Annotated in this window: 77 protein-coding genes, 4 tRNA genes and 2 pseudogenes (1 of these 83 cut by a window edge); 35 read left to right on the top strand and 48 right to left on the bottom strand. The window is 70.6% G+C overall.

The features are described from left to right. Window positions 1–24: 24 nt before the first annotated feature. From ACFC79_RS03945 to ACFC79_RS03910, 8 genes are all read right to left on the bottom strand, one after another. Window positions 25–96: transfer RNA gene (locus ACFC79_RS03945), tRNA-Gln, on the bottom strand. 12 nt (window positions 97–108) lie between these two features. Further along, window positions 109–181: transfer RNA gene (locus ACFC79_RS03940), tRNA-Glu, on the bottom strand. Window positions 182–241: 60 nt separating this feature from the next. Further along, window positions 242–314 (bottom strand) — tRNA-Glu (locus tag ACFC79_RS03935). Window positions 315–340: 26 nt separating this feature from the next. Beyond that, a tRNA-Gln gene (locus tag ACFC79_RS03930) sits at window positions 341–412 on the bottom strand. 87 nt (window positions 413–499) lie between these two features. Further along, window positions 500–1219 (bottom strand): HAD family hydrolase, encoded by a 720-nt coding sequence (locus ACFC79_RS03925; protein ID WP_376234771.1) that lies wholly within the window; start codon window positions 1217–1219, stop codon window positions 500–502. A gap of 305 nt (window positions 1220–1524) precedes the next feature. Next, entirely contained in the window at window positions 1525–3039 is a 1515-nt protein-coding gene (gene gltX, locus ACFC79_RS03920; protein WP_376234768.1) for a glutamate--tRNA ligase, read from the bottom strand. Beyond that, window positions 3032–3808: a fumarylacetoacetate hydrolase family protein gene (locus ACFC79_RS03915; RefSeq protein WP_376234766.1), complete on the bottom strand. Its 777-nt coding sequence runs from the start codon at window positions 3806–3808 to the stop codon at window positions 3032–3034. Before ACFC79_RS03915 ends, gltX begins: the two co-directional genes overlap by 8 nt. A gap of 205 nt (window positions 3809–4013) precedes the next feature. Further along, window positions 4014–4202: a hypothetical protein gene (locus ACFC79_RS03910; RefSeq protein ID WP_376234764.1), complete on the bottom strand. Its 189-nt coding sequence runs from the start codon at window positions 4200–4202 to the stop codon at window positions 4014–4016. Window positions 4203–4782: 580 nt separating this feature from the next. Here ACFC79_RS03910 and ACFC79_RS03905 point away from each other — a divergent pair. The 8 genes from ACFC79_RS03905 to ACFC79_RS03870 all read left to right on the top strand — a co-directional run bounded on the left by ACFC79_RS03905 (window position 4783) and on the right by ACFC79_RS03870 (window position 15376). Then, complete coding sequence (locus tag ACFC79_RS03905) at window positions 4783–8580, top strand: nitrate- and nitrite sensing domain-containing protein (protein ID WP_376234761.1); 3798 nt, start codon at window positions 4783–4785, stop codon at window positions 8578–8580. Continuing rightward, window positions 8581–9003: a roadblock/LC7 domain-containing protein gene (locus ACFC79_RS03900; protein WP_014048545.1), complete on the top strand. Its 423-nt coding sequence runs from the start codon at window positions 8581–8583 to the stop codon at window positions 9001–9003. A gap of 128 nt (window positions 9004–9131) precedes the next feature. Next, window positions 9132–9539 carry a DUF742 domain-containing protein gene (locus ACFC79_RS03895; protein WP_362019129.1) on the top strand — a complete coding sequence of 136 codons (408 nt, stop codon included), beginning with the start codon at window positions 9132–9134 and terminating at the stop codon, window positions 9537–9539. Continuing rightward, complete coding sequence (locus tag ACFC79_RS03890; protein ID WP_072487286.1) at window positions 9520–10101, top strand: ATP/GTP-binding protein; 582 nt, start codon at window positions 9520–9522, stop codon at window positions 10099–10101. Before ACFC79_RS03895 ends, ACFC79_RS03890 begins: the two co-directional genes overlap by 20 nt. A 348-nt stretch (window positions 10102–10449) precedes the next feature. Next, on the top strand, window positions 10450–13707 hold the full coding sequence (locus ACFC79_RS03885) for a nitrate- and nitrite sensing domain-containing protein (protein ID WP_376234756.1): 3258 nt from the start codon (window positions 10450–10452) through the stop codon (window positions 13705–13707). 10 nt (window positions 13708–13717) lie between these two features. Continuing rightward, window positions 13718–14131, top strand: coding sequence for a roadblock/LC7 domain-containing protein (locus ACFC79_RS03880; protein ID WP_026057603.1), 414 nt, complete (start codon window positions 13718–13720; stop codon window positions 14129–14131). Between the two features lie 89 nt (window positions 14132–14220). Next, a complete protein-coding gene (locus ACFC79_RS03875) occupies window positions 14221–14814 on the top strand; it encodes a DUF742 domain-containing protein (RefSeq protein ID WP_376234753.1) in 594 nt (197 codons plus the stop codon). Then, window positions 14795–15376 carry an ATP/GTP-binding protein gene (locus ACFC79_RS03870; RefSeq protein ID WP_014048542.1) on the top strand — a complete coding sequence of 194 codons (582 nt, stop codon included), beginning with the start codon at window positions 14795–14797 and terminating at the stop codon, window positions 15374–15376. The genes ACFC79_RS03875 and ACFC79_RS03870 overlap by 20 nt, the downstream gene beginning before the upstream one ends. 150 nt (window positions 15377–15526) lie before the next feature. Here the strand turns inward: ACFC79_RS03870 and ACFC79_RS03865 are convergent, their stop codons facing one another. The 6 genes from ACFC79_RS03865 to ACFC79_RS03840 form a co-directional block, all read right to left on the bottom strand. Beyond that, window positions 15527–15730, bottom strand: a complete 204-nt coding sequence (locus tag ACFC79_RS03865) for an acyl-CoA carboxylase subunit epsilon (protein WP_376234750.1) — start codon at window positions 15728–15730, stop codon at window positions 15527–15529. 93 nt (window positions 15731–15823) lie between these two features. Continuing rightward, window positions 15824–17407, bottom strand: a complete 1584-nt coding sequence (locus ACFC79_RS03860; RefSeq protein ID WP_376234747.1) for an acyl-CoA carboxylase subunit beta — start codon at window positions 17405–17407, stop codon at window positions 15824–15826. A gap of 579 nt (window positions 17408–17986) precedes the next feature. Continuing rightward, window positions 17987–20356 (bottom strand): polysaccharide lyase 8 family protein, encoded by a 2370-nt coding sequence (locus ACFC79_RS03855; protein WP_376234745.1) that lies wholly within the window; start codon window positions 20354–20356, stop codon window positions 17987–17989. Between the two features lie 139 nt (window positions 20357–20495). After that, entirely contained in the window at window positions 20496–24368 is a 3873-nt protein-coding gene (locus tag ACFC79_RS03850; protein ID WP_376234742.1) for an endo-alpha-N-acetylgalactosaminidase family protein, read from the bottom strand. A gap of 167 nt (window positions 24369–24535) precedes the next feature. Next, the gene (locus ACFC79_RS03845) at window positions 24536–25882 is read right to left on the bottom strand and encodes an MFS transporter (RefSeq protein WP_376234925.1); all 1347 of its coding nucleotides are present in this window, start codon (window positions 25880–25882) and stop codon (window positions 24536–24538) included. Window positions 25883–26264: 382 nt separating this feature from the next. Continuing rightward, window positions 26265–27221, bottom strand: coding sequence for an MBL fold metallo-hydrolase (locus ACFC79_RS03840; protein ID WP_376234740.1), 957 nt, complete (start codon window positions 27219–27221; stop codon window positions 26265–26267). Window positions 27222–27529: 308 nt separating this feature from the next. On the opposite strand from ACFC79_RS03840, the gene ACFC79_RS03835 reads away from it, so the two are divergent. The 3 genes from ACFC79_RS03835 (at window position 27530) to ACFC79_RS03825 (ending at window position 31116) form a co-directional block, all read left to right on the top strand. Beyond that, complete coding sequence (locus tag ACFC79_RS03835) at window positions 27530–28405, top strand: RNA methyltransferase (protein ID WP_376234737.1); 876 nt, start codon at window positions 27530–27532, stop codon at window positions 28403–28405. Window positions 28406–29006: 601 nt separating this feature from the next. Further along, entirely contained in the window at window positions 29007–29798 is a 792-nt protein-coding gene (locus tag ACFC79_RS03830; RefSeq protein ID WP_376234735.1) for a GH25 family lysozyme, read from the top strand. A gap of 163 nt (window positions 29799–29961) precedes the next feature. Continuing rightward, window positions 29962–31116 (top strand): glycoside hydrolase family 3 N-terminal domain-containing protein, encoded by a 1155-nt coding sequence (locus ACFC79_RS03825; RefSeq protein WP_376234733.1) that lies wholly within the window; start codon window positions 29962–29964, stop codon window positions 31114–31116. A 182-nt stretch (window positions 31117–31298) separates the two neighbouring features. Here the strand turns inward: ACFC79_RS03825 and ACFC79_RS03820 are convergent. Continuing rightward, window positions 31299–31715 (bottom strand): annotated as a pseudogene (locus ACFC79_RS03820) (ATP-binding protein); the annotation flags it as partial. A gap of 111 nt (window positions 31716–31826) precedes the next feature. Between ACFC79_RS03820 and ACFC79_RS03815 the strand changes: the two are divergent. The 3 genes from ACFC79_RS03815 (at window position 31827) to ACFC79_RS03805 (ending at window position 33290) form a co-directional block, all read left to right on the top strand. After that, window positions 31827–32648 (top strand): Scr1 family TA system antitoxin-like transcriptional regulator, encoded by an 822-nt coding sequence (locus ACFC79_RS03815; RefSeq protein ID WP_376234731.1) that lies wholly within the window; start codon window positions 31827–31829, stop codon window positions 32646–32648. Continuing rightward, a complete protein-coding gene (locus tag ACFC79_RS03810; protein ID WP_376234728.1) occupies window positions 32645–32908 on the top strand; it encodes a DUF397 domain-containing protein in 264 nt (87 codons plus the stop codon). The genes ACFC79_RS03815 and ACFC79_RS03810 overlap by 4 nt, the downstream gene beginning before the upstream one ends. Before the next feature lie 142 nt (window positions 32909–33050). Further along, window positions 33051–33290, top strand: a complete 240-nt coding sequence (locus ACFC79_RS03805; protein ID WP_376234725.1) for a DUF397 domain-containing protein — start codon at window positions 33051–33053, stop codon at window positions 33288–33290. Between the two features lie 7 nt (window positions 33291–33297). Here the strand turns inward: ACFC79_RS03805 and ACFC79_RS03800 are convergent. Both ACFC79_RS03800 and ACFC79_RS03795 read right to left on the bottom strand, forming a co-directional pair. Beyond that, window positions 33298–33456, bottom strand: a pseudogene (locus tag ACFC79_RS03800) (helix-turn-helix domain-containing protein); the annotation flags it as partial. Then, complete coding sequence (locus ACFC79_RS03795) at window positions 33453–34715, bottom strand: beta-ketoacyl-[acyl-carrier-protein] synthase family protein (RefSeq protein WP_376234722.1); 1263 nt, start codon at window positions 34713–34715, stop codon at window positions 33453–33455. The gene ACFC79_RS03795 and the pseudogene ACFC79_RS03800, both read right to left, overlap by 4 nt. A gap of 65 nt (window positions 34716–34780) precedes the next feature. Between ACFC79_RS03795 and ACFC79_RS03790 the strand changes: the two genes are divergently transcribed. From ACFC79_RS03790 to ACFC79_RS03780, 3 genes are read left to right on the top strand one after another with little or no spacing between them, the layout of a single operon-like run. Beyond that, window positions 34781–35398, top strand: coding sequence for a TetR/AcrR family transcriptional regulator C-terminal domain-containing protein (locus ACFC79_RS03790; RefSeq protein WP_376234720.1), 618 nt, complete (start codon window positions 34781–34783; stop codon window positions 35396–35398). A gap of 28 nt (window positions 35399–35426) precedes the next feature. Further along, the gene (locus ACFC79_RS03785) at window positions 35427–35777 is read left to right on the top strand and encodes a hypothetical protein (protein WP_376234718.1); all 351 of its coding nucleotides are present in this window, start codon (window positions 35427–35429) and stop codon (window positions 35775–35777) included. 18 nt (window positions 35778–35795) lie between these two features. Then, entirely contained in the window at window positions 35796–36209 is a 414-nt protein-coding gene (locus tag ACFC79_RS03780; protein WP_376234716.1) for a hypothetical protein, read from the top strand. 15 nt (window positions 36210–36224) lie between these two features. Here ACFC79_RS03780 and ACFC79_RS03775 read toward each other — a convergent pair whose 3' ends face one another. Beyond that, entirely contained in the window at window positions 36225–36923 is a 699-nt protein-coding gene (locus tag ACFC79_RS03775; RefSeq protein WP_376234714.1) for a nucleotidyltransferase domain-containing protein, read from the bottom strand. Window positions 36924–37298: 375 nt separating this feature from the next. Here ACFC79_RS03775 and ACFC79_RS03770 point away from each other — a divergent pair, with 375 nt between their 5' ends. Both ACFC79_RS03770 and ACFC79_RS03765 read left to right on the top strand, forming a co-directional pair. Next, window positions 37299–37538, top strand: coding sequence for a DUF397 domain-containing protein (locus tag ACFC79_RS03770; protein WP_376234712.1), 240 nt, complete (start codon window positions 37299–37301; stop codon window positions 37536–37538). 533 nt (window positions 37539–38071) lie between these two features. Further along, the gene (locus ACFC79_RS03765; RefSeq protein WP_376234709.1) at window positions 38072–39988 is read left to right on the top strand and encodes a DUF4157 domain-containing protein; all 1917 of its coding nucleotides are present in this window, start codon (window positions 38072–38074) and stop codon (window positions 39986–39988) included. 509 nt (window positions 39989–40497) lie between these two features. Here ACFC79_RS03765 and ACFC79_RS03760 read toward each other — a convergent pair. Together ACFC79_RS03760 and ACFC79_RS03755 are read right to left on the bottom strand one after the other, a co-directional pair. Beyond that, window positions 40498–41070, bottom strand: a complete 573-nt coding sequence (locus tag ACFC79_RS03760; protein ID WP_376234707.1) for a GNAT family N-acetyltransferase — start codon at window positions 41068–41070, stop codon at window positions 40498–40500. A 311-nt stretch (window positions 41071–41381) separates the two neighbouring features. Continuing rightward, window positions 41382–41702, bottom strand: coding sequence for a hypothetical protein (locus tag ACFC79_RS03755; protein WP_376234705.1), 321 nt, complete (start codon window positions 41700–41702; stop codon window positions 41382–41384). Window positions 41703–42214: 512 nt separating this feature from the next. Between ACFC79_RS03755 and ACFC79_RS03750 the strand changes: the two genes are divergently transcribed. The 13 genes from ACFC79_RS03750 to ACFC79_RS03690 all read left to right on the top strand — a co-directional run bounded on the left by ACFC79_RS03750 (window position 42215) and on the right by ACFC79_RS03690 (window position 56367). After that, window positions 42215–43120 (top strand): LysR family transcriptional regulator, encoded by a 906-nt coding sequence (locus ACFC79_RS03750; protein WP_376234703.1) that lies wholly within the window; start codon window positions 42215–42217, stop codon window positions 43118–43120. 631 nt (window positions 43121–43751) lie between these two features. Further along, window positions 43752–45317, top strand: a complete 1566-nt coding sequence (locus tag ACFC79_RS03745) for a 4-hydroxyphenylacetate 3-hydroxylase N-terminal domain-containing protein (protein ID WP_376234700.1) — start codon at window positions 43752–43754, stop codon at window positions 45315–45317. 129 nt (window positions 45318–45446) lie between these two features. After that, complete coding sequence (locus tag ACFC79_RS03740) at window positions 45447–46382, top strand: VOC family protein (RefSeq protein ID WP_376234697.1); 936 nt, start codon at window positions 45447–45449, stop codon at window positions 46380–46382. Beyond that, on the top strand, window positions 46379–47155 hold the full coding sequence (locus tag ACFC79_RS03735) for a dimethylmenaquinone methyltransferase (protein WP_376234694.1): 777 nt from the start codon (window positions 46379–46381) through the stop codon (window positions 47153–47155). The genes ACFC79_RS03740 and ACFC79_RS03735 overlap by 4 nt, the downstream gene beginning before the upstream one ends. Window positions 47156–47158: 3 nt before the next feature. Next, window positions 47159–47581: a cupin domain-containing protein gene (locus ACFC79_RS03730; protein WP_376234692.1), complete on the top strand. Its 423-nt coding sequence runs from the start codon at window positions 47159–47161 to the stop codon at window positions 47579–47581. Window positions 47582–47695: 114 nt separating this feature from the next. Beyond that, on the top strand, window positions 47696–49312 hold the full coding sequence (locus ACFC79_RS03725; protein WP_376234690.1) for an aldehyde dehydrogenase family protein: 1617 nt from the start codon (window positions 47696–47698) through the stop codon (window positions 49310–49312). Between the two features lie 14 nt (window positions 49313–49326). Continuing rightward, entirely contained in the window at window positions 49327–49728 is a 402-nt protein-coding gene (locus ACFC79_RS03720; RefSeq protein WP_376234688.1) for a RidA family protein, read from the top strand. A gap of 78 nt (window positions 49729–49806) precedes the next feature. Continuing rightward, window positions 49807–51267, top strand: a complete 1461-nt coding sequence (locus ACFC79_RS03715) for a purine-cytosine permease family protein (protein WP_376234685.1) — start codon at window positions 49807–49809, stop codon at window positions 51265–51267. 139 nt (window positions 51268–51406) lie between these two features. Beyond that, a complete protein-coding gene (locus tag ACFC79_RS03710; RefSeq protein ID WP_376234683.1) occupies window positions 51407–52003 on the top strand; it encodes a flavin reductase family protein in 597 nt (198 codons plus the stop codon). After that, a complete protein-coding gene (locus tag ACFC79_RS03705) occupies window positions 52000–53199 on the top strand; it encodes an acyl-CoA dehydrogenase family protein (protein WP_376234681.1) in 1200 nt (399 codons plus the stop codon). The genes ACFC79_RS03710 and ACFC79_RS03705 overlap by 4 nt, the downstream gene beginning before the upstream one ends. 32 nt (window positions 53200–53231) lie before the next feature. Then, window positions 53232–54050, top strand: coding sequence for a fumarylacetoacetate hydrolase family protein (locus ACFC79_RS03700; RefSeq protein ID WP_376234679.1), 819 nt, complete (start codon window positions 53232–53234; stop codon window positions 54048–54050). Between the two features lie 320 nt (window positions 54051–54370). Continuing rightward, complete coding sequence (locus ACFC79_RS03695) at window positions 54371–55600, top strand: glycoside hydrolase family 64 protein (RefSeq protein ID WP_376234676.1); 1230 nt, start codon at window positions 54371–54373, stop codon at window positions 55598–55600. Between the two features lie 122 nt (window positions 55601–55722). Next, window positions 55723–56367: a dihydrofolate reductase family protein gene (locus tag ACFC79_RS03690; protein ID WP_376234674.1), complete on the top strand. Its 645-nt coding sequence runs from the start codon at window positions 55723–55725 to the stop codon at window positions 56365–56367. An 84-nt stretch (window positions 56368–56451) separates the two neighbouring features. Here the strand turns inward: ACFC79_RS03690 and ACFC79_RS03685 are convergent, their stop codons facing one another. From ACFC79_RS03685 to ACFC79_RS03665, 5 genes are all read right to left on the bottom strand, one after another. Beyond that, the gene (locus ACFC79_RS03685) at window positions 56452–57468 is read right to left on the bottom strand and encodes a hypothetical protein (RefSeq protein ID WP_376234671.1); all 1017 of its coding nucleotides are present in this window, start codon (window positions 57466–57468) and stop codon (window positions 56452–56454) included. Beyond that, on the bottom strand, window positions 57465–58094 hold the full coding sequence (locus ACFC79_RS03680; protein ID WP_376234668.1) for a PadR family transcriptional regulator: 630 nt from the start codon (window positions 58092–58094) through the stop codon (window positions 57465–57467). The genes ACFC79_RS03685 and ACFC79_RS03680 overlap by 4 nt, the downstream gene beginning before the upstream one ends. A gap of 112 nt (window positions 58095–58206) precedes the next feature. After that, a complete protein-coding gene (locus ACFC79_RS03675; RefSeq protein ID WP_376234665.1) occupies window positions 58207–58677 on the bottom strand; it encodes a nuclear transport factor 2 family protein in 471 nt (156 codons plus the stop codon). A gap of 183 nt (window positions 58678–58860) precedes the next feature. After that, window positions 58861–59991, bottom strand: coding sequence for a DUF4185 domain-containing protein (locus tag ACFC79_RS03670; protein WP_376234663.1), 1131 nt, complete (start codon window positions 59989–59991; stop codon window positions 58861–58863). 240 nt (window positions 59992–60231) lie between these two features. Next, window positions 60232–60756 (bottom strand): hypothetical protein, encoded by a 525-nt coding sequence (locus ACFC79_RS03665; protein WP_376234661.1) that lies wholly within the window; start codon window positions 60754–60756, stop codon window positions 60232–60234. A gap of 273 nt (window positions 60757–61029) precedes the next feature. On the opposite strand from ACFC79_RS03665, the gene ACFC79_RS03660 reads away from it, so the two are divergent. After that, complete coding sequence (locus ACFC79_RS03660; RefSeq protein WP_376234659.1) at window positions 61030–61650, top strand: YceI family protein; 621 nt, start codon at window positions 61030–61032, stop codon at window positions 61648–61650. A gap of 141 nt (window positions 61651–61791) precedes the next feature. Here ACFC79_RS03660 and ACFC79_RS03655 read toward each other — a convergent pair whose 3' ends face one another. From ACFC79_RS03655 to ACFC79_RS03600, 12 genes are all read right to left on the bottom strand, one after another. Further along, entirely contained in the window at window positions 61792–64443 is a 2652-nt protein-coding gene (locus ACFC79_RS03655) for a SpoIIE family protein phosphatase (RefSeq protein WP_376234922.1), read from the bottom strand. A 221-nt stretch (window positions 64444–64664) separates the two neighbouring features. Beyond that, window positions 64665–66083 (bottom strand): hypothetical protein, encoded by a 1419-nt coding sequence (locus ACFC79_RS03650; protein WP_376234657.1) that lies wholly within the window; start codon window positions 66081–66083, stop codon window positions 64665–64667. Window positions 66084–66265: 182 nt separating this feature from the next. Next, complete coding sequence (gene cimA, locus ACFC79_RS03645; protein ID WP_376234654.1) at window positions 66266–67873, bottom strand: citramalate synthase; 1608 nt, start codon at window positions 67871–67873, stop codon at window positions 66266–66268. 278 nt (window positions 67874–68151) lie between these two features. After that, a complete protein-coding gene (locus ACFC79_RS03640) occupies window positions 68152–69486 on the bottom strand; it encodes an MFS transporter (RefSeq protein ID WP_376234652.1) in 1335 nt (444 codons plus the stop codon). Between the two features lie 186 nt (window positions 69487–69672). Next, entirely contained in the window at window positions 69673–70296 is a 624-nt protein-coding gene (locus ACFC79_RS03635) for a TetR/AcrR family transcriptional regulator (RefSeq protein ID WP_376234650.1), read from the bottom strand. 3 nt (window positions 70297–70299) lie between these two features. Further along, on the bottom strand, window positions 70300–71313 hold the full coding sequence (locus tag ACFC79_RS03630) for an agmatine/peptidylarginine deiminase (RefSeq protein WP_376234648.1): 1014 nt from the start codon (window positions 71311–71313) through the stop codon (window positions 70300–70302). A gap of 75 nt (window positions 71314–71388) precedes the next feature. After that, window positions 71389–73077, bottom strand: coding sequence for an urease subunit alpha (locus ACFC79_RS03625; protein WP_376234645.1), 1689 nt, complete (start codon window positions 73075–73077; stop codon window positions 71389–71391). Further along, complete coding sequence (gene ureA, locus ACFC79_RS03620) at window positions 73074–73754, bottom strand: urease subunit gamma (protein WP_376234643.1); 681 nt, start codon at window positions 73752–73754, stop codon at window positions 73074–73076. Before ureA ends, ACFC79_RS03625 begins: the two co-directional genes overlap by 4 nt. 419 nt (window positions 73755–74173) lie before the next feature. Beyond that, a complete protein-coding gene (locus ACFC79_RS03615; RefSeq protein WP_376234641.1) occupies window positions 74174–75262 on the bottom strand; it encodes a branched-chain amino acid aminotransferase in 1089 nt (362 codons plus the stop codon). Window positions 75263–75520: 258 nt separating this feature from the next. Further along, on the bottom strand, window positions 75521–76597 hold the full coding sequence (locus tag ACFC79_RS03610; RefSeq protein ID WP_376234639.1) for a 3-isopropylmalate dehydrogenase: 1077 nt from the start codon (window positions 76595–76597) through the stop codon (window positions 75521–75523). Between the two features lie 105 nt (window positions 76598–76702). Continuing rightward, window positions 76703–76831, bottom strand: coding sequence for a hypothetical protein (locus tag ACFC79_RS03605; RefSeq protein WP_376234636.1), 129 nt, complete (start codon window positions 76829–76831; stop codon window positions 76703–76705). A gap of 366 nt (window positions 76832–77197) precedes the next feature. Then, on the bottom strand, window positions 77198–77752 hold the full coding sequence (locus ACFC79_RS03600) for a GNAT family N-acetyltransferase (protein WP_376234634.1): 555 nt from the start codon (window positions 77750–77752) through the stop codon (window positions 77198–77200). Window positions 77753–77976: 224 nt separating this feature from the next. On the opposite strand from ACFC79_RS03600, the gene ACFC79_RS03595 reads away from it, so the two are divergent. After that, window positions 77977–78687 carry a nitroreductase family protein gene (locus ACFC79_RS03595; RefSeq protein ID WP_376234631.1) on the top strand — a complete coding sequence of 237 codons (711 nt, stop codon included), beginning with the start codon at window positions 77977–77979 and terminating at the stop codon, window positions 78685–78687. 122 nt (window positions 78688–78809) lie between these two features. Here ACFC79_RS03595 and pruA read toward each other — a convergent pair whose 3' ends face one another. Further along, window positions 78810–80441, bottom strand: coding sequence for an L-glutamate gamma-semialdehyde dehydrogenase (pruA, locus tag ACFC79_RS03590; RefSeq protein ID WP_376234628.1), 1632 nt, complete (start codon window positions 80439–80441; stop codon window positions 78810–78812). Window positions 80442–80494: 53 nt separating this feature from the next. Next, window positions 80495–81421 carry a proline dehydrogenase family protein gene (locus tag ACFC79_RS03585; RefSeq protein ID WP_376234625.1) on the bottom strand — a complete coding sequence of 309 codons (927 nt, stop codon included), beginning with the start codon at window positions 81419–81421 and terminating at the stop codon, window positions 80495–80497. A 180-nt stretch (window positions 81422–81601) separates the two neighbouring features. Between ACFC79_RS03585 and ACFC79_RS03580 the strand changes: the two genes are divergently transcribed. Continuing rightward, a complete protein-coding gene (locus ACFC79_RS03580) occupies window positions 81602–82744 on the top strand; it encodes a PucR family transcriptional regulator (protein ID WP_376234623.1) in 1143 nt (380 codons plus the stop codon). A 374-nt stretch (window positions 82745–83118) separates the two neighbouring features. On the opposite strand, the gene ACFC79_RS03575 is transcribed toward ACFC79_RS03580, so the two are convergent. The 9 genes from ACFC79_RS03575 to ACFC79_RS03535 all read right to left on the bottom strand — a co-directional run. After that, the gene (locus ACFC79_RS03575; RefSeq protein WP_376234620.1) at window positions 83119–83637 is read right to left on the bottom strand and encodes a hypothetical protein; all 519 of its coding nucleotides are present in this window, start codon (window positions 83635–83637) and stop codon (window positions 83119–83121) included. Beyond that, window positions 83634–84353 (bottom strand): hypothetical protein, encoded by a 720-nt coding sequence (locus tag ACFC79_RS03570; RefSeq protein ID WP_376234617.1) that lies wholly within the window; start codon window positions 84351–84353, stop codon window positions 83634–83636. Before ACFC79_RS03570 ends, ACFC79_RS03575 begins: the two co-directional genes overlap by 4 nt. Before the next feature lie 72 nt (window positions 84354–84425). Then, on the bottom strand, window positions 84426–86894 hold the full coding sequence (locus ACFC79_RS03565) for a Tox-REase-5 domain-containing protein (RefSeq protein ID WP_376234614.1): 2469 nt from the start codon (window positions 86892–86894) through the stop codon (window positions 84426–84428). A gap of 331 nt (window positions 86895–87225) precedes the next feature. Continuing rightward, window positions 87226–87813: a TetR/AcrR family transcriptional regulator gene (locus tag ACFC79_RS03560; RefSeq protein WP_376234611.1), complete on the bottom strand. Its 588-nt coding sequence runs from the start codon at window positions 87811–87813 to the stop codon at window positions 87226–87228. 112 nt (window positions 87814–87925) lie between these two features. Next, window positions 87926–89518: a phosphoglycerate dehydrogenase gene (serA, locus tag ACFC79_RS03555; RefSeq protein ID WP_376234609.1), complete on the bottom strand. Its 1593-nt coding sequence runs from the start codon at window positions 89516–89518 to the stop codon at window positions 87926–87928. Between the two features lie 260 nt (window positions 89519–89778). Next, window positions 89779–90780, bottom strand: coding sequence for a ketol-acid reductoisomerase (ilvC, locus tag ACFC79_RS03550; RefSeq protein WP_376234607.1), 1002 nt, complete (start codon window positions 90778–90780; stop codon window positions 89779–89781). A gap of 106 nt (window positions 90781–90886) precedes the next feature. Next, window positions 90887–91414 (bottom strand): acetolactate synthase small subunit, encoded by a 528-nt coding sequence (gene ilvN / locus ACFC79_RS03545; RefSeq protein ID WP_376234605.1) that lies wholly within the window; start codon window positions 91412–91414, stop codon window positions 90887–90889. Window positions 91415–91436: 22 nt separating this feature from the next. Further along, a complete protein-coding gene (locus ACFC79_RS03540) occupies window positions 91437–93293 on the bottom strand; it encodes an acetolactate synthase large subunit (protein WP_376234602.1) in 1857 nt (618 codons plus the stop codon). A 216-nt stretch (window positions 93294–93509) separates the two neighbouring features. Continuing rightward, window positions 93510–95753, bottom strand: partial view of a putative bifunctional diguanylate cyclase/phosphodiesterase gene (locus ACFC79_RS03535; protein ID WP_376234600.1) — the 3' portion only. Its footprint extends 591 nt past the window's final position; the window shows 2244 of its 2835 coding nt (coding positions 592–2835); the start codon falls outside the window, past its right edge; it ends in the stop codon at window positions 93510–93512.

The raw sequence follows: 95753 nt of genomic DNA, 5'->3' as shown, positions 1-95753 counted from the left end.
GTTTCCTGCTGTTGCATTTCTGCGCTGGGCTACCAGGACTCGAACCTAGAATGACGGTACCAGAAACCGTAGTGTTGCCAATTACACCATAGCCCACAGTGCTACTCGTACCCCCGACCGGATTCGAACCGGCGCTACTGCCGTGAGAGGGCAGCGTGCTAGGCCGCTACACAACGGGGGCCCTAGCGATCCTGCATCGAGATCGTGGGTGCGACCCTGACGATCTCGCGGGAAGGATCTGTACCCCCGACCGGATTCGAACCGGCGCTACTGCCGTGAGAGGGCAGCGTGCTAGGCCGCTACACAACGGGGGCTTGTTTCCTGCTGTTGCATTTCTGCGCTGGGCTACCAGGACTCGAACCTAGAATGACGGTACCAGAAACCGTAGTGTTGCCAATTACACCATAGCCCACTGAAACGCAACCCCTTGCGGGGTATTTGTTCCGCTTGCGCTTTCCGCTCGGATCTTTCGTCCCGCTCGGGCGGCGCAGGAAGAACATTACCCGAAGGTGTCCGGCGCTCCAAAACGGGTATCGGCGAGCAGCAGACCGGGCAACTGATCGAGCCCGTCGATGCTGACGAGTTCGGGGCGTCCGCCGCGCCCGTTCCGGTCCAGCCAGATCCCCATCAGCCCGGCGGCGACCGCACCGCCGGCGTCGATGTCCGGCTCGTCCCCCACGTACGCGACCTCCCCCGGCTCCAGCGCCAGCGCGTCGCACGCGGCGTGGAAGGCGCCGGCCTCGGGCTTGGAGACGCCCAGCTCCACCGCGCACACCATGGCCTCGAACCGGTCGCGCACGCCGAGCACACGGAGCTTGTGGTCCTGGTTGTGGATGCTGGAGTTCGACAGCACCGCGTGCCGGAATCCGTCGGCCAGCAGGTTCAGGACGGGCAGCACGTCCGGGAAGAGCGCCCAGGCGGCCTCGTAGTGGGCTGCGTGCCGGGCGAACCAGTCGTCGGCCTCGCTGTCGTCCAGCGCCCGGGTGAGGAACTCCCGGACCCGGTCCCGGCGCTGCCCCGGGAAATCCGTCTCCCCGGCGGCGAACCGCGCCCAGTGCACATCGGTGATCGCCCGCCACGCGTCGAGCGCCTGCTCGGCATCGTCGTACCCGACGGGCAGGCCCTCCTGTTCGAGGTGCGCGCGCATACCGGCGCGATCGGCGCCGCTGTAGTCGAAGATCGTGTCGTCGATGTCCCAGAGCACGGCTCGGATGACCATGCGGCCAGGCTAGCGGGCATGCGCCGGACGCGGGAGGGCGTCGTGCGGCCGCCGGGTCGGGGCCGCTGGGCCCGCCTCACTCATGGTCCGGCAAGGGGACGCCCCGGGTCACCGCGTGGGGCCGGCGCACGAGAACGGAAGTGCCCGGGCCGCCTCCGTGAACGGCAGGTTCCGGTATGTCGCCGCGGACGCCGGACCTGGCCGCGCAACCGATCTCGGCCCGGCGGTGGCGGAACGGCGACGGGGTGGCCGCTCCGTCGGGAGCGGCCACCCCATGTGTGGGACGAGATGTGCGGGACGGACCGTTACGCGGCGGCCAGCTTCGCCAGGGCCGCATCGATGCGGGCGATCGTCTTCTCGCGCCCGAGGATCTCCAGGGACTCGAAGAGCGGCAGGCCGATGGTGCGGCCGGTGACCGCGACGCGGACCGGGGCCTGGGCCTTGCCGAGCTTCAGGCCGTGCTGCTCGCCTGCGGCGAGGACGGCGTTCTTCAGGGCGTCCGCGTTCCACTCGGCGGCGATCAGCTCGGCGCGGGCGGTGGCGAGCAGGGCGTCGGAGCCCTCCTTCATCGCCTTGGCCCAGGACGCCTCGTCATCGGCCGGCTCGTCGAGGAAGAGGAAGTCCACGTTGGCCGTGATGTCGGAGAGGACGGTGACCCGGGTCTGGGCGTGCGGGGCGATCGCCGCGAACTGCTCCGCGTCGAAGGACTCCGGGGCCCACGGGGCGAACGGGGCCTTCAGCCAGGGGCCGCATGCCTCGGTGAACGCCTTCACGTCCATCTTGCGGATGTGCTCGGCGTTGACGTGCTCGCACTTCTTCAGGTCGAAGCGCGCCGGGTTGGCGTTGACGTCGGAGATGTCGAACGCAGACACCATCTCCTCGACCGAGAAGATGTCGCGGTCCTCGGCGATGGACCAGCCCAGCAGGGAGAGGTAGTTGAGCAGTCCCTCGGGCAGGAAGCCGCGCTCGCGGTAGAGGTTCAGGGACGCCTGCGGGTCGCGCTTGGAGAGCTTCTTGTTGCCCTCGCCCATGACGTACGGAAGGTGTCCGAAGACGGGGGTGCCCTTGGCGATGCCCAGCTCGATGAGCGCCTTGTAGAGGGCGAGCTGACGCGGGGTCGAGGAGAGCAGGTCCTCGCCGCGCAGCACGTGGGTGATCTCCATCAGCGCGTCGTCGACCGGGTTGACCAGCGTGTAGAGCGGAGCGCCGTTGGCGCGGACGATGCCGTAGTCCGGCACGTTCTCCGGCTGGAAGGTCAGCTCGCCGCGGACCAGGTCGGTGAAGGTCAGCGGCTCGTCGGGCATCCGGAACCGGACGATGGAGGTGCGGCCCTCGGCCTCGTACGCGGCGATCTGCTCGGCCGTGAGCTCGCGGCAGTGGCCGTCGTAGCCGGAGGGCTTCCCGGCGGCGCGGGCGGCGTCGCGGCGGGCGTCGAGTTCCTCGGTGGTGCAGTAGCAGTGGTACGCGTATCCGCCCGCCAGGAGCTTCTCGGCGACGTCCTTGTAGATGTCCATCCGCTGCGACTGGCGGTACGGGGCGTGCGGGCCGCCGACCTCGGGGCCCTCGTCCCAGTCGAAACCGAGCCAGCGCATCGAGTCCAGGAGCTGGTTGTAGGACTCCTCGGAGTCCCGGGCCGCGTCGGTGTCCTCGATGCGGAAGACCAGGGTGCCGCCGTGGTGCCGGGCGAAGGCCCAGTTGAACAGGGCGGTGCGGACCAGACCCACATGGGGGTTGCCGGTCGGGGAGGGACAGAAACGTACACGGGGGGGTGTCCCCCGCTCGAGCGGGTTCGAGAGCTTGGGGAGGGGTGCGTTAGCCACGCTTGATCACCTTGTTGGTGAGAGTGCCGATGCCTTCGATGGTGACGGCGACCTCGTCGCCGACATGGAGGGGTCCGACCCCTGCGGGGGTGCCGGTGAGGATCACGTCGCCCGGAAGCAGCGTCATGGCTTCCGTGATGTGGACGACCAGGTCCTCGATCGAGCGGATCATGTCGCTCGTCCGGCCGAGTTGGCGTTGCTCGCCGTTGACCGTGGCCTGGATGGTCAGGTCGCCGGGGTCGAGGTCGGTCTCCACCCAGGGGCCGAGCGGGCAGGAGGTGTCGAAGCCCTTGGCCCGGGCCCACTGCTTCTCGCGCTGCTGGGCATCGCGGGCGGTGACGTCGTTGGCGCAGGTGTAGCCGAAGACGACGTCCTTGACGCGCTCGCGCGGCACTTCCCGGCACATGCGGCCGATGACCACGGCCAGTTCCGCCTCGTGGTGCAGCTCGTTCGAGAAGGAGGGGTACTCGATGGCGTCGCCGGAACCGATCACCGAGGTGGTGGGCTTGAAGAAGGCGACGGGGACGTCCGGTACCTCGTTGCCGAGCTCCTTGGCGTGCTCCGCGTAGTTGCGGCCGATGGCCACGACCTTGTTGGGGAGCACGGGCGGCAGGAGGCGGACCTTGCTCAGCGGGACCTTGGTCCCGGAGAGCTCGAACTCGGCGTACGGGATGCCCTTGATGATGTCGAGGACGAGACCGTCGGGCCCTTCGCCCTCCACGGCGCCGAAGGCGACATTGCCGTCGATGGAGAACCTGGCGATGCGCACGGGATGCTGTCGCCCCTCACTTGCTGGCTGACTGAAGACTGACGCTCCAGGCTAACGCCTCGCCCTGCGGGTTCCGCCCGGAACGGGCCCGGCCCGGCGCGCGCGGACGCGGGCCATCCAGGGCCGCGAGCGGAACGGGCACACCCGGCACGACTCGGCGCGCGGACGCAGGGTCTCGCACGCCGGGGTGCGGGTCGGCGGCGTGCTACGCGGCGGGGGCGACGGAGGCAGGGGCCTCCATGAGGATGGTGCGCCGGGGGTTGGCCGTCCGGGTGGGCAGTTCGACGCGGTACTCCGGCCGCTCCGGCGCCCGCAGTTGACCGGCGTCGTCGAGGTGCGTCAGCGTGGTGCGGCGGGGGTTGGCAAGGTTGCGGAGCGTCTTTGTCGTCTTCATCTGCCGTTCGGACCCTGTCGGTACGGGCGCCGCCCGGAGGGGCGCCGGTTGTCGGATTTGCCATCCCTGTAAAGCGCCAGGCTAAACATCGAATTCCCCCTCACAGCCCGGATGAGACGGCGATCATTGTGTGAGTTTGCTCACCCACGCGCGAACAAATCACCCATTTCAGACAGGTGATCGCCTGGGGAATAACGGACATTACGTAACTGAATCAGCCATTCCGCTCCTGATCATGTCGACTGGGACACCCTTCGCCCTCGGCCGATTGATGCGCAATATTCCCTTTTGTTCGCGATCATGCTCCACCGCTTGTTACTCCACCGTCACAAAGTGTCACCCGCGTCGCAGCCCGGCACGGGGCCCTTGTTGGAGATCCGGCACTGTGCTGGAATTCCACGCACCGCCGCAGGTTTCAGACCGGCGCGCAGGGGGCGCAACGCAGCGCCGAGTGGCGGCGGAAAGGGGAAGAGCGCCGGTCACTCACGACCACCAGGGGCGGATACGACGCCCCACGACGCCGACACCGTCCCGCCCGTCTTCGCGCGGAGGGACGCCTGGTCCAGAGGTTGCGACGCTAGTGCAGGGACGTTTCAAGAGGGATGGCAACGGGTCGCCCCAGGCCCGCCAGGGCCGAGGCGAAGCTGCGGCGGAGCAGGAGCCGCACGGCGGGTCCGACCGCGGCTCCTCGCCCCAGCACGCTCAGAACCCCGGACCGGCCGGTGACGGCGACGACCGCACCCGGCGCCCCGGTGAGTCCGCGGACGCCGGTGCCGGGACGAACGCGTCGTCCAAGTCCTCGGAACCCGTCGGCGCGGGCTCGCGGATGGCCCTGCGCAACTGGCGCATCAGCACGCGTCTGGTCTCGCTGCTCGCCCTGCCCGTGGTCGCGGCGACCACGCTCGGTGGTCTGCGGATCAACGAGTCCATGAACGACATGCAGCAGCTGGACCACATGCAGCTGCTCACCCAGCTGACCAAGCAGGCGACCACGCTCGCCCAGGCGCTCCAGGTGGAGCGCGACAGCTCGGCCGGCCCGCTGTCCAACGGCGCGAAGACCGAGGACTACAAGGTCAAGGCGCCCCGCGACAAGACCGACCAGGCGCGGACCGCCTTCCTCAACAAGACGGCCACGATCGGCGACCCGTCCGGCGACGACGCGCTCGAGGGCATCTACTCCAGCGTCAACCGGATCGCCAGCCAGCTCGGCGACATCCGCGAGATCCGCAAGACCGCGTACGCCAAGGGCACGCCGAGTCTGCAGACCATCGACCAGTACAGCCAGCTGATCACCTCGCTGCTGAGCCTGTCGCAGGACATGGCGCAGGCGACCAGCAACTCGGAGATGATCAAGCGGACCCGGGCACTGGCGGCGTTCTCCTCCGCGAAGGAGTACGCCTCGGTCCAGCGGGCGATCATCGCCGCGTCCCTGAAGGTCGGCAACCAGAAGCCGCATCTCGACCAGAACGACCAGCAGTTCGGCCGCGCCGCGCTGCGCAAGGAGACCACGGCACGCCGCGCCTTCACGGCGGTCTACGCGTCCACCGGCCACAACGCCGCGGAACTGACCTCCACCCTGGACGAGGGCAACCCGGAGATCAAGGCCGCCGACACCTACGCGAAGAAGGTGCTGGACAGCCCCTCCGGCCTGGAGGGCACGGCACGGCGCTCGTACATGGACTGGTACGACCAGAGCTCCACCAAGATCCAGGCCATGCAGACCATCGAGCAGACGCTGCTCAGCGAGATGGAGGGCAAGGCCCGCGAGCTGCGCGACAACTCGAAGCGCGAAGCGATCATCAGCGGTGCGCTCATCCTGCTCGTGCTCGGCGTCTCGCTGGTCGGCGCGTTCGTCGTCGCCCGGTCCATGATCCGCTCGCTGCGGCGGCTCCAGGACACGGCCACCCGCGTCGCGCAGGACCGGCTGCCCGAGCTCGTCAAGCATCTCTCCGAGGCCGACCCGCAGGACGTCGACACCTCCGTCGAATCGGTCGGTGTTCACTCCCGGGACGAGATCGGCCAGGTGGCCGCGGCCTTCGACGACGTGCACCGCGAGGCCGTCCGGCTCGCCGCCGAACAGGCCCTCCTCCGGGGCAACGTCAACGCGATGTTCACCAACCTCTCGCGCCGCAGCCAGGGCCTCATCCAGCGCCAGCTCTCGCTCATCTCCGAACTGGAGTCGCGCGAGGCCGACCCGGACCAGCTGTCCTCGCTCTTCAAGCTCGACCACCTCGCGACCCGCATGCGCCGCAACGGCGAGAACCTCCTCGTCCTCGCGGGCGAGGAGCCGGGGCGTCGCTGGACGCGCCCCGTCCCGCTGGTCGACGTGCTCCGTGCCGCCGCCTCCGAGGTGGAGCAGTACGAGCGCATCGAACTGGCCGCGGTGCCCGCCACCGAGGTCGCGGGCCGGGTCGTCAACGACCTCGTGCACCTGCTCGCCGAGCTGCTGGAGAACGCCACGTCGTTCTCCTCGCCGCAGACCAAGGTCCGGGTCACCGGTCACGCGCTGCCGGACGGCCGGGTGCTGGTCGAGATCCACGACACCGGCATCGGTCTCTCGCCCGAGGACCTCGCCGCGATCAACGAGCGGCTCGCCTCGCCGCCCACCGTGGACGTCTCCGTCTCCCGCCGCATGGGTCTGTTCGTGGTCGGCCGGCTGTCGCTGCGTCACGGCATCCGGATCCAGCTGCGGCCCTCCGACTCCGGCGGCACGACCGCGCTCGTCATGCTGCCCGTCGAGGTGGCGCACGGCGGCAGCCGGCCGGCCCCCAAGCAGGGACCGGGCCAGCAGCCCGGCGCTCCGGGCGGTCCGCTCGGCGCGGGCGGCGGCGCCGACGCGGCGGGCGGTTCCCGACCTGGTCTCGGCAGTGCCCCGTCGGGTCCGGCGGGACGGCTCGAACCGGGCCGGGGCGGCGCACCCGGCAAGGTCGGTGCGGGCTCGGGTCCGCGCGCCGCGCTGCCGACGCGTGACGGCGGCGCCCACCGGTCGTCCGAGGAGCAGGGACGGCAGGACCGCCAGGCCGCGGGCTTCCAGTCCGCCGGGATGTCCGACGGCGGTGCCCGCGACATCCCGCGCACGGCATCGCAGCGTCAGGGCGGCGGCCTGGCCGGTGCCTTCGGCAACGGTGCCCGGCTCGGTGCCCGCAACCAGGGCAACGGAACCGGACGCACGGACGCGACCGGCCCCGACCTGTTCAGCGAGAACCGCCAGGGCCGCCAGAACGCGCACGACCCTCAGGGCCGTTCGGCCGGTCCCGCCGCCGCCCCGTGGCAGGCGCCGCAGGCCCCGCAGCCCCGGCAGGCCCCGCAGGGTCCGGGCGGATTCCCGCAGTCCGGCGGTCCGGTCGACCCCGGTCGCCAGCTGCCCCCGGTCGGCGGCCCGCGTGCCGAGCTGCCCGGTGGCAACCCCCTGCCGCAGCGTCCGCAGGCCGCGGGCTGGGCAGCCGAGGAGCAGTCCGCGCCGGGGCTCGCCCCGATGGACGCCCCGCGCGGTCACGAGGAGCACGAGGCCACCGGCCAGTTCCCGCGGCCGGTGAACCCGCAGTTCGCGCCTCAGCCGTACGCGGACGACGACCGGCAGGGCCCCGGCGCCACGGCCGAGTTCGCCCGTCCCGACTTCTCCGGCCCCGCGCCGCAGGCCCTGTCGCCCGGTGGCTCGCCGCTGGACGGTGCCCAGCCGGGCGGACCGTCGCAGGACCCGGCGAGCACCGCGCAGTTCGCCCGCCCCGACTTCGGGCAGCCGCAATCCGCACTGGACCAGGGGCTGTCGGCACCGCACCAGCGGGGCGGGGACGACGAGGACTTCGGCGCCCCGCGCCCGGCCGCGGGCGACGGGCAGTACCGCCCGGTCGTGCCGCCGCAGCCGCAGCCCGAGGCGCTGCCGCCGGTGTCCGGTCCCGGGGACGGCCGCACGCCGTTGTACGACACTCTGGAGACGAACTGGTTCCACGGCCCGCAGCAGGGCGGCCAGCAGCCGCCCGCCGAGCCGCAGGCACCTGCCTCCCCGCAGCAGCCGGCCCTGGAGGAGCGTCCCGCTCCCGCCGCGCCGCGCCGCGACGAAGGCGATTCGGGCTCCACCACAAGCTCCTGGCGCCCCTCGCCGAACGACGAACTCGTCCGGCAGGCGGAGCGGGTCAAGAAGCCCGCGGCAGGCGGAGTCACCACTTCCGGACTGCCTCGCCGGGTCCCACGCGCGAACCTGGTTCCGGGCACCGCCCAACAGCAGAACCACCAGTCCGGTCCTCAGGTGTCGCGTGCGCCCGATGATGTGCGCGGGCGGTTGACCAATCTCCGCCGGGGCATCCAGCAGGGTCGGCAGGCCAACGGCCAGTCGACCGGCAGCTTCCCACTCGGCCCCACTCACCAGCAGGAGCGTTAGTTGAGCCCGATGAGTCAGGCCGCACAGAATCTGAACTGGTTGATCACCAACTTCGTGGACAACACCCCCGGGGTGTCGCACACGGTGGTGGTCTCCGCCGACGGACTCCTGCTGGCCATGTCCGAAGGATTCCCGCGCGATCGCGCCGACCAGTTGGCGGCCGTCGCCTCCGGGCTGACCTCGCTGACCGCGGGCGCCTCCCGGATCTTCGAGGGCGGCGCCGTCAGCCAGACCGTGGTGGAGATGGAACGCGGATTCCTCTTCCTCATGTCCATCTCCGACGGCTCCTCGCTGGCCGTACTCGCCCACCCGGAGGCCGACATCGGTCTGGTCGGGTACGAGATGGCGCTCCTCGTCGACCGCGCGGGCACCGTCCTCACCCCGGATCTCCGTGCCGAACTCCAAGGCAGCCTGCTCCATTAGGCGGCCGCGGATCGATGACAGACTCGATCGCGCAACACCCCTCGTCCATCGCCCGCCCGGCCGCCTAGAGCCCCCACCGGCCCCTTCAGACGGCAAGCCGACACCCTGCTGTCACGCCCGGAGGATTCATGACCCCGCCACCCGCCTCATCCGATCCGTACGGGGCACTGCACCACGCGTCGTACGACGGTGAAGGCGACCAGCCGCTGGTCCGCCCCTATGCCATGACCGGCGGCCGGACCCGGCCCCGCTATCAGCTCGCCATAGAAGCCCTGGTCTCCACGACGGCCGACCCCGCGCACATGGCGACGCTGCTCCCCGAGCACCAGCGGATCTGCCACCTCTGCCGCGAGGTCAAGTCGGTGGCCGAGGTGTCGGCGCTGCTGTCGATGCCGCTCGGTGTGGCCCGGATCCTCGTCGCGGACCTGGCGGAAGCCGGCATGGTGGCCATCCACCAGCCGGGCAACGGAGAGACCGGCGGCGCGCCGGACGTGACACTGCTCGAAAGGGTGCTCAGTGGACTTCGCAAGCTCTAGCGGCGGTGCGGCCCGCGCCACCACCTCGGCGAAGATCGTGGTGGCGGGGGGCTTCGGCGTGGGCAAGACCACGTTCGTCGGTGCCGTCTCGGAGATCAACCCGCTGCGCACCGAAGCCGTGATGACGTCCGCGTCCGCGGGCATCGACGACCTGACCCACACCGGCGGAAAGACGACGACGACCGTCGCCATGGACTTCGGCCGGATCACGCTGGACCAGGACCTGATCCTGTACCTGTTCGGCACCCCCGGACAGGACCGCTTCTGGTTCATGTGGGACGACCTGGTCCGCGGCGCCATCGGCGCCGTCGTCCTCGTCGACACCCGCCGCCTCGCCGACTGCTTCCCCGCCGTCGACTACTTCGAGAACAGCGGACTCCCCTTCGTCATCGCCCTCAACGGCTTCGACGGACACCAGCCCTACACCCCCGACGAGGTCCGCGAAGCACTCCAGATCGGACCCGACACCCCGATCATCACGACGGACGCCCGCCACCGCGCGGACGCCAAGAGCGGCCTGATCACCCTCGTCGAGCACGCGCTCATGGCACGACTCAAGTAGGAACAAGTCGGTATTGACACGCGGAAGTTGCCGTAATCTCCCGAGGACGGGCTGTGTCCTGCGACACGATCCGCCCCCGTGTTCATAACGTTTCGACAGAGAATTGCGCCCTCGTTCGGCACCCGATGCGTTCAAACGGTACCGCTGCGCTCACACGAGCCCCGTCTTTTGACGGGGCTCGCTCTTTATGCCCGTTTTATCCGAGGCTTGGACCACTCGGAATGGCTGATTCCGACTGTTTGGAACGCGACCGGTCCCCATGCTGGAATTCGACGGACTTCCGAGTAGTACGACCCTGAACGAAATACGGCACACCGCAGGTGCCGACGCCGAGAGGTTAATGGTCGAGTGAGGCGAAGCAAGGAGGGCTCCGCGGCGCAGCCCGAACGGGGCAACTTCACCCCGTCGCCGCGCGCTGCGGCATCGCCCGCCGATGCATCGCGGACGAACACGTCCGGTGGCAGCACCAGCCGACTGGCCCCGCGCAACTGGCGGGTGCCCACCCGGCTGAACGCGATCCTCCTCATCCCGGTGGGGGTCGGCCTCGTCATGGGCGGCTTCCAGGTGAAGGGATCGATCGACACCTGGCGGGAGGCGCAGGACGCCGAGCGGACCGCACTCGTCGTCCGCGCGGCCTCCGACTACGGCCAGGCCCTCCTCGACGAACGCGACCTGTCCGCCCGGCCCCTGCTGTCGAACAACCGCCAGGACGCCGTGATCGGGCGGGTGCGGTCCGCCACCGACGCCGCCGCGGCGGCGTTCGACAAGGCGGTGCGGGACATGCCGCGGAAGAAGGGCCTGGAGCGGCGCCTCGAACTGTTCCGGCTGGAGGAGCCCAAGCTCCCCGAGCTGCGCCGCTCCGCCTACGCCGAGGGCATGGACCCGGTACGGACGGAGGAGGGCTACGTCCAGGTGCAGCACTCCCTGATGGAGTTCTGCAACGAACTGGGCCTGGGCACCGGCAACGTCACCAGCTACGGCCGTACGGTCTACGCGCTCGAACTCGCCAAGGCTGCAGAATCGCTTCAGCGCTCCATCGGCATGCACCTGCTGGTGCGCCCGAGCCAGGAGAGCGACACGTTCAACGCCCAGGTCAAGGCGTTCGGCTCGTACAACTACCTGGAGCAGATCGCACTCAACGAGTTCGTCTCCGGCGGCACGGAGGCCGACGCGAAGCGCCTGAAGCAGGTCATGAAGGCGCAGGCGGCGGTCGGCGCGAAGGAGCTGCGGCGGACGAAGGACCGGGCCGACGCGGCGGGTACGCCGTTCGTCACGCCGCCCAGCATCGACGGCTCCGTCTTCGACGGGATGGCCCAGCAGATCGCGCGGGGCGCGTCCCCCCAGAAGCTCGCCGCGAAGGGCATCACCCCCGAGACCTGGATGTCCGCCGCGACCGCCAAGTTCGACGGCTACACCACGGTCGAGAACGAACTCGTCGACAAGGCGGTGGCCGAGGCCGCGGACATCTCGTCCGACGCCCGGACCGATGCGGCCGTCAACGCCGCCGTCGTGCTGGTCGCGCTGTTCGCCGCCTTCGTGCTGGCCGGACTCGTGGCCCGGCAGATGAGCCGCTCGATGCGCGAACTGCGCACCGCCGCGTTCGGGATCGCCGAGCAGCGGCTGCCGATGCTGGTCGACCAGCTCTCCAGGAACGATCCGGGCCTGGTCGACACCCGCGTCCGGCCGATCCCGATCGACAGCCGGGACGAGATCGGCGAGGTCGCCCGCGCCTTCGACCAGGTGCACCGCGAGGCGGTCCGGCTGGCGGCCGAGCAGGCCATGCTGCGGGGCAACGTCAACGCGATCTTCACCAACCTCTCCCGTCGCAACCAGTCGCTGATCGAAGGTCAGCTGACCCTCATCACGGACCTGGAGAACAACGAGGCCGACCCGGACCAGCTGCAGAACCTGTTCCGGCTGGACCACCTGGCCACCCGGATGCGCCGCAACGGCGAGAACCTCCTGGTCCTGGCGGGTGAGGAACCGGGCCGCCGCTGGAACCAGCCGGTCCCGCTGGTCGACATCCTGCGGGCCGCCGCCTCCGAGGTGGAGTCGTACGAGCGCATCGAGATCTCCGGCGTCCCGGAGACCGACATCCACGGCCGGGCCGTCACCGACCTGGTGCACCTGCTGGCCGAGCTGCTGGAGAACGCCACCACGTTCTCCTCGCCGCAGACCAAGGTCCGGGTCACCGCGACCCGGCTGCCCGACAGCCGCGTGGTGGTCGAGATCCACGACAAGGGCATCGGTCTCACCGCCGAGGACTTCGCCGAGATCAACCACCGGCTGGCCAATCCGCCGACGGTGGACGCCGCGGTGTCACAGCGGATGGGTCTGTTCGTGGTGGGGCGTCTCTCCGACCGGCACGGCATCCGGGTCCAGCTGCGCCCGTCGGGCGAGCAGGCCGGAACCACCTCGCTGGTCATGCTGCCGGACTCGATCACCCGCGGCGGTGGCGGCGAACCGGACGTCTCCCAGGACGATTTCACCGTCTCCTCGATGATTCCGCAGCAGCAGGCGCAGGAACGGCCCGACCTCCGCTCCCAGACACCCACGGCCGCCGATCTCGGCTTCGACGACTCGCGCTACGAACAGCCGGACCCGGCGGGCCGGACGCAGTTCGCGCAGGAGCCGTTCGCGCCGGGCCCGGTCGCCGAGGCCGGCCACCGATATCCCGCGAACGGACCGACCGGGAACGGATCGACCGCGAACGGATACGTGGCGGACGGATATGCGGCGGACGGATACGTTCCCGACGGTCACGCCGGGCACGGTCACCCGGAAGCGGGTTTCGCCGACGGCGGCCATACTCCCGCAGCGCCGCAGGAGCCGTACGGGCAGGCCCCGCGGACGGGCGGCCACACCGCCCCCTGGCCCGGCGACGGCGACTACGCCGGACAGTCCGCCGCCACCGCCCACGACGGCTATCAGGACGGCTACCGGGGTGCCTACCCGGAGGCGGCGTACACGGCCGGCGAATCCGTTCGGCCGTCGTCCGGGGAACAGTTCGCCCCCGAGCCGGAGCAGGGCGGTTGGACGGCCCCGGAGACGCTCCGGGAGACGCACGGACCGTCGCCCCGGGCCGAAGCGGAATCTGCCCCGAGCACGCCCGCCGAGGCGCCGGAAAGCGTAGGCTTCAACCGTCCGGGACCCACCCCGGACTCCGGCCACGAGATGACCGACGCCGGTCTGCCGCGCCGGGGCAGTCAGCAGCACTGGCAGCCCAACGGCCGCGGTGGCAACCGGACTCCCGCCGCGCAGCACCAGCCGCAGCAGCAGAAGGAGGAGCTGCCGCCGCGGCAGTCGCCCGCGCCGCAGGGCGGGGACGGCTCCGACGACTGGCGTTCGACGAACGACGAGCGCTGGGAGCGGGCCGAGAAGCTCCGGGAGCCGAAGGCGGGCGGGATCACCCCGTCCGGACTTCCCCGGCGGGTGCCCAAGGCCAATCTGGTCGAGGGCACGGCGGAGCAGACCCCGCAGGGCGGGCCTCAGGTCTCCCGCGCCCCCGAGGACGTCCGCGGCAGGTTGAGCAACCTGCGGCGGGGTGTGCTGAGGGGACGTAACGCGGGTTCGGACACAAGTAACACCTACAACCAGGAGCGTTAGTGTGAGCCCGATGAGCCAGGCGGCGCAGAATCTGAACTGGTTGATCACCAACTTCGTGGACAACACCCCCGGGGTGTCGCACACGGTGGTGGTCTCCGCCGACGGACTCCTGCTGGCCATGTCCGAAGGATTCCCGCGCGATCGCGCCGACCAGTTGGCGGCCGTCGCCTCCGGGCTGACCTCGCTGACCGCGGGCGCCTCCCGGATCTTCGAGGGCGGCGCCGTGAATCAGACCGTGGTGGAGATGGAACGCGGGTTCCTCTTCATCATGTCCATCTCCGACGGCTCCTCGCTGGCCGTACTCGCCCACCCGGAGGCCGACATCGGTCTGGTCGGGTACGAGATGGCCCTGCTCGTCGACCGCGCGGGCACCGTCCTCACCCCGGACCTCCGTGCCGAATTGCAAGGAAGTCTTCTTAACTAGTAAACGGACAGTGCGTTTCTCGCCACCGCGCCATACAGTGCGGTGGCGCGGACCCACCGGGAGCGGGACCGGCAGGCGGAGGAGGAATCGTGACAACACCCCCAGACGGGCACCGGTATGACGGCGGCCGAAACGTATCGGGTGAGCACGGCGACAACCGTTTCAACTTCCCCTCCGCACCCAGCGGACAGGGCTTCCAGCAGCCGTACCGGCCCTACCAGCAGCAGCCACAGGGTCCCGGGCGGTCGCCGCAGCGGCCGCACCGCTACGACCCGCCCCGCTCCCCCGGCATCCAGCCCGTACCGCCGCGGCAGGCTCCCGAGCCTGCCGCCCCCGGCGCCCACAATCCACTGGTCCGTCCGTACGCCATGACCGGCGGCCGGACTCGACCGCGCTACCAACTCGCGATTGAGGCGTTGGTCAGTACTACGGCCGATCCGTCCCAACTGCAAGGGCAGTTGCCCGAGCATCAGCGGATCTGCCGGTTGTGCTTCGAGATCAAATCGGTGGCCGAGATTTCGGCACTGCTCTCGATACCGCTCGGCGTCGCCCGGATCCTCGTAGCCGACCTGGCAGAGGCCGGACTCGTCGCCATCCATCAGCCCGGCGGCGACGAGTCCGTCGGGGGCCAGCCAGATGTGACACTGCTCGAAAGGGTGCTCAGTGGACTTCGCAAGCTCTAGCGGCGGAGCAGCCCGCTCCACTACCTCGGCGAAGATCGTGGTGGCAGGGGGCTTCGGCGTGGGCAAGACCACGTTCGTCGGTGCCGTCTCGGAGATCAACCCGCTGCGCACCGAAGCCGTGATGACGTCCGCGTCCGCGGGCATCGACGACCTGACCCACACCGGGGACAAGACCACCACGACGGTGGCCATGGACTTCGGCCGGATCACGCTGGACCAGGACCTGATCCTGTACCTGTTCGGCACCCCCGGACAGGACCGCTTCTGGTTCATGTGGGACGACCTGGTCCGCGGCGCCATCGGCGCCGTCGTCCTCGTCGACACCCGCCGCCTCGCCGACTGCTTCCCCGCCGTCGACTACTTCGAGAACAGCGGACTCCCCTTCGTCATCGCCCTCAACGGCTTCGACGGACACCAGCCCTACACCCCCGACGAGGTCCGCGAAGCACTCCAGATCGGACCCGACACCCCGATTCTCACCACGGACGCCCGCCACCGCGCGGACGCCAAGAGCGCGCTGATCACGCTCGTCGAGCACGCGCTCATGGCACGTCTGCGGTAGGAGCCTCGTACGGAAGCCCGTACGGGCCCTCCTCGCCCCGCGCTCACGAGCGGGGGCGGGAAGGGCCCGTACGGGGGCTTCGGTGCCTTGCCACGCGATGATGCCCCGCACTCCCGAGGAGTGCGGGGCATCATCGCGTGCCGGTGTCCGTCAGCCCTGCCAGGAGTGCGGGGCGCGGAAGCCGGGGGTGCGCTCCAGGCGGCGCCATCCGGCGGTGCTGCGGCCGCGGTGGGCGGGGGCCGCGGCGGGCTGGGCGGCGGCGCGGGCGAGCAGCACGGCGGTTATCGCGGCAAGCTCCTCGGGGTCGGCGAGACCCTTCTCGACGCGCAGCACGGACTCGGTGGCAGTGCTCATGGGTGGTTCTCCGTCTTCTCGGCAGGTCTGGTCGGCAGGTCTTCTCGGCGGGTGCGCGGACTCGGCGGGTACACGGCTCGCACCGCCGCAGGACTACTGCGGGGGGTTGCCGTGCTTGCGGGACGGCAGGTCGGCGTGCTTGGTGCGGAGCATGGCGAGCGAGGCGATGAGCACCTCGCGGGTCTCGGCCGGGTCGATCACGTCGTCAACCAGGCCGCGCTCTGCGGCGTAGTACGGGTGCATCAGTTCGGACTTGTACTCCTTGACCATGCGGGTCCGCATGGCCTCCGGGTCCTCGGCGTCCGCGATCTGCCGGCGGAAGATGACGTTGGCGGCGCCCTCCGCGCCCATCACGGCGATCTCGTTGGTCGGCCAGGCGTACGTCAGGTCGGCACCGATGGACTGGCTGTCCATCACGATGTACGCGCCGCCGTAGGCCTTGCGCAGGATCAGCGAGATCCTCGGCACGGTGGCGTTGCAGTATGCGTAGAGCAGCTTCGCTCCGTGCCGAATGATTCCACCGTGCTCCTGGTCGACGCCGGGCAGGAAGCCGGGTACGTCCAAAAGAGTGATGATGGGGATGTTGAACGCGTCACACATCTGGACGAATCGGGCCGCCTTCTCCGACGCCTCGATGTCCAGGACACCGGCCAGGACCTGCGGCTGGTTCGCCACGATCCCGACCACCTGACCGTCCATGCGCGCCAGGGCGCAGACGATGTTGCGGGCCCAGCGCTCGTGGACCTCCAGGTAGTCGCCGTCGTCGACGAGCTCCTCGATGACCTTGTGCATGTCGTACGGGCGGTTGCCGTCGGCCGGGACCAGGTCCAGCAGCACGTCGCCGCGCCGGTCGGCGGGGTCGTCGCCCGCCACGTTCGGCGGGTTCTCCCGGTTGTTGGACGGGAGCATCCCCAGGAGGTACCGGACCTCGGCGATGCAGGTCTCCTCGTCGTCGTACGCGAAGTGGCACACGCCCGACGTCTCGGCGTGCACGTCCGCCCCGCCCAGGCCGTTCTGGGTGATCTCCTCGCCCGTCACGGCCTTCACGACGTCCGGGCCCGTGATGAACATCTGCGAGGTGTCGCGGACCATGAAGACGAAGTCGGTGAGCGCCGGGGAGTAGGCGGCGCCGCCCGCGCACGGGCCGAGCATCACGCTGATCTGCGGGATGACGCCCGACGCCTTGGTGTTGCGCTGGAAGATCCCGCCGTATCCGGCGAGCGCGCTGACGCCCTCCTGGATGCGCGCGCCGGCGCCGTCGTTCAGCGACACCAGCGGGGCACCGGCCGCGATGGCCATGTCCATGATCTTGTGAATCTTGGTGGCGTGGGCCTCGCCCAGCGCGCCGCCGAAGATCCGGAAGTCGTGCGCGTAGACGAAGACCGTGCGGCCGTCGACCATGCCCCAGCCGGTGATGACACCGTCGGTGTGCGGCTTCTTCTGCTCCAGGCCGAAACCGGTCGCCCGGTGCCGCCGCAGCTGCTCGACCTCCCGGAACGACCCCGGGTCGACGAGCAACTCGATGCGCTCGCGCGCGGTCAGCTTGCCCTTGGCGTGCTGCGCCTCGGTCGCCCGGTCACTCGGTCCGCGCCGCGCCTGCTCGCGCATCGCCAGCAGCTCGGCCACACGGCCACGGGTGTCACTCGGCTCGCCCGGGGTTTCGTCCACAACGGTCATGTACCGACCCTACGAACCCGGGCAAGCAAATCCCGCCGTTGACTCCGTACAGTCTCGTGCCCCGTTTCCTGGTGGAGCCTGACAGTGCGACGGCGGCGTGCAGGCGAAGTACCAGCTTCTGCCGCCCTGTCTTTATGGGAACCCGACAAGGGGGTGACTGGGGTCCGGTGCACATTGCTGTCAGCCTCGGAGTGTGGTCCGGTCGGGTGTCCCGGCCCTTCCGGACATCCGCGAGTCGGTCGCGTGCGGGGCCGCGGGGGTGGGCGGCGGGCGGCCGGACCGCCTCGTGGAAGGTGTCCCGCACGACGGCGGGCACGGTTTCGGAGGCGTCCGGCAGAGTGGCACCCGGTGGTCGGTGGACCGGCCGACGGTGCACTGCGGAGTCCGGTGAGAATACCCCGGCCCCGCGCCCACTCCCCTCGTCGGCCCGGTGGGAGGTCGGTCACACGTCGGCGTGCGGGGGGCGGGGCCGCGCCCGGCCCCCCCCCGCACGCCGAGAGCCCGGGGAAAGCCGCTGCCGCCCCGTGCCCGGCGGGGCCGGCAGGGCCCCGCCCCCGCCGTGTGACCGACCGGGCCGTCCTACCGGAGCTCACACCTCAGCGTCGCCCCCTCCGTGCCGGGCCGGACCCTCAGCACCAGACGCCGGCCGGTGGCGAGCACCTCGATGCCGGGGTCGGCGGAGACGACCGCGTGCACCGGCCGGTCCCAGGTGAGGTCCACCGGCGCGCCGCCGCGGTCCGGCCCGCTCACGCACAACGTCGTCGTCCCGCGCCGCTGCCGTACGAGGACGCTCGCCGGGGCCGTGGCGGACAGCGGTCCCGCCGTGCCCGGCTGCCAGAAGTTGGCGGCGGTGACGCCGAGCGCGCGGACGGAGACGGCCTGGACCGCGGAGGTGTTGGCGAGGACGGACAGCCACTGCCGGTCGGCCGCGCGGACGGTGACGGCGCGGCGGTCGGCGCCGGGCATCAGCAGGTAGGCGTAGTCGGCGTCCACCGGGTCGGTGCCGTGGTCGAGCCAGAGCGTCCGGTAGCGGCGGGTACGCCGCTCGGTGGAGCTCGTGGTGTTGATGTCGGACCAGGCACCGGTGCGGTCCTCGCTCAGGGTGTGCAGGCCGGTGGCCCCGCCGGGGAAGACCCAGCCGCCGTGGCCCTCCAGATGGGCCCAGCGGGGTGCGGTGCCGGTGTCCGCGGTGAACGCGGCGGTGCCGTTCTCGCCGAGGAGCCGGTTGTCGACGATCGTCTCGACGGCGGTCGTGTCGGTGCAGGTGATGCCCGCGCCGAGGCAGACGACGGTGTCGGCGAGGCAGAACCACGACTTGCGGGCCTCCAGGGTCGAACCGAGGCCCTTGAGGTGCTGGCCGACCGCGGCGAACTCACCGTCGGTGGCGCCGCCCACCCAGCGCGCGGCGGGCTTGGCCGCGCCCCACTCGCCGCCCGCCCGGTCCGCGAGCCGCTTGGTCGACACGGTGGTGCCGGGCAGCCGGTAGGGGTCGACGGTCGGCCAGAACCAGTCGGTGTACTGGTCGTTGTGGCGCTCGCCGGGCCACCAGTAGAGCATTCCCGCGCCGGTGTGCCAGCCGCGCGGGTTCTCGCCGTTGCCACATTCGTAGTACGAGATGCGGTCGGAGGCCATGGACAGGCCCGCGGCCCAGGTGGGACGGCGGTGCACGGCGCGGGCCATCGCGGCGAAGAGGTGGTGGCCGACCGGTTCGGGGGCGGCGGGCACGGCGGTGGCCTGGACGGCGTGCAGCCGGGCCAGGTCCGCGATGCCGAACTGCGGGGCGGTGAGGACGGGGCTGGTCCGGTCGCGGGCGATCCAGCCCTTGATCATGCCGTGCCAGCGGTCGCGTTCGGCGGCCGTGGCGCCCTGGGCGAGCAGGGCGACGCCCGCGATGATGCCCTGCCCGTGGAAGTGGTCGCCGCGCAGGACGTGGAGGTCGTCGTTCTGCGCCAGACCGCGGCTGACGGCCCGGCCGTTGACGCTGTCCATGACGAGCCCGTTGTAGATCAGCGGGGCGTAGGCCCGTTCGACACTGTCGAGGATGATCTGCCGGTTCGGGTCGGTGACCTCCCAGGTCGATCCGGCGAGGAGGGCGAAGAGGCGGCCGAGCCCGTCGAGCATGACCTGGCCGTAGGTGCCGGAGTAGGCGATGGTGGTGTGCTGGATGAACGACCCGTCGGCGTGGAGCCCGTCCCCCTGGGTGACGTACGGGAAGACCGGCGACAGGGCGTCGCGGGCCAGCGCGATCTTCTCGGGAGCCCGCCCGAGGACGCCGCGCAGGGTGACGGAGCGGCACAGGTCGACGCGGTTGGCGCCGGTGGAGGTGCCGCTGTAGTCGCGGAGCACGCTGTCCGGGATGAAGTGGTCGACGGCGGCGCAGGCCGCCTCGACACGGGCCGCGCCCAGCTGCTCGTACAGGACGGCGGTGATGTCCATGAGGATGCGCGGGCTGCCGATCTGCCACTCCCACCAGTTGCCGTAGGGGGTGACGGTGACGTGGTAGGCCGTCGCGGCGAGATGGTCGTAGCCGCGGACGATGTCGGCGAGCAGGCCCGCGTCGCCGGTGGAGCCGGTTCCGGGCTGGGCCCACGCCTGGGTCATCGTCCACAGCCTGCTGTAGCCCTGGGTGATGCCGGACGGCGGGTCGTACGGGACGCCGGGCCACAGCGAGCCGGGCGCCGGGCTCATCGTCGCCCGGTACTCGCGGGCCCGGGTGCCGATGCCGGCGAGGCGGGAGGCGTAGGGTTCGGCGCCCGCGTCGAAGCCGGTGCCGAGCGTGATGTCGTTCCACCGTCGGCGCAGTACGTCGAACGCGTCGGCGGCGGGGGTCGGCCCGGGGCCTTCGGCGGTGGTCCCGGCTGTCGCCGCTCCGGGGAGGGAGACCGTCAGGGCCGCGGCGGCCGAGACGGTGAGCAGGGTGCGGCGAGACCATACGGGCGAGTGCGGCATGTGCGGCTCCGATTCGTCGGGGGTGTTCGTCCCGGGGGCGGGACGAGGGGTGGGGCAAGGAGTGGGAAGGGCGCGGGGGTACGGGGCGCGGGGCGGGTACCCGCCCCGGAGCAGGTACCCGTTTCCGCGCCCCTTCGTCTCAACCTCCGCAGTGGAAGCGGGCGTTGCCCCAGTCCGCGTGGTCGTTGCCGTTGCCGTCGCCGCCGTCGTCGACGATCAGGTCGACGTAGGCCGCGCCGGTGATGTCGGCGGTGAGCTTCCAGGCGCTGTCGGCGGCCTTCAGGACCGGTGACTTCACTTTCTCGGTGCCGTCGGCGACGACGCCGAACCGCACACTGCCGCGCGACGTCTGGACATCGTCCACGCCCACCTCGGCGGTGAAGGAGGTGCACCGTCCACCCAGGTAGTACCGGATCTTCGCCGGGGCGTGGGTGCCGAGGCCCTTGGTGTAGACGGTGCCGCCGATGGTCAGCGGGGTGCCGTCGCCGCTGCCCTGTTCGCCGTTGGACCGGTCGCGCTCGACGGGGCCCCAGCCGTTCTCGCCGACCGTCCAGTCCAGGTCGCTCGCCCAGCTGTCGGTGGTGGGCGGCGGCGGCAGGGTGCGGACGGAGGTCTGCGCGCCGAGCGTGCGACGTGCCCCGCCGACCGTGTAGGACGCCTCCGAACTCAGGCTGTACGCACGGTACTCGGCGTCGGCCGGCGGGGTGACCCGCCAGCTGCCGGTGACCTTCGCGCCCGCGGCGACCGACTCGAAGTCGACGGCACCGGACGGCTCGGCCGTCCAGCCCCCGGGAACGGCAAGTCCGAGTGAGACGGCGTTCGCGGCCGTCGCCTCGTGGTTGGTGAAGCTCGCCCGGACGGTGTTGGCCCTGCCGGGCTCCAGGGTCTCGGCCGCCGGGTCGACGGTGAGCGTGCCGCAGGCGGCGATCTCGCCGGCCGGTGCCGGGCCGAGGTCGGTGACGGTGAACGCGTCGAGGACGAAGTCGGCGCCGTCCGGGGCGTCGCCCCGCTTGCGCAGCCCGGTCCAGGTGTCGCCGCAGCCCGCGGTGACGGTCTGGGTGAAGTGGCCGGTGGTGCGCTGCTGCCCGATCGGGGTGGCCCGGGTCTCGACCGACTGCGGCTTGCCGTCGGCGGTGATCCGGTCGTAGCCGTCGACCCATTCGTAGGCACCGGCGTGGCTGGACTGGTAGTCGTACTCGACCGTGTAGCGGTGGCCGTCGGTCATCGGCACGGTCCAGGGCGCGGTGCGGTAGACGAGGCCGGTGTTCTCCTCGTGGGCCTTGAGGGACTCCTTGCCGCCGATCACGTCGTCGACGAGCTTTCCGTTCCAGCCCGCCTGCGTGTACGGGGCGTGGAGCCGGGAGATGACCGTCCGGGGGTCGGTGGAGCCGCCCGCGTCGCCCTTGAGGAAGGGGCCCCAGCCCTGGTCGACGTCCTCGAAGTCCTCGTACACCACGGTGTTCTTCCTGGTCGCCGGGGCGTTGGCGACGATGCGTACGTCGTCGGCGCGGACCCGGGCCGCGGAGTCGCCCGCCGCGTCGATGCGGATCGTGGCCCGGCCGTCGGCGGGCGCGGTGAAGTTCACCTTGGCGCGCTGGAAGTACGTGCCGTGCCAGTCGGACGCGGCGACCTGGTCCTCGACGGTGGAGCGGTCGACGGCGACGGACTTCCCGCCGATCGAGAGCGTGGTGCGCCGGGTCCTCCCGGGCTCGACCTCGATCAGCGCGGACGCGCTGTAGCGCTTGCCGGGGGTGAGTCCGTCGACGCGCTGGGCCAGCGATGCGGCCGAACCGCCGTTCAGCGAAGCGCTGTTGCGGCCCTGCCCGTCGGTGTCGCGGGTGACGGTCCCGGTCTTCGTCCAGGAGCCGAGCCGGGTGTCGTCGAAGCCGGGGTCGGCGACCGGGGTGCCCTCGCCCCAGCGCGGGTCGGCGGCCTTCGGCGCCGCGCCCGGGTACAGGACGTAGGGCTGTCCGGCCTCGGCAGTGAGCGTGATCCGCCCGCCGACGGGCTTGACCGTTCCCGTCCTCACCCGGCCGTTGTCGGTGAGCTCGTACACGGTGTACGTCCCGGAGGACGGTACGGTCCAGCTGGTGGTGCCGCCCGTCTCGCTGTAGTGGTACAGCTTCTTGCCGCCGTCCCAGGGCAGCAGGTAGTCGGTGCCGCTGAGCACCTTGCGGCCGTGGTCGTAGAAGGTCCGCTTGCCGTCCTCGACCGTGCCCCGGACGCCACCGGTGAAGGTGATGTCGTTCCCGTCCCAGCGGGTGATCTTCTGGTGCTGGAGGTACTTGGCGGGCAGGTCGCGCTGCCAGATGTTGTCGTAGAAGGCGTTCCAGTCGGTCTCGCCGGTCCAGCCCTCGAACTCCTCGATGGCGGTCTGCCCGAGGACCGGGTCGTTGTTCCAGACGTCCTTCTCATCGTTGCGGATGAACCGGATGATCTTCGAGTTGAGGCCCTTGTTGGTGGCGCCGCCGTAGTCCAGGTCGTTGGCCCAGTGCGACCAGAGCGAGCCGCGCTCGAACTTGTCGGCCCATTCGGTGCCGACGTTCCAGCCCTGCTTCTGCACGGTCCGCAGCGTTGTGTCGGCGATCCAGCCGTGGGTGTGGTAGACGTCGATGTAGAGGAAGTCCAGATTGCGGTCGGTCTCGTCGCGCAACTGCTGGAAGCGGGCGGCCAGATCACCGCTGTTGATGTCGCGGCGCTGGTCGATGTAGTAGCTCTGGCCGAGCCAGTTCCAGCCGGGTTTGGTCTTGTCGACGAGTTCCTCGTCGAACGCCTCGGCCTCCGGGTACGCCTCGGTGGCGTTGACGTGGACGCCGAAGGTGGCGCCCCACTTCTTGCCTTTCTTCAGCAGGGCGTTGAGGTCTCCCAGCCCGCCGGCGCGCTTGTTGTAGTCGCCTCCGTAGTCGGGGTGGGCGGAGTCGTGCCCCTCGGAGGCGTAGCCCTTGAGCACGGCGAGCTGCCCGAGGCCGTCGGTCGACAGTGAGATCCGTTTGACGTCGTCGAGGGTGCGCAGGAAGGGGTGGGTGGCCTGGCTGGCGAAGTTGAACGGGATGTGGGTGATCACCCGGTCCGGGGTGTCCTCGCTGCCGGGCGCGGTGACGCCGATGGTGCGGAACGCGACGGCGCCGTCCTGCCAGTCGACCTTCCGGTCGCCGTTGGCGTCGGGGGTGACGACGACCTTCGCCCAGGGGAGGTCGGCCCCGCTCTCCGGCTTCGGCGCCCCCTCACCGCGGTAGGTCCACTGCCCGGACCGGACGCCGACCCGGATGCTGCCGTCGTCGGCCTTGCGGGCCTGGTGCCAGAAGCGGGCCCGGTCGCCGCCGGTGGCCCCGGCGGGCTTGTCGTACGAGGAGTTGGACTCGACGGCCGCAGCGAGCGAACCGGTGTTGACGATCGCGTACGTGGCCCCCACCGGGTCCTTGTCGACGGCGGTGTCCGCGGTGACCGGGGCGAAGACGTCGGCGGTCCGGGTGGCGTCGTTGTCCAGCCGGGTGAAGGCGGTGGCGGCCCCGGTTTCGGTGGAGCCGACGGAGACCAGGTCGTGGCCCGGTATGTCGATGGTGCCGACCCGGAACGCGGCGGTGTCGCGAACTGCCGTGACCGCGAAGGTGGTGGTGCGTCCGGCGACCGAGAGCGCGGCGTCGATCTCGACGCCGGGCAGGTCGGGGAAGGCCAGCGTGTAGCGGGCGGCCGAGCCGGTGAACCGGGGCGAGCCCTTGAGCTTCACCGGGTGCGCGGTGCCGTTGAGGGTGACGGCGGTGACCGGCCGGGTGCTGCCGAGCAGCCGGTTGCCGCTGCTTTGGTCGGTGTATGCCAGGACGCGCGGGAAGTCGTCGGCGACGGCGACCGAGAGCTGCGCGGACCGGATGACGGGGGCGTCCGCGAGCACGGCCGACTCGGCCTCGGCGGGCGACGGGGCGGCGGCCGAAGCCGGGAGGGCGGTCCCGATCAACGCCAGGACGGCTGCTGAGGCGGCGGCGACGGCGCCCGCCGAAGTAAATCTTCGCGACATGTGCTCTGCGTAGTCCCCGTGACCGGACACCGTCAATGACCTGCGACGACCCGGAGCGCGCCAGTCCAACAACCTTGTTGCGTAAGTCCAAGCGGAACGTTCGATGCCGGTCTTGGCGGAGCGCGCCGCCTCGGCAGTCGGGCGGCGCGCTCCGGCGGGGACGGGTGTCAGCCGGCCCGGCCTTGCGGGTCGGCCGGGGGCACGGGCATGCGCCAGGCCACGACCGCACCGGTCACGAGCCCCGCGGCGGCCAGCAGGGTGGCGACCAGGAACGGGTCGTGGGAGTGCAGGCTCGGAGCGAACCCGATCCCGACGCAGACGGCCACCCCGGCCGCACCGCCCAACTGGTCAGCCGCGCGCTGGACGCCCGAGGCGATCCCGGCGTCGTCCTCGGTGACGCCGCTGACCGCGACGTACTGCAGCCCCACGATGCCGAACCCCATCCCGGCCGAGATCAGGAGCATGGCCGGGATCAACGACATCCCGCCTGTCCCCAGTGCCGAGACGAGCGCGATCGCGGCCATCGCCGCCGCGGTGAACCCCAGGCCCGCGAGCACACACGCGCGTGCTCCCCAGCGCCCCAGCAGACCGGGCACCAGCATGGAGAACACGATCAGCGAGACCGCCAGGGGCAGCATCGTCAGGCCCGCCCCCAACGGGCCGATGCCCAACCGGTTCTGCAGGTAGAACGTGAACAGCAGGAACGAGGTCGACAACGCCCCGCTCAGCAGCATCGTGGCCAGGTTGGCCGCCACACGCGTGCGGTTGGCGAAGAAGCGCGGCGGCAGCAGTGGATTGCGCGAACGTGCCTCGACCCGCACGTACCCCGCCCCGGACGCCACCGCCCCGGCCAGCGCCCCCGGGGCCACCCATGCGGGCGTTCCGGGTTCACCGGCCTCGACCACGCCGAAGGTGAACAGCAGCGGGCAGGCGGTCAGCAGCAGCGCGCCGAGCAGGTCCAGCGGTGGGGTGTCCCCGGCCGTGGGCCGGTCGCTCTCGATCAGGAAGACGGCGGCCAGCAGTACGACCAGGACGAACGGGACCGGGATCAAGAAGATCCATCGCCACCCCAGGTGGGCGGTGACGATCCCGGACAGGACGAATCCGAGCACGAGACCGCAGCTGGCCACCGCCGCCCACACGCCCAATGCCCGTGTCCTGAGCGGGCCTTCGGGGAACAGCAGAACGATGGTGGCCATCGCGGCAGGCAGCGCGACGGCCTCGCCGGCGCCCTGCACCATGCGCGCGACCACCAGCAGGGCGAACGTGGGAGTCACGCCTGCCAGCAGCGACGCGATACCGAACAGCCCGGTACCGAGCAGCAGCACGCGCCGCCGCCCGAGCAGGTCGCCCAGTCGGCCGCCGAGCATCAGCATTCCGCCGCCGGTGACCGTGTACCCGACCACGACCCAGGTCAGGGCGTGCCCGTCGACGTCGAAGTCGCTGCCGATCGAGGGCAGGGCGATGTTGACCACGGTGACGTCGACCGCGATGAAGAACTGCAACATGGACACCGCGCACAGCACCAGCCATGCGCGTACGGGGGACGGGCTGTGCCCGCGTGAAGAAAGGATGCCTGAGAACATCAGGTGCTCCGTCGCTCGGAGAAAGCTCTGAGCAGCACGAATGTGCCGCTCCGGTCGGATCACGAAGCGACTGGACGTTCAGGGGTGGGTGAGTAGGACGCCCCGCCGCTAGCGGGGCGTCCTGGTCACCGCGGCACAAGCGGCCGCGCACGAAGCAGCAGACATGCCGTGGACACTACCAATGTCCGGCAGCCGGGTCGGGCGTCCGCCTGATGCCTCGGCACTTCCGCTGCTCCCGGGCCCTTCTCCGGAGCTCTCCGGTCACCGGGGGTTCGCCGTCCCGGGGCACCTGTCCGCACGGCGGCCCGCGTCACCAGCGGATGGCCGTGAGGTCGACCTCCTGAGGCTGGAGAAGGGCCGCGCGCTCCGCCAGGGCGTGCAGTCGCCGGGACATCTCGTCGGCGTCCAGCCGGTGCCGGTCCCCGTGGCCGGGCAGCACCCATTCGAACCGCAGCTTCCCCGCGGTCCTGGCCAGGGAGGCCGCCAGTACCTCGATGGAGTACCAGGTCACGCTCTCGACGACCTCCAGATCACGGGTCGTGCGCGACCAGTAGAAGCTGTCGCCGCTGAAGCAGTACCGGTCGTCCGCGAGGTAGAGCACGCTGCCCTTCGTGTGGCCGGGCAGCGGATGGGCCGTGACGCCCTCGCCGATCTCCACGGGGTCCAGCCCCCGGATCACCTGGTCCGCGTCCGGTGCCGCGTCGAGATCGCCCTCGTGGATCCACATCCGGGCGCCGAAGTGGTCGGCGTAACGGCGCCCGTGCGCGACGTGGTCGCGGTGGGTCAGCAGCACATCGGTGACGGGACCGGTCGTCGCCGTGTACCGTTCCGCGAGCCCGGGGCTCCAGCGCGGGGTGTCGATCATCATGGCCGTGCCGGAGGGCCGCCGGAGCAGGTAGGAGTTGGCCCCGGCGGTGTGCGTGGAATTGTGCCCGCACAGCAGCACGTCCCCCTTCGCCCCACCGTTCACATCTCCGTTCGCGTTTCCGTTCGCGTCTCCGTTCGCGCCGTCTTCCGATCCGTCTTCCAGGCCGTCTTCCAGCGCCATCGGAAACGGGTCGAGCGACGGATCCAGTTTCCCCGCCCCCGGCCGGATCGAGCGGGTGTGACAGGCGAAGGCGGCGGCGTGTAAACGCCGGTTCTCCGCGGCGCCGTTCGGTTGGCGCAGGACCTTCGACCGCCCCTCCTCCTCCCCGAACAGCTCGGGCGCGAACTGCCGGGCGACATCGCAGTTGGTGCAGCGGTCGTCCACGTACCAGTCGTTCATGGCAAGGGCTCCTCATACGTCCACAAGTACGGCCCCGTCGGGGCCTCCACTTCAGGGATAGCTCACGCACGGCACGAAGCGGTAGGCCGCGCCGGTCCGGCTCCCCGGCCCGACTCTCCCCACTGGCCCAACTGGCCCAACCGGTTCAACTGGCCCAACCGGTTCAACTGGCCCAGCACGCAAGGGATGAGAGAGGATGTGGGTCCGCAGGCACGGGTTCGCCCGTCATTCATGCGGCATCGCCGCTCACAGGGCCACGGGCGCGGGCGAACACATGCGGCAACGATCATCTTCGAATTGGAGGACGGGTGGCAGTACAGCGGATCTCTACCCGTAACGCCCGTTTCCAGCAACTGCAGACCCTGCTCGGCAACCGCACGAAGCGCGGGCGCGCCAAGGAGTTCCTGGCCCAGGGCGTACGCCCCATCACCATGGCCGTGGACCACGGCTGGACGATTCGCTCCCTGCTGTACGACGCCGACCGCCCGCTCTCCCGATGGGCCGAGGACCTACTGCGCCGTGCCGGTGCGGAACGCGTGGCTGTGGCACCGCAGTTGCTCGCCGAGCTCAGCGAGAAGGGCGCCGGGGCCGCGGAGGTGCTGGCGGTGGTCGAGATGGCACCGGACAGCCTGTCGCGGATCAAGGTCCACGACGACTTCCTCGGCCTGCTCTTCGACCGGCCGACGCAGCCCGGCAACATCGGCAGCATCGCGCGGTCGGCCGACGCGTTCGGTGCCGACGGGCTGGTCGTGACGGGGCATGCCGCCGATCCCTACGACCCCAAGTCCGTTCGTGCGTCGACGGGTTCCTTCTTCGCCGTGCCCGTGGTGCGCAGTCCGTCGCACCACGAGGTCATGGAGTGGCTGGGGCAGGAACGCGCCCAGGGCAGGCCGGTGGCCGTTGTCGGCACGGACGAGCACGGGGACGCCGATGTCTCGGAATTCGACCTGACCCAGCCGGTCCTGCTGCTGATCGGCAATGAGACCACGGGCCTCAGCACCGCCTGGCGCAGCCTCTGCGACCACGTGATCAGCATCCCGATGACCGGCTCGGCCAGCTCCCTGAACGCGTCGAACGCCGCCACCGTCGTTCTCTACGAGGCGCGCCGGCAGCGTCTCGCGAGGAGCTCGCGGGAGCCGGCGGTGGCATCGGCAGCGGCTTCGGCAACGGTGCCGGCACCGTAGACGTACCCGCCGCGGCAGGGGAAAGCGGGCCACCGGCTCACCCGTGCGCGGCCCATCTCGCCCCGCGACGGCACCCGGCCGGAAAGGGCAGAACTCGCCCCGCCGCCTCACCGGACTGCCGCCTCACCGGACTGCCGCCTCACCGGACTGCGGCCTCACCGGGCTGCCAACTCACCGGGCTGCCACCCGCGATTCCCGCCACGCGAAAAAAGTTCCGCCGGTGCCGATCCGTTTCCGCAGCTCACCGAAGCGCGGATTGGCCTAGACCACTAACGAAACGGAAAACCGTTTACCACGCGCACACTCCTATGGCTCACTATGTCGTGTTCGCGTCAATCGGACGCGCGTAGATCCCCTGAAGGGGAGCGCGGCCGACTCCTCCTGACCGGACGACGCACGCCGACCTTTCCGATTGCCGCGCGCTCCCACGGGGGCGCGCCGAGATCCACCGCACCGAAGGACCACTCGGCACGACTGCATCTCGCCCCCCACCAAGCAGGAGGAAACCTTGTTCCCCCGGAGCCTTTCCCTGAAATCCGCACAGCAAAGACTCACTGCGGCCGGCGTTGTCGGCCTGAGCGCCGCACTGACCCTCAGCCTGATGTCGGGCACCGCCTCCTCGGCGCCGCTGCCGTCCGACAGTGCCGTACCGTCGGGCAAGGGCTACATGGGCGTGGGCTACGTCCAGGACAGCAAGGACTTCAAGCCGGACACCCGGCAACTGCATCTCGACGCGAAGCCGGACGCGAACCTGCTGGCGAACCCCGCCGGTGTGGACGTCTCCAGCTGGCAGGGCAGCATCAACTGGAGCGCGGTCCGCGGCGCGGGCATCGAGTTCGCCTGGATGAAGGCGACCGAGGGCACCACGTACAAGGACCCCACGTTCAGCGCCAACTACCTGGGCGCCTACAACGCGGGCGTGATCCGGGGCGCGTACCACTTCGCGCGGCCCGACGTGTCCGGCGGCGCGGCGCAGGCGAACTTCTTCGCCGGCAACGGTGGCGCCTGGTCGCGCGACAACCTGACGCTCCCCGGCGTGCTGGACATCGAGGGCAGCTGCTACGGCAAGACGGCCGCGGCGATGCAGTCCTGGATCCTCGACTTCTACAACACGTACAAGGCCCGCACCGGCCGCGATGTCGTGATCTACACCAGCCCGAGCTGGTGGAACTCCTGCACCGGCGGCTGGACCGGCATGTCCGCCAGGAGCCCGCTGTGGGTGGCCCACTGGACCGACGCGGGCAACCCCAGCATCCCGCAGGGCTTCCCGTACTGGACCGTCTGGCAGTACTCGTCCACCGGCTCGGTGAGCGGCGTCTCCGGGAACGTCGACCGCGACCGCTTCGGCGGCGACCGCTCCCGTCTGCTGGCCCTGGCCAACAACACCCCGTGACAGCGGGTTTCGGCGCACGCTGACCACCGCCGCCGGGGATCGCGTCCCGACTCCGCAGCGTGATCGGCACCACGGGCCGGAGCAGGCCAACAAGCCTGCTCCGGCCCGGAGTTCCGGCCAACGGTCCGGCCAGGCACCACAACAGTTCACGAAGGAGCACCCCATGAGCTCGACACCGCACTCCCTCAGCAGGCGCGGCGCCCTGCTCGCCGGAACGGCGGCCCTGGCCGGCGGACTGGGACTGGCGCTGGGACCGGCGGCCCGTACGGAGGCGGCCGTACGGCTTCCCGAGGGGTGGCGCTCCCCCTCCTCCGCCCTGACCCCGGCGCAGCGTGCCGGGCAGTGCGTCATCCACTCCTACCCGGGGCTCACACCTCCGGCCCGGCTGCTGACCGCGATCAGCGAGGGCCGTACGGCCGGGGTGATCTTCTTCGGCGAGAACATCAAGAACCTGGCCCAGATCGAGGGCGTCATCCGGGAGATGAACGAGGCGCACGCCTCCGCCCCCGTGAAGGCCCCACTGCTCCTGATGACCGACCAGGAGGGCGGCCTGGTGCGCCGCCTGCCCGGCGAGCCCGTACTGTCCGCCAAGGACGTCGGCGCCTCCACGGACCCGGCGGGGCAGGCGGAGTTCACCGGCAGCGGGGCCGGCATGAACCTCGCGGGCGTCGGCATGAACGTCAACCTGGCGCCGGTCCTCGACGTGTACCGCACGGCCGGAGATTTCACCGACCAGTACGGCCGGTCGTACGGCAAGGACCCGGCGGCGGTCGGCGTCTGCGGCTCGGCTTTCATCACGGCACAGCAGAACGCCGGGGTGGCGGCCACCGCCAAGCACTTCCCCGGCCTCGGCCCCGCCTCCGCGAGCCAGAACACCGACCTGGGCCCCGTCACCCTCACCACCTCCGCAGCCACCCTGCGCGGCGTCGACGAGGTGCCGTACCGGGCTGCCATCGCGGCCGGGACCAAGCTGGTCATGCTGTCCTGGGCGATCTACCGGGCCCTGGACGCCGACCGGCCCGCGGGCCTGTCCCCGACCGTGGTCGGCGAGCTGCGGAACCGGCTCGGCTTCCCGGGCGTGACGGTCACCGACGCCCTGGAGGCCGGAGCGCTCCGGGCCTACGGCGGCACGGCGGAACGCGCCGTACTGGCCGCCGCCGCAGGCATGGACCTGATCCTGTGCTCGGCCCGCGACACCGCCCAGGGGGAGGAGGCGGTGACCGCGCTGAGCGAGGCCCTGACGGCCGGGACACTCGACGGAACCGCCTTCGACGCGGGCGCCGCACGCGTCAACGCCCTGCGCAGCGCCCTGTCCTGACCAGCCGCGACAACACCCGCACGCACCGGCCGGGCCCCCTCCCCCTCCAACCCGGTGATCGGCAGATCACTCGATCACCCGGGTGCCGGACCGGCCACCCGCCCGACCGCCCTCTCCCGGAACAACGCGGACCGCCCGACGACGGCCGCCCCCTCCGCCCCCGGGCACAACCCGCCCCGGGGCACCTCGAACTCACACCACACCACCTTGCCGGGGTTCCGCTCCCCCACCCCCCACTTGTCGGCGAGCGCCGCCACCAGCAGCAGCCCCCGCCCGCCCTCCGCGTCGGCCGCCGCTTCCGGATCGACCGGGGCGGCCGGGCGCACCTCCCCGTCGCCACTGTCGTGGACCTCGATGCGCAGCACGCCGTCGGCGGGCTCCAGCCGCATGCAGACCAGGTACCCCCGCCCCGGGGGAACGCCGTGGAGCAGGGCGTTGGTGGCCAGTTCGCTCACGCAGAGCAATACATCGTCGACACGGGACTCGCACGCCCAGTCGATGAGCGCGGAGCGCACGAACTGCCGTACGAGCGGCACGGATCGCCGTTCACGGCGCCGGAACGTCTCGCGGATGTGGGGGAGTTGAGTTGCTCGATTCACTCCACCAAGGTCACACAACGTCACTAGTGTTGAGCAGCGCGTGCGAGAGTACATCGCGCATGTACGACCCATGACGGGTCGGTACGGGTACGGAGCGGGGAGAGGCAATCCATGCAAGCAGCGAAGAGGACCAAGCGGATCACGTCGTGGCACGTCATCGGCGCCCAGGTGGCGACGTTCCGCAAGGCGGCCCGGATGACACAGGCGGCGCTGGCCGCCCGGTGCCAGGTGGGCGAGGACACCATCTCGTCGATCGAGCAGGGCCGTCGCCCGCTCCAGCTCGACTTCGCCATTCTGCTCGACGACATCCTCGACACCAAGGGGGTATTGAAGGTCGCGGTGGAGAAGGTCCCCAAGAAGGAACGCTTCCCGGCCTTCGTCCAGGACCTCATCGACTACGAGCAGGAGGCGCTGACCCTGCTCTCGTACGAGAACCAGGTGGTACCGGGCCTGCTCCAGACCGAGGAGTACGCCCGCTTCGTCTTCTCCTGCCTCTACCCGCCCCTCGAAGAGGACCAGTTGGAGGAGTGGGTGGCCGCCCGGCTCGACCGGCAGCGACTCCTGGAGCGCAGGCCCCGCCCGATGGTGCACTTCATCCTGGAGGAGAGCATCCTGCGCAGCGAGATCGGCGACCCCGCCATGATGCGGCGGCAGATCGGCCATCTGCGCCGCTGCATGGACCGCCCCTTCCTGGGCCTCCAGATCATGCCGATGAAGCTGCCGAAGCACGCGGGATTCGCCGGACCCATGGTGCTGCTGGAGACCCCCGACCACGACCATCTCGCCTATGTCGAGGGGCAACTGACCAGCTACCTGCACGACGACCCCGACGACGTCAGTGTGCTCCAGCAGATTTATGGGATGCTTCGTTCGCAGGCGCTTTCCGTCGAGAAGAGCGCGCGCCTACTGGACGAACTGCTTGGAGAGAAATGACCCGCGCAGCCCACCCGGCTCCCCACATCACCGCCCTTGCCTGGTTCAAGTCCAGCTACAGCAGCAGCCAGGGCGGCAACTGCCTCGAAGTCGCCTACGACTGGCACAAGTCCAGCCACAGCAGCGGCCAGGGCGGTGACTGCGTCGAGGTGGCCACCCACCCCGCCGCCGTCCACATCCGCGACTCCAAGGTCACCGACGGCCCCGTCCTCACCGTCCCACCCACCGCCTGGACCGCATTCCTCGCCGCCACCGTCTGACCCGACGCCCCCGTCCCTCCGCTCCCCCTCGGCCCATCCCCCGGGCCGAGGTGTCGGCAGGCTTCCCACTCGCCGCCGAACCCCGCATGCTGGTCCCACCCGAGCACCCGTCCACCCCCGGATGCACCGCTGGGAGAGCCCCATGCCCCACACCCCCCTCGCCTGGTTCAAGTCCAGCCACAGCGGCCCCCAGGGCGGCGAATGCCTCGAAGTCGCCTACGACTGGCACAAGTCCAGCCACAGCACCGGCCAGGGCGGCAACTGCGTCGAGGTGGCCACCCACCCCGCCGCCGTCCACATCCGCGACTCCAAGGTCACCAACGGCCCCATCCTCACCGTCCCACCCACCGCCTGGACCGCATTCCTCACCGCCACCCTCTGATTGGCCCACCGGGCGCCCCGTGTCGCCGGTGCCGGTTCACCCACTTCGACGCCGTTGCTCGGGAAATTCCCATCTCTGCGGCTACATGCGCAAGCGGACGTGTCTTGCAACGCTCGATCAATCGGCGGCGGCCCTCCACGGACAACGGTGCGTTCGCGTGGGTCATGCTGTGGTCGGGGCATTACGGGACGCGTAGTGCCGTGCGCCGGTGACGATGAGTGAGACGTTCTGCCCACCGAAGCCGAAGGAGTTGCTGAGCACGGCCTCCTGGGGGACGTCTCGTCGCTCTGCGACGACATCGAGATCGATGTCGGGACCGACGCCGGCCGCGGTGATGTTGCGGGTCGGCGGGATGACGTCGTGCTCCACACTGAGGACGGCGATGAGCGCTTCGATCGCGCCAGCGGCGCCAAAGAGATGACCGAGCGCCGCCTTGGGAGCTGTCACGGTGGCGCGGCCGAAGACCTCCCCGATCGCGCGCGCCTCGGCGACGTCGCCAACCGGAGTTCCGGTGGCGTGGGCGTTGATATGGCTGATCTGCTCGGGAGCCAAACCGGCTTGCGCGAGGGCCTTCCGCATGGCCGAGATCTGACCGGAGCCGTCGGCAGCCGGCGCCGTGATGTGATGAGCGTCGGCGGCGATGCCGGCGCCCGCGAGCACCGCGTGGACGCGCGCGCCTCGGGCGCTGGCATGCTCGGCGCTTTCGAGCACCACGACAGCGGCGCCTTCACTGAGGACGAAGCCGCTGCGGTCCGCGGCGAACGGCCGGGACGCAGACGCGGGTTCGACGGTATGCCGCGACAGTGCTTGTGCCTGGGCGAAGCCGGCAACGGTGATCGGTGTGATCGCGGCCTCGGTCCCGCCCGCGATCACCACGTCCGCCTCGCCGGAACGGATGAGCCTGGCCCCCAAGGCGATCGCCTCGGCACCGGAAGAGCACGCCGAGACGGGCGTGTAGACCCCGGCTCGTGCACCGTATTCGATGCTGATCAGCGCCGCCGCCGCATTGGGCATGAGCATTGGGACCGTGCGTGGCGAGACGCGCCGGGTCCCGGCCGCTTCCAGTACGTCGTCTTCCTTCAGCAGCGTCTGTACGCCCCCGATGCCCGTGCCGATCGCCGATGCCAGCCGGTCCGGGTCCACCTCTGGGGCGCCGGCATCGGCCCAGGCTTCGGCCGCCGCAGCGAAGGCCGCCTGCTGCGAGCGGTCGAGCCGCCTGGCCTGTACGGGCAGCAGCGACTCGGCGGGGTCGGTCGCCATCGTCCCCGCGACGGTGTCGGGAAGGCCGACGTCCTCGTGGCCGCGCAGGACGCCGCCGCGGATGCCGGACTCGCCGGCAAGCAGGGCGTCCCAGGTGGACGCCACGTCTGCCCCGAGTGGTGTGATCGCGCCGAGTCCGGTCACGACGACTTCAGTCCGGTGCATGCCCCTCAACCTTTCTTGTATGCGATACAAACAAGCAGCCTTTTTGTATCACATACAATTTGGGTGTGGAGAAGAAGCGAACTGAAGCTCGATCAACGTCAGCTCGGTCGCGTGACCGCGGTCGCGCGACGAGGCGACGGCTGATTGAGGCAACTGCACGGCTCTGCAAGGAGCGGTCCGGCGCTGAGGTGAGCGTCTCGGAGATCGCGAACGCGGCAGGCGCCTTCCCCAATCAAGTCACCTACTACTTCGGCTCCAAGGACTCGCTCCTCGTGCACGCCGCCTTTCTCGGCTTGCTGCACGACGCCCGACGGATTGAGCGCATCGGTCGCCAAGCCCCCGATGCGGCAACATTTCGGCGCAACATCGCCCGCGCCGTACCGGCCATGCCATCGCTCCCGTCAGTCGCGCGAGCACTCGCCGCCGGGATCTCCAAGCCCGAACTCGCCCCCGTGGTCGACCAGCACCTCCAGTTGCTATTCCGGCAATCCGAGCGCTTCGCGAGCCAGCTCATCGACAGTCGCGGCTGGAGGGCCCGTCGACCGCTCGACGTGGAGGCCAGGACGTTCTGGAGCACCGCGCTCGGCGCAGTACTGCTCGTCCGCGCCGGGGCACACGGCACTGTCGCCGACCTCGACCTCGCCGGAGCATTGACCATCCACGACGAACCCGAGCGCGGCTAGCTCAGTCGAACGGGCCTGCGGCGACGACGTGCGCGGTCTGGCCGCAGCCGCGTTCGGCGCCTCCGTCACCGGATTGATCTACCTCACGACACAACAGGAGATCGCGGTCGTCCTGGGACGCAACACAGCGGGCTACATCGGGATCACCTTGCTGCTCGCCCCCTTCACCGGCTACCGCGTGGCTGCGGCGAGTACCGCCTTCGTCCCCCTTCTCTGTGCGGCTACGGGCTGGGCACCGGGCGGTCAACCCGAACGATGGGCGTGGATTCTGCACGACGAGGGGGCCGGGGTGCTGCCGAAGTCCGAGGTCGATCTGTACGCGGCGATCCGCGGTAATGGCCGTCAGGACCTGACGAACCGTGCCCTCCAGCGGAAGTAGGGCGTCGGGTTCCTGACCGTGCAGAAGGCGTTGTCGTCGGCTTGGCCAGAGTCGCGGAAGCTGCCGTCGCGGGCGACCCGGCTGAATCCGTTCAAGCCGTTGATCGACCAGGTACTGCGGGCGGACCTCGATGCGCCGCGCAAGCAGCGCCACATGGTAGAGCGGGTCTTCGAGCGACTGCTGGATGAGCACGGCGCGAACGAGATCTCGTACCAGACGGTCCGGGGCTACGTCGCTGGCCGCCGTGAGGACATCCGGATCCAGGCTGGCCGGGGTGCGGTGGAGGCGTTCGTCCCACGGAGCGAAGCACGACATCGCACGGCTACATCATCGAGACCGGCGCCGATTCCTGCCGCCTCGCCACCACCCACGCCCGCGCAGAACAACAGTCCTCAGCTGGCTGATCGCGGCCATGCCCCTGTGGTGGCGTGATCGCGCCCCACCGACTCACCGGATGGCATACCCGTCCCACAGGGGGCCGCCAAACTGGTCCAGCACCTCTGCCACGACCGCGGCGAAGACCTTCGCATCCCCGGCGATCGCCTGCGCGGCAGCTTCGGACAACGCGCGGTGCACCCCAGGGTCGGCCGCAGCCAGCCGCCGCGACAACCACTTGCCTCCGCCGAGCCAGTGCCCGCCGACCAGCAGGACCAGCTCCGAGGCACGCTGCAGCATGTGCGAGACCAAGTACACGCGCTCCGCAGGGTCCGCGCAGCCACGCAGGTCATCGAGCAAGTCGGTCAGGATGTACCGCTGGTAGTCACGCTCACGGTCCGAGAGCGGCGGCGGGCCCGCGGCCCAACGCTTTCGCGCCTCGTCCTGGAGCGAAGCGCCCAGCCCGTCCGTGTCCACCAGGAGCATGCCGTCAGCACACATGGCAAGCAACGGCGAACTCCGCTTCGCGGTCTCCTGGTCGGCGAAGCTGTGCCAGGCGGCCTCGGTCTGCACGAACAGCTCCACCGGCCAGCCGCGGTACACCAGATTCTCCCGGTTAGGGGCGGGCGGCCCATCCAGGAGGACCACGATGTCCAGGTCAGACGTGGGCGTCCGGCGGTCGGTCAGCACGCTGCCGGCGAGGAAGGCTGCGCGGGCGGCGGGAAATCGGTCCCACACCAGTTCGCGGGCGGTGAGCACGGGGTCATCCATGATCGCAGCGTACGTGCCGACGTCAGCCCCCATAAGGGAGCGGGTGCACCTCACCACAGCGCATGCTCCTACTTCTCATCGACTTTCATGCGCTTACTTCCCATCGACTTTCATGCGCTCTACGGACACCGAGCGATGCCGAGACCCACCGACAAGTGCTCTCGCTCCCAACCTACGCAGCCACCCGTCCCGGCCGTGCGACGGGACGGGTGGCGCGTAGGGAGGTGCGCCGGGACGTTGTCGGCGTGCTGTGCGGCGATCGCCCGCGCCGCAGCGGATGCGGCGGGCGCGATCGACCGGGCCGCCCATCGCGCTCGGCCCCACTCGGCCCAGGTACAGGCACCGGCGTACTTCCCACCCGCCGCCGTACACCGCATGCTGGTCCCACCCGAGCACCCGTCCACCACCCGGATGCACCGCTGGGAGAGCACCATGCCCCACACCACCCCCCTCGCCTGGTTCAAGTCCAGCCACAGCGGCAGAGAGGGCGGTAACTGCGTCGAGGTGGCCACCCACCCCGCCGCCGTCCACATCCGCGACTCCAGGTCACCGACGGCCCCGTCCTCGCCGTCCCCCACCGCCTGGACCGCATTCCTCGCCGCCACCACCCTCTGAACGAGCACCCCGGACGGCTCCACGGCCACAACCCGCCCCCTCCGACCGGCCGCCCCCGACATCACCCCACCCGGTCACCCCGCCGGGTCGGCCCCCGCCCGGCGGCCGTACCGCGCCGGGCGCGACGCTGCCGCACGAGGTACTGCACCAACGCCACCACGCGCTCCGCCACGAGAACGGCCGCAAGCACCCTGGCCCAGGTCGGGCTACCACCACTGGCTGCCGCCCACCCGAAGAACAGGATGTGCAGGCACATCCCCGACGGCTTCTCGAAAAACGCGTCCCGCGGATTCCCGGCCACACCGATCGCCTCCCACTCTCCCGCTCGTCACCCTTCGCTCCCACCGCGCCGAACCGCCCCACGCGACCACACCGGCCGCAGGCATCGAGGAAGGGTCGGAGCACCATCTTCCGTGCGCCCGGCTTCCGTTGGCCCGTCGGGCCAACCAAGAGTGCCCACCCGTACCTGGCGTCAGGGACTCCTCGCAACGTATGCAGGAGAGTCGACGAACCGACCCGGAGACGAGACTTCCTTGTACACAAACAGCCACAAGGACAAGCACGAGAGCAAGCACGGGCACGTCACAGTCGTCAAGGCCGCCGACGGTCACACACCGGACCGTACAACGGCATCGGACCACACACAGGCGCCGGGCCACACCACGGCGCCGCCCGCGCGGCTCCGCGATCTGTCGGGCCTCCAGGACACCGTCGGCAACGCCGTCGTCGTCCAGATGCTGCGTCGGGCCGGCCACCCGTGGGCCCAGGAGGAGCAGCCGCACCTCGACGACCGCGACCTGGGCCACGGCCATCGGCGGGCCGAACCGGCCGCCCCCGTCGTCCAACGCTCGGCCGTCCACGACGTCCTGCGCTCCCCCGGACGCCCCTTGGATTCCGCCACCCGCTCCGACATGGAAGCGCGCCTGGGCGCTGACTTCTCCGACGTCCGCATCCACAACGGCGCCGCCGCGAAGGCGTCCGCCGCCGAAGTCGGCGCCCGCGCCTACACGTCCGGCAGCCATGTCGTCATCGGTGACGGCGGTACGGACAGCCACACCCTCGCCCACGAACTGACCCACGTCATCCAGCAACGCCAAGGCCCGGTCTCCGGAACGGACAACGGCTCCGGCCTTCGCGTGAGCGACCCCTCCGACCGCTTCGAACGCGAGGCCGAGACAACCGCGCGACGTGCACTCAGCGGACAGGCGCCGACGCGGCGCGATCGCAGCCAGGGTCCCGCGGGCGTGGCGAGCCAACCCGGCACCGCGGTACAGCGCTCGGACGTGGAAATGACGGACGTGGAAATGACGGACGCACCCTCGCCAGCTGAGGCTGCACCCCGACCAGCCACCAAGGCGAAAAAATCGACGCAAAAATCTGTAAGAGAGGCATTTAATTCGAACCTCGCCTATAGAAAGCACCCAGTGGACCAAAAAGGGAAGTGGAAGGACCAGACCGAAGTCAGAGGTTCTATACCCAAGAAGGACAGCCCCGACAGGCAGGCTCTCGAACACCTTTCCACCCAGCTCTTCTTTTACCTGAAGAGCACCATCGAAAAGAAATCAAAAGAACAAGAGATCCAATCCATGAGCATTGGTGGAAATATTGTCGTAGCAGCAAATTTAGACACTTCGATAAACTCCCTCCATTCCACCCTTTCCGCAAAGATGGAGAACTACATAAAATCCAGAGAGGCGTCAGATCAGGCACTCCAGAAAGAACCTGCAACCCCCTCCGCAGGAGTCGACGAGCGGACACCACTACGGGAAATGCTGACAACTTCACACAATTCCCACGAAGGTCGCGCATCAGACGTGGCAGAAAAATTCAGAGCCATCGAGGATGGTCGCCGAAGCATTCGCCCCGATAGCTCCGAATCGCTACTCAATGAGATCGCACGCTCAAAAGAGAATCCATTCACGATTACAGACCTACAAGGGGTGGGCGCGGCCATCACCGGGAACGAGTCGAAGATCATTTTCCTTAGGGGCGGGTCCAAGATTCATGCCGAGCAGAAGCTGGTCCTGGCACTGCACAGCACAACCAAACATCATGAAGACACCGTGCATATCTACGGTAAGAAACGCCCCTGCACCGGATGTCATGCCACGCTCTCGTACGCCAGGGGCCACTTCGCCCCCAAATTGCAGTTCAACACTCGCCCCGGCGGGAAGTGGAATACATCCAATTCGGGATTCTACGCCCTCGCTAACGCCACGGAGCGCGATCGCGAATACGTCAACAGCTGGGTCAGTCAATACCTTGCCGCGCACACCACGCACCTATCGAAAAAGCTGACGAAGGGCACTACCCGGGCGAAGCTGACCGGATACACCACCGGAAGCGCCAAGGAGACCGCCGAAGCCGTGAACAAAGAGGAAAGCGGCTGGGCCTCAGCGACCGACTCAGAGTCCGAGGAACTTCGGGACGACGAAGAAATGAAACTCTGATCGAAGACCGGCAGGCCGACTTCATCGCATACCGGGTGTCGCGATCGGTGCTCCGGCCCGCCGCAGGTGAACGGCCCCGGCACACCGAGGAAAATCCGCGTACCGCGTCGCTCAGCTGACCGGAGTGGGTGCTTGCTCCGGTACTCGTCACCATGACAACAACAACAACGCGTCGGCGAAGAGCATCGGTGATGTCCCCAAAAAGTCGCCGAAAGATGATCGTTCGTGCCACGCTCCGGGCCGGCTTTGTTCACCGGTTTTCGACAGCAGTTGTTCAGTGCTTCGGGAGGCGCCCGGGCCGCGGTGTGTTCGATGTTCACGAAAAGCAACAGCACCCGCGCACGCCGATGAGAATGTTGCCGCTCCAGGCGGACCCTACGAGCTACTGGATGCTCCAGCGGTGCGGGGGGTCGGGATCGGTGGGGCAGGCGAAGACGTTGAGCCCGCCGGAGCGGCTCACGGTGACCTCGGTGGGGCTGCGGACCGAAAGGCGGGCAGGTGTCCCGGTCCTAGCGGCCGGCCGTCGACGTGGCCGTCGGGTGCCACTCGCGGCGGAGGAGGCCGAAGACCCAGGAGTCGGAGACGTCGCCGTTGACGACGCAGTCCTCGCGGAGGGTGCCTTCGCGGACGAAGCCGAGCTTCTCCAGGACCCGGGCGGACGCCACGTTGCGGGTGTCGGTCTCGGCCTGGACGCGGTTCAGGTCCAGGGTGTCGAACGCCCACCGCAGGACGGCGTGCGCGGTCTCCGTGGCGTAGCCGTGGCCCCACGCGGCGGCGTCGAAGACGTAGCCCAGGGACGCGCTGCGGAAGTCCGGGTTCCAGCCGGTCAGGCCGCACCAGCCGATGAACGCGCCGTCGGAGACGCGGTCGACGGCCACCCGCGCTCCCGTGCCTTCCTCCTCGATCGTCCGGCAGGTCGCGATGAAGCGTTGGGCGCGGGCCGGTTCGGTCCACGGCGGGGAGTCCCAGTAACGCAGCACGTGGGCGCTGCTGTGCAGCGCGTAGAGCGGCGCCGCGTCGGCGTCGGTGAACGGCCGCAGTCGCAGGCGGGCGGTGTGCAGCTCGGGGGTGGGCAATGTCATGCGGAGCATCCTGCCGCGTCACGCTCGCCCCCGGCCATCCGTTTGTCCGGGTGGTCGAGGCCACGTACGTCCCCGGTGACGCCGGACGCGCCGCATGGGCGGTGAGTCCGCAGTACCGTGCCGGCGTGGCGAGCAAGCGGCGGCCGTACCGGCGCACTCTCGGAGCGCCGACCAGGCTCGCCCGGTACCGGCCCCCGGACGGATGGAGGTACGCCGTCCACTTCATCGGGCCGGCCTGCATCGTCGGCACAACGGACGGAAACTGCGTGAGAATCCGTGTGCCGGGTCATGACGGAGGTCGCTTCGACCGGTCACGAACCGGCGATGTCCCCGACCCTTTTCAGTACGGAGCCGATCGTGTCCACTGCGGCGTCGTGCCGCCTCGCGCGCGCCGCCCGGTCCGTCGGTACCAGCCGTGCGGCGGTCTGCACGGCATAGGCGTCCGGGTCGCCGAAAGCGGTCCGCGGGTGCTCTCCCGTATCCGCACCGTGCGTCGTGACTTCCTTGACCGCCCGGAGCACCACTGCCCGGTCCACGCCCGGCTGCATGGCCAGCCGTACCTGGAAACGCGCCATCCACTTTTCGCGGTCCTTGTCCCTCGCCGCGTCCGTTGTCCGGTCCTTCTTCGCCACGCGCCCTCCCAGGTGATCGGTGATCGGCAGCCGACTGCCATGGTGTTGGACGCCGGGGCATCGCAGTGGGTTGCGCAATCGGGAGGCTGATGAGTCTCGGATGGCTGCCGGAAGCCGGCACCGGCCCCACCGTCCCGGTCCACTGTTGCAAAATGTCACGGATCGCGGGTCCTGGCAGAGCTTCCAGCATCGAGATTCGGCGGGCGGCAATCGCTCTTTCCGGCCTGCCGCCCGTGTCCAGCGTTTGGGCTGGACACATGGCGAACCCCGGATGGTCGGGCTTACGTCAAGAGACATCCCATCGGGATCCCATCGGGGCTTCGCGCAGCCGCGTGCCCGTCGGGCGTCGACGTGTCAGGCCCTGCCTGCGCATCCGCGCACGTGGGTTGCGGTGGCACCGGCACCAACGGCCTGGGGAGCAACGGGGGCGGGCTCGCGACGCCCGCCGGCTCCCCAGGTCGTAATCTGCCTGCTTGTCGGCACTTGTCGGGGGTCATGGAAGGTCGAAGAGCGTGGACTTTCGTCAGATCGAGTACTTCAGGGCCGTCGTCGAGGCGGGATCGGTCTCGCAGGCCGCCAAGAACCTCAACATGACGCAGCCGCCGGTGAGCCACGCAGTCGCGAAGCTGGAGGGTGAGCTGGGGGTTCGGCTGCTCGAACGTACGGCCAAGGGGGTCCACCCCACCCAGGCCGGGCTCTACCTGCTGTCCAAGGGCGGGCGCCTGGTGGCCGACCGGGACCGGGCCGTGGAGACGCTGAAGCTGATGGGCGAGGGCGCGGTCGGGGACCTGCGGATCGGTGTGGAGCCCATGGTCATCAACGAGCTCGTCGCCGACGTGCTCGCCGAGTTCCTCGACCAGGTGCCGGGGGCCCGGGTCAGTCTGACCGATGTCACCCCCGATCTCATCGTGCAGGGAATTCGGGACGGCCGGCTGGACATGGGATGCATTCCCTTCGGGTCCAGCCATTTCGCCGGATTCGTCACCGATTTCTGCGACTCCTATCCCGTGCTGGGAATCGACATCAAGCTCGCCGTTCCCCGTTACCGCGCGCGCGAGGACCACCCCGGCGGAAAGGGGTGGGGGCGCTGGATTCTTCCGTATCGCATTCCCGCGTTCACGGGAATGCCCGAGGTCGTCGGGAACGCGCTGGTGGGCGACGAGACCTTCGAGGTGCTGGAGGTCTCCACCCCGCAGACCGCCGTCGCCTTCGTCGCCGCCGGACTCGGCGTGGCACCCGTGACCCAGCGCATCGCGGGCAGGACGGACGCGGTGGCCCTCCTCGATCCCCCGCACTGGCTCGCCCCCATGCAGGCCACGCTGCTGTGGCGGCGGGATGCCGAGATCAGCCCGCTGATGCGGCACTGGCTGGAGGCGACCCGCGTCGTCGCCGAACACCGGCACGCGCTCAGGTCGTAGGTCCGGGGGGCGGGGGCCGGGGGGCCAGGGGTCTGGGGCCACACGCCGAGCAGCCCCCGCGGCGACGGCACCCAGCCGTACGCACCGCGGCTCCACGACCCGCGCCGTGCACGCGCCTCCACCGCCCGCGCCGCCCACGCGTGTCCACGGACCGCGCCGCATGCGCGTCCCCGCGGCGCGCACCGGGCGCCGACCTGCCCGGGAGCGCCTCTCCGATACGGGCCATACATAAAACTATGACCCCCTCCATTGCGCCGCATATGGACGGTGCGGGAAAAGGCGGTGCCCCATCTCGGAAAACGAGACACATTTCACGTGATGTACATCACATTCGAAGGTGTATCGGTCGGCCCTTGACTGGCCCGCCGGAGCAGGAAGCGCCAGTTCAGGGGCAGTTCACCCACCGTTCGCCGCTCGGCGGACGGCTCGGCCGGCGGCGCGGCCGCCCCTCTCGACCGCTCCCGGCATCTATTGCCCGGGGTCACCCCCCGTGGAAGCCTTCCGGCAATTCGACGCCGCAGGCAACTTCGGATCGGCAACTGAAATCCCTCTTCGCGGGCAGCTGATCGCGCATGACCTGTATCCGGCGACGTGATCCATTTCCGTCGGGGAGAAGATGGGGTTTCGTTCCATGAACACGGAAAATGCAAATCAGTCGGCATCCGGCACCGCCGGCCGTGACAACATCCCCTTTACCGGTACCGAGTATCTGGAGAGCCTGAACGACGGGCGCGAGGTCTGGATCTACGGCGAGCGGGTCGAGAACATCGCCGAGCACCCCGCGTTCCGCAATTCGGCCCGCATGATCGCCCGCATGTACGACGCCCTGCACGACCCGGCGCGCAAGGACATCCTCACCGCACCCACCGAGGACGGCGGTTTCACCCACCGCTTCTACCAGGCACCGCAGACCGTCGAGGAACAGGTGGCCTCGCGCGACGCGATCGCCGAGTGGCAGAAGATCGCCTGGGGCTGGATGGGCCGCTCCCCCGACTACAAGGGCTGTTTCCTCGGCACCCTGGGTGCCAACGCGGAGTTCTACCGCGGGTTCGAGGACAACGCGCGCAACTGGTACCGCAAGGCCCAGCAGAAGACCTGGTACATCAACCACGCGATCATGAATCCGCCGGTCGACCGCGGCCTCGGCGCCGACGCGGGCAAGGACGTGTTCATCCGGGTCACCCGGGAGACCGACGCGGGCTTCTACGTCACCGGCGCCAAGGTGGTGGCCACGGGCTCGGCCCTGACCCACTACACCTTCGTCGGTCACGTGGGCCAGGTCGCCGTGCAGGACCCGGCGTACTCGCCGGTGTTCATCATGCCGACGAACGCGCCCGGCGTGAAGCTGCTCTGCCGCACGTCCAACGAGTACCGCGCTGCCGTGCTGGGCAGCCCCTTCGACTACCCGCTGTCCAGCCGGCTGGACGAGAACGACGCGATCCTGGTCCTCGACGACGTGTTCGTCCCCTGGGAGAACGCGTTCATTTACAACGACCTGGAGCAGGCCAACAAGTACAACATCCACTCGGGCTACCTGGAGCGCGCCTCCCTGCACGGTTGCACCCGCTTCGCCGTGAAGATGGACTTCCTGGTCGGCATGCTGTCCCGCGCGCTGGACGTCACCGGGGCCGGACAGTTCCACGGCGTCATGTCGCAGCTCGGCGAGGTCATCGCCTGGCGCAACACCTTCTGGGCGCTGTCGGACGCGATGGCCAAGAGCGCGGTGCCGTGGAAGGGCGGCATGATCCAGCCCGACCCGCAGTTCGCCGGGGCGTACCGGGTGATGAACCAGCTCGCCATGCCGAAGATCAAGAACATCATCGAGCAGGTCGTGGCCAGCGGGCTGATCTACCTCAACTCCCACGCCACGGACTTCAGCACCCTCGAGATCCGCGGCTACCTGGACACCTACCTGCGCGGCACCGGCGGCATCGACGCCGAGGAGCGCGTCAAGGTCATGAAGATGCTCTGGGACTCCATCGGCACCGAGTTCGGGGCCCGCCACGAGTTGTACGAGATCAACTACATCGGCAGCAACGACGTGACTCGGCAGACCAACCTGTTCGGCGCGCGCGGCAGCGGTCTCCTCGACTACTGCAAGGACTTCGCGCAGAGCGCCATGGACGAGTACGACCTCGACGGCTGGACCGTGCCGGACCTGATCGGGCCGGACGACGTCAGCATCCTCAAGCGCTGACCGTCCCGCGGGCTCCCGGTCGGGAGAGCCCACCGGGCCGTGCCCAGTAGCCGGTTCGCCGGCACGGCCCGGTCCACCGGCGATGAACCGAGCGCGCCACCGCGCTCCCACCCACCCCAGGAGGCACCCGTGGCCACGGCAATCGATGCTGCCCACGTCACCTACGAGGCACCCGATCTCGACGTGATGGAGAAGTTCCTCACCGCGTTCGGCATGACCAGGGCCGAGGGCAGCGACGACCGGACCCTGTACATGCGGGGAACGGGCACCCAGCACCACATCCACGTCACCCGCAAGGCAGCCGGACAGCGCTTCGTCGGCGCCTCGATCGAGGTCGCCACGTACCAGGACCTCGTCGAGCTCGCCGCGCTTCCCGGGTCGTCCCCGGTCACCGAGTCGACGGAGCCCGGTGGCGGACAGGTGGTCTCGATGACCATGCCTGACGGCATCGAGATCCGGGCGATCTGGGGCCGGGACAGGGCCGAACCGATCGCGGACCGCGAGCCGTTCGCGATGAACAACATCCGCGACAAGAACCGGGTGAACGCCTTCGTCCGCCAGCCCGTCGCGCCCTGCACCATCGCCCGGCTCGGTCACTTCGTGCTGCACGTGAAGGACCACGACGCGTCGATGGCCTGGCTGAACGAGCGCTTCAACTTCCTGCCCTCCGACTACTTCCTGCCGCCGGGCGAGGACGGGCCCGTCGTCGGCACCTTCGTCCGGCTGGACCTGGGCGAGCAGCTGGTGGACCACCACTTCATGCTCGTGCTCCAGTCGGACTGGGTGGGCGTCCACCACAGCGCGTTCGAGGTCACCGACGTGGACGCGGTCATGTCCTCGCACGACTACCTCCTCCAGCAGGGCTACGGCCTGGACGTCGGGGTCGGCCGCCACCTGCTCGGCAGCCAGATCTTCGACTACTGGAAGGACCCGTTCGGCTTCCGCATCGAGCACTACACCGACGGCGACACCGTGGACGGCAGCCACCGGCCCGGCAAGTTCAACGGCACCGCCGGCGACACCACGCAGTGGGGAAACCGTCCGCCGCTGGAGTTCTTCCAGTGAGCGCCGCAACGCGCCCGGAGCGCGCCGAAACACAACCGCGGCCGAACGGCGAGCCGCTGTCACCGACCGTCCGTGAGCAACTGGCGCGGGCCGGCTCGTCCACCGTCGCCAACATGCTGCTCCGGCGCGGCCTGCGCAACGTGCTGATGGCCGGGGTCCGGCCGCTGACCGGGGGCGGGGCGCCGCTGGTGGGTCCGGCGAGCACGCTGCGGTTCATCCCGGCGCGCGAAGATCTGGACACCCTCGCCAACTACGCGAGCAGCGAGAACCTGCACCGGCGCGCGATCGAGGAGTGCCGGCCCGGCGCGGTGCTCGTGATCGACGCGTTCGGCTGCACGGCGGGCGCGTCCATGGGCGACATGATGGCGGCCCGGCTGAGGCGGCGCGGCGCCTTTGGCGTCGTCACCGACGGCGGCTACCGGGACTCCGCCGCCATCGCCGCCACCGGGCTGCCCTGCTTCCACCGGGGCAACGCCCCCGCGGCGACCCCGATCGCCCTGCACCCGGTCGCGCTGGACGAGCCGGTCGGCTGCGGCGGAGTGGCGGTCTACCCCGGTGACGTGGTGCTGGGCGACGACGACGGGGTGGCGGTGATCCCGCGCCACCTGGTCGCGGAGGTGGCCGCCGAGGCCGCCGAGGCCGCCGCGTACGAGGAATTCGCGGCCCTGGAGATCCGGCGCGGCCGGTCCCTCTTCGGGCTCTTCCCGGCCACGCCGGAGAGCCGCAAGGAATACGACACATGGGTGGCCTCGGGCCGCCCCGGTTTGGAGTGAACAGTGGACATCGACCCCACCACCATGAAGTCGCTCGAAGTCCTGATCCACGCCACCGATCTCGACGAGGCGAACTGGATCGACTACCCCGACTACGGGTTCCGGCAGTACTTCCTCTTCAAGAACCCCGAGACCGGCGCCAGCATCGCCCTCCTGGAGTACGAGAAGGGCGGGACGATCCCGACCAGGCACACGCACGCCTCGAACCAGTTCATGTACTGCCTCGAAGGCGACTACGAGTACACCGACTCCGGCCTGCGGCTGCGCCCCGGTTCGTTCTACATGAACCCGAAGGACCACCCGCACGGCCCGACGATCGCCCACGAGCGCAGCGTGCTGGTCGAGATCTACGACGGCCCGCACTACTACGAGAAGCCCGAGTACCACACCGACGAGACGATCGGGGACTTCCTTGCGAAGGACTGAAGCGCCCGGAAGGACGGGGGGCCCGTGTGGAACGAGGCGCCCACGCGCCGCAAGGAACACGCGCCGCGAGGAATTCGCCGGAGCCGCGGCATCGGCGGGGAGTGAGGAGAAGTGATGACGAACGAGACCACCACGGCGAACGGGACCGCCGGAACGAGCGAGACAACCGGGGCGAACGGGACCGCCGGGACGGCCGGGGCCCTGTTCGATGCCGAGAAGGTGCTTGCCGCGTTCGGCCTGGACCACGTGCATTCCGGCACCTACACGGATTCCCTCGGCTGGGGTGCCGTCGAGGACCGTCCGGTGATCGAGGCGGTCTGTCCCGCCGACGGCGAGATCGTCGGCCGGATCGCCGCCTCCGATGCCGAGGACTACGAGCGGATCGTGGCGGCCGCCGTCGAGACGCAGCGGGAGTGGCGGATGGTCCCGCCGCCGCGGCGCGGTGAATTCGTCCGCCGCATCGGTCAGTTGATCGAGGAGAACATCGACAGCCTGGCCGCCGTCGTCGCGCTGGACACCGGCAAGTCGATGATGGAGGCGCGGGGCGAGCTCCGCGAGGCGGTCGACATGTCCACCCTGGCCGCCGGTCAGGCGCGGATGATGTACGGCTTCACCCAGCAGTCGCAGCGCGCCGGGCACCGCATGTACGACCAGTGGCTGCCGCTGGGCGTGGTCGGGCTGATCAGCGCGTACAACTTCCCGGCCGCCGTCTGGGCGCAGAACGGGTTCCTCTCCGCGATCGCCGGCAACACGGTGGTCTGGAAGCCGAGCCCCAAGGTGCCGCTCACCGCGGTCGCGGTGCAGAAGCTGGTCAACCAGGCGGCGGCGGAGCTGGGGTGCGAGGGTGTCTTCTCCCTGTTCATCCCCGCCGACAACGCCGTCGCCGAGCGGCTGGTCGCCGACACCCGGGTCGCGATGATTTCCTTCACCGGCTCCACGGGCGTGGGACGCAAGGTCGCCGAGATCGTCGGCACGACGCTCGGACGCCGCTACCAGCTGGAGTGCTCGGGCAACAACGGCTGCATCGTCGACGAGACCGCCGATCTCGAACTCGCCGCGAAGGCGCTGACGTTCGGCGTGGTCGGCACGACCGGTCAGCGCTGCACCAGCACCCGCCGGGTCATCGCCCACCGGAGCATCGTGGACGAGCTCGTCGAGCTGATGAAGAAGTCCTTCGACCAGATCACCATCGGTGACCCGAGGGACCCGGACACCGTCGTCGGGCCGCTGATCGACGCGCAGGCGGTGGAGGACTACCGCGCCGTCCTCGCCCGCGCCGAACTCGACGGGGCCACCGTGGTGTACGGGGGCAGGGTGACCGACCGGCCGGGGCTGTACGTGGAGCCGGCCATCGTCACAGGTGTGGAGCCGCACTTCGAGATCGCGCAGTCGGAGACCTTCGTCCCGATCGTCTCGGTGCTGGTCTACGACGACCTCGACTCGGCCATCGAGATCCACAACGGGGTGGCCCAGGGGCTCGCCTCGGGCATGCACAGCACAGACCTGAACCACATCGAGACCTTCCTGTCCGCCCGGGGCAGCGACTGCGGCATCGTCCGCGTGAACATGGGCACCACGGGTGCCGACGTCGGCGCCGCGTTCGGCGGCGAGAAGGAGACCGGCGGCGGACGTACCGCCGGTTCCACCGCCTGGCAGGGCTTCATGCGCCGCCAGAGCGTGTGCGTGAACTGGGGCGGAACGTCCGCCTGGGACAGCCGAATCGACCTGTGAGGAACCCCGCGAACATGAAGAAGGAACGTTTCTTCTCCGACGCCGTGCGCGAGCCGGCGGCAAAGACTTGGTCGAACTGCCTCCGCGTCGACGACCTGATCTGGGTCTCCGGGATGACCGCGCGCGGCAAGGACGGCGAGACCCTCCTCGGCGACAACGCCTACGAGCAGTCCAAGGTCGTCTTCCAGAAGATCAAGGACCTCGTGGAGGCGGCCGGCGGAGTCATGGACGACGTCGTCAAGATGACCATCTTCGTCACGCACATGAGCGACAACGCCCAGGTGTGGAAGGCCCGCGAGGAGTTCTTCGGCGGCGACTTCCCGGCCTGCTCACTGGTCCAGGTCGCGGCCCTGGCCAAACCGGAAATCCTCGTCGAGATCGAGGCCACAGCGATCGCGGGCTGCAGCACGGACTGACCGACCACGGCGACACCGGGCGCGTTCCCTCGCGGAACGCGCCGAGGGCGCTGTCTCTTCTCCGATGGGTAGGAAACTGTGTCGTCACCAACAACGAACCCCCCGAGACCCACCGATTCGACGCTGTCCGCCGCGGCGGAGGACCACGCCCTGGTCAGCGTCCCAGCAGCGGAGCGCAGGAGCGGTCATCAGCTCGCTCTCAGCCCCATCAGCGTCGCCACCGCGCTCGTCGTCTTCGCCATCGCCGGCTTCACGGTCGTCCTCGCCGGCTTCACCGTGGGCCTGATCGTCGGTGTCCTGGTCGCGGCCTTCGGGGTCTTCCTCGGCAAGGCGCTCGGACGGATGGCCTTCGAGACCGGCATGTCCTCCACGATCACCTCCCGGTTCTTCGGATTCGGGCTGAGGGGGTCGTCGATCGGCTCGGCGATCTTCGCGTTCATGATCCTCGGCTTCCTGGCCATGGAGTCCGCCCTCCTCTACCAGGGCACCCTGCTGATGTTCGACCTGCCCGACTCCTGGGCGATGCGCATCCTGCTCTACGGCCTGATGACCCTGCTGTGGATCGCGCTCGCCATCTTCGGGCTCAAGCTCGCGCTGCGCGCCTCCGGCGTGCTGACGGCGGTCACGCTCCTCGTCACGATCTACATGATCGTTCACATCTACGTGATCGAGGGCGCCGACCCGATGGACGTCTTCCGCTACGCCGGGGTCGTTCCCGGGGGCCTGTGGCCGAAGTTCGAGGCGGCGATATCGGTCATGGGCGCGACGGCCGGCACCATCGCCCTCGTCACGACGGACTTCGCCCGCTACTGCCGGACCCGGCGTGACGTCACGGTCCTGGCCGCGGCCGGTCCGATCACCCAGAACGTCCTGATGACCGTCCTGGGATCGCTCGTCGTCATCGGTGGTATGCCCGACGTCGTCACGTACCTCATGGACCACGACAAGAACATGACTCCGGAGGCGGCGGGCGCGGCCGGCAGCGCCTTCGTCATGCAGAACACCGGCGCCTTCTTCGTGATCTTCGCCGCCTGGATGGGCTTCGTCACCATCTACGCGGCGCAGGCGAAGGCCCAGGCCATCAACGCCTACTCCGGCTCGCTCTCGCTGGTCAACCTGGTCGACGCCCTCACCGGCAGGAAGCCCGGCAGGGCGGCGATGGTGGTCGTCGGAAACCTCATCGCCCTCGTGATGATCGGCGCCGGGATCCTGGAGAAGTTCTCCACCTACCTCGCCCACCTGGGCGCGATGACTCTCGGCATGTGCGGCGTGATGATCGCCGACTACTACCTGGTGCGCCGGGCTCGGTACGACAGCGGCACCCACCGGGTGGAGAAGTGGAACTGGGCCGGGGTCATCACGCTGATCCTGTCCGCCGCCGTCGGCATGGTCCTGATGGCCACCGATGTCTTCGCCCTCGGCTTCCTGGTGTCGTTCGTCGCGGCACTCCTGCTCTACCCGCTGCTGCGGACCTGGCTGCCCGAGGGCACGGGCACCTCCTTCGCCGCGAGCGAGGAAGCCGTCGAGGAAGCCCTCTGACCCGGCCGGGCGGCCGTGTTCGATCCCCCGCGACCGGCCGCCCGTCCGGCCCCACCGTCCGTTCCGCCCACCAGCACCCACCACCACCTTCCGCCCGGCCCCGTCCGCAGGGCCCACGACCCATCCCGGAGGTTCGCCGATGACCGACATCATGTGGGACGCCGAGATCTACGAGAAGGCCGCCGACGCCGCACCCCCGGTGTCGGACGCCGCACTCCCTCCGTTCCCCGATCCCCGCCAACTCCGCAACACCCTGGGCAACTTCGCCACCGGCGTGGTCGTCCTCACCTACCGGTCGGGCGACGAGCACTACGGCGTCACCGTGAACTCCTTCACCTCGGTCTCCCTGGACCCGCCGCTGGTGCTGGTGTCCATGCAACGCACCTCGCGCGCCCTGACGCACCTGCTGGAACGCCCCTTCGCGGTCAACGTCCTCGGGGACAACCAGCTCGACACCGCGCTCCACTTCGCGGGCAAGCCCCAGGACCGGCCGGTCGACTGGATCACGAACGGCGCGGCGCCGCGCATCGGTGGCTCGCCCGCCTACTTCCAGTGCACGCCCTGGGCGGGCTACGACGGCGGGGACCACGTCCTGGTGCTCGGCCGCGTCACGGCGTACGGCCAGCAGGACGACGCCCGACCGCTGCTCTTCTACCGCGGCCAGTGGAGCGCACTGGCCCAGGAGTGCGAGGACGGCACCGCGAACGGCGCCCGGTCCGAAAGGAGCCGACCGTGAGCCGACCCACCACCCACGAACCCGCCGAATTCGCTGCCCTACTGGCGGAGTTGGACGCCATCCGCCCGCTCCTGCTGGGCGAGGCCCCCGACAGCGAGCGGCTGCGCCGCCCGACGCCCGCGGTCCAGGACGCGCTGCGCGACAGCGGAATCCTCGGGCTGACCGTGCCCGCCGAACTCGGCGGCCTGGACGCCTCCCCGCTCCAGATCCTGGAGGTGATGGAGAAGCTGTCCCACACGGACGCGTCGCTGGGCTGGCTGGTCCGGGCTCTGACGAGCGAGACCGCCACCGCGGCCGCCCACCTCGGCGACGAGGCGGTCGCCGAACTCTTCGCCGACGGGACGCAGCCACTGGTGGCGGGGCAGTCCGCGTCGTTCACCGGCCGGGCCGTGCGCGTCGCGGGCGGCTACCGGGTCGGCGGCGTCTGGCAGTTCGCCCCCGGCGTGTCCATGGCCACGCACCTCAACCTCTCCGCCACGGTCGAGGGCACCGGGGAACGGGTGGTCTGCCTGGTCCCCCGCACCGCCGTACGGATCAGCGACAACTGGGACATGCTCGGGCTGCGCGCGACCGCGAGCCTGGACTACCGGGCCGAGGACGTCCTGGTCGAGGACGCGTACGTGTACGGCATCGGACCGGGCAGCGCCCGGCGCGGCCGTCCCGCGAACCGGCTGAGCCCCGCCCTCTCCGCCGGCCTGCACCAGGCCGCCTGGTCGCAGGGGGTCGCCCGGCGCATGCTCGACGAACTGCGCGAGCTGACCCTCCGCAAGGACCCCGCGCAGGAGTCACCGGTCACCAGCGACGAGTTCTTCGGCGAGTTCGCCCGCCACTTCTCGCACGTCCGCGGCACGATGGCGCTGCTCCGCGAGACCTGGCGCGACAACGAGTCGACGCTCGCCACCGGGGCGCGGCTCAGCGACGAACAGGAGACGATGTCGCGCCTGGCGTGCAGCCTCGCCGGCCGGACCGCGGTGGAGATCAGCCAACTCGTGCACCGATTTGCCGGAGCGCGGGTCATGCGGGACGGCGTACTGCAACGCTTCTTCCGCGACAGCCACGCCGGCAGCCAGCACCGGGGCTCCTCGCACATCGTGACGCAGAAGTGCGGCCGCATGCTGTCGGGCACCCTGCCCGCCGGTGCGCACTGGGGATTCTTCGACCTGGTCGTCCCCGAGCGCTCCGCCGTCGACGCCTGAACACGCCCCGCGCAAAGAGGAAGAGCAAGGACATGAAACTGGCAACCGTGCGCACCGCCGACGGGACGATCGCGGCCCGCCTGGACGGCGACGCGTTCACCGAGATCCCCGGCCACGCCGATATCAGCGCCCTGCTGCGGAACGAGAACTGGCGGCAGCTCGCGGCCGAGGCCGACGGGCGCCGCATCCCGGCCGCGGGCACGGAACTCGACACGGTCGTGCCGAACCCGTCGAAGGTGCTGTGCACCGGCCTCAACTACACGAGCCACATCGAGGAGATGGGCCGGGGCCTGCCCTCCCACCCCACCCTCTTCGCGAAGTTCGCCGACACCCTGACCGGCCCCGCCGACCCGGTGGCCGCCGTGCCGGAGGACCCGGAGATGGACTGGGAGGGCGAACTCGCCGTCGTCGTCGGCCGCACCGCGTACCGGGTGGACGAGGACGAGGCGGCCGACTGCATCGCCGGGTACACGGTGGCCAACGACATCTCGATGCGCGGCTGGCAGTACCGCACCACGGAATGGCTCCAGGGCAAGATCTGGGCCCGCTCCACCCCGGTGGGGCCGGTCCTCACCACGGCCGACGCCTTCGACCTCGGCACCGCGACGCTGTCCACCACGGTCAACGGCACGACCGTCCAGGAACACGCGATCGCCGACCTCCTCTTCGCACCCGCCCGGCTGATCGCGTACATCTCCACCATGCTGCCGCTCCGGCCCGGCGACCTGATCCTCACCGGCACCCCCGGCGGCGTGGGCCGGGCCCGCACCCCGCGGTGGTACCTGAGGACCGGCGACGTTGTCGAGGTGACCGTCGACGGCATCGGTTCGGTGACCACCCCGATCACCTGACGGCCTGCCGTGCAGACCTGCCGGGGCCCCACCGTCCGCGGTCCGGGCGGCGGGGCCCCGCGCCCCGCCGCCGACTGCCCACTGCCCCCGCGCACCCCTCACCGCCCACTGCCCGCCGTGCCCGACAGCGCCTCGCTCCTGTCGGTTCATGAACGAACACCGAAATTGAGAGCGCTCTCACCCACACGTCTTGACGACCCCCGTCGGCCACCGGGACAGTGGTGAACACCCGCGGATGCCCCGTCGGCGCCTCCCGCCCCCACCCCCCACTCGCGCACGCCCGGGACCATCCGCGCCCCCCACACCTCGGGAGTCCTCTCGTGCATTCACGCCGAACGTTCCTGACTCGCGGCCTGGCCGCCTCCGCGACCGCCCTCTCCTTCCCCGTCTGGGGCGGCGCCCTGGCCCCCGGCGCCTCCGCCGCCCCCGCGACCTGCGAACTCGCCCTGGAGAACCGGTCGTTGCCGGGCAGGGTCAACGCCTACGTCACCGGCCACGAGCAGGGCACGGACCGCTGGGTGCTGCTGCGGGCCGACGGCAGCGTCCACCACCCCGACTCCCCCGCCGCGCCGCAGACGCCGTTGCCGGTGGACTGCGCCATCCCGCTGAACGCGGCGGGTGGCGCCCCGGTCGTACTGACGCTTCCTCAGATGTATGGTGCCCGCGTCTATTTCGTGCGCGACGACACCCTCACCTTCTACGTCAACCCCGGCCCCGCCCTCGTCGAGCCCGCGTTCGCGACATCCACCGACCCCAACTACGGGCGGACCTGGTCGTTCTGCGAGTTCACCTTCAATCCTCAGCAGCTGTACGCGAACATCAGCTACGTCGATCTGGTCACCGCCCTGCCCATCGGTCTGACGCTGGAGGGCGACGCCACACACACCGTCGACCCGCTCCCGGACGGGGCGGTGCAGCGGATCGCCGACGGGCTCACCGCCCAGGCCGGCACCGACGGGCAGCCCTGGGACAAGCTGGTGGTCCGGGGCGCCGACGGCGGCGTACTGCGGGTGATCTCGCCGCAGAACCTGATGGCCCCGTTCTTCGACCGACCGGACGAGATGCCGTTCCGGGACGTGTTCACGGCGTACATCGACGAGGTCTGGGAGAAGTACCGCTCCACCGATCTGCGGATCGACCTCCAGGGCGGGCGGGGCGTGCGCGCTGGGCGCGTGAGCGGCGACGTCCTGACGTTCGACGGCGGGCACGCCTTCACCAAGCCGGTGTCCAAGGACGTGTTCACCTGCAACCACGGCCCGTTCGCCAACAATCCGGGCGACCCGGACGACAAGAAGGCGTTGCTGGCCCGGCTCGCGGCCGGGTTCAACCGCTCCCTCATGCTCACCCACCCCGACCAGCCGAACGGCACCTCGGCGGCGGACTACTACCGGGGTGCGGTGACGAACCACTGGTCGCGGGTGGTCCATGCCAACACCCCGATCGGATACGCCTTTCCCTACGACGACGTGCGCCCGGACGGCGAGCCGGACGTCTCGGGTGCCGCCAACGACGGCAATCCGCGCCGGTTCACGGTGCACGTGGGCGCCTGAGGGGTCGTACGACCGGCCGTGAGGCGAGGGCACGCCCTCGCGGCCGGTCGCGCTGCCGCGATGAGTTCCCGTGAGTCGGGCAGTCTTACCCCTGTTGTCGACAACAGCAACAGGAGAAACACGTGGCTCAACTGCTGAAGGTCCAGAACTTCAATGTCTCGCGCGACGGGATCGCGGCCGGTGAGGACCAGACTTTCGAGCGCCCGTTCGGTCATGTCGATCCCGCGCGGCTGTTCGCCTGGGGCGGCGCCACGGCGAGCTGGCCCACGCGCACCGATCCCGGGGGCAGTCGCGGGCTCGACGACTACTTCACCCGGGATTTCGCCCACAACATCGGCGCCGAGATCATGGGCCGCAACAAGTTCGGACCCCAGCGCGGCCCCTGGGCCGACCACCAGTGGCAGGGCTGGTGGGGCGACCGACCCCCGTTCCACACGCCGGTGTTCGTCATGACTCATCACGTGCGTCCTTCGTTCACCCTTTCCGACACCACGTTCCACTTCGTCGACGGTGACCCGGTCGACGTCCTCGAACAGGCGAGGGAGGCCGCACAGGGCAAGGACGTCCGGCTCGGGGGCGGGGTCACCACCATCCGGCAGTTCCTCGACGCCGACCTCGTCGACACCCTGCACGTCGCGGTCTCACCGGTGGACCTCGGGTCCGGGCTGCGGCTGTGGGACTCCCCCGACGAGTTGCTCGACCGGTTCCACCTGGACGTCGTGCCCAGCCCGAGCGGCGTGACGCATCACCTCTTCTGGCGGAAGTGACGCGGGGCCCCACGCGGCCCACGCCGGACGGGGCGGAGGCCCCGGCCGGTCCGGACCACGGGCCCGAGGGGGCGGGACGCCCCGTCAGGCGCTGTACCGCTCGACCAGCGTCCTCATGGTCCCGAAGGCCGGTTTGGGCGTGTAGTCGTCGGTGGTGAGACCGAATCGGTGGAACAGGCCCGGGTCGCCGCTGTCGGCGTCGCGCAACGCGAAGTGCGTGTAGCAGCTCAGCCGGAGTTCGCGCGCGTGCGCCGCGAGGACGTGGACCAGCGTCTCGACGACCTCGGCCTGCCGGGGCGCGGGCCGGCCCGGGCCGGTGGGCCAGCCGTGCTCGGTGATGTGCAGCGGCAGGTGTCCCAGGCCCGCCGGTTCGAGGACCGCGTCGCGGTGGTGGCGCAGCAGCCCCTCGACGGCCCCGGCGAGGTCGGCGGCGGGCACGGGGCGGAAGACGTCGGGGAAGAAGTCCAGTCCGACGTAGTCGAGTTCGGCGACGAACGCGTCGCCCCCGCGAGCGGTGAGGCCGGCGACGAAGGAGGCACCGGGGCCGAAGAGCGGCGTGGTGTTGAAGCCGACGCGCAGCCGGGTGTGGCCGAGTTCGCGCGCCCGCGCCTTGGCGGCGGCCACCCCCTGCACGATCGCCTCGCACACGCGTGGGTAGTAGCCGTCCAGGGTGGGGTTCGTCGTGATGTTCGGCTCCTCCGTCACCTGGAGGGTGCCGGTGACCGGCCCGTACCGGTCGACCAGTTCGCGCAGGAACCGGCAGTAGCCGTCGACGTCCCCGGCGGACGACTGGTATTGGGCCACCAGATCGAGTCGACGGCCCCGCACGGCGTACTGCTCGGCGTCGGCGGGCGTCTCGGTCGGGTGCGGCACGCCCGGCCGGGTGGTGTCCTTGAAACCCGTGTAGGCGCGCACCAGGAACGGTCGTCCGGCCCGGCCCTGGAGCACGTCCAGCGCGTGCGACACGCGGGCGGGGTCGTCGGGCGGTCCGGCGGCCAGTCCCCCGGTGTCGTCGCCCGCGACCGACCCCGGGTAGATCCCGAAGAGCAGCCCCCCGGGCGCGGTCGGCCGTATCGGTTCCGATTCCGATTCCGGTGTCATGCGTCCTCCCCCTTCCGGCCGGCGCCTTCCCGGTCGGTTCCGGGGCGTGGCGCGGCGGGCCCTGGCCAGGTCAGCCGCCCGGTCCGGATGTCGTCGACGACCTCCTCGATCCACGCCGTTTCGGCGCGTGCCAGGGCCGATGCGTACTCCGCCTCGATGACGTGCAGCCGGGGCACGCCCGCGGCCAGGACATCCGCGAGACGTCGCTCGTCCGCCGCCGTACGCCGCCGAAGACGTTCGGCCCGCTCCGTCAGCGCCTCGACCGCACCGCCGGGGCCGAGGGCCCCCAGGTAGCTGACGGCGCCCAGGAACTGCGAGAACTCCCGCTCGGGGGTGCGGATCTGCACGTCCAGCCGTCGCACGAGTTCGTCGCGGCCCGCTTCGGTGAGCGCGTAGACGGTTCGCTCCGGGCGGTTTCCCGAACGCTGTTGGCCCTGCGCGGCCACCCAGCCCGCCTCGGCAAGGGCGCCGACGGTGTTGTAGAGCGTGCCGCGAGTGATCGCGGCAGCGTGGTTGTCGCTGCGTTTTCGCAGTTCGGAGAGCATCTGGTAGGGGTGCGCACTCTGCTCCAGCAGCAGGCCCAGCACCGCGAGCACGATCGGATTGTCGAGGGCACGACGAGGCATGGTCGAACTCTAACAGTCCAAATAGACCATTCGGCTGGGACGGACGGGCCTCGACGTGTGGGGCACGCGTCGGTGCAGGGTGGACGGATGCGGCAGGACGGCCCCGCCGCCGCTACCGCTCCGCGCGGCCGAGCCGCACCGTCTCCCCGCCGAACGGCAGGTGCGTGATCCGGCGCTCCAGGAGCCAGACGCCGTCGGTCCGGCGGAACGTGTCCTCGTAGTGGCCCACGTTCGCGGGCAGTCGGGTGGGCACCATGCCGCCCGTGTGACCGTCGACCCGGTACGTGGCGAAGTAGGAGGTGGCGGTCGCGGCCGACGCGGAATGGACCGTGACGAGGACGTTCGAGATCATGCGCCGCGACAGCCGGTCCTCGGGCCGCGAGCCGAAGTAGTCGCGGAGCGCGTCCCGCCCCCGCACCCTGCGGTCGCCGCCGGGCCACTCCCACACCCCGTCGGGGGTGAAGAGTTCCGCGACGCCGCCCGGGTCCCCCAGGTCGAGGCGGCGGACGAACTCGACGATCAGGCGCTCGCAGGCCCGCTCGGCGAGAAGACATTCCATCGGGTCAAGGGCTTCGGTCGGCATCGTCCACTCCTACCAGTCCGCCACGCGGCGCCGCGACGGTTTTCCCGATCGCCGATTCGCGACGCGGGAGGCGGACGGGGCGGGGACAGGGCGGGGACGCGAATGGGGACGGGAGGCGGCGGGGCACGGGGCCCCGCCCGGGTGCCATGCGCCCCGGACCCGAGCCCCGCCCCCGCGGCCCCGCTACGCGGCGAGTCCGTTGATCCGGTACTGCATCACCCGGTAGTTCTGGTCGTCGTACCACTGGCTGACCGCGATGTGGAAGTCCGCGAACGTCGAGCCGGGGACGATGAATCCGCCGTACGGGCTCGCCACCGCGTTCCCGAACTCCAGCCCGGGGACGGTCGGCACGATCACCGTCTGCTCCGGGGTGGTGAACAGGTTGGAGGTCGGCAGCGCGAAGACCTGCGCACGGATGTCGAGCGGGGCCATGTTGAGCCAGGTCAGCGCGTACTTCCCGTCCATGGCCCGGAAACAGATCTCGCCCCAGCGGCGGGCACCGCTGACACTCGTCGGGTAATTCCCCCAGCCCCAGGCCCCGTTGGCGTACCCCCAGGGCTCGTACGCCGCCGGATCGCCCAACGCGTCCTGCCGGACCCGGTGGAGGAGCAGGTCGGACGTCACGTCGCGGTTGAAGACCGTCGACAGCACGTAGCAGAAGCCGTCGTCCGCCACCGCGTAGGTCTTCTGCTGGAACTGCCCGTTGTACTGATCGCCCGGCCACTGGCAGAGGTACTGCCAGGTCTCGCCGTTGTCGTCGGAGCGCCAGAAGTCGGAGTGGTGGGTGCGGTAGATCACCCCGCGCATGAGGTGCATGTACATCGTGCCGCCGATGGTGAACACGTCGGAGGGGATGGCCGTGGTGCCGCCGTCGTGACCCTCCGGCACGAGGCCCACCGCATGGCCGCCGCCCACACTCCCGTCGATGACGAGCGAGTCGAGCGCGGAGTTGCCGGAACGCAGGCCCACCGGGGCCCGCCAGTCGGGGCCGCCCACCCCGGCGCCGTCGAAGGTGTCGCCGCCGACGAACAGCATCGAACCGTCGGGGCACCGGGCGGGGATGCCCAGGTCGGTCCAGGGCGCGGCGAACCTGCCGGTCTCGGCAGGCCCGGTGAGGTTGCGGACCTTGCTGCCGGTGATCAGCGCCGCACGGGACCGGGCCGCGCGGGGCCGGGTCGCACCGGGCTGGGCCGCGCGGGCGGTCGTGGCGCCCGCGGCGAGTCCGGCAGCGCCGAGGGCGACACCGGCGGCCGAGCGCAGCAGCGCCCGGCGGGAGAGGGACGGGGCGGGGACGAAGCGGCTGGATCCGTGCATCGAAGCTCCTGTGGGGAAGGGCTTGTTGCGGACACGGCGGGGCGGCGGAGCACGAGGCCGTGCCGCCCGTTCGCCAACCGGAGAATAGGGCCCGCCACCCGGCCACGACAGGCGGTTCCCGCACATCGAACACATGTGCCCCATTTGACCCCTGCCGGACCGAACACGCGTGCCCCCGTTCCGGCCGTCGGGCGGGAACGGGGGCACGCGCGGGGAGATGCGGCGGAACGCCTTCCGCGGTCAGCAACCGCCGCAGTTGTAGTAGGTCACGTCCCAGTGGTTGCCCTCGTCGGCGTAGATGTTGCCGGAGCCCGCCTTGTACTGCGGGGCACCGTCGCCGCGCAGGCCGATGTAGGTGAAGGTGCCGTGGATGTAGTTCGTCAGGCAGGTCGACTTGCCGAAGTCGAGCTTGTAGCCGTTCCAGTGCGAGTAGGTGCCGCCGGCGTGCCCGGTCTCGGTGCCGCCGGTGATGTTCAGCGCGCAGCCGGTGGCGCTCTTGAGGGTCTGGGCGCCCTGGGCGGTGGCCAGGTTGAGCTGGTCGAACGAGGTGCAGGTGGCGACGTTGCGGTCGGAGCAGCCGCCGGAGGACGACCAGGTGACCCCGGAGGAGCTGAACCGGGCGGTGGCCTGGGAGTGGGTGAGCTTCGTGTCGGCGTGGGCCTGGGTGGCGCCTCCGCCGAGGACGCCGATGCCCGGGGCGAAGAGGACGCCTAGGACGAGGGCGAGGGCGGTCAGGACGGGGCGCAGTGTCATACGGGACACCATGGGGGGACTCCTCCTGGTCATGACAAACAAGGGCAGGGAGATACTGCCCGAGTTCTACGCGCGTCGCCAGGGCCCTGCCGGGGATCGGACCCACCGCGTGCGGGACGGGGTCGCCCCGGTGACACGACGGAGACGTCGACCCCACGGCGAGGCGAACACGGCCCGATGTTGAACATTGAACTAGATTGCGCTACGGTCGTTCTCGTTGAAGGTTAAACAACCCGATGCCGACACCCCCGACCGTCGTCCGGTCGCGTCCCCCGAGGAGGAGCCATGGCTCTGTTCACCCGCAAGAACAACAACGCCCCCGCCGCCACCGTCACCGCTCCCCCGGTGGACCCGGCCCTGGCCGCCCTGACCGGCGACTACACGATCGACCCGGCCCACAGCAGCATCGGCTTCACCGTGCGGCACGCCATGGTCACCAATGTCCGCGGCACCTTCGGCGAGCACGAGGGCACCCTGAGGCTGGACGGCAGCGACCCGTCGAAGTCCACCGCGTCGATCGACGTCAGGATCGCCAGCGTCGACACCGGCATCGCCGACCGCGACGGCCACCTGGTCAGCGGCGACTTCTTCGACGCCGAGAAGTTCCCGCTGATGACGTTCCGCTCCACCCACGCCGAACAGCTCGGCGGCGACGCCTACCGCATCACCGGTGACCTCACGATCAAGGACGTGACGCGCCCGCTCTCCATCGACCTGGAGTTCAACGGCTCCGCCACCGACGTCTACGGCAACGAGCGCGTCGGCTTCGAGGGCAGTGCGAACATCCTGCGCTCCGACTGGGGCCTCACCTGGAACGCGGCCCTGGAGACCGGTGGCGTGATGGTCGGCGACAAGGTCAAGCTCACCTTCGACATCTCCGCGATCAAGAACGCTCCCGGAGCCTGACGAACCCCCTGTCCCTCGCCCTCCGGTCCCTACCACCGGGGTACGAGCCCGGCCGCGCCCGCCTTCCGCCCACCTTCCTCTCCGGGGCGGAGGGCGGGCGCGGCCGGATGTGCGGGCATCAGACCCGCCCGCCCCCCAGGGCTAGGAGCCCCTCTCCCCGTCACCGTTCCCGGCCGGCTGCTCCGACTCCCCGACCGCCTGCTCCGACCAGATCACCTTGCCCGACTCGGTGTACCGGGTGCCCCAGCGCTCGGCGATCTGGGCGACCAGGAACAGGCCCCGGCCGCCCTCGTCGGTCGAGGCGGCGTAGCGCAGGTGCGGCGAGGTGTTGCTGGTGTCGGACACCTCGCAGATCAGGCTGCGGTCGAGGAGCAGACGGACCTCGATCGGCCCGGCGCCGTAGCGCACCGCGTTGGTGACGAGTTCGCTGAGGATCAGCTCGGTGGTGAACGCCTCCTCGTCCAGCCCGCGTTCGGCCAGCCACTCGGCGACGTTCCTGCGAACCCCGGCCACCGCCGCCGGGTCGGTGGCCACGTTCCACTGCGCGACCTGGTCGGGATCGAGGGTGCGGGTGCGGGCCACCAGCAGCGCGACGTCGTCGGTCGGCGCGTCGGGCAGCATCGCGGCGAGCACGTCGTCGCAGGTCTCCTCGGGTGTGCGGTCCCGGCCGGCAAGGGTGTCGCGCAGCAGCTCCAGCCCGGCGTCGATGTCCCGGTCCCGGCGCTCGACGAGGCCGTCCGTGAACAGGACCAGGCGGCTTCCCTCGGGAACGTGGAACTCCGCCGCCTCGAAGGGCATGCCGCCGATACCGAGCGGCAGCCCGGCCGGCGCCTCGGGGAAGTCGACGCCTCCGTCGGGGAGGACCAGGGCCGGGCCGGGGTGTCCGGCGCGGGCCACCGAGCAGTTCCCGGAGACCGCGTCGTAGATCGCGTACAGGCAAGTGGCCCCGGTGACCTCGCCGCCCCCCTCGTCGTCGGCCTCGGCCTGGTCCATCCGGCGGACCACCTCGTCGAGGTGCCCGAGGAGTTCGTCCGGCGCGAGGTCCAGCGCGGCGAAGTTGTGGATGCTGGTGCGCAGCCGCCCCATGGTGGCGGCGGCGTGCAGACCGTGCCCGACCACGTCGCCGACGACCAGCGCCACCCTTGCCCCGGGCAGCGGAATCACGTCGTACCAGTCGCCGCCCACCTCGGCCCGCGCCGGGAGATAGCGCTGGGCGATGTCGAGCGCGCTCTGTTCGGGCAGGTCCCGGGGAAGCAGGCTGCGTTGCAGCGTCACCGCCAGCTCGTGCTCGCGGGTGTACCGGCGGGCGTTGTCCACGCTGACCGCCGCCCGGGACACCAGTTCCTCGGCGAAGGACTGGTCGTCGTCGTCGAAGCGCGCGGAACCGCGCCCGCGCCAGAAGTTCGCCAGACCGAGGACGACACCCCGCGCGTGCAGCGGCACGGAGAGCACCGAGTGGAATCCGAAGCTCTGTATGGCCCCCGCCCGCGACGGGTCCCAGTTCCGCCACCCCAGTTGGGCGATTATCTCGGGGCCCAGCCCGGTCTCCTCCATGTCCACCCGCATGGCCGTCGTCCTGGTGGGCACGAAGCCGACCTGCCGGCCGACCGGGTAGAGGGGCTGGCCCGGGTCGGTGGCGGCGATGGCGGTACGGCGCATGTCCAACGGGCTCCCGTCGGCCGTGTCCGGTTCCTCGCCCGGCGGTGCGGACGTGGCGAGATCGACGGTGGTGACGTCGGAGAATCCGGGGGTCGCGACATCGGCGAGTTCCTGCGCCGTCCGGGTCACGTCGAGTGTGGTGCCGATCCGGGCGGTGGCCTCGTAGAGCAGCAGCAGCCGCTCGTTGACCAGTTGGGCGCGGCCCGCGACGGCGCTGAGCTCGGTGGTGTCGCGCAGGGTCACCACCGTGCCGGGCGGGCCGCCGCCCACGTCCGTGTGCCGAAGGTTCACCGCCAGCAGCCGGTTGCCGCTGCGCAGCACCTGGTCCGTGACGCTGTCGCCGGAGGTGAGGAGGGCCACCGCGTCCTGGTCCAGCCCGAGGTCCGTCACCGCGCCGCCCTCCGCGTTCGGGGGCAGGTCGAGCAGCCTGCGGGCCTCGTCGTTGACCAGCGTCAGCCGCTGGTCGGCCCCGACGATGAGCACGCCCTCGCGGACGGCGTGCAGCACCGCGTCGTGGTGTTCGTACATCCGGGTCATCTCGGCGGGTTCGAGCCCGTGCGTCTGACGCCGCAGCCGTCTGCTCACGAGGGCCGCGCCCACCGTGGTGAGGGCGGCGGCCACCACCGCCACGAGCGCGCTGAGCGGGATGTACCGGTCGGCGACAGTACTCACCGTCCTGTCGGTGAGCACCACCGAGACCAGGCCCGCGACGGAACCGTCGGGCCGGATGACCGGCACCACCGAGTCGACCGCGTGACCGCCGGGCCAGTGCACCGTCTGGGTGATGCTCCGGCCGGTCAGCGCCTTCTTGTACGGGACGACGACGCGCTTCCCGATCTCCGCGGGGTTGGGGTGGGTGTAGCGGACACCCTGGGGACTGGCCACGATGACGTAGTCGACGTGCGTCTCCTTGCGGACCTCCTCCGCGCGCGGCTGGAGGATCGCCGTGGGGTTCCTGCTGTCCAATGCCGCCACGAGGCCGGGCGCCTGGGCGAACGTCTGGGCCACGCTCAGGGTGCGCAGCCGTGCCTCCTCCGTACTGGCCCGGCGGCCCTGCACCACCAGGGCGATCGCACCGCCCACGACGAGCAGCAGGACGAGTCCGAGCACGAGGCAGAAGACCTGGCCGGCCATGGTGCGCACGTTGAACACCGAGCGCAGCTCGTGGCCCGGGGAGCGGTCCGTCGTGTCCCGGCCGGGTGACACGGGAGCGGCGGGGCCCGGGTGCTTTCCCTGATGCCGATCCGGCCGCCGGACGGAGCGTCGCAGCCTCGCCCGGAATCGACCGATACCAGACATATATCCAGGTCTAGCATGAATTGGGCCCGCCCGAGAGATCGCCGATCGCCGCCCGCTCAGAACCCGCCGCCGTCGAAGCCGCCGCCCCCTCCGAAGTCGCCGCCGCCGAAACCGCCGCCGTCGGAGCCGGACGAGTCGAAGCCGGACGGGTCGAAGTCGGAGCCGGAGAAGTCCCCGCCGCCGAAACCGCCGGAGCCGAAGTCGCCGCCCCCGTACTCCGCCGCGTAGGCCGGGCTCGACAGCATGGAGCCGAGCATCGTGCCGACCAGCAGGCCGGGGAGCAGCCCGCCGCCGAAGTAGCCGCCCGCCCAGGGGCCGTAGGCCGGGCCGGCTTCCCAATACGGGCGGCGGCCGTCGCCCGTGTCGACGGTGCGGGCGAGCGGCTCCTCGCCCTCGCGCAGCCGGAGTTCGTCGGCCGCGCAGACCGGGACCTCGCGGGCCGAGCCGCCGGACGGCGACCACCGGACGTCGGCCACCGAGGGACCGTGGCGCGGGTCGAAGAAGCACGGCGGGCGGCGGGCGGGCAGTTCGCCACCGGTGCGGCGGGCCTCCAGCATGGCGAGCGAGAAGCGCCCGTCCTCCAGGGCCCGGGTCACCTCGCGCACGTCGGAGGGGCGGCGCGCACCGGCCATGCGGGTCTTCGCGGTCTCGTAGGAGTCGAGGGCGCGTTCGTAGTCGGCGCGCATGGCGTCGTCGGCGCCCGCCTCGGCGGGATGGAAGTCGAGCCGGTCCAGGGTCTCGCCGTATGCGGTGATGTCCTCGTCCACGACCACCCGGAGCTTGTCGAGAGCGGCCCGTTCCTCCTCCGCCCGGCGCCTGCGGTTGCGGCGGGAGACCACGTAGGCGGTACCACCGCCCAGGACCAGCAGCGCACCGAGGGCGATCGGTCCGGCGGCCGGCGGGGGCCCGTTGCCTCCGGCGGAGCCGCCCCAGGAGGCGGGGGCGCTGCCGCGGGCCTGTTCGAGAGCCCGGTCGACGAAGGCGTTCAGCTGGGTGGCGGTGTCGGTGCCCGCCCCGGGCGCCTTCACCGCGGCGACCAGGTTCTGGACCGCCCGGGTGGGCATGACCTGCGGGTCGGCGCCCGCCGCGAAACCGTCGCCGAGGCGGACCGCGTAGACGCCGGTGATGCCCGTGTCCGTGCGCAGGGTGGCCAGCAGGTTCTGCTCGGGGAACGCCGCGGTCCGTGGCAGCACGGCCACGAACACCGGCTTGTCGGCGTCCTTGATCTTCTTTGTGAGCGCCGCCGTCTGTACCGCTGTGAGCCGGTCGGCGGCGGCCGGGTCGACGTACACCGGATTCCTGCGCAGCGCCTGCGCCACCTCGTCGATCGTCGAAGCACGCGGGACGGCGACGCCGACGGAAGCGGTGGACACCGGGGGTTCGACGGGCGCCGCCTCGGTCGCCGCGACGGGCAGGGCCGCCGACAGCGCCAGCAGCAGGCCGGCCGACCAGTTCAGGAACAGCCTGTTCCGCATACTTCGACGCTAACCCGCACGGGCGGGCGGTGCCCCCGCACCCCGTGTCTCCCGCGGTCTCCCGCGCCGACCGCCGCGGACGACCGACCGTCCCGGACCGGCCGGGAGCCCGTTCGGGGCAGCCGGATACCGGTCGGGACGGCCGGCGCGCGCACCGCGGCACCCGCGCACCCGGCCGGGCGCTACTCCGTGGGCTCGGCCCCGGCACGCAGCAGCCCGTAGGTGAACGCGTCGTCCAGCGCCTGCCAGGACGCCGCGATGACGTTGTCCGCCACACCGACGGTGGCCCACTCGCCGTTGCCGTCGCGCGTGGTGATCAGGACGCGGGTGGTGGACTCGGTGCCGGTGCGGCCCTCCAGGATGCGGACCTTGTAGTCGACGAGTTCGAACTTGGCGAGCTGCGGGTGGATCCGCTCCAGCGCCACGCGCAGCGCCCGGTCGAGGGCGTTGACCGGTCCGTTGCCCTCGGCGGTGGCGACGATCCGCTCACCGTTGGCCCAGAGCTTCACGGTCGCTTCGTTGGCGTGCGTGCCGTCGGGGCGGTTCTCGACGATGGCGCGCCAGGACTCGGTGCGGAAGTAGCGGCGCGGGCGGCCCTCGGCCTCGGCGCGCAGCAGCAGTTCGAAGGAGGCGTCGGCGGCCTCGTAGGTGTAGCCCTTGAGCTCGCGCTCCTTGACCCGTTCGACGACCCGGCCGACGAGCGCGCGGTCGCCGCCGAGGTCGATGCCGAGTTCCTTGCTCTTGAGCTCGATGGAGGCGCGGCCCGCCATGTCGGAGACCAGCATCCGCATGGTGTTGCCGACCAGCGCGGGGTCGATGTGCTGGTAGAGGTCGGGGTCGACCTTGATCGCGGAGGCGTGCAGTCCGGCCTTGTGGGCGAAGGCGGAGACGCCCACGTAGGGCTGGTGGGTGGAGGGCGTCAGATTGACGACCTCGGCGATCGCGTGCGAGACACGGGTCATGTCGGCCAGGGCGCCCTCGGGCAGGACGGTCCTGCCGTACTTGAGTTCCAGCGCGGCGACGACGGGGAAGAGGTTGGCGTTGCCGACCCGTTCGCCGTAGCCGTTGGCGGTGCACTGGACGTGGGTGGCGCCCGCGTCGACGGCGGCGAGGGTGTTGGCGACGGCGCAGCCGGTGTCGTCCTGGGCGTGGATACCGAGCCGGGCACCGGTGTCGGCGAGCACGGTGGAGACGACGGCCTGGATCTGCGCGGGGAGCATGCCGCCGTTGGTGTCGCAGAGGATGACCACGTCGGCGCCCGCCTCGGACGCGGCGCGGACCACGGACTTGGCGTACGCGGGGTTGGCGCGGTAGCCGTCGAAGAAGTGCTCGCAGTCCACGAAGACCCGGCGGCCCTGCTCGCGCAGGTGGGAGACGGTGTCGCGGACCATCTCCAGGTTCTCGTCGAGGGTGGTGCGCAGGGCGAGTTCCACATGGCGGTCGTGGGACTTGGCGACCAGAGTGATCACCGGGGCCCCGGAGTCGAGCAATGCCTTGACCTGGGGATCCTCGGCGGCCTTCCCCCCGGGTCTGCGGGTCGCGCCGAAGGCGACCAGCTGGGCGTTCTTGAACTCGATCTCCTGCCGGGCGCGGGCGAAGAACTCGGTGTCGCGGGGGTTCGCCCCGGGCCAGCCGCCCTCGATGAAACCCACGCCGAAGTTGTCGAGATGCCGGGCGATGGTCAGCTTGTCCGCGACCGTCAGGTTGATGCCTTCACGCTGGGCGCCGTCGCGCAGCGTGGTGTCGAAGACGTGGAAACTGTCGTCGGTGGCGTTGGCCTTGGTGGTCATGCTGGTCTGACTCCTGTCGGATGAGTGGATCCGTACGATATGGCTCCACTTGCCCCCATCATCCCGCGCGCCTCGCCCCGGCCGGGGTCAGGGCCGGAAAACGAAAAAACCCCTCGCGGGTGCGAGAGGTCTGCGCGCGGGTCTGGGGCACGGTGGCCGCGCCGCACGTGGTGATGCGGGACGGTCACTGCGGACCGGCGCGCCTGTTGCCAATAATCATGACGAACGAGGGCACGGAAGCAGTGTCGCACAAGGTCGCTTCCGTGCCGTGTCGCGTCTCAGGATGCGGGCGTGACGCTCGTGGCGCCGGCCGGCTCCGCTCGGCCCCGGCCGCCCCGGTCGGCGCCGATCCGCCCCAGGTCGATGTCGCGGGTTTCCCGCATCGTGAGATAGACGATGAGGGAGACGGCGGCGCAGCCCGCCACGTACCAGTAGAAGCCCGATTCGGCGCCCGCCTTCTTGAACCACAGCGCCACGTACTCGGCGGTGCCGCCGAAGAGTGCGTTGGCCAGCGCGTACGGGAGCGCCACGCCGAGGGCGCGGATGCCGGTCGGAAAGAGTTCGGCCTTCACGCAGGCGTTGATGGAGGTGTAGCCGGTGACGACGACCAGGGCGAGCAGCGCGAGGCCGAGGGCGGGCCAGAAGGTGCCGGCGTGCTTGAGCAGCGTCATGATCGGCACGGTCAGGAAGGTGGAGCCGACGGCGAAGGTGATCAGCAGTGGGCGGCGGCCGACACGGTCCGAGAGCAGGCCGGCCAGGGGCTGGAGGCACATGAAGACGAAGAGCGCGCAGAAGCTGACGAGCGAGGCGGTGGACTTCGCCATGCCGGCGCTGGTGGAGAGGAACTTGGTCAGGTAGGTCGTGTACGTGTAGTACGCGACGGTTCCGCCCATGGTCAGGGCCATCACCAGGACGGCCTCGCGCTTGTGCTGCCACAGGGCCCCCAGGGTGCCGCGGTCGGCCTGTTCGGCGGCGCCGGACTCGGCGTAGACCTCGGTCTCCAGCATCGAGCGGCGCAGGTAGAAGACGATGGCGGCGCCGAGCGCGCCGATGATGAACGGGATGCGCCAGCCCCAGCTGTGCAGGGCGGCCTCGGACATGTTCCGCTGGAGGACGATCTGGAGGCCGAGGCCCACGAGTTGTCCGGCGGTCATGGACACGTACTGGAAGCTGGAGGCGAAGCCGCGCCGGTTCGGTGCGGACGCCTCGGTGAGGTAGGTGGCGCTGGCGGCGTACTCGCCGCCGACCGACAGGCCCTGGAGGAGCCGGGCCAGCAGGAGGACGGCCACGCCGCCGTATCCGGCGACGTCGTACGTCGGCGCGGCGGCGATGAGGATCGCGGAGGCCGACATGAGGGTGACGGTGAGGGTGAGCGCGGTCTTGCGGCCCCTGCGGTCACCGATCCGGCCGAGCATCCAGCCGCCGACCGGCCGCATGAAGAAGCCGACGGCGAAGATGCCCATGGTGTTCATGAGGTTGGCGGTCTCGTTGCCCTCGGGGAAGAACGAATCCGCGAAGTAGACCGCGAAGGTCGCGTACACGAACCAGTCGAACCACTCGACCATGTTGCCGGCGGAGCCGACCCAGATCTTCTTCCACTGCTCTCGTCCCATGGACCGTCACCGTGCCCGAACGCCCGGGCGCGCAACAAGAGCGCAACGGACAACGATCACGCGTACTTACGTGCGTTACGTTCACGACGGGGTCGTCCACGCACGACGGGGTCGTCCACGCGGGACCGTCCGGGCGGGGCCGTCCGGGCGGGGCCGTTCACGACAGGATCGTCCGGGCAGGATCGTTCACGGCCGTGCGGGCGGCTCCGCGGCGAGGAGTGATTCCTCGACGAACTCACCTGCCAGGACGAGGGCCCGGTCGCGTCCGGTGCCGGGGAGACCGACCGCGACGTGGACGCTGAAACCGTCCAGCAGGGCGCGCAGCCGGGTGGCGAAGCGCTCGGCGTCGACGGCGCGGAACTCCCCGTTCGAGACTCCCTCGGCGAGCAGCGCCACCAGGTCGCGGTGCCAGGCGCCCTCGATCGCGGCCTGCCGGGCGCGGGCGTCGGCGTCGGCGTTCTGCGAGCGGTTCCAGACCTCCAGCCAGAGCGTCCAGTGCGGGTCGCGGTGGCCGTCGGGGAGGTACAGCCCGATGTACGCGTCGAGCCGGGCCCGGGCGGTCTCCCGCCCGGACAGCAGCATGCGGCGCCGGTCGCCGAGCCTGCCCTCGCTCCACTCCAGGGTCTGGAGCAGCAGCTCGTCCTTGGTGCGGAAGTAGTAGAGGAGGTGTCCGCTGCTCATGCCGACCTCACGGCCCAGACCGGCCATGGTGAGGCCGTCGAGGCCCTGTTCGGCAATGGTGGCCATGGCGGCGGCCAGCACCTCTTCGCGGGGCGGGGCGGTGTTGCGACGGCGTGGAGCGGGGGGCACGGTTCAGACCTTCGGCTGCTGCTGGGTGATGCAGTGGATTCCTCCACCGCCGGCGAAGATCGTACGCGCGTCGACGAGGGTCACGGTCCGGTCGGGGAACAACTCGCCGAAGATCGCTGCCGCTTCCCGGTCGCGCGGGTCGTCGAAGGCGCAGAGCACCACGCCGCCGTTGCAGAGGTAGTGGTTGATGTAGGAGTAGTCGACCCACTCCCCGTCGGCCTTCAGCACGGTGGGGGCGGGAACCTCCACCACGTTCAGGGAACGGCCCCGGGCATCGGTGGCGGCGCGCAGGATGCGGACGATCTCGCGGGTGATCTCGTGGTCGGGGTGGGCCGGGTCCGGCTGGACGTGGGCGACGACGGTGCCGGGGCGGGCGAAGGCGGCGACGATGTCGACGTGGCCGAGGGTGCCGTAGTCGCCGTAGTCGCCGGCCAGGCCGCGCGGCAGCCAGATCGCCTTCTCGGTGCCGAGTCGGGCGTGGACCTCGGCCTCGACCTGCTCGCGGGTCCAGTCGGGGTTGCGCTCCCTGCCGAGCTGGACGGTCTCGGTGAGCAGGACGGTGCCCTCGCCGTCGACGTGGATGGCGCCGCCCTCGTTGACCAGGGCGGAACCGTGCACGCGGACGTCGGCGAGTTCGGCGACGGAGCGGGCGATGTGCTGGTCGTGCTCCCAGCGGGCCCAGCCCTGGGCACCCCAGCCGTTGAACGTCCAGTCCACGGCGGCCAGTCGGCTGCCGTCGGTGACGAAGGTGGGGCCGATGTCACGCATCCAGGCGTCGTCGAGCGGGCGGACCACTACGTCGACGTCCGGGCCGAGGAGGGCGCGGGCGCCGTCCTGCTGGCCGGGGCCGACGACCATCGTGACCGGTTCGAAGCGGCGGACGGCACGGGCGACCGTGGCCCAGGCGCCACGCGCCTCGTCCAGTTCGGCGTCGGTGGCGAAGGTCGGGTTGGGCCCCGGCCAGGCCATCCAGGTGCGCTCGTGCGGGGCCCACTCGGGCGGCATGCGGAAGGTCATGAGGTGTCCTTGCAGGAAGACGGGGGTGGGGGCCGGAGGGCCGGAGGGCCGGGCGGAGGAGAGAGCCGCCGGGTGTCAGAGGAAGTAGAGGCGGTTGAGGGAGACGGAGTCGGCGGGTGCCGAGCGCAGCGGGTCGCCGTCCAGGGTGACCAGGCCGCTGCGGGCGTCCACCGCGACTTCGCCGGTGCGGGAGTTGTGGACGAGGTCGCCGGGGCCGATGCCACGGGTGCCGCGCACCCCGACCCGGCGGCGCCGGGTGGGCATCCGGTCGGCGTCGAGCTGGGTGGCGGCCTGCGAGACGAAGGCCACGGACAGATCGGCCGCGGTGGCGCCGTGGGCCCCGAACTGCGGCCCGAGGACGAGGGGTTCGCAGGTGTCGGTGGCTGCGTTGGGGTCGCCGGTGACGCCGTACGCCGGGAATCCGGCCTTCAGCACCAGCTGCGGCTTCGCGCCGAAGAACTCCGGTCGCCACAGCACGATGTCGGCGAGCTTGCCGGTCTCGATGGAGCCGATCTCGTGCGCGAGTCCGTGGGCGATGGCGGGGTTGACGGTGAGCTTGGCGATGTAGCGCAGCACCCGGGCGTTGTCGTCCGTCGGCCCGTCACCGTCCATCGGGCCCAGCTCGGCCTTCATCTTCCCGGCCATCGCGAAGGTGCGGCGCACGGTCTCGCCGGCCCGGCCCATGCCCTGCGCGTCGGAGGAGGTGATGCCGATCGCCCCGAGGTCGTGCAGCACGTCCTCGGCGCCCATGGTCCCGGCACGGATGCGGTCGCGGGCCATGGCGGCGTCGCCGGGCAGGTCCGTCTTCAGGTCGTGGACGGAGACGATCATGCCGTAGTGCTCGGCGACGGCGTCCCGGCCGAAGGGCAGCGTCGGGTTGGTGGACGAGCCGATGACATTCGGCACGCCCGCCATCTTGAGGACGTTGGGCACGTGACCGCCGCCGCAGCCCTCGATGTGGAAGGCGTGGATGGTGCGGCCCTCCAGGACGCGCAGGGTGTCCTCGACCGACAGGCACTCGTTCAGCCCGTCGCTGTGCAGGGCGACCTGGACGTCGTGCTCCTCGGCCACCCGCAGCGCGGTGTCCAGGGCCCGGGTGTGGGCGCCCATGTCCTCGTGCACCTTGAAACCGCAGGCCCCGCCCTCGGCGAGCGCCTCGACCAGGGGCGCCGGGTCGGAGGACGAACCGCGCCCCAGGAAGCCGATGTTGACCGGCCAGGCGTCGAAGGCGTTGAAGGCGTGGCGCAGTGCCCAGGGCGAGTTGACGCCGACGCCCCAGACCGGGCCGAACTCCTGGCCGATGATCGTGGTGACGCCGGAGGCGAGCGACGCCTCCATGATCCGCGGCGAGAGCAGGTGGACGTGGGTGTCGACGGCGCCCGCCGTGGCGATCAGGCCCTCGCCGGAGACGATGGTGGTGCCGGTACCGACGACGACCTCGACACCGTCCAGGGTGTCCGGGTTGCCGGCCCGCCCGATCGCGGCGATCCGGCCCTCGCGGATGCCGATCGACACCTTGCGGATGCCCTGCACGGCGTCGATGACCAGCACGTTGCTGATCACCACGTCGCAGGTGTCGCGGACCGCCGCGGCCTTGAGGTGGAGCCCGTCGCGGGCGGTCTTGCCGAATCCGGCGAGGAACTCGTCGCCCGGCGCCTGCGCGTCGGACTCGACGCGCACGGTCAGCCCGGAGTCGCCGAGCCGGACCCGGTCCCCGGCGCGCGGGCCGTGCACGGAGGCGTACTCGTATCCGTCGATGCTCATCGTTCCGCTCCCAGGTATCCGCAGGCCGCCGCGCGCCGCAGGGCCTCCTCGCGCACGCCGGGCGCGTCGAGCGGGCCGTCGACGAGTCCGGCGAACCCGATGGCGATCCGGTCCCCGCCGATCGGCACCAACCCCACCTCGACGCTCTCCCCCGGCCCGAACCGGACGGAGGACCCGGCGGGGACGCACAGCCGCGTGCCGTAGGCGGCCGGCCGGTCGAAGTCGAGCCGCGGATTGGCCTCGAAGAAGTGGAAGTGCGAGGTCACGGAGACCGGGACCGTCGCGGTGTTGCGCACGGTCAGCCGCGTCGCGGGCTCCGGCTCCGGCGCGGCGGGGCCGGGCAGGACGGCACCGGGAGCGTCGTCGCCGAGCCCGTCGCCCAGCGGCCGGGAGACCACGGCGAGCCGGGACCCGTCGTCGAAGACGGCCTCCACGTGGACCTCGGTCACGACGTCCGCGACACCGGGCAGCACGTCGTCGGGGCCGAGCACGGACCGCCCGGCCTCGATGGCCTCGGCGAGCCGGAGCCCGTCACGGGCCGCCTCGCAGACCGTGTCCGCGATCAGCGCGGTCGCCTCGGGGACGTTGAGCCTCAGACCTCGGGCGCGGCGGGTCCGGGCCAGTTCCGCGGCGCTGAACAGCAGCAGCCGGTCGCGTTCCGTCGGGGTCAGTCGCACGTCGACACACCTCCTCTTTGGAGCAGCACTCTAACCATGAGAACACGGAAAACAGAAGGTCTCGAATAACGTCTTCGAGCACTACTCCAAGAACGCGACCGTCGTGCGGACACGACGAAGGCCGCGCCCGGCAGGAACCGGGCACGGCCTTCACGACAGTCGCCACACGACGGCCGTCACACGACAGTCGTCACGCGACAGATCGGCCTTCACGCGACGGAGTGGCCTTCACGCCGCGGTGGGTGCTGAGCGGTGTCCCGTAATCCCTGGTGGGCCGGCGCGCGGCGTCGGATGCGGTGCATCGCAAGGCGGAGGGACATCCGCATACCGGATGTATCCGGATGTATATGGACGTTCCGACAACGCGGCGAGGTGCCGTAGCTGTCGTCGCGCGCCCGCCCGGGGTTACGGGACAGCGCTCAGCCGAGAGGGTGCATCCACCCGTGGGCGTCCTCGACGACGCCGCGCTGGATGTCGAGCAGGCGCTCCCGCAGCTTGAGGGTGACCTCGCCCGGCTCGCCCTTGCTCTGCGTCCACTCGCCGCCCTCGCACTTGACCGTGCCGACCGGAGTGATGACGGCGGCGGTGCCGCAGGCGAAGACCTCGGTGAGGGTGCCGTTCTCGGTGTCGGCCCGCCACTGGTCGATGGAGACGCGCCCCTCCTCGGACTCGTAGCCCAGGTCACGGGCGACCGTGAGCAGCGAGTCGCGGGTCACCCCGGCCAGCAGCGAGCCGGTCAGGGCGGGGGTGACGATCTTGTTCCCGTACACGAAGTACAGGTTCATCCCGCCGAGCTCCTCGACCCACTTGTGCTCGACCGCGTCGAGGTAGGCGACCTGGTCGCAGCCCTTCGCGGTCGCCTCGGCCTGGGCGAGGAGGGAGGCGGCGTAGTTGCCGCCGGTCTTGGCGTCGCCCATGCCGCCGGGAACGGCCCGCACCCGGTTCTCGGACAGCCAGATGGAGACCGGCTTGACGCCGCCGGCGAAGTAGGCGCCGGCCGGCGAGGCGATGACCACGAAGAGGTACTCGTTGGCCGGCTTCACACCGAGACCGACCTCGGTCGCGATCATGAACGGGCGCAGGTAGAGGGACTCCTCGCCGCCGTGCGCCGGGACCCACGCCTTGTCCTGCCGGACCAGCGCGTCGCACGCCTCGATGAACGTCTCGACCGGCAGTTCCGGCATGGCCAGCCGGTGCGCCGACGCCTGGAACCGCCGGGCGTTCGCCTCGGGGCGGAAGGTGGCGACGCTGCCGTCGGGCCGGCGGTACGCCTTGAGCCCCTCGAAGATCTCCTGCGCGTAGTGCAGCACGGTGGTCGCGGGGTCGAGGGAGAGCGGACCGTAGGGGACGAGCTGACCGTCGTGCCAGCCGCGGCCCTCGGTCCACCGGATCGTCACCATGTGATCGGTGAAGTGCCGGCCGAAGCCGGGCCCGGCGAGGATCGCCTCGCGCTCCGCGTCGGACAGCGGGGTCGAGGTGGGCTTGAGCTCGATCGTGGGCGTCGTCATGAGTGCGTGTCCTTCACCTGTCGTGTGCGTTGGACCGCGCTCGCGCCCTCGCCGCCCGGCAGCAGCCGGGACGTCCGAGCATCCGTACGAGAGACGCAGTCCCGTCCGATTATCGCTCCGGGGCGGCTCTGCACGAAATGACGCGAAATGCGGTCCGGTGGTCGGTGTCCAGCGGTCGGCGCGAGGACACCCGGGACCGCACGGAGGAAGCCGCCGGGTGCTGTCGCGACCCGGCGGCTTCGATGGGGAGTCGTCGGGTCAGCTCGCCACGCGTACCGCGAGCGCGTCGCCGATCTGGTCGGTGGTACGGGGCGATCCCCCTCCCCCGGAGCCTTCCGGGCCCGAGAGGTGCCCCCCTCGCTCCGCGAGGTCGGCGGAGACGGCGTCCTCGATGCGCACGGCCTCGGCGTCGTGGCCGAGGTGGCGCAGCAGGAGGGCGACGGAGAGGATCGTGGCGGTCGGGTCGGCCTTGCCCTGGCCCGCGATGTCGGGCGCGGAGCCGTGGACCGGCTCGAACATCGACGGGAAGGCACCCGTCGGGTTGATGTTGCCGGACGCGGCGAGGCCGATACCACCGGTCACGGCGGCGGCCAGGTCGGTGAGGATGTCGCCGAAGAGGTTGTCGGTGACGATGACGTCGAAGCGCTCCGGCTGGGTGACGAAGAAGATCGTCGCGGCGTCGACGTGCAGGTAGTCGGTGGTGACCTCGGGGTACTCGGTCGCGACCCTGTCGAAGATGTTCTTCCACATGTGGCCGGCGTACACCAGGACGTTGTTCTTGTGGACCAGCGTCAGCTTCTTGCGCGGGCGGGCGTTCGCGCGCTCGAAGGCGTCGCGGACGACACGCTCGACGCCGTAGGCGGTGTTGACACTGACCTCGGTGGCGACCTCGTGCTCCGTTCCGGTGCGCAGCGAACCGCCGTTGCCGGTGTACGGACCCTCGGTGCCCTCGCGGACCACGACGAAGTCGATGTCCGGACGGCCGGCCAGCGGGGTCGCGGTGTTCGGGAACAGCTTCGACGGGCGCAGGTTGACGAAGTGGTCGAAGGCGAACCGGAGCTTCAGCAGGAGCCCGCGCTCCAGGACGCCGGACGGCACGGAGGGGTCGCCGATCGCGCCGAGCAGGATGGCGTCGTGGCGCTTGAGTTCGTCGAGCTCGGCGTCCGGGAGGGTTTCGCCGGTGCGGTGCCAGCGCCGGGCGCCGAGGTCGTACTCCTTGGTCTCCAGCTTCACATCCTGCGGGAGTACGGCCCTGAGGACCTTGAGGCCCTGGGCCACGACCTCCTGGCCGATGCCGTCACCGGGGATCACTGCGAGATTGATGCTGCGAGACATGGAGGCACCCTACTGCGCGTCCCACCCCATGACATGTCATGTCCGCCATGCGGACAAGCGGGGGCTGTGCGCACCCCGCCCGCACGGACGGGACGGCACTCGGGGTCAGTGCCCCGTGGCGCCGCCGTTGTCCCTGCGGTCGAGGGCACGCTGGAGGGCGGCGGCGGCATTGCGGCGCTCCGACTCGGTCGGGCGGTGGGTGTGACGGACTCGGCGGGCGGTCGTCTCGGCCATGATGGATCGACTCCTTGAGATCGCGAGGATTTCGAGATCGGCAACGCGTGAAACGTGATGTCGAGATCGGGATTTCGAGGCGCCGGAAGGGGCGGGGAGCGGGCACCGCAGGGATGGCCTGCACGGGGTGCGCACTCACAACCGCCGATCGCTGGATCGAGCGAGTCGTTCGGCTCCTACAAAGTTAGGGCAGCCGGGCCGCCCTGTCTCCACAATTACTCGGACTTCCTACTATCTGAGACGGAGAACACGCCGCCCGCGCAGAACGCGTCAGCTCCATCGGCCCCGGACCGGTCCGCTCCGTCGGCCCGGAGCCTGCATGCCCCATCAGCCCGGCCCCGTCTCCCCGGACCGTCGGGCGTCGTCTCAGAGCACGTCGCCGTCCCGCCAGTCGAAGACCAGGGTCCCGGACCCGGCGGGCAACGGGCGGCCGGTCACGGGGCGGACGAAGGTACTGCCCTCCTCGTCCGGCAGCCGCTGGACGCCGTGCGTCGCCTGTGCGGCGATCCGCCCCGGCCACACCTGCCAGCCGCGCCCGGCGTACAGCGCCGCGCCGGCCTCCGAGGCGGACAGCGCCCCGAAGGCGTACGCCCCGTCCACGACCTGCTCCAGCGCGGTCATCACCCGTCCGCCGAGGCCCTGACGCCGCCGGTCGGCGCGCACCGCCACCGCCTCCACGTAGCCGATCCGGTACGAGCGGTCCGCGAGGACCACCCGGCGCTGGACCACGCTTCCGTGCGCCAGGAGTCCGCTGCCGTCCCGCACGTACGCGTGGATGCCGCCGAGACCGTGGTCCCAGTCCTCGTCGCTGAAATCGCCCTCGAAGGCGGTGTCCAGGAAGGCCCGGATGCCGTCGAGGTCGGCCGGGGTCAGTCGGTGGGTGTGGGCGGTGTGCACGGGCGGGGCGGTCCACTGGGTCATGCGATCAGCCTGCCACGCCGCCCCGACGGCCGATCGGGTACCGGCCGGATTCCGGGCACGCACGAGAAGGACTGCGGGCACTCGCAGCAAGGGCCACGGGCGGATACGAGAAGGACTGCGGGCACTCGCGGGAAGGGCCACGGACGGACACCGACCGGTCGCGCGCGCCCGTTCTGTCCGACGGCCCTCTGGTCCGGACCTGCCGTCACCGACAGACTGCCGACATGTCTGACACCACAGCCGTATCACCGCACTGGACACCCACCCACGGCTCGCCCTACCGTCCGGTCCCCTACCGCCCCGTGCGGATCGCGGCCGACGAGTCCCTCTCCCGCTCCGCCGAACTGCGACGGCGGATGGACGAACGCCGGACCGTGCGCCGGTTCTCCGCCGACCCCGTGCCCGAACAGGTGGTGAAGGACGCCATCGCCTGCGCCGCCACCGCCCCTTCCGGTGCGCACCAGCAACCGTGGACCTTCGTCCTGGTCAAGGACCCGGAGGTGCGGCGGCGTATCCGTGAGGCGGCCGAGCACGAGGAGCGGATCAGCTACGAGGGCCGGCTCGGTGAGGAGTGGCTGACGGCGCTGCGCCCGCTGGGCACGGACTCCGTGAAGTCCCACATGACCGACGCCCCGGCGCTCGTCGTGGTGTTCCAGCAGCGGTACTGGCTGGGCGAGGACGGGAGCCGGCGCAAGCACTACTACGTCGACGAGTCGGTCGGCATCGCGGTCGGGATGCTGCTCTCGGCCCTGCACCTGTCGGGTCTGGCGGCGCTGGTCCACACGCCGAGCCCGATGCGGTTCCTGCGCGAGGTGCTGGACCGGCCGGAGAACGAGAAGGCGTTCGCGGTGATCCCGATCGGGTACCCGGCCGACGACTGCGAGGTGCCGGACCTGGTGCGCAAGTCGCTCGATCAGGTGCTCGTGGAGGTCTGAGGCCGGACAGGGCCCCGGTCCGGCCGGGGCGCAATGGAAACCGCCTCCCGGCCGGCAGGGGAACCGGTCGGGAGGCGGAGTTCACGGGCGGGGCGCCCGGGGTGACGGCGCCCCGGAGAGCGTCAGCCCTGGTGGGGGTAGGTGTACTCGGTCGGCGGGACCAGCGTCTCCTTGATGGCCCGGGTCAGCGTCCAGCGCTGGAGATTCTGCGGGGCACCCGCCTTGTCGTTGGTGCCGGAGGCACGGCCGCCGCCGAAGGGCTGCTGGCCGACGACCGCACCGGTCGACTTGTCGTTGATGTAGAAGTTGCCCGCGGCGTACCGCAGCTTCTCCATGGTGTGCGCGGCCGCGGCGCGGTCGTTGGCGATGACGGAACCGGTCAGCGCGTAGTCGGAGACCGACTCCATCTGCTCCAGCATCGCGTCGTAGGCGTCGTCCTCGTAGACGTGCACGGCGAGGATCGGGCCGAAGTACTCGGTCGTGAAGACCTCGTTGGTCGGGTCGGTGCACTCGATGACGGTCGGGCGGACGAAGTAGCCCACCGAGTCGTCGTAGCTGCCGCCCGCGATGATCGTGCAGGTCGGGTCGGCCTTCGCGCGGTCGATCGCCGCCTTGTTCTTGGCGAACGAGCGGTCGTCGATGACGGCACCGATGAAGTTCGACAGGTCGGTGACGTCGCCCATGGTGATGGCGTCGACCTCGGCGGCGAACTTCTCCTTGAAACCGGAGTTCCAGATGGAGGCCGGAATGTAGGCGCGCGAGGACGCCGAGCACTTCTGGCCCTGGAACTCGAAGGAGCCCCGGGTCAGCGCGGTCTTCAGCACGGCGTGGTCGGCCGACGGGTGGGCGACCACGAAGTCCTTGCCGCCGGTCTCGCCGACGAGGCGCGGGTAGGTGCGGTAGTTGGCGATGTTGGTGCCGACCGTCTTCCACAGGTGCTGGAAGGTGGGGGTCGAGCCGGTGAAGTGGATACCGGCCAGGTCGCGGTGGTTCAGGGCCACCTCCGAGACGGCGAGGCCGTCACCGGTCACCAGGTTGATGACGCCCTTGGGCAGGCCCGCCTCCTCCAGGAGCTGCATCAGCAGCACGGCGGCGTGGGTCTGCGTCGGGGACGGCTTCCACACCACGACGTTGCCCATGAGGGCGGGGGCGGTGGGCAGGTTGCCCGCGATGGCCGTGAAGTTGAACGGCGTGATCGCGTAGACGAAGCCCTCCAGCGGGCGGTGGTCCATGCGGTTCCACACGCCCGGCGAGTTGGCCGGGGGCTGCTCGGCGAGGATCTGGCGCGCGTAGTGCACGTTGAAGCGCCAGAAGTCGACGAGCTCGCAGGGGGTGTCGATCTCGGCCTGCTGGGCGGTCTTGGACTGGCCGAGCATGGTGGAGGCGGCCAGCGTCTCGCGCCAGGGGCCCGCAAGCAGCTCGGCGGCGCGCAGGATGATCGCGGCGCGGTCGTCGAAGGACGTCGCGCGCCAGGCCGGGGCGGCGGCCAGGGCGGCGTCGATCGCGTCCTGCGCGTCCTTCTGCGTGGCGTTGCCGAAGGTCCCGATGACGGCCTTGTGGTTGTGCGGCTGCACGACGTCGAAGCGCTCGCCGCCGCCCATCCGCCTCTCGCCGCCGATGGTCATCGGGAGGTCGATCGGGTTCTCGCTGAGCTCCTTGAGCTTCGCCTCCAGGCGGGCGCGCTCCGGGGAGCCCGGTGCGTAGGTGTGGACCGGCTCGTTGACCGGCGCGGGGACCTGGGTCACAGCGTCCATGAGTGCCTTGTCTCCTTGGTGTCGGCGGGGATGGGGGACGGCCGGCGGCCGGTTCAGCCCTTGGTGAGGATGGAGCGGCCGAAGAACAGCAGGTTCGCCGGCTTCTCCGCGAGGCGGCGCATGAAGTATCCGTACCAGTCGGTTCCGTACGCGGTGTACACGCGCATCCGGTGGCCCTCGGCGGCGAGCCGGACGTGCTCGTCGCTGCGGATGCCGTAGAGCATCTGGAACTCGTACTCGTCCAGTTTGCGCCCTGCCTTGCGTCCCAGCTCCTGGGCGATGGCGATCAGCCGCGGGTCGTGCGACCCGATCATCGGGTAGCTCTCGCCCTCCATGAGGGTCCTCAGGATGCGGACGTACGCCTTGTCGATCTCGGCCTTGTCCTGGTGGGCGACGGAGGCGGGCTCCTTGTAGGCGCCCTTCACGATGCGGACGCGGCTGCCGGCGGCGGCGAGGCGGCGGGCGTCCTCCTCGGTGCGGAACAGGTACGCCTGGATGACGCATCCGGTCTGCGGGAAGTCCTTCCGCAGCTCCTCGTGGATGGCGAACATCGAGTCGAGGGTGGTGTGGTCCTCGGCGTCCAGGGTGACCGTGGTGCCGATCGCGGCGGCGGCCTCGACGACCGGGCGGACGTTGGCGAGCGCCAGCTCGTGGCCGCCGTCCAGCGACTGGCCGAACATGGAGAGCTTGACGGACATCTCCGCCGCGGTCCCCAGCTCCAGCTCCTTGAGCCGGTCGATCAGCTCCAGGTAGGCGTCGCGGGCGGCGGCGGCCTGCTCGGGCGTGGTGATGTCCTCGCCCACCACGTCGAGGGTGACTTCGAGGCCCTTGTCGGCGGCGTCCCGGATGACGGGGACGACCTGGTCGACGGTCTCGCCGGCGATGAACCGGTCGACGACCTGCTTCGTGCCGGGAGCGGCCGAGATGAAACGGCGCATCTTGTCGCTGCGGGACGCGGCGAGAATCACGGGACCCAGCACGGGGCACCTCCACGGAAAGTACGAACGAAAGCCGTACCGGCGGCGGGGGGAACGGCGCGGTACAGCACGGAGAACCACCGTGAAATCTAAGGATCACTCCGATGGTGGGCCATCGACAGCTGTCACGCATCCGTTGCCCGGGTCTCAGACATATGTCTGAAGGGGTGCGAGAATGGCCGGGTGAAGGGCGATTACCAGGAGCTGGTCGACGAGATCTCCGGGCTGCTCGGCGCCCCCGCGACCCTGGAGAACCGTGATTTCGGCCTTGTCGCCTTCGGGGCCCACGACAGCGACGACGACATGGCCATGGACCCGGTCCGCACGCGCTCGATCCTGACCCGGCGCTCGACACCCGCGGTCCGCGCCTGGTTCGAGGCCTTCGGCATCACGCGCGCCACCGGCCCGGTCCGCATCCCGGCCGCCCCCGAGGCCGGGGTCTTCCGGGACCGGATCTGTCTGCCGGTACGCCATCGGGGTGTGGTCCTCGGGTACGTGTGGCTGCTCGACGCCGACCCCGGACCGACCGAGGAACGGCTGGTGGCGGCGATGGAGGTGGCGGCCCGGATCGGGGTGCTGCTCTCCGAGGAGGCGCGGGCGGGCACGGACCTGTCCCGGGAGTTCGGCGCGGCCCTGACCGCCGGGCGGGGCTGGCAGCGCGACATGGCGGTGACCGCGCTGCAGGACTCGCTGGGCACGGGCGCGGAGGGGCTGCACACGGTGGTGTGCGTGTCCCCGTGGCCGCAGGAGCCGCCGTCGGTGCGCACCGTGCCCTCGGCGGCGGCGCTCGCGTCGGTCGCGGCCCCGGGCCCGGCGGGCCCGCCCTCGCTGGCCGCGCTGATCCGGCTGCGCTCGGCCGAGGTGCCGGAACCGGCGCTCGGCGCGGCGGAACGGCTGCGGGCGATCGCGGGCCGGGGCGCCACCGCCGGGGTCGCGGCACCCCGCCGCGGTCTGGCGGACCTGGCGACGGCCTGGCACGAGGCGTCGGCCGCGGCCCGCGCGGCGGCGGCCGAGTCCCGCTTCGGCCCGGTCGCGCAGTGGTCGGCGATCGGCCCGTACCGGCTGCTGACCGCGCTGCCCGCCGAATCGGCCGCCGACCCCTCCGTCCGCGCCCTGCTGTCCCCCGGGCACGCGGATCTGGCCCGCACCGCCGAGGTGTTCCTCGACTGCGCCGGCCAGGCGTCGCGGACGGCCGCCGCGCTCGGCATCCACCGCCAGACGCTCTACTACCGGCTGTCCCGGGTCCACCAGCTCACCGGTCTCGACCTGAACGACGGCGAGGACCGGCTGCTGCTGCACATGGCGCTCAAGGGCGCCCGGCTCTGAGAGCTCTGCAGGGTCCGCGATTCCGTGCGCACTTCCGCGTGATCACGAGCATCGTTCGAGCATTCCCGCGTGATCACGGACGGCGGGACCACGGACAGGGGGTTCACGGACAGCGGGATCACGGACAGGGGAACGTTCAGCAGTTCTCGACCGTCGGCCGTCGGCGGTCTTCCGGTCCGAGCGGTCCGCGGGTTTCCGGACCGTCACCCGCATGCGCCGAGCGCCTCGGCGGATGCCCCGGCTCGACATCCCCGTGGACCGTACCGGACGGTCGCGCCGGGCGGACCCGCACGCCACCGTCCCGGCCGACGTCACCGTCGCCCGTGCCGCCGTCGACGTCGGCACGGGCCGGGCCCGTTCACGTCACCCGGCCCTCACCATGCGTCCGGGGCGGCGACCGGCCGGGCGGCGACGAGGGCCGCCAGCACCAGCGGCGCGTCGCCGTCGCTGTGCCCGACGCTCACCCCGACCCACAGGTCCGCACCCTCCACCGGGCCCCAGACCGTCAGGTCGCCGTAGAGGTCCTGGTCGAAGAGAGCATCGAACAGGGGATCGACGGGGGAACCCTCCTGGCGGCGGAAGAGCGGCACGTGCAGCGGCACCGCGCGGTGCGGCCCCCACCGACGGTCCAGTATGTCGACGAGGGCGGCGCGATGGGCCTCGGCCGCGTCCTCGGCGTCGTTCCACTCGGCGGCGTACACCCCGGTCAGCGCATCGCCCTCCCAGAGCGGGACGACACGGAAGCCGTCGCCGCCGGTCCCCGTCCACTCCCCCGTCTCCGGGTCGCTTTCGGCCGCCGTGGGCCCGGCCACCGGCAACGGGCGTGCCAGCAGGGCGTCGATGTCGAGCAGCGCCCGGTCGGTGGTGAAGGTCTCCCCGGCGCGCCCGGTCACAGGACCGGCCGGTCCATCGGGCGGGGCAGCGGCTCCAGCGCCCCGGCGTCACGGAGCTGTTCGTAGGCCGCCACCACGTCCGCACTCGCGCCCGCCGCCGCGACGCGCAGCAGCACACCGCCGCCGGTAAGTTCCTCCCGGGCCGCCTTCAGGTCCTCCGGGAGGAGGGCGGCCCTCGCCGGGGAGAGGTAGCCGACCCGGCCCACCACGGGGTCGCCGACGGAGTACCCGGCGTCGTCCTCCAGCGCGTCGAGCACATCGTCGTCGCTCACGTCGCCGAAGTCCGGTTCCCACTCCCGGGCGAGGAGAGCGAGAAGTTCGGCCTCCGGGACGTCGGCGCCGTCCGGCGCGTGCAACGTCACCACGAACGACTGGAGCAGGAACTCCGGGCTGCCCCCGGCCAGTCCACTGGTCTCGGTGCGCCAACCGGCCTCCCCCGTGCGGTCCAGTCGCAGCGCGGTGCCCGTGAGGTCCGACCAGTCCTCGGCAGTCCGTGCCACGCGCAGGGCGCCGAGCAGCGCGCCCTCGTCCGCGGGCAGTTCGGTCTCCGGGCCGGTGCCATGGGCCTGGCGCCAGGTGCCCGCCCCGGCGCCGCCGGGCGACGCCGGGGCGGGAAGCAGTCCGGTGATCCCGTCCAGCGTCCGCTTCCAGCGTCCGGCGAGCGTTTCGACCGACTCCGGCCGGGGACCCCAGAAGGCCCGCACCACACGTCGCATGCACTTTCCTCCGTCGAGCTTCGTCTGCCGGGCAGGGCGGCACGGACCCGGCCGGGCCGCCCTGCGTGCAGGCTACTCGTCGAAGGCCCCCGGTTTCCTGGTGCTGTCGTTCGGCTTCGGCTTGGTGTGGACGACCTTGATCGGCAGGCCCTCGTCCCGGAACGCCTGGCGCGCGGCCTTCGCCACCTCGGGGTCGGAGAAGTGCCACTCCACCGCGCGGCCGCCGGACGCCTCGACCTGGGCGCGCGCCTCGGCGACGAACTTGTCCTTGCCGGACTTGGTGAGCTTGCCCGACTCGGACTGGGACAGGTAGCTCCGGTAACCGTTCTTGGCCTCCAGGAACGTCTGCCTACCGGAGTCCCAGCCGTCGTACTCCACGGCCGGCTTGCCCTCCTTGGGGTGCGGGACGACGTACTCCTGGCCCCGGTTGGTGCCGGTGACCTGCTCCTGGTACCGCAGCCAGGACTCGTTCTTCCAGTTGGGGGCCGGATTGCGGTCGCGGCTCGCCCAGTAGCCGTCACCGAGGTCCGCGTCGCCGAGCTTGCGGTCCTTGAGGTCCTCCGCCCAGGACGGCGAGTTGTAGTTGCGCGGGTCGGAGGTGTCGTTGCGGGTCGGCTCCGGGTACTTCTTCTTGTCCAGCTCGGCCTTGCGGGCGCGCTCCGGCTCCTCCAGGCGCTTCTGCTCCAGGTGGGCGGCCCGTTCCTGGGCTCGGGCCTCCGCGGCCTTGGCCTTGGCCGCCTCGTCGCAGCCGCCGTTCGCGAGGACGACCCTGCCGGTGGAACCGGAGGCCAGCACCCCGGTGCCGGAGCCCGCGACGCCCGTGATCCCGCCGCCGTAGCGCACCGCGGACGGCCCGGACGCGATGACGCAGCCGGTCCGGCGTGCCGCGTCCTCCGCCGCGTCGGCGGCGTCGTCCGCCTCCTTGGCCGCCCTGCGGACCCCGTCGAGGTCGCCGAGTTCGGCGGCCTTGCGGGCGCGGCGCGCCGCGCCGCCCGCGTCGTCGACGGCCTTCGCCACCTTCTCGGCGATCTTCCCCAGCTTGCCGAGCTTGCCGACCTTGCCGACGACCTTCGCCACGTCATAGCCGGGAATGAACAGGGAACCGACGTTCCAGATCACATCGGTGACGGCCCGGGTCTTCTCCCCGTTGTTCCAGCGTTCGCGGACCTCGTCGCCGACGAACACGTCGTCGCCGACCTTCACCACCGTGTTGACCGACGCCTTGCCCCAGTCCCAGACGGCACCGAGGTAGTCGCCCTTGTCCCACTTGTCGCCGGCGTCCTTGGAGTCCTTCATCCACTGGTCGCCGAGTTGTTTGCCGTAGTCCGCGATGCCGGACCACGTCTCGGGCTTGAACAGGTCGATGATCCCGGTGATGTCGCCCCAGACGCCGTCGACCGCCACCCCCTTGACGACCTGGGTGGTGCGGTCCCAGGCGCATCCGAAGAAGCCCCAGCCGCTGCAGTCCTCCTCCTCGGCCTTGTCACCGCCCTTGTCGTCGGCCTTGTCCTTCTCGTCGGGCGCCGGGGTGTCGTACTCGGCCTCGGGTTCGACACCGTCCTCGGGGTAGGTGTCCACGCCGCTGCCGGGGCGGCCGTCGTCGGGGCCACCGGTGCCGCCGGAGCCTGCCGTACCGCCGGAGGAGCTTCCCTCGGTGCTCCCGCCGTTCGCGGCATCACCGTTCGCCGTTCCGCCGTTCGCGGCACCGCCATTCGCCGTTCCGCCGTTCGCGGCACCGCCGGACGGACCGCCGTTGCCGCCGCCCGACGAGCCGGTGCCGCCGGTGACGGTCGCGCCGTCGTCCGCACCCGCGGTGCCCCCGCCGTCCGCGCCCCCGGTCCGGCCGGGACCCGCCTCGACCCGGCCCGAACCGTCCCCGGACGCCGGGCACGAGTAGCCGCTCAGCGAGCAGATCGCGGACTGGAGTTCGGCGGTGATCCGCCCGCCGAGGCCGCTCAGGGCCATGGCGGCGATCAGCGCGACGACGATCAGCACCAGGCCCAGGTACTCAAGAGCCGTCTGCCCCCGGTCGCGGCGCCAGGTGATCAGGTGCGGGAGCGAGAACCCGCGCCACCGCCTCCGCTCCCCCTCCGGCTTCGCCCCCCGTTCCACCGGCGGCAGCAGGAACCAGGACCGGCTCTGCCGCCGGGTGAGGCAGAAGAGGATCAGGACCGGCAGGACCAGCTGGGTGAAACCGCGCGCCGACCCGTCCCCGATGTTGGCCACGCCACCGAGGACCAGCCACACCTGGACGGCGACAAGTCCCCACCAGACCCGTTTGCGGCCTGTCCGCACGTGCCGCGCCAGCAGCAGCCCGAGCACACCCGGCGCGGCGGCGTAGAGCAGGATGCCGAGGACCTGGGCCCCCATCGCGTCCACGGCGAGCGCCGAGCCGAACAGGCCGAGCCCGCCCAGAGCCGTCGCGCCGAACAGGACGAACAGCAGCACCCGCACCGTGTTGAGCGTCCGCGGAAGCTCCCGCAGCCCAGGTCCCGCCGGAACCGGCCCCCCGGGCACCGACATGCCACCGATAACAGACATACGCGTCCCCGACCCCCGATGTCAGCAAGTGACATGACAGTCGCTCACCCTAGGGCCGGGAATGCCCCGCGTCATGGGCCTCAGGACCCAACGCAGGACCCATGCACCGTCTATGACACGTCGTCACATCGCGGACCGATGACCGGCGGGCCACCGACCGCCGCCCGTCGTTCACCGTTCACCACTCACCGCTCGCCGCCGGGAAGCCCGTACACAGACACGCAGACACACACGTACACCCGTACGGCAGGCATACGCGTACGCCCATACGCCCGTACGCAGGCACGCAGGCACGCAGGCACGCACGTACGCAAGCATGCGGGCGAGGCAGTTATGACACGCGCCCCTCCAGCACCGCCTTCAGGCCGTCCGTCAGGTCCTGCGCGGACGGTGCCGACTCGCTGTCCATCAGCCACTGCACCATCACGCCCGCGAGCAGTGCCTGGCAGAACAGCCCGGCCACCCGGGCCTTTTCGGGGTCCTTCTCCGGATCGATGCCGAGCATGTTCTCGGCGAGCCCGTCCCGTCCGTCGCGCTGCGGGCCGATCAGCGCCCTCCTCAGCTCCGGGTCCTGGTCGATCCGGGAGACGACCTCCATCTGGAGCTGCCAGACCGAACGGGTCCGCTCATAGCTGTCGATCACCCGTTCCCAGGTCTCGCGGAACTGGTCGAGCGGCGGACGGGACGCGCCGCCATCGCCCGCCTCCTCGTCCCGCCGCTCGGTGAGCACATCGCCCCACTCCTCGGTCAGCTTGAGGAAGGCGAGATTGAGCAGGGCCTCCTTCGAGCCGTAGTGGTAGCCGATGGAGGCGAGATTCGTACCGGAGGCGGCCACGATGTCACGCGCCGTCGTCCGTGCGTACCCCTTCTCCAACAAGCAGCGCTTGGCGCCTTCGAGCAGATCCTCACGGTGTCCCATGAAAGCAGCGTACCCGGCACGCAGACGCTTGTGTAAGACACATGTCTACATGCCGGGTACGCGCAGCCGCAGGGCGCGGGACCGTCGGCGGACGGCCGTCGGGTTCCGCCGTTCAGTCGGTCAGGTTCACCGTGCGGGCCGAGGTGGCACCGATCTCCGTGGAGATCTCGGCGAGCACCGACGCCGGGACGTCGTCGTCGACGGTGAGGACGACCAGCGCCTCGCCGCCCGCGCCCGTCCGCGAGACCTGCATGCCCGCGATGTTCAGACCGGCCTCACCGAGGATCCGGCCGACCGTGCCGACGACGCCGGGGCGGTCCTCGTAGCGCAGCACCACCATGTGGTCGGCGAGCGCCAGGTCCACGTCGTACTCGCCGACGGCAACGATCTTCTGGAGGTGCTTGGGTCCGGCCAGGGTGCCGGAGACCGCGACCTCCTCGCCGCCCGAGAGCGTGCCGCGGACGGTCACCAGGTTGCGGTGGTCGGGCGACTCGGAGCTGGTGGTCAGGCGGACCTCGACGCCACGCTCCTGGGCGAAGAGCGGAGCGTTCACGTACGACACGGTCTCGTCGACGACGTCCTCGAACACACCCTTGAGCGCGGAGAGTTCGAGCACCTTGACGTCGTGCTGGGTGATCTCGCCGTACACCTCGACGTCGAGCCGGACCGCGACCTCGCCGGCGAGCGCGGTGAAGATCCGGCCGAGCTTCTCGGCGAGCGGCAGGCCCGGACGCACGTCCTGGGCGATCACACCGCCCTGGACGTTGACCGCGTCCGGGACGAGCTCGCCGGCGAGGGCGAGGCGCACCGACTTGGCGACCGCGATGCCCGCCTTCTCCTGGGCCTCGTCGGTGGAGGCACCCAGGTGCGGGGTGCAGACGACCTGGTCGAACTCGAACAACGGGGAGTCCGTGCAGGGCTCCTTCGCGTACACGTCGAGACCGGCACCGGCGACCCGACCCTCCTTGAGGGCGGAGGCCAGCGCCGCCTCGTCGACGATGCCGCCGCGCGCGGCGTTGACGATGCGCACGGTGGGCTTCACCTTGTGCAGCGCCTCGTCGCCGATCAGGCCGATCGTCTCGGGAGTCTTGGGCAGGTGCACGGTGATGAAGTCGGCGACCTCCAGCAGCTCGTCCAGCGAGAGGAGCTTGACACCCATCTGGGCGGCGCGCGCGGGCTGCACATAGGGGTCGTACGCGACGATCTTCATGCCGAAGGCCGACATGCGCTGGGCCACCAGGACGCCGATGCGGCCGAGGCCGACGACGCCGAGGATCTTCTCGCTCAGCTCGACACCGGTGTACTTGGAGCGCTTCCACTCGCCATTCTTGAGCGCGGCATTCGCCTGCGGGATGTTGCGCGCGGTGGCGACCAGCAGACCGCAGGCGAGCTCGGCGGCGGTGACGATGTTGGAGGTCGGTGCGTTGACGACCATCACACCGGCCTTGGTGGCGGCGGAGACGTCGACGTTGTCCAGACCGACGCCCGCGCGGGCGACGACCTTGAGGTTCTTCGCGGCGGCGATGGCCTCGGCGTCGACCTTGGTCGCGGAGCGTACCAGAATGGCGTCCACGTCGGCGATCGCGGGGAGGAGTTCGGCGCGGTCCGCGCCGTTGCAGTGCCGGATGTCGAAATCCGGTCCCAGGGCGTCAACCGTGGCGGGCGACAGCTCTTCAGCGATGAGTACGACGGGTTTCGAGCTCACGTGAGTCCTCACAGGTCCAGTGCGGACGGCCGTCCCGACGGCCGCAGGCGGTGGAGGGGCTTGCCGCGTGGAAGACGCACGACACTGTGGGCCTGACGCGTGTATGTGTAGAGAAGTGTAGTCATGCGCCAGGACTCATACTGCGCCCCGTTGGAAGGATCACCCACTCGGAGTGGACGACTTGTACACACGTACGACGCCACGTCTTCGGGCGGAAACGCGACGGGGGCGGACCGGTGCCGGTCCGCCCCCGGGGCGTGCTACGCGTCCTCGTCGTTGACCCAGCTCATGAGCTTGCGCAGCTCACGACCCGTGGTCTCCAGCAGGTGGTCGCTGTCGGCCTTCTTGTACTCGTTGTACTTGGGCAGACCGTTGTGGTATTCGTCCATCCAGTTCTTGGCGAAGGAGCCGTCCTGGATCTCCGCGAGGACCTTCTTCATCTCGGCCTTGGTGGCGTCCGTGATGATCCGCGGGCCGGTGATGTAGTCGCCCCACTCGGCGGTCTCGGAGATCGACCAGCGCATCTTCTCCAGGCCGCCCTCGTACATCAGGTCCACGATGAGCTTCAGCTCGTGCAGGCACTCGAAGTACGCGATCTCCGGCTGGTACCCGGCCTCGGTCAGCGTCTCGAAACCGGCCTTGACCAGGGCGGCGGTACCACCGCACAGAACGGCCTGCTCACCGAACAGGTCGGTCTCGGTCTCCTCGGTGAAGGTCGTCTTGATGACGCCGGCGCGGGTGCCGCCGATCCCCTTCGCGTACGACAGGGCGAGCGCCAGGCCGTTGCCCGAGGCGTCCTGCTCGACGGCCACGATGCACGGGACGCCGCGGCCCTCCTCGTACTGACGGCGGACCAGGTGGCCCGGGCCCTTCGGGGCGACCATGCAGACGTCGACACCGGCCGGCGGCTTGATGAAGCCGTAGCGGATGTTCAGGCCGTGGCCGAAGAACAGCGCGTCGCCGTCCTTGAGGTTGTCCTTGATGGACTCCTCGTAGACCTTCGCCTGGATCGGGTCCGGCACCAGGATCATGATGACGTCGGCCTCGGCGGCGGCCTCGGACGGCGTCACCACGCGCAGGCCCTGCTCCTCGGCCTTGGTCCGGGACTTGGAGCCCTCGTGCAGACCGACACGGACGTCGACACCCGAGTCGCGCAGCGACAGCGCATGGGCGTGGCCCTGGCTGCCGTAGCCGATGACCGCGACCTTGCGGCCCTGGATGATGGACAGGTCGGCGTCGTCGTCGTAGAACAGCTCGGCCACTGGGTCTCTCCTTGGTGTGCAGGTGTTGCGTCCCACCGTACGGCGGGGTGCGGTGAATACGTTGCGGGATCTCGCCATACGGGCGGCGAGGCGGCGGGTTGTCTTCCTACGCCGTGCGGTCGAGGGCGCGCAGCGACCGGTCGGTGATCGAGCGCGCGCCGCGCCCTATGGCGATGGTGCCGGACTGGACCAGCTCCTTGATGCCGTACTGCTCCAGCATCCTGAGCATGGCCTCCAGCTTGTCGGCGCCGCCGGTGGCCTCGATCGTGACCGCCTCCGGGGAGACGTCCACGGTCTTGGCGCGGAACAGCTGGACGATCTCGGTGATCTGGGAGCGGGTCTCGTTGTCGGCGCGGACCTTCACCAGGACGAGCTCCCGCTGGATCGCAGCGGAGGGCTCCAGTTCGACGATCTTGAGGACGTTCACCAGCTTGTTGAGCTGCTTGGTCACCTGCTCAAGGGGCAGGCCCTCGACATTGACGACGATGGTGATGCGCGAGATGTCGGGGTGTTCGGTGGTTCCGACCGCGAGCGAGTCGATGTTGAAGCCGCGGCGGGAGAACAGGGCGGTGATCCTGGCGAGGACACCCGGCTTGTTCTCGACAAGGACGGAGAGCGTGTGCTTGGTGAACATGGCGTCGGTCTCTCTCTGTCTCTCAGTCGTCTTCGTTGTCGCCGAAGTCGGGGCGGACCCCGCGGGCCGCCATGACCTCGTCGTTGGAGGTGCCGGCGGCGACCATGGGCCAGACCATGGCGTCCTCGTGGACGATGAAGTCGATCACGACGGGGCGGTCGTTGACGGAGTTCGCCTCCTCGATCGCCTTGTCCAGGTCGGCCGGGTGCTCGCAGCGGATCGCGTGGCAGCCCATGGCCTCGGACAGCTTGACGAAGTCCGGGACGCGGGTGCCCTTCGCGGGGACGCCCTCGGTGTCGGCACCGGAGTGCAGCACCGTGTTGGAGTACCGCTGGTTGTAGAACAGGGTCTGCCACTGGCGGACCATCCCGAGCGCGCCGTTGTTGATGATCGCGACCTTGATCGGGATGTTGTTCAGCGCGCAGGTGGTGAGTTCCTGGTTGGTCATCTGGAAGCAGCCGTCGCCGTCGATGGCCCAGACCGTGCGGTCCGGCGCACCCGCCTTGGCGCCCATCGCGGCCGGGACCGCATAGCCCATCGTTCCGGCGCCGCCGGAGTTCAGCCAGGTACCGGGCTGCTCGTAGTCGATGAAGTGGGCCGCCCACATCTGGTGCTGGCCGACGCCCGCTGCGAAGATCGTGTCATCGGGGGCGAGCTCGCCGATGCGTCGGATGACCTGCTGCGGCGACAGGCTGCCGTCCTCGGGGAGGTCGTAGCCGAGCGGGTAGGTCTCGCGCCAGCGGTTGAGGTCCTTCCACCATGCCTCGTAGTCGCCGACGTGGCCCTCCGTGTGCTCGGCCTGCACGGCCTGGACCAGGTCCGCGAGGACCTCACGGGCGTCGCCCACGATCGGCACGTCGGCGGCGCGGTTCTTGCCGATCTCGGCCGGGTCGATGTCGGCGTGGACGACCTTGGCGTACGGGGCGAAGCTGTCCAGCTTGCCGGTGACGCGGTCGTCGAAGCGGGCTCCGAGGGCGACGATCAGGTCGGCCTTCTGCAGCGCGGTGACGGCGGTGACCGCACCGTGCATGCCCGGCATTCCCACGTGCAGCGGGTGGCTGTCGGGGAACGCGCCGAGCGCCATCAGGGTGGTGGTGACGGGCGCCCCGGTGAGTTCGGCGAGGACCTTCAGCTCGGCGGTGGCCCCCGCCTTGATGACGCCGCCGCCGACGTACAGCACCGGGCGCCTGGCCCGGGTGATCAGCTTGGCGGCCTCGCGGATCTGCTTGGCGTGCGGCTTGGTGACCGGGCGGTAGCCGGGCAGGTCCTGGGTGGGCGGCCAGGAGAACGTGGTCTGCGCCTGGAGGGCGTCCTTGGCGATGTCGACGAGGACCGGGCCCGGACGGCCGGTGGAGGCGATGTGGAATGCCTCGGCGATGGTGTGCGGGATGTCCTCCGCCCGGGTGACCAGAAAGTTGTGCTTGGTGACCGGCATCGTGATGCCGCAGATGTCCGCCTCCTGGAAGGCGTCCGTGCCGATCGACTTGGAGGCGACCTGGCCGGTGATCGCGACCAGCGGGACGGAGTCCATGTGGGCGTCCGCGATCGGCGTGACCAGGTTCGTCGCGCCGGGGCCCGAGGTGGCCATGCAGACGCCGACCTTGCCGGTGGCCTGCGCGTAGCCGGTGGCGGCGTGCCCCGCGCCCTGTTCGTGACGGACCAGCACATGCCGGACCCGGGTGGAGTCCATCATCGGGTCGTAGGCCGGGAGGATGGCGCCGCCGGGAATGCCGAATACCGTGTCGGCGCCCACTTCCTCGAGAGAGCGGATGAGGGACTGCGCGCCCGTGACGTGCTCAACGGTGGCGGCGGGCGATCCGCCGTTACGGGCCCGCGGCTGGGGGTGGTGGGCCCCGGTGGCCTGCTCGGTCATCGGCATTCTCTTCTCGAAGCTGAGGGTTTGTGCGGGGTGTTCTGGGACGGTTTGGGTGGTCCGGTGCAACAAAAAACCCCTCGTGCCGTGAGGCAAGCGAGGGGAGCGCGTCGGTGTGGTCCGCAGAGTGCCATCGAGGGACTCTGCTCAGCCGACGCGCTTTCCAAGTACGAGAATTCGGGTGCGCATGGCATTGACCCTCTCTCCGACGCACGCGACGTGTCAAGTGGGTGGGACAGGCGTCTCAGTATGTGAGCCGCCGAGACGGGGTCGGGAACCACCGGCCAGGACGGGCTGGGCGGCGGTCCCCGGCGTCGGGAACGTGCCCCGGGCCAGGGCGCGGCGCAGCCGGTACTCGTCGAGCGGCCCCGAGAAGGCCATGCCCTGGCCGTGCGTGCAGCCCATGGCGCGCAGGGCGACGACCTGTTCGGGTACGTCGACCCCGTCGGCGACGGACTGCATGCCGAGATCGCAGGCGATGCGCAGCAGCCCACTGGTGATCTTGTGCAGGCGGGCGGACTCCACGACGCCCTCGACCAGCCCGCGGTCGAGTTTGAGCACGTCGATGGGGAGCCTGCGCAGCGCGTTGATCGCCGCGTAGCCGCTGCCGAACCCGTCGAGCGCGATACGGACGCCGAGGCGCCGCAGCGCGACAAGGCGCTGTTCGAGCTCGTCGAAGGAGATCCGGGGGTCGCTTTCGGCCACCTCGATCATCAGGGCGCCGGAGGGCAGGCCGTGCCGGGTGAGCAGGGCCTCGATGGAGGCGGCCGGCGCCCCCTTGTCGAGGAGTCTGCGGGCGGGGAGGCGGACCGCCACGGAGACGGCGTGTCCCGCCCTGGCCCGGTCGGCGGCCTGCTCGATGGCCTCTTCGAGGAGCCAACGGCCGAGCTCGGCGGTGCGGTCGCTGTCCTCGGCGACGCGGAGGAATTCGGCCGGGGTGAAGAGGATGCCCTGGGCGGAGCGCCAGCGGGCCTGGGCGGCGACGGCGGCGACGCTGCCGCTGGCGAGGTGCACCACCGGCTGGTGGAGCAGGGCGAACTCGCCGTCGCGCAGGGCGGTGCGCAGTCGGGCGGCGAGTTCGGAGCGGCGGACGATCTCGGCCTGCATCTGCGGGGCGTACAGCTCGACGCGGTTCTTGCCGCCCGCCTTGGCCCGGTACATCGCGAGGTCGGCGTTGCGCATGAGGTCGCTGGGGGTGATGCCGGGCTCGGCGAAGGCGACCCCGATGGAGGCGGCGACCCTGACCTCGCCGGCGCCGACCCGGTAGGGCTGGGAGAGGGTGAGCCGCAGCCGGTCGGCGATCTCGTGGACCTGGCACTCGCGGCCGGACTGGTCGCGGGTGCCGTCGCCGAGGATGATCGCCGCGAATTCGTCACCTCCGAGCCGGGCGGCGGTGTCGCCGGCCCGGACGGACTCCTGGAGGCGGCGGGCGGCCTGGACGAGCAGTTCGTCGCCCGCCTGGTGGCCGTGACGGTCGTTGACCGCCTTGAAGCCGTCGAGGTCGATGAAGAGCACCGCCGTGCCGGCGTCCCCCGTGCGTCGGCCGCCGAGGGCCTGGCGCACCCGGGCGGTGAACAGGGCGCGGTTGGGCAGCTCGGTCAGCGGGTCGTGCTCGGCGTTGTGCTGCAACTGTGCCTGCAGCCGCACCCGTTCGGTCACGTCGCGGCTGTTGAGGATCAGCCCGCCCTGGTGGCGGTTGACCGTGGACTCGACATTCAGCCAGTCGCCCGTGCCGGATCTGAAGCGGCACTCGATCCGGGTGGTCGGTTCCTCGCCCGGCGGGGCGGCGAGGAAGCGGCGCAACTCGTGGACCACGCGCCCCAGGTCGTCCGGGTGGATGAGCGTGGCGAGTTCGGTGCCGACCAGGTCCTCGGCCTCGCGCCCGTACACCCCGGCGGCGGCCGGGCTGACATAGCGCAGGACGCCGTTGGGGGCAGCGATCATGATGACGTCGCTGGAGCCCTGCACCAGTGAGCGGAAGTGGTTCTCCTTCTGGGCGAGTTCCTGGGTGAGGGCGATGTTGTCGACGAGCATGATGCCCTGCCGGACGACCAGCGCGAGCGCCACCGTGCAGCCGGTGAAGACCACGACGCGGTCCACCCTGCGGCCCTCGACGACGTTGTAGAGGATGCCGAGGGTGCAGACCGCCGCGGCGAGGTACGGGGTCAGCGCGGCCAGCGACCCCCCGATGGGGCGATCGGCCCGCGACGGCACGTTCCGCAACGGGAGTACGTCGTCCGCGGCGCCCCGCGCACCCCAGGGGGCGTAGGCGAGGAGCAGTGAACCGGCGAACCAGCCGGCGTCCAGCAGCTGCCCGGAGTGGTAGTTCTGGCGCAGCAGCGGAGAGGTGAACAGGGCGTCGGACAGGACCGTGAGGGCGAGGGCGGCGACGGCGGTGTTCACGGCGGAGCGGTTGCCGTTGACTCGGCGGAAGTGCAGGGCCAGCACCATGGAGACCAGCACGAT

It is taken from the genome of Streptomyces sp. NPDC056061, assembly GCF_042266885.1.
Classification (GTDB): domain Bacteria; phylum Actinomycetota; class Actinomycetes; order Streptomycetales; family Streptomycetaceae; genus Streptomyces.
The sequence above is the reverse complement of the archived record's forward strand: the minus strand, read 5'-3'. Positions and strand labels throughout refer to the sequence as shown.

What these genes read in the sequence shown, in the direction of transcription:
- ACFC79_RS03925 (WP_376234771.1), bottom strand. Translation starts at nt 1,219, where the DNA reads ATGGTCATCCGAGCCGTGCTCTGGGACATCGACGACACGATCTTCGAC.
- ACFC79_RS03910 (WP_376234764.1), bottom strand. Translation starts at nt 4,202, where the DNA reads ATGAAGACGACAAAGACGCTCCGCAACCTTGCCAACCCCCGCCGCACC.
- ACFC79_RS03895 (WP_362019129.1), top strand. Translation starts at nt 9,132, where the DNA reads ATGACCCCGCCACCCGCCTCATCCGATCCGTACGGGGCACTGCACCAC.
- ACFC79_RS03880 (WP_026057603.1), top strand. Translation starts at nt 13,718, where the DNA reads ATGAGCCAGGCGGCGCAGAATCTGAACTGGTTGATCACCAACTTCGTG.
- ACFC79_RS03865 (WP_376234750.1), bottom strand. Translation starts at nt 15,730, where the DNA reads ATGAGCACTGCCACCGAGTCCGTGCTGCGCGTCGAGAAGGGTCTCGCC.
- ACFC79_RS03860 (WP_376234747.1), bottom strand. Translation starts at nt 17,407, where the DNA reads ATGACCGTTGTGGACGAAACCCCGGGCGAGCCGAGTGACACCCGTGGC.
- ACFC79_RS03855 (WP_376234745.1), bottom strand. Translation starts at nt 20,356, where the DNA reads ATGCCGCACTCGCCCGTATGGTCTCGCCGCACCCTGCTCACCGTCTCG.
- ACFC79_RS03850 (WP_376234742.1), bottom strand. Translation starts at nt 24,368, where the DNA reads ATGTCGCGAAGATTTACTTCGGCGGGCGCCGTCGCCGCCGCCTCAGCA.
- ACFC79_RS03840 (WP_376234740.1), bottom strand. Translation starts at nt 27,221, where the DNA reads ATGAACGACTGGTACGTGGACGACCGCTGCACCAACTGCGATGTCGCC.
- ACFC79_RS03830 (WP_376234735.1), top strand. Translation starts at nt 29,007, where the DNA reads ATGTCGGGCACCGCCTCCTCGGCGCCGCTGCCGTCCGACAGTGCCGTA.
- ACFC79_RS03825 (WP_376234733.1), top strand. Translation starts at nt 29,962, where the DNA reads ATGAGCTCGACACCGCACTCCCTCAGCAGGCGCGGCGCCCTGCTCGCC.
- ACFC79_RS03815 (WP_376234731.1), top strand. Translation starts at nt 31,827, where the DNA reads ATGCAAGCAGCGAAGAGGACCAAGCGGATCACGTCGTGGCACGTCATC.
- ACFC79_RS03810 (WP_376234728.1), top strand. Translation starts at nt 32,645, where the DNA reads ATGACCCGCGCAGCCCACCCGGCTCCCCACATCACCGCCCTTGCCTGG.
- ACFC79_RS03805 (WP_376234725.1), top strand. Translation starts at nt 33,051, where the DNA reads ATGCCCCACACCCCCCTCGCCTGGTTCAAGTCCAGCCACAGCGGCCCC.
- ACFC79_RS03795 (WP_376234722.1), bottom strand. Translation starts at nt 34,715, where the DNA reads ATGCACCGGACTGAAGTCGTCGTGACCGGACTCGGCGCGATCACACCA.
- ACFC79_RS03775 (WP_376234714.1), bottom strand. Translation starts at nt 36,923, where the DNA reads ATGGATGACCCCGTGCTCACCGCCCGCGAACTGGTGTGGGACCGATTT.
- ACFC79_RS03770 (WP_376234712.1), top strand. Translation starts at nt 37,299, where the DNA reads ATGCTGGTCCCACCCGAGCACCCGTCCACCACCCGGATGCACCGCTGG.
- ACFC79_RS03760 (WP_376234707.1), bottom strand. Translation starts at nt 41,070, where the DNA reads ATGACATTGCCCACCCCCGAGCTGCACACCGCCCGCCTGCGACTGCGG.
- ACFC79_RS03745 (WP_376234700.1), top strand. Translation starts at nt 43,752, where the DNA reads ATGAACACGGAAAATGCAAATCAGTCGGCATCCGGCACCGCCGGCCGT.
- ACFC79_RS03725 (WP_376234690.1), top strand. Translation starts at nt 47,696, where the DNA reads ATGACGAACGAGACCACCACGGCGAACGGGACCGCCGGAACGAGCGAG.
- ACFC79_RS03720 (WP_376234688.1), top strand. Translation starts at nt 49,327, where the DNA reads ATGAAGAAGGAACGTTTCTTCTCCGACGCCGTGCGCGAGCCGGCGGCA.
- ACFC79_RS03710 (WP_376234683.1), top strand. Translation starts at nt 51,407, where the DNA reads ATGACCGACATCATGTGGGACGCCGAGATCTACGAGAAGGCCGCCGAC.
- ACFC79_RS03700 (WP_376234679.1), top strand. Translation starts at nt 53,232, where the DNA reads ATGAAACTGGCAACCGTGCGCACCGCCGACGGGACGATCGCGGCCCGC.
- ACFC79_RS03685 (WP_376234671.1), bottom strand. Translation starts at nt 57,468, where the DNA reads ATGACACCGGAATCGGAATCGGAACCGATACGGCCGACCGCGCCCGGG.
- ACFC79_RS03680 (WP_376234668.1), bottom strand. Translation starts at nt 58,094, where the DNA reads ATGCCTCGTCGTGCCCTCGACAATCCGATCGTGCTCGCGGTGCTGGGC.
- ACFC79_RS03675 (WP_376234665.1), bottom strand. Translation starts at nt 58,677, where the DNA reads ATGCCGACCGAAGCCCTTGACCCGATGGAATGTCTTCTCGCCGAGCGG.
- ACFC79_RS03670 (WP_376234663.1), bottom strand. Translation starts at nt 59,991, where the DNA reads ATGCACGGATCCAGCCGCTTCGTCCCCGCCCCGTCCCTCTCCCGCCGG.
- ACFC79_RS03665 (WP_376234661.1), bottom strand. Translation starts at nt 60,756, where the DNA reads ATGGTGTCCCGTATGACACTGCGCCCCGTCCTGACCGCCCTCGCCCTC.
- ACFC79_RS03660 (WP_376234659.1), top strand. Translation starts at nt 61,030, where the DNA reads ATGGCTCTGTTCACCCGCAAGAACAACAACGCCCCCGCCGCCACCGTC.
- ACFC79_RS03655 (WP_376234922.1), bottom strand. Translation starts at nt 64,443, where the DNA reads ATGGCCGGCCAGGTCTTCTGCCTCGTGCTCGGACTCGTCCTGCTGCTC.
- ACFC79_RS03650 (WP_376234657.1), bottom strand. Translation starts at nt 66,083, where the DNA reads ATGCGGAACAGGCTGTTCCTGAACTGGTCGGCCGGCCTGCTGCTGGCG.
- cimA (WP_376234654.1), bottom strand. Translation starts at nt 67,873, where the DNA reads ATGACCACCAAGGCCAACGCCACCGACGACAGTTTCCACGTCTTCGAC.
- ACFC79_RS03640 (WP_376234652.1), bottom strand. Translation starts at nt 69,486, where the DNA reads ATGGGACGAGAGCAGTGGAAGAAGATCTGGGTCGGCTCCGCCGGCAAC.
- ACFC79_RS03630 (WP_376234648.1), bottom strand. Translation starts at nt 71,313, where the DNA reads ATGACCTTCCGCATGCCGCCCGAGTGGGCCCCGCACGAGCGCACCTGG.
- ACFC79_RS03625 (WP_376234645.1), bottom strand. Translation starts at nt 73,077, where the DNA reads ATGAGCATCGACGGATACGAGTACGCCTCCGTGCACGGCCCGCGCGCC.
- ACFC79_RS03615 (WP_376234641.1), bottom strand. Translation starts at nt 75,262, where the DNA reads ATGACGACGCCCACGATCGAGCTCAAGCCCACCTCGACCCCGCTGTCC.
- ACFC79_RS03610 (WP_376234639.1), bottom strand. Translation starts at nt 76,597, where the DNA reads ATGTCTCGCAGCATCAATCTCGCAGTGATCCCCGGTGACGGCATCGGC.
- ACFC79_RS03605 (WP_376234636.1), bottom strand. Translation starts at nt 76,831, where the DNA reads ATGGCCGAGACGACCGCCCGCCGAGTCCGTCACACCCACCGCCCGACC.
- ACFC79_RS03600 (WP_376234634.1), bottom strand. Translation starts at nt 77,752, where the DNA reads ATGACCCAGTGGACCGCCCCGCCCGTGCACACCGCCCACACCCACCGA.
- ACFC79_RS03595 (WP_376234631.1), top strand. Translation starts at nt 77,977, where the DNA reads ATGTCTGACACCACAGCCGTATCACCGCACTGGACACCCACCCACGGC.
- pruA (WP_376234628.1), bottom strand. Translation starts at nt 80,441, where the DNA reads ATGGACGCTGTGACCCAGGTCCCCGCGCCGGTCAACGAGCCGGTCCAC.
- ACFC79_RS03570 (WP_376234617.1), bottom strand. Translation starts at nt 84,353, where the DNA reads ATGCGACGTGTGGTGCGGGCCTTCTGGGGTCCCCGGCCGGAGTCGGTC.
- ACFC79_RS03565 (WP_376234614.1), bottom strand. Translation starts at nt 86,894, where the DNA reads ATGTCTGTTATCGGTGGCATGTCGGTGCCCGGGGGGCCGGTTCCGGCG.
- ACFC79_RS03560 (WP_376234611.1), bottom strand. Translation starts at nt 87,813, where the DNA reads ATGGGACACCGTGAGGATCTGCTCGAAGGCGCCAAGCGCTGCTTGTTG.
- ilvN (WP_376234605.1), bottom strand. Translation starts at nt 91,414, where the DNA reads ATGTTCACCAAGCACACGCTCTCCGTCCTTGTCGAGAACAAGCCGGGT.
- ACFC79_RS03540 (WP_376234602.1), bottom strand. Translation starts at nt 93,293, where the DNA reads ATGCCGATGACCGAGCAGGCCACCGGGGCCCACCACCCCCAGCCGCGG.